This window comes from Sphingobacterium siyangense, assembly GCF_023277505.1.
Lineage (GTDB): Bacteria > Bacteroidota > Bacteroidia > Sphingobacteriales > Sphingobacteriaceae > Sphingobacterium > Sphingobacterium siyangense.
In genome coordinates, this window is sequence record NZ_CP080574.1 from 6,398,185 (window position 1) to 6,513,527 (window position 115,343).

The 115,343-nt window shown below is 38.7% G+C and carries 96 protein-coding genes, 5 tRNA genes and 3 rRNA genes (2 of these 104 only partly in view); 54 read left to right on the forward strand and 50 right to left on the reverse strand.

The features are described from left to right. From K2F45_RS26785 to K2F45_RS26820, 8 genes are all read left to right on the forward strand, one after another. Positions 1-484 carry the end of a sensor histidine kinase gene (locus tag K2F45_RS26785; protein WP_075990338.1) on the forward strand. Its footprint begins 554 nt before the window's first position, so only the last 484 of its 1,038 coding nucleotides appear in the window; the start codon falls outside the window, past its left edge; its stop codon occupies positions 482-484. Positions 485-574: 90 nt separating this feature from the next. Next, positions 575-1,222 carry a DUF47 domain-containing protein gene (locus K2F45_RS26790; RefSeq protein WP_046671637.1) on the forward strand — a complete coding sequence of 216 codons (648 nt, stop codon included), beginning with the start codon at positions 575-577 and terminating at the stop codon, positions 1,220-1,222. Positions 1,223-1,258: 36 nt separating this feature from the next. Continuing rightward, positions 1,259-2,269, forward strand: coding sequence for an inorganic phosphate transporter (locus tag K2F45_RS26795; RefSeq protein ID WP_046671636.1), 1,011 nt, complete (start codon positions 1,259-1,261; stop codon positions 2,267-2,269). A 240-nt stretch (positions 2,270-2,509) separates the two neighbouring features. After that, positions 2,510-3,883, forward strand: coding sequence for an OmpA family protein (locus tag K2F45_RS26800; protein WP_075990339.1), 1,374 nt, complete (start codon positions 2,510-2,512; stop codon positions 3,881-3,883). 180 nt (positions 3,884-4,063) lie between these two features. Further along, positions 4,064-5,476, forward strand: coding sequence for a tetratricopeptide repeat protein (locus K2F45_RS26805; RefSeq protein WP_088163342.1), 1,413 nt, complete (start codon positions 4,064-4,066; stop codon positions 5,474-5,476). 98 nt (positions 5,477-5,574) lie between these two features. Further along, positions 5,575-6,321 (forward strand): shikimate dehydrogenase family protein, encoded by a 747-nt coding sequence (locus K2F45_RS26810; RefSeq protein WP_248932728.1) that lies wholly within the window; start codon positions 5,575-5,577, stop codon positions 6,319-6,321. 44 nt (positions 6,322-6,365) lie between these two features. Further along, complete coding sequence (locus K2F45_RS26815; RefSeq protein WP_075990341.1) at positions 6,366-7,007, forward strand: MBL fold metallo-hydrolase; 642 nt, start codon at positions 6,366-6,368, stop codon at positions 7,005-7,007. Between the two features lie 5 nt (positions 7,008-7,012). Next, positions 7,013-8,242: an FtsX-like permease family protein gene (locus tag K2F45_RS26820; RefSeq protein ID WP_075990342.1), complete on the forward strand. Its 1,230-nt coding sequence runs from the start codon at positions 7,013-7,015 to the stop codon at positions 8,240-8,242. On the opposite strand, the gene K2F45_RS26825 is transcribed toward K2F45_RS26820, so the two are convergent. Both K2F45_RS26825 and K2F45_RS26830 read right to left on the reverse strand, forming a co-directional pair. Beyond that, positions 8,239-8,886, reverse strand: coding sequence for a peptidase associated/transthyretin-like domain-containing protein (locus K2F45_RS26825; RefSeq protein WP_075990343.1), 648 nt, complete (start codon positions 8,884-8,886; stop codon positions 8,239-8,241). The two genes, K2F45_RS26820 and K2F45_RS26825, sit on opposite strands and share 4 nt — an antisense overlap. Positions 8,887-8,944: 58 nt before the next feature. Beyond that, complete coding sequence (locus K2F45_RS26830) at positions 8,945-9,220, reverse strand: NifU family protein (protein WP_075990344.1); 276 nt, start codon at positions 9,218-9,220, stop codon at positions 8,945-8,947. Between the two features lie 242 nt (positions 9,221-9,462). Here K2F45_RS26830 and K2F45_RS26835 point away from each other — a divergent pair, with 242 nt between their 5' ends. The 3 genes from K2F45_RS26835 to coaBC are packed head-to-tail and all read left to right on the forward strand — an operon-like array spanning position 9,463 to position 11,912. Continuing rightward, positions 9,463-10,392, forward strand: coding sequence for an outer membrane protein assembly factor BamD (locus K2F45_RS26835; protein ID WP_075990345.1), 930 nt, complete (start codon positions 9,463-9,465; stop codon positions 10,390-10,392). Further along, positions 10,376-10,705, forward strand: a complete 330-nt coding sequence (locus K2F45_RS26840; protein WP_075990346.1) for a DNA-directed RNA polymerase subunit omega — start codon at positions 10,376-10,378, stop codon at positions 10,703-10,705. The genes K2F45_RS26835 and K2F45_RS26840 overlap by 17 nt, the downstream gene beginning before the upstream one ends. A 10-nt stretch (positions 10,706-10,715) precedes the next feature. Next, a complete protein-coding gene (gene coaBC / locus K2F45_RS26845) occupies positions 10,716-11,912 on the forward strand; it encodes a bifunctional phosphopantothenoylcysteine decarboxylase/phosphopantothenate--cysteine ligase CoaBC (RefSeq protein WP_248932729.1) in 1,197 nt (398 codons plus the stop codon). Positions 11,913-11,958: 46 nt separating this feature from the next. On the opposite strand, the gene K2F45_RS26850 is transcribed toward coaBC, so the two are convergent. Next, the gene (locus tag K2F45_RS26850; RefSeq protein WP_075990348.1) at positions 11,959-13,326 is read right to left on the reverse strand and encodes a methyltransferase RsmF C-terminal domain-like protein; all 1,368 of its coding nucleotides are present in this window, start codon (positions 13,324-13,326) and stop codon (positions 11,959-11,961) included. Between the two features lie 88 nt (positions 13,327-13,414). Between K2F45_RS26850 and K2F45_RS26855 the strand changes: the two genes are divergently transcribed. Further along, positions 13,415-13,801 carry an SRPBCC family protein gene (locus K2F45_RS26855; RefSeq protein WP_075990349.1) on the forward strand — a complete coding sequence of 129 codons (387 nt, stop codon included), beginning with the start codon at positions 13,415-13,417 and terminating at the stop codon, positions 13,799-13,801. Positions 13,802-13,870: 69 nt separating this feature from the next. Here the strand turns inward: K2F45_RS26855 and K2F45_RS26860 are convergent, their stop codons facing one another. The 6 genes from K2F45_RS26860 to K2F45_RS26885 all read right to left on the reverse strand — a co-directional run bounded on the left by K2F45_RS26860 (position 13,871) and on the right by K2F45_RS26885 (position 20,311). Continuing rightward, positions 13,871-14,590: a hypothetical protein gene (locus tag K2F45_RS26860; RefSeq protein WP_248932730.1), complete on the reverse strand. Its 720-nt coding sequence runs from the start codon at positions 14,588-14,590 to the stop codon at positions 13,871-13,873. A gap of 566 nt (positions 14,591-15,156) precedes the next feature. Continuing rightward, positions 15,157-15,268: ribosomal RNA gene (gene rrf, locus K2F45_RS26865) — 5S ribosomal RNA — on the reverse strand. A gap of 125 nt (positions 15,269-15,393) precedes the next feature. Beyond that, positions 15,394-18,275: ribosomal RNA gene (locus K2F45_RS26870) — 23S ribosomal RNA — on the reverse strand. A 227-nt stretch (positions 18,276-18,502) separates the two neighbouring features. Then, positions 18,503-18,576, reverse strand: a tRNA-Ala gene (locus K2F45_RS26875). A gap of 11 nt (positions 18,577-18,587) precedes the next feature. Then, positions 18,588-18,661, reverse strand: a tRNA-Ile gene (locus K2F45_RS26880). 121 nt (positions 18,662-18,782) lie between these two features. Further along, positions 18,783-20,311 (reverse strand): 16S ribosomal RNA (locus K2F45_RS26885). The 16S, 23S and 5S rRNA genes sit together here with 2 tRNA genes alongside, the layout of an rRNA operon. A gap of 1,396 nt (positions 20,312-21,707) precedes the next feature. Here K2F45_RS26885 and K2F45_RS26890 point away from each other — a divergent pair. From K2F45_RS26890 to K2F45_RS26915, 6 genes are all read left to right on the forward strand, one after another. Then, positions 21,708-22,892, forward strand: coding sequence for a Pycsar system effector family protein (locus tag K2F45_RS26890; protein WP_248932731.1), 1,185 nt, complete (start codon positions 21,708-21,710; stop codon positions 22,890-22,892). Positions 22,893-23,054: 162 nt separating this feature from the next. Further along, positions 23,055-25,076: a polyphosphate kinase 1 gene (ppk1, locus tag K2F45_RS26895; protein ID WP_248932732.1), complete on the forward strand. Its 2,022-nt coding sequence runs from the start codon at positions 23,055-23,057 to the stop codon at positions 25,074-25,076. A 119-nt stretch (positions 25,077-25,195) separates the two neighbouring features. Then, complete coding sequence (locus tag K2F45_RS26900) at positions 25,196-26,092, forward strand: hypothetical protein (RefSeq protein ID WP_237241900.1); 897 nt, start codon at positions 25,196-25,198, stop codon at positions 26,090-26,092. Between the two features lie 2 nt (positions 26,093-26,094). Next, complete coding sequence (locus tag K2F45_RS26905; RefSeq protein WP_083663418.1) at positions 26,095-28,695, forward strand: BamA/TamA family outer membrane protein; 2,601 nt, start codon at positions 26,095-26,097, stop codon at positions 28,693-28,695. A gap of 12 nt (positions 28,696-28,707) precedes the next feature. Beyond that, entirely contained in the window at positions 28,708-31,071 is a 2,364-nt protein-coding gene (locus tag K2F45_RS26910; RefSeq protein ID WP_248932733.1) for a GAF domain-containing protein, read from the forward strand. A 97-nt stretch (positions 31,072-31,168) separates the two neighbouring features. Continuing rightward, positions 31,169-31,780, forward strand: a complete 612-nt coding sequence (locus tag K2F45_RS26915; RefSeq protein WP_075990355.1) for a trimeric intracellular cation channel family protein — start codon at positions 31,169-31,171, stop codon at positions 31,778-31,780. A gap of 166 nt (positions 31,781-31,946) precedes the next feature. Here the strand turns inward: K2F45_RS26915 and def are convergent, their stop codons facing one another. Further along, entirely contained in the window at positions 31,947-32,528 is a 582-nt protein-coding gene (def, locus tag K2F45_RS26920; RefSeq protein WP_075990356.1) for a peptide deformylase, read from the reverse strand. Between the two features lie 267 nt (positions 32,529-32,795). On the opposite strand from def, the gene K2F45_RS26925 reads away from it, so the two are divergent. From K2F45_RS26925 to miaA, 3 genes are all read left to right on the forward strand, one after another. Beyond that, positions 32,796-33,575, forward strand: a complete 780-nt coding sequence (locus K2F45_RS26925; protein ID WP_075990357.1) for a hypothetical protein — start codon at positions 32,796-32,798, stop codon at positions 33,573-33,575. Positions 33,576-33,639: 64 nt separating this feature from the next. Further along, complete coding sequence (locus K2F45_RS26930; protein WP_075990358.1) at positions 33,640-34,812, forward strand: Gfo/Idh/MocA family protein; 1,173 nt, start codon at positions 33,640-33,642, stop codon at positions 34,810-34,812. After that, positions 34,809-35,708, forward strand: coding sequence for a tRNA (adenosine(37)-N6)-dimethylallyltransferase MiaA (miaA, locus tag K2F45_RS26935; protein WP_157625814.1), 900 nt, complete (start codon positions 34,809-34,811; stop codon positions 35,706-35,708). The genes K2F45_RS26930 and miaA overlap by 4 nt, the downstream gene beginning before the upstream one ends. Before the next feature lie 69 nt (positions 35,709-35,777). Here miaA and K2F45_RS26940 read toward each other — a convergent pair whose 3' ends face one another. From K2F45_RS26940 to K2F45_RS26965, 5 genes are all read right to left on the reverse strand, one after another. Next, positions 35,778-37,331 carry an Rne/Rng family ribonuclease gene (locus K2F45_RS26940; protein WP_046673301.1) on the reverse strand — a complete coding sequence of 518 codons (1,554 nt, stop codon included), beginning with the start codon at positions 37,329-37,331 and terminating at the stop codon, positions 35,778-35,780. 304 nt (positions 37,332-37,635) lie between these two features. Continuing rightward, positions 37,636-38,472: a tetratricopeptide repeat protein gene (locus K2F45_RS26950; protein ID WP_070562796.1), complete on the reverse strand. Its 837-nt coding sequence runs from the start codon at positions 38,470-38,472 to the stop codon at positions 37,636-37,638. 18 nt (positions 38,473-38,490) lie between these two features. Further along, the gene (locus K2F45_RS26955; RefSeq protein WP_046673299.1) at positions 38,491-38,775 is read right to left on the reverse strand and encodes an HU family DNA-binding protein; all 285 of its coding nucleotides are present in this window, start codon (positions 38,773-38,775) and stop codon (positions 38,491-38,493) included. Positions 38,776-39,022: 247 nt separating this feature from the next. After that, entirely contained in the window at positions 39,023-40,069 is a 1,047-nt protein-coding gene (locus K2F45_RS26960) for a PLP-dependent aminotransferase family protein (RefSeq protein ID WP_075990360.1), read from the reverse strand. A gap of 23 nt (positions 40,070-40,092) precedes the next feature. Then, positions 40,093-41,061 (reverse strand): D-2-hydroxyacid dehydrogenase family protein, encoded by a 969-nt coding sequence (locus K2F45_RS26965; RefSeq protein ID WP_075990361.1) that lies wholly within the window; start codon positions 41,059-41,061, stop codon positions 40,093-40,095. A gap of 273 nt (positions 41,062-41,334) precedes the next feature. Here K2F45_RS26965 and K2F45_RS26970 point away from each other — a divergent pair, with 273 nt between their 5' ends. The 4 genes from K2F45_RS26970 to K2F45_RS26985 all read left to right on the forward strand — a co-directional run bounded on the left by K2F45_RS26970 (position 41,335) and on the right by K2F45_RS26985 (position 46,200). Continuing rightward, positions 41,335-43,482, forward strand: a complete 2,148-nt coding sequence (locus tag K2F45_RS26970; RefSeq protein WP_075990362.1) for a TonB-dependent receptor — start codon at positions 41,335-41,337, stop codon at positions 43,480-43,482. Between the two features lie 153 nt (positions 43,483-43,635). Then, positions 43,636-44,250 (forward strand): tetratricopeptide repeat protein, encoded by a 615-nt coding sequence (locus K2F45_RS26975; RefSeq protein WP_075990363.1) that lies wholly within the window; start codon positions 43,636-43,638, stop codon positions 44,248-44,250. 6 nt (positions 44,251-44,256) lie between these two features. Further along, positions 44,257-45,324, forward strand: a complete 1,068-nt coding sequence (locus tag K2F45_RS26980; RefSeq protein WP_075990364.1) for a sensor histidine kinase — start codon at positions 44,257-44,259, stop codon at positions 45,322-45,324. A gap of 126 nt (positions 45,325-45,450) precedes the next feature. Then, positions 45,451-46,200, forward strand: coding sequence for a LytR/AlgR family response regulator transcription factor (locus K2F45_RS26985; protein WP_075994560.1), 750 nt, complete (start codon positions 45,451-45,453; stop codon positions 46,198-46,200). A 128-nt stretch (positions 46,201-46,328) separates the two neighbouring features. Here the strand turns inward: K2F45_RS26985 and K2F45_RS26990 are convergent, their stop codons facing one another. The 5 genes from K2F45_RS26990 to K2F45_RS27010 form a co-directional block, all read right to left on the reverse strand. Further along, the gene (locus K2F45_RS26990; protein ID WP_075990365.1) at positions 46,329-46,796 is read right to left on the reverse strand and encodes a hypothetical protein; all 468 of its coding nucleotides are present in this window, start codon (positions 46,794-46,796) and stop codon (positions 46,329-46,331) included. Between the two features lie 7 nt (positions 46,797-46,803). Then, positions 46,804-47,280 (reverse strand): hypothetical protein, encoded by a 477-nt coding sequence (locus K2F45_RS26995; protein WP_075990366.1) that lies wholly within the window; start codon positions 47,278-47,280, stop codon positions 46,804-46,806. 132 nt (positions 47,281-47,412) lie between these two features. Beyond that, positions 47,413-48,543, reverse strand: coding sequence for an SH3 domain-containing protein (locus K2F45_RS27000; RefSeq protein ID WP_075994561.1), 1,131 nt, complete (start codon positions 48,541-48,543; stop codon positions 47,413-47,415). Positions 48,544-48,736: 193 nt separating this feature from the next. Then, positions 48,737-49,519: a CPBP family intramembrane glutamic endopeptidase gene (locus K2F45_RS27005; RefSeq protein ID WP_075990367.1), complete on the reverse strand. Its 783-nt coding sequence runs from the start codon at positions 49,517-49,519 to the stop codon at positions 48,737-48,739. Between the two features lie 95 nt (positions 49,520-49,614). After that, positions 49,615-50,478 (reverse strand): LytTR family DNA-binding domain-containing protein, encoded by an 864-nt coding sequence (locus tag K2F45_RS27010; RefSeq protein ID WP_075990368.1) that lies wholly within the window; start codon positions 50,476-50,478, stop codon positions 49,615-49,617. A gap of 211 nt (positions 50,479-50,689) precedes the next feature. Between K2F45_RS27010 and K2F45_RS27015 the strand changes: the two genes are divergently transcribed. The 5 genes from K2F45_RS27015 to K2F45_RS27035 all read left to right on the forward strand — a co-directional run bounded on the left by K2F45_RS27015 (position 50,690) and on the right by K2F45_RS27035 (position 57,165). Next, entirely contained in the window at positions 50,690-52,024 is a 1,335-nt protein-coding gene (locus tag K2F45_RS27015; RefSeq protein ID WP_075990369.1) for an amidohydrolase family protein, read from the forward strand. A gap of 239 nt (positions 52,025-52,263) precedes the next feature. Next, complete coding sequence (locus K2F45_RS27020; protein ID WP_075994562.1) at positions 52,264-53,073, forward strand: hypothetical protein; 810 nt, start codon at positions 52,264-52,266, stop codon at positions 53,071-53,073. Continuing rightward, positions 53,073-53,837 carry a methyltransferase domain-containing protein gene (locus K2F45_RS27025; RefSeq protein ID WP_075990370.1) on the forward strand — a complete coding sequence of 255 codons (765 nt, stop codon included), beginning with the start codon at positions 53,073-53,075 and terminating at the stop codon, positions 53,835-53,837. Before K2F45_RS27020 ends, K2F45_RS27025 begins: the two co-directional genes overlap by 1 nt. Positions 53,838-53,846: 9 nt before the next feature. Continuing rightward, a complete protein-coding gene (locus K2F45_RS27030; protein ID WP_248932734.1) occupies positions 53,847-55,997 on the forward strand; it encodes a sensor histidine kinase in 2,151 nt (716 codons plus the stop codon). An 82-nt stretch (positions 55,998-56,079) separates the two neighbouring features. After that, positions 56,080-57,165 carry a hybrid sensor histidine kinase/response regulator gene (locus tag K2F45_RS27035; protein ID WP_075990372.1) on the forward strand — a complete coding sequence of 362 codons (1,086 nt, stop codon included), beginning with the start codon at positions 56,080-56,082 and terminating at the stop codon, positions 57,163-57,165. A 100-nt stretch (positions 57,166-57,265) separates the two neighbouring features. On the opposite strand, the gene K2F45_RS27040 is transcribed toward K2F45_RS27035, so the two are convergent. Next, positions 57,266-57,730 (reverse strand): response regulator, encoded by a 465-nt coding sequence (locus K2F45_RS27040; protein ID WP_046673283.1) that lies wholly within the window; start codon positions 57,728-57,730, stop codon positions 57,266-57,268. A gap of 1,329 nt (positions 57,731-59,059) precedes the next feature. Between K2F45_RS27040 and K2F45_RS27045 the strand changes: the two genes are divergently transcribed. The 3 genes from K2F45_RS27045 to K2F45_RS27055 all read left to right on the forward strand — a co-directional run bounded on the left by K2F45_RS27045 (position 59,060) and on the right by K2F45_RS27055 (position 61,692). Further along, positions 59,060-59,875, forward strand: a complete 816-nt coding sequence (locus tag K2F45_RS27045; RefSeq protein WP_248932735.1) for a hypothetical protein — start codon at positions 59,060-59,062, stop codon at positions 59,873-59,875. Between the two features lie 337 nt (positions 59,876-60,212). Next, entirely contained in the window at positions 60,213-60,398 is a 186-nt protein-coding gene (locus tag K2F45_RS27050; RefSeq protein WP_075990374.1) for a helix-turn-helix domain-containing protein, read from the forward strand. 1 nt (position 60,399) lies between these two features. After that, entirely contained in the window at positions 60,400-61,692 is a 1,293-nt protein-coding gene (locus K2F45_RS27055; protein WP_248932736.1) for a metallophosphoesterase, read from the forward strand. 471 nt (positions 61,693-62,163) lie between these two features. On the opposite strand, the gene K2F45_RS27060 is transcribed toward K2F45_RS27055, so the two are convergent. Continuing rightward, positions 62,164-62,601 carry a hypothetical protein gene (locus K2F45_RS27060; protein WP_248932737.1) on the reverse strand — a complete coding sequence of 146 codons (438 nt, stop codon included), beginning with the start codon at positions 62,599-62,601 and terminating at the stop codon, positions 62,164-62,166. Between the two features lie 399 nt (positions 62,602-63,000). On the opposite strand from K2F45_RS27060, the gene K2F45_RS27065 reads away from it, so the two are divergent. The 5 genes from K2F45_RS27065 (at position 63,001) to K2F45_RS27085 (ending at position 66,920) form a co-directional block, all read left to right on the forward strand. Beyond that, positions 63,001-64,029: a sensor histidine kinase gene (locus K2F45_RS27065; protein WP_075990378.1), complete on the forward strand. Its 1,029-nt coding sequence runs from the start codon at positions 63,001-63,003 to the stop codon at positions 64,027-64,029. Then, positions 64,026-64,760 (forward strand): LytR/AlgR family response regulator transcription factor, encoded by a 735-nt coding sequence (locus K2F45_RS27070; RefSeq protein ID WP_248932738.1) that lies wholly within the window; start codon positions 64,026-64,028, stop codon positions 64,758-64,760. The genes K2F45_RS27065 and K2F45_RS27070 overlap by 4 nt, the downstream gene beginning before the upstream one ends. A 306-nt stretch (positions 64,761-65,066) precedes the next feature. Further along, positions 65,067-65,615 carry a hypothetical protein gene (locus tag K2F45_RS27075; protein WP_248932739.1) on the forward strand — a complete coding sequence of 183 codons (549 nt, stop codon included), beginning with the start codon at positions 65,067-65,069 and terminating at the stop codon, positions 65,613-65,615. 50 nt (positions 65,616-65,665) lie between these two features. Continuing rightward, the gene (locus K2F45_RS27080; RefSeq protein ID WP_075990381.1) at positions 65,666-66,277 is read left to right on the forward strand and encodes a carboxypeptidase-like regulatory domain-containing protein; all 612 of its coding nucleotides are present in this window, start codon (positions 65,666-65,668) and stop codon (positions 66,275-66,277) included. Between the two features lie 37 nt (positions 66,278-66,314). Beyond that, a complete protein-coding gene (locus K2F45_RS27085) occupies positions 66,315-66,920 on the forward strand; it encodes a hypothetical protein (RefSeq protein ID WP_157625816.1) in 606 nt (201 codons plus the stop codon). A 285-nt stretch (positions 66,921-67,205) separates the two neighbouring features. Here the strand turns inward: K2F45_RS27085 and K2F45_RS27090 are convergent, their stop codons facing one another. The 4 genes from K2F45_RS27090 to K2F45_RS27105 all read right to left on the reverse strand — a co-directional run bounded on the left by K2F45_RS27090 (position 67,206) and on the right by K2F45_RS27105 (position 72,318). Beyond that, a complete protein-coding gene (locus tag K2F45_RS27090; RefSeq protein WP_075990383.1) occupies positions 67,206-67,640 on the reverse strand; it encodes a hypothetical protein in 435 nt (144 codons plus the stop codon). A 189-nt stretch (positions 67,641-67,829) separates the two neighbouring features. Beyond that, positions 67,830-67,902: transfer RNA gene (locus tag K2F45_RS27095), tRNA-Lys, on the reverse strand. A 135-nt stretch (positions 67,903-68,037) separates the two neighbouring features. Continuing rightward, positions 68,038-68,799: a hypothetical protein gene (locus K2F45_RS27100; protein ID WP_075990397.1), complete on the reverse strand. Its 762-nt coding sequence runs from the start codon at positions 68,797-68,799 to the stop codon at positions 68,038-68,040. A gap of 315 nt (positions 68,800-69,114) precedes the next feature. Beyond that, positions 69,115-72,318 (reverse strand): S41 family peptidase, encoded by a 3,204-nt coding sequence (locus K2F45_RS27105; RefSeq protein WP_075990398.1) that lies wholly within the window; start codon positions 72,316-72,318, stop codon positions 69,115-69,117. A gap of 532 nt (positions 72,319-72,850) precedes the next feature. Here K2F45_RS27105 and K2F45_RS27110 point away from each other — a divergent pair. Then, on the forward strand, positions 72,851-74,038 hold the full coding sequence (locus K2F45_RS27110; protein WP_075990399.1) for an MFS transporter: 1,188 nt from the start codon (positions 72,851-72,853) through the stop codon (positions 74,036-74,038). Positions 74,039-74,071: 33 nt separating this feature from the next. Here K2F45_RS27110 and K2F45_RS27115 read toward each other — a convergent pair whose 3' ends face one another. The 3 genes from K2F45_RS27115 to K2F45_RS27125 all read right to left on the reverse strand — a co-directional run bounded on the left by K2F45_RS27115 (position 74,072) and on the right by K2F45_RS27125 (position 75,313). Then, on the reverse strand, positions 74,072-74,746 hold the full coding sequence (locus tag K2F45_RS27115) for a phosphatase PAP2 family protein (RefSeq protein ID WP_075990400.1): 675 nt from the start codon (positions 74,744-74,746) through the stop codon (positions 74,072-74,074). Positions 74,747-74,924: 178 nt separating this feature from the next. Continuing rightward, a tRNA-Arg gene (locus K2F45_RS27120) sits at positions 74,925-74,996 on the reverse strand. Positions 74,997-75,229: 233 nt separating this feature from the next. Next, positions 75,230-75,313 (reverse strand) — tRNA-Tyr (locus tag K2F45_RS27125). Positions 75,314-75,602: 289 nt separating this feature from the next. On the opposite strand from K2F45_RS27125, the gene K2F45_RS27130 reads away from it, so the two are divergent. From K2F45_RS27130 to K2F45_RS27155, 6 genes are all read left to right on the forward strand, one after another. After that, positions 75,603-76,235, forward strand: coding sequence for a peroxiredoxin (locus tag K2F45_RS27130; RefSeq protein WP_075990401.1), 633 nt, complete (start codon positions 75,603-75,605; stop codon positions 76,233-76,235). 84 nt (positions 76,236-76,319) lie between these two features. Further along, positions 76,320-76,634, forward strand: coding sequence for a thioredoxin family protein (locus tag K2F45_RS27135; protein ID WP_046673204.1), 315 nt, complete (start codon positions 76,320-76,322; stop codon positions 76,632-76,634). Continuing rightward, positions 76,615-76,869, forward strand: coding sequence for a DUF6952 family protein (locus tag K2F45_RS27140; protein WP_046673203.1), 255 nt, complete (start codon positions 76,615-76,617; stop codon positions 76,867-76,869). The genes K2F45_RS27135 and K2F45_RS27140 overlap by 20 nt, the downstream gene beginning before the upstream one ends. Positions 76,870-77,505: 636 nt before the next feature. Next, a complete protein-coding gene (locus K2F45_RS27145) occupies positions 77,506-79,959 on the forward strand; it encodes a PIG-L family deacetylase (RefSeq protein WP_075990402.1) in 2,454 nt (817 codons plus the stop codon). 7 nt (positions 79,960-79,966) lie between these two features. Next, the gene (locus K2F45_RS27150; RefSeq protein WP_075990403.1) at positions 79,967-80,176 is read left to right on the forward strand and encodes a hypothetical protein; all 210 of its coding nucleotides are present in this window, start codon (positions 79,967-79,969) and stop codon (positions 80,174-80,176) included. 94 nt (positions 80,177-80,270) lie between these two features. Further along, positions 80,271-81,986 carry a sodium:solute symporter family protein gene (locus tag K2F45_RS27155; RefSeq protein ID WP_075990404.1) on the forward strand — a complete coding sequence of 572 codons (1,716 nt, stop codon included), beginning with the start codon at positions 80,271-80,273 and terminating at the stop codon, positions 81,984-81,986. A 21-nt stretch (positions 81,987-82,007) separates the two neighbouring features. On the opposite strand, the gene K2F45_RS27160 is transcribed toward K2F45_RS27155, so the two are convergent. From K2F45_RS27160 to K2F45_RS27195, 8 genes are all read right to left on the reverse strand, one after another. Then, entirely contained in the window at positions 82,008-82,862 is an 855-nt protein-coding gene (locus K2F45_RS27160) for an N-acetylmuramoyl-L-alanine amidase (RefSeq protein WP_232475646.1), read from the reverse strand. Between the two features lie 11 nt (positions 82,863-82,873). After that, on the reverse strand, positions 82,874-83,911 hold the full coding sequence (locus K2F45_RS27165; protein ID WP_075990406.1) for a DUF3078 domain-containing protein: 1,038 nt from the start codon (positions 83,909-83,911) through the stop codon (positions 82,874-82,876). Between the two features lie 22 nt (positions 83,912-83,933). Then, positions 83,934-84,686 (reverse strand): hypothetical protein, encoded by a 753-nt coding sequence (locus tag K2F45_RS27170; protein ID WP_220801722.1) that lies wholly within the window; start codon positions 84,684-84,686, stop codon positions 83,934-83,936. 70 nt (positions 84,687-84,756) lie between these two features. Beyond that, on the reverse strand, positions 84,757-85,590 hold the full coding sequence (locus tag K2F45_RS27175; protein WP_075990408.1) for a glucosaminidase domain-containing protein: 834 nt from the start codon (positions 85,588-85,590) through the stop codon (positions 84,757-84,759). Positions 85,591-85,605: 15 nt separating this feature from the next. Next, a complete protein-coding gene (locus K2F45_RS27180; RefSeq protein ID WP_046673195.1) occupies positions 85,606-86,130 on the reverse strand; it encodes a glucosaminidase domain-containing protein in 525 nt (174 codons plus the stop codon). Positions 86,131-86,152: 22 nt separating this feature from the next. Then, positions 86,153-86,788 carry an O-methyltransferase gene (locus K2F45_RS27185; RefSeq protein WP_075994564.1) on the reverse strand — a complete coding sequence of 212 codons (636 nt, stop codon included), beginning with the start codon at positions 86,786-86,788 and terminating at the stop codon, positions 86,153-86,155. A gap of 241 nt (positions 86,789-87,029) precedes the next feature. After that, positions 87,030-87,659 (reverse strand): GTP cyclohydrolase I FolE, encoded by a 630-nt coding sequence (gene folE, locus K2F45_RS27190; protein ID WP_075990409.1) that lies wholly within the window; start codon positions 87,657-87,659, stop codon positions 87,030-87,032. 28 nt (positions 87,660-87,687) lie between these two features. Continuing rightward, positions 87,688-88,101, reverse strand: coding sequence for a 6-pyruvoyl trahydropterin synthase family protein (locus K2F45_RS27195; protein WP_070562714.1), 414 nt, complete (start codon positions 88,099-88,101; stop codon positions 87,688-87,690). A 592-nt stretch (positions 88,102-88,693) separates the two neighbouring features. Between K2F45_RS27195 and mqnB the strand changes: the two genes are divergently transcribed. The 3 genes from mqnB (at position 88,694) to K2F45_RS27210 (ending at position 91,311) form a co-directional block, all read left to right on the forward strand. Next, entirely contained in the window at positions 88,694-89,335 is a 642-nt protein-coding gene (gene mqnB / locus K2F45_RS27200) for a futalosine hydrolase (protein WP_075990410.1), read from the forward strand. Positions 89,336-89,458: 123 nt separating this feature from the next. Then, positions 89,459-90,445, forward strand: a complete 987-nt coding sequence (locus K2F45_RS27205; protein ID WP_046673190.1) for a pyruvate dehydrogenase complex E1 component subunit beta — start codon at positions 89,459-89,461, stop codon at positions 90,443-90,445. A 110-nt stretch (positions 90,446-90,555) separates the two neighbouring features. Continuing rightward, positions 90,556-91,311, forward strand: a complete 756-nt coding sequence (locus K2F45_RS27210; RefSeq protein WP_157625820.1) for a DUF6263 family protein — start codon at positions 90,556-90,558, stop codon at positions 91,309-91,311. Positions 91,312-91,370: 59 nt separating this feature from the next. On the opposite strand, the gene gcvH is transcribed toward K2F45_RS27210, so the two are convergent. Beyond that, the gene (gcvH, locus tag K2F45_RS27215; protein ID WP_075990412.1) at positions 91,371-91,751 is read right to left on the reverse strand and encodes a glycine cleavage system protein GcvH; all 381 of its coding nucleotides are present in this window, start codon (positions 91,749-91,751) and stop codon (positions 91,371-91,373) included. Between the two features lie 100 nt (positions 91,752-91,851). Here gcvH and K2F45_RS27220 point away from each other — a divergent pair, with 100 nt between their 5' ends. Next, positions 91,852-93,048 carry an anhydro-N-acetylmuramic acid kinase gene (locus K2F45_RS27220; protein ID WP_075990413.1) on the forward strand — a complete coding sequence of 399 codons (1,197 nt, stop codon included), beginning with the start codon at positions 91,852-91,854 and terminating at the stop codon, positions 93,046-93,048. Here the strand turns inward: K2F45_RS27220 and K2F45_RS27225 are convergent, their stop codons facing one another. From K2F45_RS27225 to K2F45_RS27270, 10 genes are all read right to left on the reverse strand, one after another. Next, complete coding sequence (locus K2F45_RS27225; protein ID WP_075990414.1) at positions 93,049-93,720, reverse strand: DUF2461 domain-containing protein; 672 nt, start codon at positions 93,718-93,720, stop codon at positions 93,049-93,051. 7 nt (positions 93,721-93,727) lie between these two features. Further along, positions 93,728-94,528, reverse strand: a complete 801-nt coding sequence (locus K2F45_RS27230) for a phosphatidate cytidylyltransferase (RefSeq protein ID WP_075990415.1) — start codon at positions 94,526-94,528, stop codon at positions 93,728-93,730. Then, the gene (locus K2F45_RS27235; RefSeq protein WP_083663420.1) at positions 94,525-94,740 is read right to left on the reverse strand and encodes a putative signal transducing protein; all 216 of its coding nucleotides are present in this window, start codon (positions 94,738-94,740) and stop codon (positions 94,525-94,527) included. Before K2F45_RS27235 ends, K2F45_RS27230 begins: the two co-directional genes overlap by 4 nt. Beyond that, positions 94,715-95,638, reverse strand: a complete 924-nt coding sequence (locus K2F45_RS27240) for a CPBP family intramembrane glutamic endopeptidase (protein WP_248932740.1) — start codon at positions 95,636-95,638, stop codon at positions 94,715-94,717. The genes K2F45_RS27235 and K2F45_RS27240 overlap by 26 nt, the downstream gene beginning before the upstream one ends. Before the next feature lie 241 nt (positions 95,639-95,879). Continuing rightward, positions 95,880-99,197 (reverse strand): S41 family peptidase, encoded by a 3,318-nt coding sequence (locus tag K2F45_RS27245; protein ID WP_248932741.1) that lies wholly within the window; start codon positions 99,195-99,197, stop codon positions 95,880-95,882. Positions 99,198-99,340: 143 nt separating this feature from the next. Further along, positions 99,341-100,093: a zinc ribbon domain-containing protein gene (locus K2F45_RS27250; protein WP_046673181.1), complete on the reverse strand. Its 753-nt coding sequence runs from the start codon at positions 100,091-100,093 to the stop codon at positions 99,341-99,343. Continuing rightward, positions 100,093-101,193: a Nif3-like dinuclear metal center hexameric protein gene (locus tag K2F45_RS27255; protein ID WP_088163391.1), complete on the reverse strand. Its 1,101-nt coding sequence runs from the start codon at positions 101,191-101,193 to the stop codon at positions 100,093-100,095. Before K2F45_RS27255 ends, K2F45_RS27250 begins: the two co-directional genes overlap by 1 nt. Then, the gene (locus K2F45_RS27260) at positions 101,183-101,668 is read right to left on the reverse strand and encodes a hypothetical protein (RefSeq protein WP_153847935.1); all 486 of its coding nucleotides are present in this window, start codon (positions 101,666-101,668) and stop codon (positions 101,183-101,185) included. Before K2F45_RS27260 ends, K2F45_RS27255 begins: the two co-directional genes overlap by 11 nt. Positions 101,669-101,690: 22 nt before the next feature. Further along, positions 101,691-102,446 carry an alpha/beta hydrolase gene (locus K2F45_RS27265; RefSeq protein WP_075990419.1) on the reverse strand — a complete coding sequence of 252 codons (756 nt, stop codon included), beginning with the start codon at positions 102,444-102,446 and terminating at the stop codon, positions 101,691-101,693. 214 nt (positions 102,447-102,660) lie between these two features. Further along, on the reverse strand, positions 102,661-103,371 hold the full coding sequence (locus tag K2F45_RS27270; protein WP_248932742.1) for an SAM-dependent methyltransferase: 711 nt from the start codon (positions 103,369-103,371) through the stop codon (positions 102,661-102,663). Positions 103,372-103,520: 149 nt separating this feature from the next. On the opposite strand from K2F45_RS27270, the gene apaG reads away from it, so the two are divergent. From apaG to K2F45_RS27290, 4 genes are all read left to right on the forward strand, one after another. Then, positions 103,521-103,907 carry a Co2+/Mg2+ efflux protein ApaG gene (gene apaG, locus K2F45_RS27275; RefSeq protein WP_046673176.1) on the forward strand — a complete coding sequence of 129 codons (387 nt, stop codon included), beginning with the start codon at positions 103,521-103,523 and terminating at the stop codon, positions 103,905-103,907. Between the two features lie 348 nt (positions 103,908-104,255). Next, positions 104,256-106,121: an ABC-F family ATP-binding cassette domain-containing protein gene (locus K2F45_RS27280; RefSeq protein WP_248932743.1), complete on the forward strand. Its 1,866-nt coding sequence runs from the start codon at positions 104,256-104,258 to the stop codon at positions 106,119-106,121. A 93-nt stretch (positions 106,122-106,214) separates the two neighbouring features. Beyond that, complete coding sequence (mnmG, locus tag K2F45_RS27285) at positions 106,215-108,074, forward strand: tRNA uridine-5-carboxymethylaminomethyl(34) synthesis enzyme MnmG (RefSeq protein WP_248932744.1); 1,860 nt, start codon at positions 106,215-106,217, stop codon at positions 108,072-108,074. 78 nt (positions 108,075-108,152) lie between these two features. Beyond that, positions 108,153-109,832 carry an Ig-like domain-containing protein gene (locus K2F45_RS27290; protein ID WP_248932745.1) on the forward strand — a complete coding sequence of 560 codons (1,680 nt, stop codon included), beginning with the start codon at positions 108,153-108,155 and terminating at the stop codon, positions 109,830-109,832. Positions 109,833-109,881: 49 nt separating this feature from the next. Here the strand turns inward: K2F45_RS27290 and K2F45_RS27295 are convergent, their stop codons facing one another. Beyond that, a complete protein-coding gene (locus K2F45_RS27295) occupies positions 109,882-110,388 on the reverse strand; it encodes a gamma carbonic anhydrase family protein (protein ID WP_248932746.1) in 507 nt (168 codons plus the stop codon). Positions 110,389-110,393: 5 nt separating this feature from the next. Continuing rightward, complete coding sequence (gene nadB / locus K2F45_RS27300) at positions 110,394-111,986, reverse strand: L-aspartate oxidase (RefSeq protein ID WP_088163399.1); 1,593 nt, start codon at positions 111,984-111,986, stop codon at positions 110,394-110,396. Positions 111,987-115,125: 3,139 nt separating this feature from the next. On the opposite strand from nadB, the gene nadA reads away from it, so the two are divergent. Next, positions 115,126-115,343, forward strand: the start of a protein-coding gene (gene nadA, locus K2F45_RS27305) for a quinolinate synthase NadA (protein WP_248932747.1). The gene runs 778 nt beyond the window's last position; only the first 218 of its 996 coding nucleotides appear in the window; it begins with the start codon at positions 115,126-115,128; the stop codon falls past the right edge of the window.

Below are 115,343 nucleotides of genomic sequence, written 5' to 3' on the forward strand. Positions count from 1 at the left end.
GGTCCTGAATATAGAGAAATTCGATATCGTTGATCTTATTAAAGACACCACCTACTCTCTTGAGGACAAAGCTAAACAGCACAATATCAAAATAGAATTCAAGCCAAAAGCGGGCACACCACATTGGGTTAAAGCAGACCGCAATAAAATCCACCAGGTATTATACAATTTGATTGACAATTCCCTGAAATATGGAAAAGAGGGCGGAACAACGAAAATCAAGATTTTTCCGCTGTTTGAACAGGTTCTTATCGAGATTACAGACGACGGTTATGGCATCGAAGAAAAAAATCTCAGTCGTGTATTCGAGCGCTTTTTCCGAACTGATAAGAGTCGATCACGCGATATCGGAGGATCAGGATTAGGGTTGGCTATCGTAAAGCATATTGTCGAAGCACATCAGCAAAACGTCAATGTCCGTAGTACAGAAGGCATTGGGACAACATTTGGCTTTACTTTACAAAAAGTTCAGTCAGGAAATTAAACAATTGATGACACTTTTGTGTTTAAACAAAATCAATGTTAACATTAACTTAACATTAAGGTATTATTTTTGCAAAAATAAATTTAAGATATGTCTTTAAATAGCATTTTTCAATACTTCGTTCCAAAGGATAAAAAATTCTTCCCTTTGTTTGAACAAGCCGGCAACAACTTGATCGAGATGTCAAAGTTGTTAAAAGATATTGTTAACTCAAGCAACCCTGAAAAGAAAAAGGAATTAACTCGCAAAGTGGAAGATTTGGAACATAGAGGCGACAACATTACGCATCAAATTCATTTGGAGCTGGGAAAGAACTTTATCACTCCTTTTGACCGCGAAGATATACACTCTTTGGCAAGTTCATTGGACGATGTCGCAGATTTTATACACGGTGCCGCCAATAGAATGGACCTTTACAAGGTTGAAAAGGCCACTGAGCCAATGATTGAAATTGCTGATTTATTGGTTGAAGCTACCGAACATGTATCAAAAGCTATTCATGAGCTTAGAGATTTGAAAAATATCCGGAATATTACGGATTCATGTGTTCGCATCAATAGCGTAGAAAACAAAGCCGATTATATCTTCGATAAAGCTGTAGCTGACCTTTTTGAATTTGAAAAAGATGCAATTTCATTAATTAAACACAAAGAAGTGTTGTCTGCAATGGAAGATGCAACCGATAAATGTGAGGATGTTGCTAACGTATTAGAAAGCATTCTAGTTAAAAACGCATAATCATTCGATTTAAGTGCACAAAAATTCTACGAGATTATGATGTCAACATTACTCGTTGTTGTGATTGTCCTTGCGATAGCCTTTGACTACATCAATGGATTCCATGATGCTGCCAATTCTATTGCGACAGTTGTATCAACAAAAGTTTTAACGCCAGCAATGGCCGTCTTATGGGCTGCGATATTCAACTTTGCAGCTTACTTCTACTTTACAGATCATAAAGTAGCCAATACCATTGCAAAAACCGTATTGGAAGAATACATTACCTTAGAAGTTATTTTTGCAGGATTACTTGCAGCAATTGGTTGGAACTTATTTACATGGTACTATGGTGTACCATCAAGTTCGTCCCATACACTTATTGGAGGTTTTGCAGGATCGGGTATGGCTTACGCTTTCATCCTTGGCGCAGATCCTATTCACGCGATCAATATTGATGCTACTTTAAAGATTATTGCATTTATCGTACTTGCTCCTATCATAGGTATGACGATATCGGTTATCATCACATTGATTGTAATCAATCTGGCGAAAAATTCCCGTCCAAGTGTTGCCGAAAAATGGTTCAAGATATTGCAACTTGTTTCTTCGGCCGCCTTGAGCTTTGCACATGGAGGTAATGATGCACAGAAAGTAATGGGAATTATCCTTGTCGCTATGGTAGCTGGTGGTTATGTCCCAACGACTGAACACATGCCTGAGTGGATTCCATTGACTTGTTACGCAGCAATTGCTGCCGGAACAATGAGCGGTGGATGGAAAATTGTCAAAACGATGGGAACCAAGATTACAAAAGTAACACCCTTGGAGGGTGTTTGTGCTGAATCTGCAGGAGCTGTCACCTTGGGTATCACAGAACATTTTGGAATACCAGCCTCAACAACGCATACCATTACAGGTGCAATCATCGGTGTTGGGGTTGTCAAACGTGTCTCAGCAGTACGTTGGGGGGTAACAATCAGCTTGTTATGGGCTTGGATATTGACAATTCCAGTTTCAGCTTTGTTGGGCGCATTGTCGTTATTGGTCGTACATTATTTGCTTTAGAAAAAAAATACTTAATTTTTTTCTTAAACCTATTGAAACAAAACAAAAATTTGGTACTTTCGTACCGGATTTTTGTTTTGTTGTTTCACATTAAATACTTAATTTAGTACAAAATATAGCAAAAACAAAATTTTAACATAATTTTAAGACTTTGGCACGGCAATTGTACTGTTCCATGTGTTAATACAATAATTAAGTTTGAAAACAATTAAAATTAATAATAACCTTAAAAACAAGAGTATGAACTATTCTACAATTAAAAAAACAGCTGTTGCTGCTACATTAGTTGCCGCTTTAGGTTTCGCTGGTACAGCACAAGCTCAACAAGTATTCGGTGGTAGATCACAATACAGAACTTGGTCTATCGGAGTTCAAGGTGGTATCACTACACCGAACAACGTAATCGGTGGATCTAACGCTTTTGGTCAAAAAGTAGGATACTTCCAAAATAAAGTAGGTGAGTACTATGGTTTGACAGTACGTAAACAATTCTCTCACTTATTTGGTTTAGAAGTTGAAGCTAACCGTGGTAAGATCAAAACTTACAACCATGACCTTTCTGGTCCAAGAATTGAGAACTCTTTAGGTGCTCGTTCAGTAGAAACTAGTGTTAACTGGGCTGCTAGCTTAAATGGTGTATTCCAATTGGGTACAATTGATTTCTTGAGAAGAGAAAATGCGGTTAATTTCTATGCTAAAGTAGGTTTGGGAGCAATGGCTTACAACCCTGTTCAATACGCTAACAATGATTTCTCAGGAACAGTTGTTTATGATAACAAAGGTAACTGGGGTGAAGGCGTTATCGGAGACCGTGATCCAAAACGCGACCGCGACAACAAATTAACAGCTTTCGTTCCTGTAGGTGTTGGTGCAAAATTCAAATTATCTGAAGTTGTTGCTTTGAATTTAGGTTATACAATGAACTTTACGGATGATCAAATCTACGGTCCAGCTCGTCAAGCTTCTTACAAAGGTAAATTCTCTTCAGTTATGGCTGGCTTAGAATTCACTTTAGGTTCGAAAGACAAACAAAACTTGACTTTTGCTAACCCGGTTGCGACATTATACGATGAGTTGAAAGATCCTTCATTGAGAAACGAAGTTGAAGCATTGAAACAACGTGTAAGCACTTTAGAAGGTACTGTTAACACATTAAGCGCTGATGCTGATGGTGACGGTGTATCTGATAAATTTGACAAATGTCCTGGTACTCCAGCTGGTACTCCAGTAGATGGTTCAGGATGTCCAATCAAATTCCCAGAGCCAGTTGTTGAAACTGTAGCTTCTAACGGATACTACGCTCCAATTCAATTCGAATTTGATAGCTCAGTATTGAAAACTTCATCTTACTCTACATTAGACAAATTGGCTAAAGAGTTACGTGATAACAATTCAGCTGTACAATTAGATGGTTATGCTTCTGCAGAAGGTTCTGATGCTTATAACATGACTTTATCTAAAGACCGTGCTAACTCTGTAAAACAATATTTAGTAAATGCTGGTGTTTCTTCATCAAGCATCACAGCTAAAGGTTACGGAGAGAAAAACCCAGTTGCATCAAATGCTACTGAAGAAGGTCGCGTTCAAAACCGTCGTGTTGAGATCAAAAAATAATCGTATATAACTTATACATTATAATAAGAGCCGGCTTTAAAGCCGGCTTTTTTATTTTACACGTATTTATCCTTAACTTTGTGGAGGATATCCGATTTGTGGAAAATTAGTTCGAACAAATTAGATAAGAAATTAGTATTTTGAATTAAGGAACAGAATACTGGTTTTAAACTTTTGAGAATGGAAGAGGATTTTGAATTTGAAAACCCCGAAGAAAGAAAAATCTCGGTGGACAGATATGAGGAAATGCTTCGAAACGAGGATCAGTATTTTTTTGACTCCAAAGCTTTTGAAGGAATTATTGATTACTACGCTGAAAAAAATGACCCTGTTAAGGCCTTACAGGTTACCGAATTTGCGATCAGCCAACACCCTTTTGATATTACCTTTTTATTGAAACAGGCACAACTGTTTTCAACGATTCAACAATATCAGAATGCGCTTGCAGCGTTGGATAAAGCGGAATTATTGGAAGCTTCAGAGGGAGACATTTTCTTGATCCGTGGCGGTATATTAGGCAGTATCGGCCAGTTTGATAATGCTTTGGAACAGCTCTTCAAAGCACTTCCGCTATTAGATAATAAAGATGAGGTCTATTTCCATATTGCGATGATCTTTCAAGCGCAGATGAATTATGACAAGGCTATAATTTATCTAAAGAAAGCCCTTGAACTCAACATGGATTACCAAGAAGCACTCTATGAATTGGCCTACTGTTATGATGTATTGGATAGACAAGAGGAAAGTATCTCCTTTTATAAAAAATACATTGATTCAGATCCATACTCCTACTATGCTTGGTACAATTTGGGAAATTCTTTCCATAAAATCAGTCGGTTTGAGGAAGCTTTAGACGCATACGACTATGCTATATTAATTAAGGAAGACTTTTCTTCCGCTTATTTCAACAAGGGTAATGCTCTAGTCAATCTAGATCGCTATCAAGAAGCATTGGATGTTTACAAACAAACATTTGAATATGAACAACCAAGTGCTGATACCTATTGTGCAATAGGTGAATGTTATGAAAAACTTGAGCAGATGGAAGAAGCTCGCAATTATTATAAAAAGGCGGTCAAACTAGATGCGGAGCTTGCTGATGCCTGGTTCGGTATTGGGGTTACCTTAGATTTCGAAGAACGCTATTTTGAATCGCTGCATTTTTATAAAAAAGCATTGGAACTGGAGGACACAAACCCCGATTACTGGTTTGCGATTGCCGACGCCCGATACAAACTACAACAAATAGATCTTGCAGAAGAAGCCTATAAAAAGGTAGTTGCTTTAAATCCAACAGACATCGATGCGTGGCTCGATTACTCCTCAATTCTATTTGAACAAAGTAAAATTGAAGAAGCTATTAATGTAATATCCGATGCCATTACACAAAATCCAAATGCAGCAGAGCTGTACTATCGTGTGGTTGCTTATCTATTTGCCAATGGACAATACAATGAAGCGCTCAACTTTTTAGAACTTGGCTTAGCGACTGATCCCGATAAGCATCATATTCTTTTTGATTACCTCCCGCAGCTACAAGGGAATCAGATCATTACTGAAATTGTAAAAAAATATACAAAGCCGAAAGATTAACATACAATAGGCGCCACATCCGGTCGTTGCCACGCAATGACCGGATAATAAAATTGAAGATATATTCCTATCCCCACAACGTACTTTTCGCAATTCAAATGAAAAAATTAGGCTTAATAGGATACCCATTGGGGCATTCTTTTTCAAAAAAATATTATTTAGAAAAATTTAATCAAGAACATATTACCGATGTGGATTACGATTTATATCCACTTGCTCAAATAGCCGATTTTACAACGATTGCTTCCAATAAAGATTTCTATGGTGTTAATGTGACCATTCCCTATAAGATAGAGGTTATGGATTACTTGGACGAGCTCTCAGAAGAAGCTCGTGCAATACAAGCTGTAAACTGCATTCGAATCAGCCATACATCAGATGGTGCAACACATCTAAAAGGTTACAATACTGATGCCTATGGTTTTGAGGCATCGCTAAGGCCGCTACTAAATTCCCTGGCGGATAAAAAGGCTTTGATTTTAGGTAATGGAGGCGCTGCAAAGGCTGTCATTTATGCCCTGAATCAACTTGGAATAATGCATACTTTAGTAAGCAGAACCAAAAAGCTAGACCAGTTAACTTATAATGAACTTAATGCTGCTATCCTAGCTGACCATACAGTGATTATCAACTGTTCACCGGTTGGTACATTTCCCAATACGGCAGAATATCCGAAAATTCCTTACGAATTCTTAACCGAGAACCACCTCTGTTATGATCTCATTTACAATCCAGAGGAAACAGCATTTCTTCGAAAAAGCAAAGAAAAAGGCGCGAGAATCAAAAACGGATATGAAATGCTGGTTCTACAAGCAGAAAAAAACTGGGAAATCTGGAATAGTTGAGCTATCAATAGTAAGAAATCAATAAAAACTGTAATTTTACCACTATGCTTACGATAAAAACATTCACTTTCAATCCATATCAGGAAAATACTTACCTACTCTATAACGAGTCAGGAAATGCCATTATCATTGATCCAGGGATGTATGGCGAGCAAGATCAGCAAGAACTATTGGCTTTCATCTCAAGCAATAATCTCAATCCGACACTCCTATTAAATACACATTGCCATATTGACCATGTTTTAGGGAATAGTTTTGTCCATGAAAACTTTGGCTTGCTCCCACAGTTCCACGAAGGTGAAGTACCAATTTTAGTAGCGGTACAGAATTACGCTCCTCAAATGGGCATCCGATATGACATCTCACCAATTGGAGAAACATTTCTAAATGAGGATGATACCATTTATTTGAATAATGATGAGCTAAAGGTCATTCTTGCACCTGGACATTCCCCTGCACATATCTGCTTTTATTCTGCTAATCAAAAATTCTTGATCGGGGGAGATGTCTTATTTCGCAATAGCATTGGCCGTACTGATCTTCCTGGGGGAAATCATCAGCAGCTTTTGGATAGCATAAAAACAAAACTTTATACCTTGCCTGACGACACGATCGTCTATCCTGGACATGGGCCATCGACAACGATTGGCTTTGAAAAAAATTCTAATCCATTTATCCGAGGATAAAAGTCATGAATCTGCCATTTCTATTTGCAAAAAGATATCTGTTTTCTAAGAAATCAGTTAATGCCATTAATATCATCTCTTCTATTAGTGTAATTGGCGTAATGGTAAGTAGCGCTGCTTTAATCATTTTGTTATCTTCATTTAATGGAATGGAACAGCTGATACTATCTATGTACAGTAAGTTTGCTCCTGAACTGAAGATTGAACCCAAGAAAGGAAAACTTTTTGACAGTAAACAGGCTGTCTTCAGTGAATTACGAAAAGATTCCAATGTGGTTCATTACACGGAGGTTCTACAAGAGAAAGTATTACTGCAATATTCAAATAGACAATTTATTGCAAATATAAAAGGCGTCGAACCTCAATCGCTAAGTAAAAAGGCCGGCGACAGTATCCTCGTAGATGGTCAGTACGAACTTACCCATGATTCTTCTAACCTCGCAATTATAGGGGCAAGCGTACAGGCAAATCTGGCAATTCCTATGCAGAACTCTGTGGAACAAATTCAAGTGTATTCTCCGAGAAAGGGAGTAAAGAATTCTTCCAATCCTGCAGAAGAATTCAACATCCGATCCATAGCTCCCGGAGGGGTATTGCGCTATCAACAAGATTTTGACAATTTGATTATTACACCAATTTCATTTGCTAAAGAGGTTCTCGGAGAATATGAGCGCGTTTCATCGATCGAGTTTTACCTAAAAGATGGTGTGGATGTTAATTCATTTGGGCAAGCATTACAAAAGAAAATAGGACCGGATTACATTGTAAAGAATAGGGAAAAACAAAACCCTACCTTATATAAAAATGTACGTGTTGAACGCTGGGTTGTCTTCTTTATACTGACCTTGATCAGTGTGATTGCAATATTTAATATTGTAGGTTCCTTAACCATGCTTGTACTAGACAAACAAAAGGATATGACGATACTGAAAGGTCTCGGTGGTTCGAATGATCTAATTCAACGTATCTTCTTTTATGAAGGCCTTATGATCGCCATTATTGGCTGTGTATTAGGTCTATTGATTGGCGGCACATTCAACTATATCCAGTCAGCCTATGGAATCATTCGTGTAGAAGATGGAGCAAATACAATTATTGACAGCTACCCTATGGTAAGTAAGTGGAGTGACTATATTTTAGTCTTCATGACAGTCATTAGTATCTCTGGTCTAGTTTCCTATTTCTCGGCAAAGCTAAGTGTCAGAGAATTAAATAAATTAAAGGCGACTGACTAATAACTTGAGCTTTTTCGGCTCTGACTACCTTTTGTAATTTGTTGGATTAAACTGCCCCATGCAAAAGGATTTAACAATGGATTAGCATAACGTTGGTTGATGACTTTATTATTCATCGTATTAAAACTCTGCGCATTGTTAATTGAACGCATTTCATTTCCGTCACGTGGTATTACAGCTGCCATTGCCGCTAATGACTCATAAGACAACGACCTCCTAACTCTCACGATGTTATCTTCAGAAACGTCTAGATTCATAAATGCAATGTTAAACTCTTCGATACTTGCCCATGGATAAGGTGTTACCATCGGGAGTTCCGTAACCAGATTCTGCATAACGATATTTGCGGTATACTTATCTCCAGGAACATCAGGAATAGTGACAACTAAAGGATCAAAACCAACGGAAGTAAAACGAATGGTATCTCCTACATGTGCTACAAAAGAGAAATAGCCCTCGTTATTTGCCGCAAATGCTTCATTCCTGAAAGATAAATTAGTGACGGTCGCATAACCTACAGGAAGTCCAGACCCAACTGTTGTTACGACACCGGAGTACTGAACAATCTTCCTTTCCTGAGCATGTAAAGCAGAGGAACAAAAAGATAAGAATACAGCAAATAATATAGAAACCAGCAACTTCATGGAACAAATTTAAACAAAAGTAGCCGAACTAGCCGTTAAATTGTGTTAAGTAGAAAAACTAATTAACAGGGGGTAAAGTTGCTTCTGGGGAATCGGGATCTGTTAAATTAATAGCCTCCACTGCTGTAATTTCAGGAACAGCTTTCTTAATCGCCTGCTCCAAACCAGCTTTAAAGGTCATAATGCTCATTGAACATGAAGCACATGCTCCCAATAATTTTAAACGCACGACATTATCCGCTGTAATCTCTTCAACACTCACATTTCCGCCATCAGTCTCCAAATATGGTCTCAAGGTATCTAATGCTTGCTCAACTTTTTCTTTTAAAGTCATACTCTTAATGCTATTCAATGATTGTAATATGTAAAGATAATCAAATATTTTAAAATGTGTATTTCTAGGCCTCGCTACCAATGGAAAAACAACAAGTATATGACAATATATCTTCTTCATAGCTCTAATCGAGTTAAAGAATGTTAATAAGAAATGTTGTTTTTGCGATCAAATAATTATTAAACTATATTGCGCAGTAAAATTTAATTGATTAGTATAACAAATTCACTTATCTTTGTAAAATGTTTTTAAATAGGCGTATAGCGGCTATCTGTGCCGGCATGATGTTTCTATTGGTATTTACTGGTTGTAAAAGTAAATTTGAGAAATTGCGCGCAAGCAATAACATCGCTCAAAAGTACGAAGAGGCCGTAAAACTTTATGAGAAAAAGAAATATACAAAGGCGTTAGTTTTGTTTGATGACTTGCGGACCAAATTCCGTGGACAAGCTGAAGCAGAAAATATTTACTATTATTTGGCATTTGCCAATTACCGGCTGAAAGATTATACATCGGCAGCATTTCACTTTAAAGATTTTGCGGATGTTTATCCAAATAGTGCGAGAGCAGAAGAATGTAGATTTATGCATGCCTATTGCTATTACTTGGATTCTCCGAGATCAACGTTAGATCAAGCGAATACAAAAAAAGCAATTGATGCATTACAGCTCTTTGTCAATCTCTATCCCGAATCAGAACGGTCCAAAGAAGCCGCAGATCTTATTCAGAAATTAAGAGATAAGCTCGAGCTTAAAGCATTTGCCAATGCAAGACTGTACTATGACATGGGGCTGACGGATGATTACAGGGCAGCTGTCATCGCATTACAGAATGTATTAAAAGAATACCCTGATACAAAATACGCGGAAGAGATTGAGTTTCTAACATTAAAAGCACAATACATCTATGCGTCCAAAAGTTTCTTCCTGAAACAAGAAAGTAGATTTGATGATGCCTTGGACTATTATCGTAGCTTCGCAAGTAATTTTCCGAATAGCAAACATATGAAAGAGGCAGAATCCCTTCGTGAAAATTCTGAAAAAGGGATTAAAACCGCCCTCTCTCAAGTGAAGGATTATAATAAAGCCGTTGCAGAGCAGGAAGTATATATCAAAGAACAAAAGGCGAAAAAAGAAAAAGAAAATACCCAAAAAGATGAGTCAAAAAAATAACAATTCAATTCCAAACTCTACAGTTACACGTGACTTGAGACAATTGGACAAAGGCACAGACAATCTCTATGAATCTATTGTAGTTATTTCTAAACGCGCGAACCAAATTGCAGTAGACATTAAAGAAGAATTGAACGGAAAACTTGCGGAATTTGCAAGTAACAACGATAACTTGGAAGAGGTATTCGAAAACCGTGAGCAAATTGAGATTTCAAAACATTACGAGCGTATGCCAAAGCCTACTTTGGTTGCTATTGATGAATTTTTACACGATAAAGTGTACTACAGAAATCCTTCAAAAGAGCAGGACTAATCCTTAAACAATGGCTTTAGCTGGGAAAAATATTGTAATTGCTGTATGCGGCAGTATTGCCGCATACAAGATTGCATCCCTCATCCGCCTTTTAGTAAAAGCAGATGCCCGAGTTAACGTAGTCATGTCAAAAGAAGCGACAGCCTTTATTACTCCGCTTACGCTTTCCACTCTTTCCAAAAATCCTGTTTTAATTGATTATTATCAGCCGAATACCGGGGAATGGAATAATCATGTCGAAATTGCCTTAAATGCGGATTACATTTTAGTCGCTCCCGCAACGGCAAATACACTGGCCAAAATGGCCAATGGATTTTGTGACAACCTCCTAACTGCCGTGTATCTATCCGCGAAATGTCCGGTGCTATTCGCTCCAGCAATGGATTTAGATATGTGGAAACACCCGTCCACACAATCCAATATCAATAAGCTTGGTTCTTATGGCAATATCCTAATTCCTCCAGGAAAAGGGGAATTGGCTAGTGGCCTAGTGGGGGAGGGACGTTTGGCGGAACCAGAAGAAATACTGGATTTCTTAGTTAAATTTTCGGAGACAGGACTACCCTTAGCAGGAAAGAAAGCGTTAGTATCTGCAGGTCCTACTTATGAAGCTATAGACCCAGTCCGATTCATTGGCAATCATTCAAGTGGAAAAATGGGCTATGCTATCGCCACACAACTTGAAGAATTTGGCGCAGACGTAACGCTAGTATCAGGCCCCAGCGCACTTAAACTACCCAAAGGTGTCAATACCATTTCAGTAACCTCGGCAGCTGAGATGTTACATGCCTGTGAAGAACATTTTGAAGCCGCAGATATTGTTGTGATGAGTGCTGCTGTGGCAGACTACACACCAGTTGAAGTTGCTAGCCAAAAAATAAAAAAGAAAGAAAACGAATTATCCATTGAGCTGAAAAAAACGGTAGATATTCTGGCAACTTTAGGGGCTAAAAAGAAAGAAAACCAATTACTCGTTGGGTTTGCATTGGAAACCAATAATGAGCTCGAAAATGCGAAAGACAAATTGATTCGAAAAAACCTGGATTTTATCGTGCTCAATTCCATGCAGGATAAAGGAGCCGGCTTCGCAACAGATACCAATAAAGTTACTATAATCGATCGGTCTGGAAATACCCGTGAGTTTAGCCTAAAATCAAAAGAAGAAGTTGCTAAAGATATCTGTTCAATTATCGTGAGCCTTTCCTAAGCACAACTTTTATAAACACATTCTCTGTGTTCAATGCCGCTATATTTTACAAATTTACAATCCTCAATTCCTTTGGATAATAGTTATTGATTCGGTTGGTCAATACCTTCATCCAGCCCAAAGGTTTACCTTCAAAACTTGCTATTGTCCATCCTTGAAGACTTTCGCCAATCGTATCCACAGTTATATTTTCCTTTCTAAGGTAATTACGTGCATCTTCAAGCGACAATTCTACCGATTGAAAGTCTTTGGTCAAATGATTACTCAAGGCCAGTGCATGGCTTGGTATTAGCTCCTTTCTATTAAGCTTGCCGACATTGGTTCCCGCATTCTTAAGATAAAGCACATTTTGTAGATACTTTAGATCATCCTCATACATTTTTGGGAAAACATATACATCCTCATGATGAAGGAAAGTATGAAAACTAGTACTATCCGAAATCCAGCTATCTAAAATTCCTTTGGGTACATCTGATTTCTCCGGTTTAATTCGCTTTCTATTGAATGTTTCTTGTTCACCAACCTTCTTAAGGACAGCAATAAAAAAGCCCTCTCCACCTAATTTATGCGGGTAAAATCGATAACCGTGTGCACGATGCTTATTAGAATTTGTATGATCAATTCCCCAATGCTCTTCAATAGCTATTTCAACAGATACAAAATCGCCGCTATCCAATAGCCAATCGACAATATCTTCATTCTCTTCTGGTGAATAAGAACAGGTTGAATAAAACAAATATCCGCCCTTATTTAAAGCACTCAAGCTTTCAACCAAAATCCGTTGTTGTCTTTCGCTACAAAGCTTAACATTAGCTTCGGACCATTCATCGATGGCATCGGCATCTTTTCTAAACATTCCAGATCCAGAACATGGCGCATCAACAACCATCAAATCGAAGTATCCAGGAAGACGATTAAACGCTGCAGGATCATTATTTGTAGTTACTGTGTTTGCATTTCCCCATTTCATTAAGTTATCTTGCAGGATTGTAACCCTAGTTTTAATAATTTCATTTGCAACCAAGAGTGATTCCGGATGTAAGCTACTGTTTAATAAGGTAGACTTTCCTCCTGGTGCGGCGCATAAATCCAACGCCCGAATACTCCCTTCGTGTAACTTCAAACTTCGAATGATATGATCGATGAACATGGACGAAGCATCTTGCGGATAATATGCTCCAGCATGAAATAATGGATCTAATGTAAACACTGGACGATCCTGAAGATAATAAGCCACATTACACCAGGGAACTTGTCCTGCATTAGGAAACGGACAATCTTCTAATTTATTAGGGTTTAGGCGTATTGCTGTCGCCCGAATACCTTCCTCATGTATCTTAATAAATGCATCAGTATCAAATAACGGATTCACCCCTAACTTTTTCACTAAAGAATTTGGCAGAAAATTACTCATGTTGTCCCAATAGTTTGCGATAAAATTAAGATAAATAAAAATGAAGTCAAAATAACTGGTAAATTACAAGAAAGAGTAACTTTGTACCATGAAAGAATTCAAGAAATATGCTATTATTCCTGCAACTCCAGAGGAGTTGTATCTTGCATTAACGACCGAAATTACCGCTCGTCTTTGGACAGGGGACCTTGTGTCTATAGACCCTACTGTCAATGGGGAATTCTCTTTGTGGGATGGTGCTATAACTGGCCGATTCTTGGAACTGGAACCATCGACAAAAATTGTACAAGAATGGTATTTCGGTGAAACAGACAGCCCTTCTATTGTTACATTAAAGTTGCATGAACATAAAAAAGGGACTTCCTTGGAAATTAGGCAAACGAATATACCTGATGAAGACTTTGATAATATTTCGGATGGATGGGAAGATCCTTATATCTCTTCGTTGATCGACTTTTATACAGAAGAAGATTAAAGTCTATTATCTCAGAATTCCTTTTTGATGATATATTAGCTTATTGGCGTCATAAATGACGCCAATAAGCTAATATATCATACGTTCCGAAACGATGCCGCCCCCATTTTCTTTAGATAACCTAGCTTCATTATACTTTTTTATATAATTTAAAAACAACTCGTAACTATATTTTCGTTCAAGCTGAAATTGCTTTAATATGCTTGGTTCATCTTCTATTAACGCTGATAGCGCTTTAGCCCTTTGTTTTACATCATTCCCCAAAATATCTTTTACAACATCATTCAATTCAATTATCTCCCCAGAAGAACGCTTAAGAGCACACCAATATTTCGTTGTCGTGAAACCGAGAATAGGTCCAGAGGTTCCACCTCCCACCGCCAAGCCAGAGCTTTTAAAATAATAGACCATTATTTCACCATCCTGAATTAATTCAGCAAATCTTAATTCCTCTGATTTTTCTTTATTAATCCGAAAAATCTGAGGTTTTGTATTTTTAACTTTTTCTAGCCCTGTTTCGATGTAAGAAGGTGCGAAAATTTTGCTTTTACTATTTTGATAAACACGAAAAACTTGGTCTGGAAAAAAATCCATCTGCGTATCTCCATCACGCCATGACAATTTACTATCCGTAACTGAAGAAATTTTCCCATATAAGCTATCTCCATTCATGAAAACAATATAATCTGTATTATTAGATTTCTTTTGAGCACAAAGTGTTTCGGAAAATATAAGTAGAGCAATAACTGCCATCATTTGGCCCAACATTAATAATTTAGCTTTTTTCATTATATAAGTTAATATCCACAAATATACAATTCATTCCAATAATTCACTTTACCACCTGCAAAACATTAAAAAAATTAAACATTTAACTTAAATATCTATACGTAGCGTATTATAATTGTCTCATTGCTCATGTTTTGGACATCCCGAGGCATAGGGAATATTAAGTAAAAAATTATAAATATTTAAGTTAAAATTCCATATAAAATGTTCTAAACTTGGACTTCTCTATTACTAGTTTTATAACCTCATTCCTGCTCGGCAAAACGAACAGTATCGGTTTGCGAATTTGATAAACCCAATAATAGCCTCACTAAGAAGATCATACGTATGCATTTTGTTTATATAAAGCCATACCAGTAATTCTACATCAAGTAAGCAGAATGAGTTACAATAGGCTTAATTCGATTGTTCAAGTTTTAGCACTAGAAAATTATCATACAGAAAACTCAAGCTTAGTGCTGCTATAACCGATAGGCGGAGGATATGCAATAGCCTGTACAGGGAAATACGGAAGTATCTAAACGAAAGAAGCCCTTGACTGTTTCCAGCAAGGGCTTCCGTGTAAAAAAAGGCACCGACCTACTCTCCCACCTGTTACGGCAATACCATCGGCTCTGGCGGGCTTGACTGCTCTGTTCGGAATGGGAAGAGGTAGACACCGCCGATATAGGCACCTAAAAATCTTTATTGACATTATCATGATTGATATCATGTGATTCATGCCAAATGACATATGTATTGAAAGAGGTTCGTTTCTGTTTGTTTCTTAAAAATTAAAGAGGAAGACAACAGTGTCTGTCTGCTTGAGAAAGCTTCGGGCTATTAGTACCACTTGGCTTTGGTCTCTCAACCTTTACACCTATGGCCTATCAACGTAGTCATCTTCTACGACCCTATAAGGAAGTCTCATCTCGTGGCTAGTTTCGCACTTAGATGCTTTCAGCGCTTATCTATTCCAGACGTAGCTACCCTGCCGTACACCTGGCGGCATAACAGGTTCACCAGAGGTCTGTCCAACCCGGTCCTCTCGTACTAAGGTCAGATCCACTCAAACTTCCAACGCCCACAACAGATAGGGACCGAACTGTCTCGCGACGTTCTGAACCCAGCTCGCGTGCCACTTTAATGGGCGAACAGCCCAACCCTTGGGACCTTCTCCAGCCCCAGGATGTGACGAGCCGACATCGAGGTGCCAAACCTCCCCGTCGATATGAGCTCTTGGGGGAGATCAGCCTGTTATCCCCAGCGTACCTTTTATCCTTTGAGCGATGGCCCTTCCATACAGAACCACCGGATCACTATGTCCGTCTTTCGACCCTGTTCGACTTGTCGGTCTCACAGTCAAGCAAGCTTATGCCATTGCACTCCACGTACGGTTACCAAGCGTACTGAGCTTACCTTTGAAAGCCTCCGTTACCTTTTTGGAGGCGACCACCCCAGTCAAACTACCCACCAAACAATGTCCTCCCCATAAGGGAGTTAGAAACCGAATACAGAAAGGGCGGTATTTCAAGGTTGATTCCATGACTCCTGGCGAAGCCACTTCAACATCTCCCGCCTATCCTACACATCCTGTACCCAATCTCAATGTTAAGCTATAGTGAAGGTGCATGGGGTCTTTCCGTCCCGTTGCGGGTAATCGGCGTCTTCACCGATACCACAATTTCACCGAGCTCATGGCTGAGACAGCGCCCAGATCGTTACACCATTCGTGCAGGTCGGAACTTACCCGACAAGGAATTTCGCTACCTTAGGACCGTTATAGTTACGGCCGCCGTTTACTGGGGCTTCGATTCAATGCTTCTCTTGCGATGACATCCCCTCTTAACCTTCCAGCACCGGGCAGGTGTCAGGCCTTATACTTCATCTTGCGATTTTGCAAAGCCATATGTTTTTGTTAAACAGTCGCCTGGGCCTTTTCACTGCGGCTGCTCTTACGAGACAGCGCCCCTTCTCCCGAAGTTACAGGGCCATTTTGCCGAGTTCCTTAGCCATGACTCACTCGAGCACCTTAGGATTCTCTCCTCGACCACCTGTGTCGGTTTGCGGTACGGGTCTTCATAACCTGAAGCTTAGCGGGTTTTCTTGGAAGTCTGTTTACCTGCTCTATCAGCGCCACCGGAGCTTTGCTGTACTATTGGGTTTCAGCAGGGTCGGCGGATTTGCCTACCGTCCCTATACCTACGCCTTTCAACGAACTATTCCGTCAGTTCGCGGCAGTGTCACTACTCCGTCACCACATCGCAGTTATGAAGAGTACTGGAATATTAACCAGTTGTCCATCGGCTTGCCCCCTTCGGGTGCGCCTTAGGTCCCGACTGACCCTGATCCGATTAACGTTGATCAGGAAACCTTGGTCTTTCGGTGGGCGGGTTTCTCACCCGCCTTATCGTTACTTATGCCTACATTTGCTTTTCCATAACCTCCACAGTTCATTGCCAAACTGCTTCCCCGGCGATGGAATGCTCCCCTACCAGATGCATATCTTTCAATGCAAATCCATAGCTTCGGTACCGTTCTTGATGCCCGTTTATTATCCACGCCCGGCCGCTCGACTAGTGAGCTGTTACGCACTCTTTAAATGAATGGCTGCTTCCAAGCCAACATCCTAGCTGTCTGGGCAACCGGACCTCGTTAGTTCAACTTAGAACGAATTTGGGGACCTTAGCTGATGGTCTGGGTTCTTTCCCTCTCGGCCTTGGACCTTAGCACCCAAAGCCTCACTGCCGGCTATATTTGATAGCATTCGGAGTTCGTCTGGATTTGGTAGGATTTGACTCCCCCGCACCCAATCGGTAGCTCTACCTCTATCAAACTCTACGCCGACGCTGTTCCTAAAAACATTTCGGGGAGTACGAGCTATTTCCCAGTTTGATTGGCCTTTCACCCCTACCCTCAGGTCATCCGGAAACTTTTCAACGTTTATCGGTTCGGTCCTCCATTACATGTTACTGCAACTTCAACCTGCCCAAGGGTAGATCACAAGGTTTCGCGTCTACCTCATCTGACTATGCGCCCTATTAAGACTCGCTTTCGCTTCGGCTGCGTCCCTGAAGGACTTAACCTTGCCAGACAAGAGTAACTCGTAGGCTCATTATGCAAAAGGCACGCTGTCACAGGACCTGCCTGCTCCAACCGCTTGTAAGCACACGGTTTCAGGTTCTTTTCACTCCCCTGTTCGGGGTTCTTTTCACCTTTCCCTCACGGTACTGGTTCACTATCGGTCTCTCAGGAGTATTTAGCCTTACCAGATGGTGCTGGTGGATTCCCACAGGATTTCTCCGGTCCCGCGGTACTCAGGATACCACTATGTCAACATTCTTTACCTGTACGGGGCTCTCACCCTTGTCGCGCAGTTTCCCACCTGCTTCCAGTTCATAGCGCTGTACAATCTCGTGGTCCTACAACCCCGACCATGCCGTAACATGATCGGTTTGGGCTCTTTCCCGTTCGCTCGCCACTACTTGGGAAATCATTGTTATTTTCTTCTCCTACGCCTACTTAGATGTTTCAGTTCAGCGCGTTCGCGTTTTATACGACTATTCTTCAAATAGTCAGGTTGCCCCATTCGGAAATCTCTGGATCAAGTCGCATTTGCCAATCCCCAAAGCTTATCGCAGCTTATCACGTCCTTCTTCGCCTCTGAGAGCCTAGGCATCCCCCGTGTGCCCTTATTTACTTTCTTCACCGGCATAGCCTTTTGCTACTATGCGGCTGCTTTTGATATATATACCCGTATGCTAGGTTCGGGATCGTTCGGCATTCACCGAGGGCCTCTCCCTTACTTCAAACACATACACGTATTGTCTCTATACTGTTGTCTTCTCTTGTAATTTTTTTTCTCTTTCAATATGTCAAAGAACTCTTTTTCCGGTATCCTGAAGTATATCTTTATATACTTCACCGGTGATGTGGAGAATAACGGATTCGAACCGTTGACCCCCTGCGTGCAAGGCAGGTGCTCTAGCCAGCTGAGCTAATTCCCCTCTTTTTTTCGTAGTCCCGAGCAGATTTGAACTGCTGACCCCTACATTATCAGTGTAGTGCTCTAACCAACTGAGCTACGGGACTAGCTTATCTTGTTCATCTCTTTCTCTCGGTCCTGCTCCTTTCGGGGCGGGCACTTTCTTCTGATGTTTTTTCTTCTTGCAATCATATGTAACGTGACGAGCACCGATCTTCGATACTCTAGAAAGGAGGTATTCCAGCCGCACCTTCCGGTACGGCTACCTTGTTACGACTTAGCCCCAATTATCGGTTTTACCCTAACACGCTCCTTTCGGTAACATGCTTTAGGTACCCCCAACTTTCATGGCTTGACGGGCGGTGTGTACAAGGCCCGGGAACGTATTCACCGCGTCATTGCTGATACGCGATTACTAGCGAATCCAACTTCATGGGGTCGAGTTGCAGACCCCAATCCGAACTGTGAATGGCTTTTAGAGATTAGCATCATATTGCTATGTAGCTGCCCGCTGTACCATCCATTGTAGCACGTGTGTAGCCCCGGACGTAAGGGCCATGATGACTTGACGTCGTCCCCACCTTCCTCTCTGTTTGCACAGGCAGTCTGTTTAGAGTCCCCACCTTAAATGCTGGCAACTAAACATAGGGGTTGCGCTCGTTGCGGGACTTAACCCAACACCTCACGGCACGAGCTGACGACAGCCATGCAGCACCTAGTTTCGTGTCCCGAAGGACGAGTGCGTCTCTGCACTCTTCACTAACTTTCAAGCCCGGGTAAGGTTCCTCGCGTATCATCGAATTAAACCACATGCTCCTCCGCTTGTGCGGGCCCCCGTCAATTCCTTTGAGTTTCACCCTTGCGGGCGTACTCCCCAGGTGGATAACTTAACGCTTTCGCTGGGACGCTGGCTGTCTATCGCCAACATCGAGTTATCATCGTTTAGGGCGTGGACTACCAGGGTATCTAATCCTGTTCGATCCCCACGCTTTCGTGCATCAGCGTCAATACCAGCTTAGTGAGCTGCCTTCGCAATCGGAGTTCTAAGACATATCTATGCATTTCACCGCTACTTGTCTTATTCCGCCCACTTCAAATGGATTCAAGCCCATCAGTATCAAAGGCACTGCGATGGTTGAGCCACCGTATTTCACCCCTGACTTAATAGGCCGCCTACGCACCCTTTAAACCCAATAAATCCGGATAACGCTCGGATCCTCCGTATTACCGCGGCTGCTGGCACGGAGTTAGCCGATCCTTATTCTTCCAGTACATTCAGCTAGATACACGTATCTAGGTTTATTCCTGGACAAAAGCAGTTTACAACCCATAGGGCAGTCTTCCTGCACGCGGCATGGCTGGTTCAGGCTTCCGCCCATTGACCAATATTCCTTACTGCTGCCTCCCGTAGGAGTCTGGTCCGTGTCTCAGTACCAGTGTGGGGGATTCTCCTCTCAGAGCCCCTAGACATCGTCGCCTTGGTAAGCCGTTACCCTACCAACTAGCTAATGTCACGCGAGCCCATCTCTATCCTATAAATATTTAATAATTCCTCGATGCCGGGAAATTATATTATGCGGTGTTAATCTCTCTTTCGAGAGGCTATCCCCCTGATAGAGGTAGGTTGCTCACGCGTTACGCACCCGTGCGCCACTCTCACCATCCTCGAGCAAGCTCTCCGATGGATCCCGTCCGACTTGCATGTATTAGGCCTGCCGCTAGCGTTCATCCTGAGCCAGGATCAAACTCTCCATTGTAAAATGAAGTTTTTGATTCCAACTATTTACATAATCAGAATTCTTTTTTTATATCTCTGATCTTGGATCGAATTGAACGAATTACTTGAATTTGTTCATGACTTTCGTTTGTCTACTCGTCACGCTTACATGATTGTGTTTTCTTAAAGAACTTTTGCCGCTTCAACTTCCGTATCCGCTATATTCCGATGGCATTGCGCCGTCTTTATCTTTTTTGTTTTTCCCTTCGTTTCCGTTGGGACTGCAAAGGTAGAAATCTTTTTTGAACTTCCAAAAACTTTTTGAAGTTTTTTTTCTTTTCCCTTTTTTCGATTTCCGCGTTTAAAATAAACTGAGCGGGATTTTAAATCCTGCCAGGCTTCTCTTAAACCCTTCTTTTTTCAGGGTTCCTTCTCTCGAAGCAACCGTCCCTCCCTTGCGGAGTGGTGCAAAGATAGGGAGTTTTCGGGCAGACTTCCAAGCCTTTTGTTCTTATTTATTTCATTTTGTCCCTAACTACCTGTAACGGTGTGAGATTATTTTTGGTTTCTGACCACAGGCCTGCGTCGAAGGTGGCAAAAAGGGTACTTTCCTAAGATCTGCAGCAGATTTCTGTCCTTGCCTCCCGTGCGGGCTTCCGCTCAGGACACCGGAAAAGGGAAGGGTGCGCAAGAAAGTACTAAGGTCGTACGGGAATGGCAGTGCAGCCCAATACCCGCGACAGAGAGCCAGGCACAGCAGACGGACGGGGACAGGGCGGGAAGATGGCAGCCAAATGGTCAAAGAACAACAACAAGACAACAGAAATATCCGGCTGCATAATCCGGTCGGGATCTTCTGCCAAAAGCCTGCGCGGCCCCTCGGATAGAATCCGTACTGGAAAGACGGGAAAATTGTGCCGCCGGAAAGATGGCACCGCAAGGATACCGCAGCACAGCTTATAAAAGGATGAAAGCATACAGCACTCCTGATTGACCCTTTTAATAGCTATACTTTCTTACCACTTTACTTAGGGTTTACTTAGGGTTTAGTTAGGGTTTGTTTAGGTTTAGTTTAGGTGATACCTAAATTAAACCTAACTTAAGACTAATCTAACTCTAGACAAAAACTAAACTAAAGGATAAGCAATCCAGAACTCTTCCTCCCTTAGGGAGGAACCATGAGATCTCTCGCATCATAAAACGATCCAAACCCAGTTCGCCTGAGCCTCATGACTTATATTGAAAGATCTTATCCGATTAACGATCTGTTTTAACAATCAACTATCTACTTATATAACAGGCGATTTTACAACTATTGGAATAGCTCTTTTTTCAGTAAATTTGATCTAGGTTAATAAATAACAAAAAAGAAGACCTTATTTTTAAGAAATTAAAGATATTAAATACTTTTATTGCACATAAAACCATATTGGTCCATGATAGATTATGCTCAGCTTTTAAAACAGGTAGAAGAATATGCTGAAACTTATATTACAGAAAATATTTCAGTTTGCCATTGTTTTCACAATACGATACACACACGTTCTGTTGTACGTGCTGCGGAGGAGATTTCATCGCACTATAAACTAGGAGAGGAGGATCACTTTATTGTTATTAGTGCTGCCTACTTTCATGACCTCGGCTACGTAAAATCTGACAATGCTATCGGTCATGAGAAGATAAGTGTCGAAATTGCTTTCAATTTTCTGCAGGATAAAGGAATACCGGAAGCCATACAGGAAAAAATCAAAGGTTGTATTTTGGCAACGAGAATGCCTCAGGATCCAACAAACCTGCTGGAGCAAATTCTCTGCGACGCGGACCTATTTCATTTTGGGAATGAGGATTTCGTTAACAGAAACAAACTGATGAAAGCCGAAGCTGAAGCAGTACTAGGGAAGGAGATCGATAAAGACGTATGGCGGGCGGGCACAATCAAACTATTAATGAGCCATCATTACCATACTGAATATGCGCAGCAAAAGCTTAATGCCAAAAAAGAGATGAATCTAAAAGAACTGGAGAAAAAACAGGAGAAATCTATCTCAAAAAATAAAGAAAGCAAAAAAGAAGACAAAAAGGAAAAGGAGAAAGGCAGTAAGCCAGAACGTGGGATAGAAACAATGTTCCGGATTACGTCCTCAAACAATCAGCGATTAAGCGACATGGCAGACAACAAGGCCAACATCTTGTTAACGGTCAATTCTATTATCCTTTCCGTCGTGATTGCTGTCTTATTTCGGAAACTAGATGCCAACGAGCACCTTATTATCCCAACAATTATCTTAACAACGGCCGTGGTAGCAACCATGGTCATGGCAATATTGTCAACAATACCCAAAATTCCCTCTGGTAAATTCTCAAAAGAGGAAATCGAACAAAAATCAGTCAATCTGCTCTTTTTCGGAAACTTTTACAAGATGAAACTCGACGACTACAACGAAGGCATGCAGAAGGTAATGGTCGATTCGGAATTTCTATATGGCATGCTTACCAAGGATGTTTATTCGCAAGGTGTGGTATTAGGCCGAAAATACAAACTCCTACGATACGCATATGGAATTTTTATGTTTGGCCTTGTTATATCGGTTGTTTCTTTTGTCGTCGCAACCATATTTTAATGCGATCCTATAAATACAGCTGAATATGTCAGGATCATATTGTTCAAACTTTCTTTTTTATCTAAAAAAATGCTGCCTTTAAATCAATCATTAGCGACCAATAGACTGCATCATTTATTGATGTTGTTGTAAGCATGTTGCCATAACCATAAATTTATACGGATGAAGAAGAAAGATCTTTATATCAACAGAGACATCAGCTGGCTGTCGTTCAATGATAGGGTACTTGACCAAGCTGGTCGTCAGGAGGTACCTTTATTGGAAAAACTACAGTTTCTCGCTATTTTCTCATCCAATCTGGATGAATTTTATCGGGTTAGAATGCCTGTACTGATGGCTTGGAAAAAAATAATGAAGCAAAATCCCGGACAGCTCATTCCGAACATAGATATTGGGACGTATAAAAAAGCGTCAAAAACCATCAGCAAACAACAGGAAAAATTTGGCCTAATACTAGCTGATATTATCCAAGAATTAGCAAAAGAAAATATATTCTTTATTTACAATCAAGCTATTCCGACCGAAATAAAAGACCTCACAGCCCAGTATTTCTTTACTACAATTGCCTCCTACCTCCAAATTATACCGATTGATGATACTTCTTTTTTCCCGATCAACAATCAGCTCTACTTCGTCGTTACAGACGACAATACTGAACTGGTATTCTTTCTAAATGTCCCTTCAAATCATATTGGCCGCTTTTTCACCTGTGAGATCAATGGCAATAAATATGTCGTGCTCATAGATGATATTATCAAAGCATTTTTTCCTGAAGCCATAAGAAATACATCGTTAAATTTCTATTCCTTTAAAATCACAAGGGATGCGGAATTAAATCTCCAAGATGAATTTGAGGGTGATATTGCCCAAAAAATCGAGATGGAAGTCAATAAACGTGACCTTGGCTATGCAACACGCTTTCTATTCCAGCCAAATCTGCCAAAACAGTTGATAGAAACACTGGCAACATTATTTGATCTACGGAAAAGTAGCATTGTCGAAGGCGGAAACTACCACAATCTCAAGGATCTATTTTCATTTCCGATTAAAATAGCCGAACTTTCTTATCCAAAACAGCTGCAAATTAATAAGAATCAGAATTTTAAGGAATCTATCTTTGACCAAATAGACCGGGAGGATCTGTTGATCTGTACTCCCTATGAATCGTTCGACCCCATACTGCGTTTTTTTAACGAGGCTGCAATAGATCCAACCGTAGACGAGATTTACACGACCTTATACCGTATCGCCGGTGATTCTCATATCGCACAAGCACTCGCTACCGCAGCAAAGAATGGAAAAAGAGTCAATGTATTTGTCGAATTGAAAGCGCGCTTTGATGAAGCAAATAATATACATTGGGCCCGATTGATGAAAGAACAGGGGGTAAAAATTACCTATAGTATCCCCAATTTAAAAGTACACGCCAAAATAGCGCTGGTCAAACGCAAACAAGGTCGTGAAAGTGCATTGCTAGGTACAGGAAATCTAAATGAAAAAACGGCGAAGGTCTACACAGACTATTTCCTCATTACCTCAAATAAGCTATTGACCAACGAATTAAATATGTTATTCGAGTTTTTACCGGCCCGGAGAAAACCCCATAGTCCAAATGAGCTGTCTTTTAGTCATTTACTGATTGCACAGTTCAACCTCAAACATACGTTTTTATCCCTGATCGACCAGGCCATCCAAGCTGCTAAAGCCGGAGAGACAGCTACAATAAAAATTAAATTAAACAATCTTGAAGAAGAATCGTTAATCAATAAATTGTATGAAGCAAGCCGGGCAGGGGTAAAACTGCAGTTATTGGTCAGAGGAATCTGTAGGCTAAAACCACAAGTACCTGGATTGAGCGACAACATTGTCGTGAAACGGATTGTAGGACGATATTTAGAACATGGCAGAATATTTATTTTTCAATATCAAACACAAAGCAGCGTGTATCTGGGTTCTTCAGACTGGATGAACCGCAATATCTACCGACGTATAGAAACTTGCTTTCCGCTGCTGAATCTGACATTAGCCCATCAAATACAGGAACTGTTCGATATTCAGTTTGCGGACGACACCGAAGCAACTTTGCTGGATGAACATGGGCAAAATCAGGCAATAGAAACACAACAGAAGAATGTTTCGCAGCAACAAATCCTTAATTATTTGAAAGGCAAAATGAAACAATAGGACTATTCAGCAGGGCATCTCATAAAAGCATGACCAGCCTGAAAGCCCAACAAAATAATCATTGCACGTAAGCTCATTCAGAAATCTGATGACTTCATCAATTTAAATTTAATCATATAATGATGAAAAACCCGACGATATTGACAACTATGGCATTAGGCTTAGCCTCCGCTATTTTTCTCGCCTGCAACCCGAATAATACAGCCAAGGAAAATAGCAACAAGCTCGCTCATGTTCAAGCTGAAAAACCGCAACAAATACCCTATACATTATCTTCGGGCATAAAAATGAGTTTGCCAGACGAATTGTTAGAAATATCCGGAATAGCCTTCCTCGCGGGACAGGATGACGATATTTATGCCATCCAAGACGAGCAGGGCTTTCTTTATAAATTTAACCAACCGACACAAAAAGTCACGTTCAACCCTTTCGGAAAAGATGGCGACTATGAGGATATCTCGATAAGCAATACACATTTCTTTATCTTAAAGAGCAATGGCAGCATCTATTCCTTTCCGATTGCCGAAAAGGACGATATAAAAAACGTTGTTGAACAGAAAAATTTACTCCCAAAAGGAGAGTACGAGGGACTTTTTGTTGACCGCGAAAGTAACCAGGCATACGTATTATGTAAAGAATGCAAGGTCGATAGAAAACAACCGCAAACCTCTGGCTATGTCTTTTCAATTGACGAGCATGGTCAATTTCAGCCGAAAGGAGAATTTGCCATCCAGCTTGATCAACTTCAGGCATTTAATGCTAAAATTAAGAAAACGTTCAAACCCTCCGCGTTAGCTAAAAAAGCAGACAGTAAGGAATGGTATATCTTATCTTCTGTAGACAAAACCCTTGTGGTAACCGATGAGAATTTTCGTGTAAAATCGCTCTCTCCATTAGATCCGAAGATCTTCCCTCAACCTGAAGGCATTAACTTTGATTCAAAATCCGATCTTTACATCAGCAGCGAAGCCGGTAATCAGGATAAAGGGATCATTTATAAATTTGAACAAAAATAGGCATGCAAAAGGTTGTACCATTCTTTCTTATTTTTCTTGCTAGTCATGTTTATTCACAACAAAAACATACACAGTCACCTGCACACCAGGGCAAGTCCTTTGCTAAAACCGTCATCAAGGACAGTGTAAGTATCGTTGCAAATGCAAAATATGGTAAAGCCAGTAAATTCAAAAAGTTCTTCCTTGGCGAAAACTACCGCAAAGAATGGGCTGCAGAAACCACCTTACCTTTGCTCCAACTTTCAACCTTATACGGGGGACTGCGTCCTGTTAAACAAGGGGGCGGGATGCAATCGGTTTCTCTACGACTTACAGATTCAAGCGGTCGGGAATGGGCACTACGATCAGTCAATAAAAGGACTGAATCCCTCATACCAGAAGAGCTACATGGCACCTTTGTACAGGATGTCTTGGACGATGCCACTAGTGCGCAGCATCCCTATTCCGCGCTTATGATCCCCGCTTTGGCAAATGCCGTGAACGTCCCACATGCCCATCCAATCATCGGTGTTGTTGCACAAGACAGCATATTGGGTGAATACGCTCCGCTTTTTGAGCATACGGTGGCTTTACTAGAAGAACGCGAACCTCTTGGTGATTCAGACAACAGCCCAAAAGCTGTACGAAAACTACAGGAAGATAACGACGATAACTTTAAGGCTAAAGCATATCTCCGTGCAAGAATGCTGGATGTACTGGTAAGCGACTGGGATCGACACGAGGATCAATGGCGTTGGTACAATGAAAATCAGGATAGCACAGATCACGATAAAGACTATATTCCTATTCCCCGCGATCGGGATCAGGCACTGCGTGTCACACAAGGTTTTCTAATGAAAGATATCTATCAGCAATTTGTCAATCCAGTCATGCAAGGTTTCACGACCGGTATTCCCGATATTCGCTATTCTTTGTTTAAATCACGCTTTTTAAATGCTCATCCGAGCAACCAGCTTCCTCACAAGGAATGGACCAAAGAGGTTAAGCAATTTGTAGCACGTCTCACAGATTCGGTATTATGGGAGTCGGTACATAGCCTGCCGCAATCGTCCATTGCTATTCGTGGAGAGCAAATTTTTAAAACACTTCAAAGCCGTCGTGATGCACTGCCCATGGCGATGGAAGAGTATTACAATTTCATTAATAACATTGTCGATATTCATCTCAGCGACAAAAACGAAAAAGTAGAAATATACAGCACAGCGAATAAAAACTTAAAAGTCAAAGTTTCGAAGATCAATAAAGATGGTAAAGTCACCAAGGCATTGATGGACAAAACCTATAAAGATTCCCTGACAAAAGAAATTCGCCTCTATCTGGCTGAAGGAAAAGACTCTGTTGTCATCGATAACGCAAATTCTCCTATAAAACTCCGAATTATTGGCGATAACACGCCAAAGACTTATGTTATCAACCAAAGCAAATCGAAAATACAGCTTTACGAAAACACCAAAAATTCCACTTTACTGGCTGAAAAGAACAAAATAAAGCTTCATTATGCACAAGATAGTACCAACACGCAATTTGTTCCTGTAAACCTGTACAATACCTGGCTTCCCCTGGTGACTGCGGGTTATAATGCTGATGACGGTTTTTCGCTGGGGCTAGGGGCTGCTTATACACATCAGCGTGGATTTAGAAAAAGTCCTTTTACCTATAAGCAACAACTTACTGTAGCAACAGCCTTCCGGACCGGAGCTTATAAAATTCACTATAGAGGCGAATGGATAGCTGTTGTCGGGGATGCGGATCTTGTTGTCGATGCGCTAGCAAAAGCTCCTGACAACACGCAGAATTTTTTCGGCGTAGGTAATAACTCGCTCTTCTTAAAGGAACAGTATGGTGCAAAATATTACAGAAGTAGATTCAATATTTTCAATGTCAATCCACAGTTAAGGTGGAAACCTTCAGCTACATTAAACTTTGCCGTAGGTCCGCATATCCAATTTTACCACTTAGATCCGATTGAAAATGAAGATCGATTTATTTTAAATCCCCAAGCTTTACATTCTTACGATAGTTTATCGATTACCAAAGACAAAGCTTTTGCAGGTATCAATGCCTTTTTAACACAAGACTCCCGTAATCGAAAGATTAACCCAAGTAAAGGGCTATATATTGAAGCCGCTTTGAATTCTTATTTTGGACTCAATCAGTACTCAAAAAACTCAGCGCAGTTAAGTGCTGCAATGACGGGTTACTTTAGCGCTTTCAATGAAGGCATTATATTCGCCAATAGAACAGGAGGGGGCACCGTTGTTGGGAACCCTACATTTTATCAATATCTATTTCTAGGCGGCCATGAAAATCTCAGGGGATTTCGCCAGTATCGATTTGCAGGTCAACAGATGCTTTACAATAACCTAGAGGCTCGTGTCAAAGTAATTGATGTCAAAAGCTATGTTCTTCCAGGTGAATTTGGACTAATGGGTATGTATGATGTTGGAAAAGTGTGGGCAAAGGGCTATAACAGCGATAAGTTTCATCAAGGTGTGGGTGGAGGCATTTATTACATCGTCGCCAATGCACTTCCTTTGCATTTTGTCATGACGAAATCCAATGAAGGCTGGTATCCCTATTTCAGCACAGGCTTCCGCTTTTAAAATTTTCGATCCATGGAGATAAAGAAAGTACAACTCACAACGGCGAAAATGGCCAATACGTATGCAAATGGCAGGCTAGACTTTGAACCATTTTTCAAATACCTGGAATCTTTTATTGAAAATGGCACTTCATCCGATGATATGATTCCTTTGTATGCGCTGGAACGCATCAAAGAAATAGAGCATCTCAACGGTAAACTCTGCAAGCATAACCTCAATGCCTATAAAGATATTCTGCAATTGATTTATAGCCTCTCCGTATCGTTGGTTGACACTGCTCCAAAAAGGTACTGGGCACTCACAACAGCCCTAGCAGAAGAAGCCTTCTATGGAACGGAAGCCTTTTTCGACCTAACTAGCCATCAGCTTGTGGAGCAAGAAATTCAAGGGAAGATGCGTACCGGAAGCCTTCTTACTAATCAAGAAAAGCTCTTTTATACCCTCATTTTCGAGCGTCTGTATGGCTTTTCTTCCAATGAAAACAGCAGCATTGTTTATCATCAACTCAATGATCAGGGGGAGATCGTGGATTATTACGATTTGGACATCGATTTCAAATTTGTTGAGATAAAGGCAAAAAAAACACTGCCTGCGCTTGATATCGGTCGTTTATCGGAAAATCCTAGTGATTCGCTTTTTGATTGGAATACCGTTATCAATACCGTTAAACTGGAAGATTTTGAGTTATCGGGCTTTAGTATTGTAACTTTCAGAAAGACCAGTACGGAACATACTTTACGCCGCATTCAGTCCATTCTCTTGGACCTTCCTACATACAATTATCACCTCTTCTTCGCTGATTTAGAAAAAATCATCACACCGCTATTAAAAGGAGCTGATACCGTATTTAGTCTATTTCCGTTATTCCAATTAAATGGGGTACCATTTTTCGATTATTCAATCACCAATAAGAGCATCTTGATTGCGGAAGCGTATACCGCAAATAAAACCTTCAAGATCAATCCTGAACTTGCGGGCTACCTAAAACATCCGCATGTTATATTTTATACCAATAATGCGACAAATGGCCTCCGAAATACCACATCCATTTTCGACGAGCGGATTGGTCGCTCGGGGGTAACGACCTATCTGTGTATTCCACTTATCCATAATCATTCCCTCTCAGGCATATTGGAAATATACAGCTATGAACAAGATCAGCTCGACAATGAGACAATGCAAGCCTTAAGTTCTTTGGTTCCGCTTTTATCACAATTATCTCAGGATATCACGCTAGAATTTAAAAAACGTATCGACGATATCATCATCAACCGGTTTACGACCATACAGCCCTCGGTTCAGTGGAAATTTAACCATATCGCAGCCCAGTACATTCAGGAACTGGAAAACGACAGTCGGGATGCGCATATCAAAGCGGTTGTATTTGAAGAAGTCTATCCGCTCTATGGTGCTGTCGATGTAAAAGACTCCACGATCATACGAAACGCCTCCATTCTGAAAGACTTTAGCTTCAAGGTCAAACAGCTCGCAATGCTTATTGATGAGCTCTCTTTAGATGGAAAGCACAAGTTGATTATGACCTTTTCAGCACGTGTTGATCAAATTACAGAATCTCTTGATCATATTTCTTTTGATGAGTCGATGGTCAAGATCATTGAGTTTTTTAGGAAAGACGTACAGCCATTTTTAGAAGAAGCCAGAAAGCAATTTCCGTCAAAAATAGAGGTGATTGAACATTATGCGAAGCATTTTTTCACCAATCGAGAAACCGGTGAATTTTATAGAAATGAATTTGAAACTTCTTTACGCCAGATCAATCAATTGATCGGTAAGGAACTAGACCATTTCAATAGCTTTATCCAGGGGAATTACCCATCGTATTTTCAAAAATTCAGGACAGACGGTATTGAATATGATATTTATATCGGCGAATCCATTACACCACAACAACCATTTAGCTACGAATTTATCAATGTATTTAGGCGTCAGCAAATTATTTCTATGGCTAGAATTGCGCTGAAAGCTTACCATACAAAGGATATTCTGCCTTTGGCTTTAGAAACAACACAATTGATTTTTATCAATCCACATAGCATTGATATCAGCTTCCGGGAAGATGAACGGAGATTTGATGTAGAGGGATCACTCAATATCCGTTATGAAATAATCAAAAAAAGGATAGACAAAATTCGGATAAAGCGAACCAAAGAACGACTTACTCAGGTCAATAAAATTGCTATCGTCTATTTATCGGATGAAATCCTGGAGGACCTTATGTTGAGTATAAAGGCAATCTACGACATGGGCATCATTGAGCATACCATCGAACATTTAAAATTGGAGGATGTACAGGGAATCGCGGGTTTGAAAGCTATTCGCCTTTCGGTGAATTTAAACTATCAAGATTTCTCCTAAATTTGTCCAATAAAGGGAAGTTTATCCCCATTGGTGTTAAGCGATATGGGCTACCGTCAACTGGAGATTTTAATATAATGATTTAAAAAGGATTACCATGATTACTGATGCCAACTATTTTTATCTAAGCGATTTGCTTGGCACCTTATTTTTTGCAATATCAGGCACGCTGTCGGCAAAACGTAAAGATATTGATATTTTTGGGGCAGCCTTTTTAGGCTTTGTGACAGCCATTGGCGGTGGATCGATGCGGGATGTATTTTTGAATCTGCGCCCAGTATGGGTCAATGATAGCAATTACCTCATTGCTATTTTCCTCGGAATTTTAATTGCCATTGTCTTCAACAAACAGTTGTATGGTTATTATCGCACGCTGACACTTTTTGATGCCATCGGAATTAGCTTTTTTACTATCCTAGGGGTACAAAAATCACTCAATTACGAAAGCAATACCTATGCTGCCATTATCTTTGGAATGTTCACCGCGGTATGTGGGGGGATGACGCGCGATGTCTTACTCAACGAAACCCCCTTAATCTTTAAAAAAGAAGTATATGCTACGGCCTGTTTAGGTGGAGGTCTCACATATATCTTGCTGGTGCATCTCGATTTTGATCTTTCTTGGGCAGCCTTTATTGGGGCTGCTGTTGTATTTTTAATACGAATGACAGCCGTTAAATATCGTCTATATTTACCTCGGTTGGATTGAGGAATGTTCTTCTTCGCGCATGAAATTTCTATAACACGCTCTACTGGATGACCGATTCGATCTCAAAAATAGATTAAAAGGATGGATCAGTAGGTAGAACACGGATATTCTTGATCTCCAACCAATTTTATGCCGAAGAAGCCGCAAAAAAAAGCGTTAGTATGAACTAACGCTTTTTCTTTTGCTGTGGAAATTTCATTTTATAACCAACGCGAATATTTCCTTTCGCGATAGCATCTAATCGCCCCTTAAGCATCGTTTTCTTCAAGGCACTCAATTTGTCGGTAAATAGTTTACCTTCAATATGATCATATTCGTGTTGTACCACACGGGCAGCCAAACCTGTTAAGTCTACTTCATGTTCTTCAAAGTTCTCATCCAAGTAATTGATGCGAATATTTCTGTGACGCAATACGTCCTCATTAATATCTGGGATACTCAGGCATCCTTCACCGAAAGCCCATTTCTCACCAGACTCTTCAACCATGATGGGATTGATGAAAACTTTTTTGAACGATTGGAGTACATCTTTGTTTTCTTCATCATCTTCTGCGAAAGGAGTTGCGTCGATAACGAACATCCGTATAGGCAAACCAACCTGTGGAGCTGCCAAACCAACACCATGAGCTGCATACATGGTATCGAACATATCATCAATCAATTTCTTTAAATCTGGATAGTCTTCATCTATTTCCTCAGCGACCTTTCTTAATACAGGATCGCCATACGCCACTATCGGAAGTTTCATATGTATTATAATTATTTATAAGTGCCGATACTCATTGCTATACCTGAGTTCGTTACACGTTGTTTGCTTTTAAAGATCACTAGGCACCTGTTGTAATTTTAGCACGATTTTATTTCAGATCATGTCAGGCTAATTGCTCAGCCTGAGTCATTGTACTATTTTAACAAGGATACCCTGTAGCACCATTATATTTTTCGGTACAAAGGTACGGATAATTATTAAAAGTGAATATTTCGTCAAAACTTCCATAAAAGTTACTTTTGTTTTATGGATCCTTCGTTTTTAAATTTGTCAACGCAGTTCAAGCTTAGGCTAGAGCAGGCCCTTGAAGTCCCATTAGGGCTTTGCCAGGATGATGGATTTATACAAATATACTCTCCGGAATTAGCAATTAACATTTTACTATACCCTCATAACAAATCCGTTAGACGTGATACTTCCGACCCTTGCATTCATATCGATGAGGACCGATTAATAACAAAGTTTGATTTGATCGTCAGACGCATTGTTGCTAGAACAAAAAATGACAAACGCATTTACGCACGCAATACTGTAGTCGCCCGGATCGACAAAAGAACGAGTTTACAGTTCCTCGTGGAACATCATTTACAAACCGCTCTTCCCGGCAAGTATCGTTATGGCCTTTATGAACAGGGAGAGCTTGTCGCGGTCGCGGTATTCTCTGGAGGACGCCGAATGCTGGATAAAGATGAAAACTATCGCTCATTTGAATTATTACGCTTTTGTAATAAAACAGGTATTAATGTTATAGGAGGCCTAAGCAAATTAATTAAAGCCTTTTGTAGCGATTTCTCGCCAGGAGACATTATGACTTTCACCGATCGTGACTGGAGCCAACACTCTTCGCTCGAAAAAATTGGGTTTGTTGCCAAAGAAATTACGACACCGATTAACTTTTGGATCACGGGAACAAAGCGGTATACCTATCGAAATACAGATGAATTAAAAGCGCTTAGGGAGCAGTTCCCTCATGGCTTTCCCAAAGAAAATATGGGTAGCATCAAGATGATTTTATACATAAAATAAGCTAAATTGTGTATATTGTACACTGTAAAAGTTTGAAAAATAAATAATCAAAAATAATAACGTTATGAAGAGAAAACTTCGCATGGGTATGGTTGGAGGCGGAAACGACGCCTTTATTGGCGCTGTACACCGTATTGCTGCTTTTATGGATGGCAAGATTGAACTGGTTTGTGGTGCATTTAGTATTGATCCACAGATTTCAAAACAATCTGGAGAAGACTTATTTGTAGCTCCTGAGCGTGTCTATCTAAACTATGAAGAGATGATCGAAAAAGAATCTTTGCTTCCCGAAGGCGAACGCATGGATTTTGTAACGATCGTAACACCCAATTTTTTACATTTTGCTCCCGCTAAATTAGCGCTAGAAAAAGGTTTTGATGTTGTCGTTGAAAAACCAATGACAGTATCTGTTGAAGAAGCAAAAGAATTACAAGAAACCGTAGAACGTACTGGTCGTACGCTGTGCCTTACCCATACGTATTCAGGCTACCCAATGGTTAAACAAGCCAAAGCAATGGTCAAAGAAGGTCACTTCGGTAAGATCAGAAAGATTGTTGTTGAGTATCCACAAGGTTGGTTAAGTCGTTTAACGGAACGCGAGGGGAATGCTGGAGCCGCTTGGCGTGCAGATCCGAAACGCTCGGGTAAATCGTTGGTTATGGGTGATATCGGTACCCATGCTGCGCATTTAGCGGAATATGTGTCGGGCTTAAAAATCCAAGAACTATGTGCAGACCTAACAACATTTGTTGAAGGCCGTCTATTGGATGACGATGGGTCGGTGCTTTTGCGTTTCGAAAATGGTGCTAAAGGTGTATTGATGGCTTCGCAAATTTCAGCCGGAGAAGAAAATGCTGTTCGTATACGTATCTATGGTGAAAAAGGTGGATTGGAATGGGCGAATGAGGATCCGAACAATTTAATTATCAAAATGCTTGATCAGCCTCGTCAGCTTTATCGCACAGGCAATGCTTACGCAGCGCCTTATACGTTGAGTTCGTTTGCAACACATAATACCCGTGTACCAGCGGGTCACCCTGAAGGGCTATTAGAATCATTTGCAAATATCTACCGTAATTTTGCGGCAACAGTTACAGCAAAACGTGAAGGAAAAACTCCTACAGCTGAACAACAGGATTTTCCAACAGTTTACGATGGCGTAAGAGGCATGGCTTTTATCGATACTGTCGTAAAAAATAACGAAGGAACAGAAAAATGGACTAAATTTGTTCTGTGATAGACAGATTAAAATATACACTTTCTCTTTTGGAACAGCAAACCGTTCCAAAAGAGAAAGTTATCGTTATCTTAGGGCCTACAGCTTCTGGAAAAACGAAACTGGCCGTCCAACTGGCCCAACACATTGATGCTGAAATCATCAGTGCTGATTCCCGCCAAATCTATCGAAGGATGGACATCGGTACGGGAAAAGACCTATCGGAATACCAAGATATTCCCTATCATCTTATCGACATTCATGAACCGGGAAAACGCTACAATCTCGGAAATTTTATTGCTGACTTCCGTCAAGCCCAACAATCCATTCTAGAAAAGGGAAAACATACCATCTTATGTGGTGGTACAGGTTTATATATTCAAAGTGTAATCCAAGAAAATCCCTATGCGCTGATCCCATCAATCGAAGGCTTCAAGGAATCATTACTTGCATATCCAGAGACGGAGCTGTTAGCGCGTCTTCAGGAATATACGCTACCTGTGAACTTTCAAATCGATCTTTCGACCAAAAAACGTATAATCCGGGCAATAGAAATATTAGCGTTTTTAGAGAATCATCCCGATCACATCGTCCAGCAACAAGCAGTAGATAGCATTGTTATCGGATTAAATCCCCCGTTGGAAATCAGACGCGAACACATTAGTCAAAGATTAAAACAACGATTGAATGAAGGCTTCTTAGAAGAAGTGTGCGGGCTCTTGACAGAAGGTATTACACACGAGCAACTTCAATACTATGGTTTGGAGTATAAATATGCGTCACTCCATCTCCTTGGACAGCTCGATTATCCTGCTTTTACCACAAAACTGGAGACAGAAATACATCGCTATGCCAAAAGACAAATGACTTACTTCCGCAAAATGGAAAAAGACGGCATAATTATCCATTGGGTATAAACAATACAATGATATAAAAACAAAAAAGGGTTAGTATCACTACTAACCCTTTTCGTTAATCTCTTTCTATTATAACTTGATTTCTTCATCCTTCGCATTGAAGAAATGGAATTCAGTTAGATAATATGACGTCATTGGATTTACTTTAATCCATTTTCCGTACTTCATGAACCATTTCATTCTTTTAGAAATCAAACCAGACTTAATGTAGGCGTCTATATAAGGGTGAACACATAAGGTCACCTTCTTTTCGTTCTGTTCTTGAAGAATAAAGCTCAAATTATTTTCAATATCATCCATGAGAACAATACTTGATCGGATTTCACCTGTACCATCACAAGCCGGACATTTTTCGTTTGTGACGATATTCATTTCAGGTCTAACGCGCTGACGTGTAATTTGAACCAATCCAAATTTACTTGGAGGCAAAATTGTATGTCTCGCTCTATCCGCTACCATACATTCTTTTAAGAACGTATACAACTCTTTTCGATGATTGGGTTTATGCATATCGATAAAATCGATGACTACAATTCCGCCCATATCACGCAAACGCAGCTGACGCGCAATTTCTTTTGCTGCTTCCATATTGACCAGCAATGCATTGTCTTCCTGATTCTCCTTATTAGCAGAACGGTTACCACTGTTGACATCAATGACATGCAAGGCTTCGGTATGCTCTATAACGAGGTACGCACCGCCCGGCAATGTTACAGTTTTGCCAAAAGCTGCCTTGATTTGCTTTTCAACTCCGAAATGATCAAAAATTGGCTCTTTATGTTTATAAAGTTTGACAATTTTCTCCAAGTCTGGAGATATATCGTGTATATATGATTTTGTTTCTTCGAAGATCGAAGGATCATTAACATAAATATGCGAAAACTCGTCTGTCAAAATATCTCGTAGAATAGTGGATGCACGATCCATTTCGCCAAGAACCTTTTGAGGCGGTTCAGCATTACGAAGACGTTTGGTAAATAGCTCCCATTTTGAGATCAGGTCCAATAAGTCACGTTGTAGTTCTTCAACACCCTTACCCTCGGAAACTGTGCGAATGATAACACCAAAATTAGCTGGCTTAATTCCTTCGACAATCTTTTTTAGGCGATTGCGTTCATTACTACCTTTGATACGCTTGGAAATGGAAACAGTACTTGAGAAAGGTACCAAAACGACAAAACGACCCGCTATTGAAAGGTCTGAACTCAGACGCGGTCCTTTTGTTGAAATGGGTTCTTTGGCGATTTGTACTGGCACGAGCATATTTTTGCTCAAGACATCAGAGATCTTACCAGCTTTATCGATATCCTTTTCAAGTTTTAAACTATTGAGCAGTTTCTCTTGATAACTGCCATTCTTCACTATACGCGTAAGCTTTAGCAAAGATTGAACTTGAGGACCCAGATCTAAATAATGTAGAAAAGCATCCTTTTCGTAGCCTACATCCACGAAAGCTGCATTAAGCCCAGGCATAATTCGCTTAATACGTCCGAGATAGATATCTCCAACGGCGAAGTTATTATTTGCGGGCTCGCGGTTAAGTTCAACAAGCTGCTTATCTTGTAGTAAAGCAATAGTTACCCCTTTATCAGGAGTTGAATCGATAATTAATTCCTTTACCAAAAGCTACTCATTTTTGATACCTATGCAATATCCTATCGCAATCTTGGGTATCCGATTAAACATTTAAAGAACGTTGTTACGAAAAAAACAATCTACATCCCCTTCACAGACATGTAGATCGTTTCGTAAAGCTATCTCAGCAAAATGGGCCAAGATGTTTAAAAGCTTATCACAAGACTATTTTTTCTTGTGTCTATTTTTTCTTAAACGTTTTTTACGTTTGTGAGTAGCCATCTTGTGTCTTTTTCTTTTTTTTCCGCTTGGCATAGCTAAATTTTTTAATGATTATAAAATAATAAATTAATTACTTGCTCAATTCCGCGATCTTTCGATCGATGAATTGTGATAGGGAAGGATCGGCTGCCAGTTCCTTACTTTTTTGAAAAGCTGTAACGGCTTCCTTTTTCATCCCAATATTTTCATAGCCTGTGGCTAAGTAAAAGTATGACTCAGCATCGGGTTTTTGATCGATAACGGTCTTAAAACGCTCGATGGCTTTGTCAAACTGACGGGATTGTAATGAAAACAATCCCAAAGTTTTGTTTGCTTCTAAGTTTTTAGGATCGGCAGCAACGACTTCTCGCAATAAGGCAATACCTGCCATAGGGTTGTTCGTTCCTGATACCATTGCGGCACCCAATCCTGTTTTTGCATCCAAACTACTTGTATTCGCTTTTAACGCAGCCTCATATGCATGAATAGCATTTTGATTCAACGCTTGGGCTAAAGTAGAATCCTGCAAATTTGTATAAGCGGCACGATAAGCATTACCTGCTTTCAACCAATATTCAAACTTCGGTGAAACCTTTGCCATTTCCTCATAGATGAAAGCCTGAGGGGCTGGTTTTGCGACATCATCCCACTTATTTGCCAACTGTTGCAACAGCTTTATCTTATCCTCTCCAGAAGCTTTTGCAACTTGGCCCTCAATATCGGAAATTTCTTTGACTAAACTAGCATCTAAACCTTGTTTTGTCATCGAAGATATATTTTCCAAATTTACTTCATTGGAAGGCTTCGACTCAGATGCTGCAGCAGTTTGTTTTTCTTTGTTCACCAAACCTTTAATAGGCTGTGCTAAAAGCACAGCAACCAAGGCTACTACTGATCCTATTACTATTATCTGTTTGGTTTTTGCCATTTTAATCTATTTTAAAGATTATTTATTGCCATTCTTTACTTTCTCTACGAAAATTTTAGCTGGCTTGAAACTAGGAACAAAGTGTTCAGGGATAATGATTGCTGTATTTTTTGAAATGTTTCTTGCAGTCTTCTCAGCTCTTTTTTTGACTACGAAGCTACCAAAACCTCTTACATATACATTTTCTCCTCCGATCATTGCGTTTTTGACAACTTTAAAGAACGCCTCTACGGTTTCTTGAACATCTACCTTCTCTAAGCCAGTTTTGGTAGAGATTTCTGCAATAATTTCTGCTTTAGTCATATCTATTTTACTGTAATTATTTATTTTTCAACCCTTAAGCCAACTAATGTTTGGGGATGCAAAAGTATTGTTTTAAAATGAGTAATGGAAATTATTTAAATACTTTTTTGATAAATAAGCTTCCAAAAGCCAAACATTTACAATCAATTAACGAGACATTCCGTCCAACCAACCATTAAATAGACATCAAAAATAAAAACAATTATCTAATTTACAAGATGTTGACTTATTACTTGTCATATAAAAATCAATATATGCCAATGACATGACTTAGCTGGTCCAAATCTGCTTTGGTATGGTGCGCGTTTACCACAATCCGATTTAATAGGGGGTCTGTAGCGAGGGGATAAGGAAAACTTGAAACCAGTATTCCAGCATTCATCAGCCTCGCATAAAGGCCCGTATCCGTTGAAGAAAAGACCGGAAAATCAGCAACAGCGTTTAATCCAGACTCCATATGTGCTTTGAAGGAATCAATATTATATTGCAGTTTTTCGAACTGCTGTAGATAGATCTGCTCTCCATGAACAAATGCATATAAGCCCGCTGGTGAACTTGGAGAAGCCCCTGTATAAAAGTTTGATCGCTTGAGATACTTGATCCGTTCCCCATCGGCCAAAATCAATCCAGCATCTGTTGCCAGGCCTTTTGCCAAGGATGCGACGACGATCAGTTCGATATTAGTTTGCTGAAAACTACTTTTATCCAATGAAATGCTATTCTTGCGCAAAACTCCTATTCCGTGAGAATCGTCCAAGAGCAGTATAATCTTTTTGTCCGGATCAATACGATTGAAAACAGTGAAATCGTACAATTCTGGCCGCATATTGTCCAAGCTGTTGCTAACGATGATAAATGATGTTTGGGCTGAATGATTGATATACTCGATCGTTGCATTGGCCCACTCAACAAAATGCCCAGTTGCGACGGGCTTCTTATCTAGCCATAAAGAAGGGTGACAAGCGGGAGCATACAATACTTCTCCTTCGGTCGCCAAGGTTCTTACAAGAAATTGTGTTGCCAGATAACCACTTGAGAGCAACAGGCTTGCTTCAAAACCAAAACGCTTTGCTGCATATTCTTCGGCTTGATCAAATATGGCCTGTTGCACATTATTATTTCGGGAAGTGCCGTTGTTGATACCATACCGCTGTATACCTTCTATGAAAATAGAAGCATATGCTTTATCTGTTGCCAGCCCTAGATAGGAAGTTCCACCAAAAAAAAGATATTCCTTACCGCCGACCACAATAACGCGACCTGTTGGTTGTTCTAAATGCGTAAAATTATTCATCTATGTATAGCCGATTCATTTAATTAGTGGGTCAATACTTCAGGGTTAGCGATATGCTGTGGATCGCCCCCGGAAAAGGCTACAATATTCTCAAAAGCAAGTCTAAATAATTGTTCGTAACCATTTTTCTCCACATAACCAATATGTGGCGTACAAAGTACATTTGGCAGCTGCAATAATGGATAGTTCGGGTCAAAGATTGGTTCGGACTCATAGACATCTACCGCAGCCATCCCTGGAACACCTGTCTCGAGCGCGGTCAATAGTGCCCCCTCTTCAACCAACTCAGCACGAGAGGTGTTGACAAAAAGCGCTGTCGGCTTCATAGACCGGAGATCTTCGAGCTTTACGATACCTCGCGTCTCAGGCACTAACCTAAGATGTAGAGTAACAACATCTGAAAAATGAAAAAAATCGGATTTATTGGCAGCAGCTAAAAAACCATCTCTTACAGCTTCTTCTCGGGAATTTTCGCTTCCCCAAACAATTACTTGGGCACCAAAAGCACGTGCATATTGCGCTATTCGCTTCCCTATTTTTCCATAGCTCCATACCCCTATTGTTTTCCCGGCGACACAATCTCCTATATTCGTTTGCCATAGGCCTTTGTCCATATCTGAAAGAGCCTTAGGTAAACCACGGAGGGCATTCATGATCAAAAGCCAGGTCAATTCAGCCGGAGCAACAGGAGAGCCCATACTTTCAGCAACAGCCACATGGAAACGGCTACAAACAGCCAAATCCAAATGGTTTGAAATTTTGCCCGTCTGGCTAATTAGCTTTAGCTTGGGAAGCTGAGACAACAGGTCTTCTGTAATCCGCGTCCGTTCTCTGATGAGCACTAGCGCTTCCGTATCGCTCAATTTTTCGGCCAGTAAAGCCGGATCTGAATAGGACTGTTTCAATATTTGGACATCGTGACCATCAAGAATTTTGAAACAGTCCAACTTTCGGACAGCGTCTTGATAGTCATCTAAAATGGTTATTCGCATTTTTCCTGACTTAATTTTAAACTCTTATTTTCAATATCAAACGAGAGTAAAATGACTTTTATATCCGCTATAAGTACGTCGCATATAAAAGCAATTTTTCGCATTCTCCACTTTCCATTGCGGAACTTAATTATGGAGGAAATTTTGTTTTTCGATATCAATTTACAGCATAAAGTTGGAATCCTGCAATTCGTCATGATATTTTGACATTCCATCCACTCTTTTTCACAGGACCACTTACAGCCGCTGATATTTGAATAAAATTAAAGAAAAATGAAGCTGTTATTAACCTTACTATTTTTAAGTATTACCATCGTATCTGCGCAGTCCATCTTGAGAGGGAAAGTGCTGGGCAAAAACGGCAAACCTATATATTTAGCCAATGTTTATATTGAAGGCACCTATGATGGTGGCACCACCGATTCCCTTGGAAATTTCGTGTTTGAGACCAGTGAACAAGGTACTAAAATCATTAAAGCGTCTGTCGTGGGCCTCCCAACATATAACAGGCCTATCCAGCTACCTCAAAAAGAATTGCTGATTATTCAAATGCAAGAAAGCGAGAATCGCTTACAGGAAGTCACGATTCAGGCAGGGGTTCTACAAGCCAATAGCTCCGGAAAAAACACGGTAATGAGTCCATTGGATATTGTCACTACAGCAGGCAGCATGGGAAACATCATCAGCGCACTGGCAACATTGCCCGGAGCACAGGTTGGGGGCGAGAACGGACGTCTTATGGTTCACGGTGGAGATGCTTCCGAAACACAGACCTACATCAATGGAATCAGAGTAGCCCAACCTTACACCGCAACACCAAACGAAGTTCCTGTAAGGGGCAGGTTTTCGCCCATGCTCTTTAAAGGCGTGAATTTCTCTACAGGCGGCTATTCTGCAGAATTTGGTAATGCGCTGTCCAGCATTCTAGCGCTAAACACCGAAAATACCATAGAGCAGTCCAAAACAGAGCTTTCGCTATCTTCTGTTGGATTAGGGCTAGGACATACCTTACAATGGGGCAAAAACTCTCTTACCTTCAACAGCAGCTATACAAACTTAAAACCCTATTCCAAAATTATTACACCAGATATAAAATGGACGAAACCCTATGAAAACGCTTCTGGAGAAATGATCTATCGCCATCAGTTTAAAGAAGGTTTTCTAAATATTTATGGGGCTTACAATTTTGAAAATATGGGACTTTACCAAGCGGACATCAATTATGAGCAACCCGTAACATTGAAAAAGAAATCCAACAATGCCTACGCCAACATCAGCTACAGTCAGAATTTGGGGAACCGATGGACACTCCAGTCTGGTATTGGCCTAGGTTACCTGACCGATAAGCTGCATTACGATGACGTTTACCTCCTTAATGAAGAAAAGAGTCTTCACTTAAAAGGAACGCTAAGTAAGATCTGGAACAATAAGATTAAAAGTATCGGAGGAATAGAATATTTCGACACGAATTATCAAGAAGAATATCACCGACAAACCCTTGGCTATAGCTATGGTTATCATAGCAAGATGACCGCTGTATTTACGGAAACTACCTTCGGCATCCTCCCGAACTTAATAGGGAAGATCGGCTTACGAGAAACTTCCTCCAATTTGCAGGCGAAGAGCACGTTAGAACCGAGGGCTTCGCTGGGCTATGCATTAAATAAATATACGCAGCTATCACTTGCTTATGGGAACTTCCATCAGCAGACGCCAACACCGCTGTTAAAATATGCTCCACAACTTGACTGGATGGAGGCCAATCATTATATCGCAAATTATTTCTATTCGCGTGGCGGGCACTTACTTCGCTTAGAAGCCTATCACAAAGAATATAACAAGTTGGCAAAATACAACAGTATAACTCCAAAATATGACAGCCAATATGACAATAACGGAAGCGGTAAGGTCAAAGGCTTTGACTTATTTTATAAAAACAGCAGCAGCATCAAAAACCTCCAATACTGGATTTCATATTCCTATACGGACAGTAAGAGAAATGAAGCGAATTATCCGACGACAGTCACTCCCCCTTATGTTTACAAACACAGTTTCTATATCGTTGGAAAATACTGGCTATCAAGCCTACGTTCACAGCTCAGTTTGACAAATTCGTTTGTATCCGGCAGAAATTACAATGATCCCAACCAAACAGTATTCATGAATGGCCATACAAAAGGTTACAATAGTCTGTCTATGAGTTGGTCGTTTCTTTACAGCCAGCAAAAAATTATCCATTTCTCCGTCAGTAATGTTCTTGGCGCTAGTCCAATTTATGGGTATCAATATGCAGACCGGCCAAATTCACAAGGAATCTACGACCGTAGACCGATTGTCCCTACTGCCAAACGCTTTGTATTTCTAGGCTATTTTTGGACAATCAGTAAAAATGAAAAAGATAATCAATTGGACAATCTATAATAAACATCAACTCATCATCGAAATACGTCGGTCCATCCAAAATTATTTCTGTTTGTAGAGAAGTATTACCAACTTCAATATCATTCAATATCAGATACATCAAACACAACAACAATAACTTAGAAAAATATTTACTACTAAAAACGAAAGATCATGAAATCATTTATTATCGCCCTCATCTGCCTTATAAGCGGCAGCACATTTGCACAAAGCAATTTTGAAAAAAGTATGGGACAAGCCATGAGCCTATGGCAATCGGGTGAGACGCAGAAAGCGGCCGCTCTTTTAGAACGTATTTCACAGGCAGAAAAGGACAATTGGATTCCTGCCTATTATCAGGCCATGGTACTGACAACAGCATCCTTCAGGGAGAAAAATAAAGAGACACAGACAAAATATATACAGTCTGCAGAAGAAATACTAAACAATAGCGCCCAGGACAATAATTCAGAATGGCTTGTGCTGAGAGCGATGAACCAAACGGCATTGATGATTACAGATCCGATGACAAAAGCCAAAGAGCTTTCACCTAAGATTATAGGTCTATATAAAAAAGCCATCACCCTTGCGCCAAATAATCCACGAGCGGTATTGGGATTAGCGGAATTCCAAATAAACGCAAAAAAATATTTCAATCAGGATACCAGCAAAGAATGTGAGGATGTCAAGAAAGCACTATCTTTATTCGGTGAAGAGAAAACTACTACACCATTCGCACCCTCATGGGGCAAAGATCGGGCAGAACAGTTGATAAAAGAATGCAAATAACATTTTGTGAAGAAAGCACCATTTAAAGCTATTATACAAGCATTACTTGCAAGCTTGGTCATAACCATCTATTTTGTGGTTGTGGCCAAACTTGACCACAATGATGTCCCTTGGATATCCATCATCTTTCATCCTAATATGGTCAGAGGTTTACTATACGGATTTTTTCTCTTTCTAGGTCATAGCTATCTATCGAAATGGGTCGGGAGCAAATACCCAAGCAGTAAAGATTTTGGGAAAAAGATGATTGTTTTTTACAGTGTCAGTTTCTTCTTGACCATACTGGTCGTTTTTATTGTCAATGCATTTTTTTCCGGACTGTTTAACCCCGGTATTACCCAAAATTTCCCACAACGTTTCCACCAGTTTATTCACCAACAACGTATTGCATATTATTTTCAAACTGCGATGATATCTTGGTGCATTTCGATGATTTTTTTTGGATTCTATTTCTATAAAAGATTCAAAGATTATCAAATCAAAGAATCTCATCAGGAAAAACAGCAAATAACAGCACAATTTGAGTCGCTCAAAAATCAACTCGATCCACATTTTTTGTTCAACAGCCTGAATGTATTGAATGGATTAATTGAAGAAAGCCCCAAAAAGGCCAGTATGTTTACCACGGATCTTTCTAAGATATATCGCTATGTATTGGAGCAAAAAGACAAAAGCCTCGTCTCTTTACAGGATGAGCTTACTTTTTCAAAGGCCTATTTAAACCTCTTGAGTCTACGCTTCGAAACCGGTATACAGATCGATTTACAGATCAATGCGGAACAACATACTGGTTTTATATTACCCCTTTCCCTTCAATTACTGATCGAAAATGCAATCAAACACAATATTATTTCGGTTAAGAAGCCTCTTTTATTGAAGATTTATAGAAAAAATAATTACCTCTATGTTGAAAACACTCTTCAAAAGAAGAAAGTGCTCCATGATCATTCGGGAATCGGTCTGAAAAATATTCAGGAACGTTATGCTATACTGTCCAATCTATCTGTGCATCTTCAGGAAACTGATATTTTATTTTCTGTTGGACTGCCCATTATCAATGAAATAGTCTCTTAAAAGCAACCTGTTCTTAAATAAACATGCGAGGCCTAATAGCAGCAAAAAACAATAGCTAAGGCGCAACGATGCTCAATAAATTAACAATACAACGGTCTGATGATCGATAAGCATGCAAAAAAAGCAATGAAAATAGTAATTATAGAAGACGAACTCCCATCGGCGAGATTGCTCCGAAGAAAACTTGAGGATCTTGGTTATACAGTATCTGCTGTACTGCAGACTGTGGAAGAATCTATCGAATGGTTTATGTCAAATACTGAACCTGATCTACTGTTCTTGGATATTCAGCTTGCCGATGGGATTTCATTTGACATCCTTGAGCAGGTGAAGCCTAATTCGGCCATTATTTTTACCACCGCATACGATGAATATATGTTGCGGGCATTTAAACAAAATAGCATCGATTACCTCCTTAAGCCGATTGAAGATGAAGAGCTGAAAAATGCTATTGAAAAATTCCGTCAATTAAGACACCCAAAGCCACAGCTCGATCTGGCATCTTTTGAAGCTTTATTTAGAAACACCGTCCAAACATATAAGGAACGCTTTACCATCAAAATAGGCCAAAACCTAAAAGTAGTGACCACCCAGCAAATCGAATGTATTTACAGCGAAAACAAGGGCACTTACCTTTATACCAATGAAAAGGGAAACTATCTTTTGGACCAAACATTGGATGCGCTGATGCCACAACTATCTCCTAAGGATTTCTTTAGGATCAACCGAAGCACTATAGTTCAATTTGATGCCATCAAGAATATTGCTGTACACTCTAACGCCCGGTTAAAAATATACCTTAAGCATTATGAATCGGATGAGCTTATTGTTTCACGGGAGAAAGTCACGGCTTTCAAAAATTGGCTTGACAATTAGTCTAGTCGTTCCTTAAAAGTACTTTAGCACAATTACTTTACAAGCGAAATAGACTATCATAAAAAATGGTCCTGTCAAGTTTAGCTTTTGGAAGGTAAATCAAGCGAAGGGTGATTCATGAATCTAAGCTACATATTGATTCGATAATTTAGCGGAATACTAAATCGAAGAGACACCGCGAACCCCTTTATCGGATTGTAATCTTTTTTTTCATTGATGGAAAATCCATAACCAAAGTCGATATCCACCAATGTGGCCAAACTCACTCCAACTTTGGGCGTAAAGGTATACGGAGTAAGCTCCGCACGAACAAAGGGAGTTAAGACATATGTTTGAGGATAATACGTTACTGCAGCCTCAGGTATCACGGCAAACTTCTTTTGTGTCCAAGTAAAGTTGGCTGTGGCATCTGCTCGGAGAATATGATCTTCTATAAAAGGGAATGCGAAATAAGCACCCGTTTTTATTATATTCCCTTTTTGAAACTGGTAGCTTAACGTCGGACCGATTAAGTGGTCTTGCGCTTTCAGGTTGCTAACTATAGCTAACAACACAACAAGTGACCCCAGGAGTTTATAAATCGTCTTACTGCGCATTTTTCAATTAATAAATATGAAAATTGAGCGGAATATTTACCCCTACTGAAACGGTAATTCCGTCAATCGGCTTAAAATTTTTCTTAGTATTGTAATCAAATCCATAACCTATTCCCAGATCCACAATAGAGAATAGACTGGCACCAACTTTTGGCGTTATGGTATAAGGTGTTAACTCTGCTTTTACAAAAGGAAAAACAACAAAATCATTTAGATAATAGGTAAACCCCAGCTCTGGAATAACAGTCGTTTTACCTTGCATCCAGCTGAAATTGGCTCCGGCATCAATTTTCATATATTGAAAATCATTAGGTGCAAATAACCCCCAGCCCGAAACTTTCAGGAAATTACCACTTTGATACTGATACCCTACTGACGGACCCCAAATCCATTTATTATGCTGTTTCCATGGCTTATCTTGTGCCATAGACAACGTGGAAAAGAGAAGAAGGATAGTAAATAACGATAATATTCTTAGTTTCATCCAGCTAAATTACAAACTATAATCTATTTTATGGAATACAACAGGTGCATGCCAGAATAGTTTTACTTAAAACAGAAAAACAATAAATATATACGCCCGCAGTAAACCAATAAAAGTATGGTTTGTGCCTGTTTAATGGGATAATATCTTGATTCTGATAAATTGTGATCTTTCGTTCAGCGATCCTTCTTCACCCCAGTAACCGTCTACATGGTTGGCAGCAGTATAGATACAACCGTCCTTGCCCCAGAACATTAACTCTTCTTTCCAGGTTGGCATCCACTCTTTAAAACTGATAAAAACGAAAGGAGTCACCTTTCCCTGTTTCACGTGGAAGAGCTGCAGGTCGCCCGTCGATTCATAGGGGTCGGCGTGCAAGGTCATTAGGTATTTTTTATCGGCAGAGAAGAATGGATAATCCCCACATTCCACAATAAGATGACCATCCTGTTTATCAAAAAGCCGCACATCAGCACTTTCCCAATAATTCCCATCAACAGCAAAAGCATTTAAAAAATCGTAATGCCCTTTATAAGAATAGCTGGCTTCTAATTCATTATCGATATCCTTATCCTTAAATGTTAGCTTTTTCCCATTTGTCAACGGCAATTCCAAAATCTTTCCATTTTTCGGATAAGACAGGGTATCCTTGATCAAGTAGTTTTTAGCCGTATTCCGAGCGGCTAAGAACGTTTGCTCATCAATCAATTCTAGCTGGAGATACTTATCTAAAGAATGCCCATTTTCGTAATGCATTTCTTTACCATTTATCGTCAATGAAACGATTGAATTTAAATCTTTGGGTGAGATTGTAATTTTATCTTGTTTCCCCAGCTTGGACTTCGCTACATAGACCTTTTCCCATCGCGTTACATCACCTTTTTCGCCATTGTTCCCGCTATAATCGCGCTGGATACGATCCATAACGGCAATCCATTCTCCTTCTTCACCGATCACATCGAGCTTGGTACCATAGGGATATCTTCCTAATAGCGGGGCAGCCTTATCCGCGCCTTGTCTAAGCTCGGCTCCAGCTCGATCAACAACATAGGTATTTTTTAAAACCTTCGTCTTGTCAAAGTCAATTGGCAAAGGAGGAAATTTAGCAGCAGCCATCGTATCCTTCACAGCGACTGTTTTAAGTTCAGCAGAATCCTTTAAATCCGAACCGTTGACTTTTGTATTGTGTCCACAGCTCAAGATTCCCATGGATAATGTCGCTCCTAGGAATAAAGATAGGGGTGAAAATAGCGGTCTATTCATAAAGGTCAAGGTAGCGATTCCCATGCCAAAAAAAAATACTGGTTTTCAGGGGTTCTTCGAGAACCAATACTATTATCAATAAGGTTCATAGTTTTAGCAACCTAAGATCTAACGCTCATTCCAAATGTGGACGAGATCATTTGAAGAACACATATCTACAGCTATGAAGATTCATTAAAAAAACGCCGGATTTCTAATCTTTTAGCCACAAATTTTTCCTTTCAATTTGTAGACCGCCATTTGACTTCCTTGAATGGACAATGGTCATTATGATTGCTACAATGATGGTCAAGAAGCGAAAAAAATTGCTCCATCCATTTCCCGCAGCATTGTCCGAAACATCAAAAATCATCCAAGCCGAATTCATCAAAACATGAAGTGTTACCGGTATCCAAAGGTTAAACTTCCACTCAGCATACAACCACGAAAATAGGATAGAGCCGAAGAAAGTCATACCGAAAATCAGGACCAATTCTCCCAAATCCTGACTCTGATAAAGATGTAGTAAAGCAAACAGGAGTGATGTAGCTAAAATGGATGGAATAAAACCTAGTCGGGTATAGCGAAAAACTAAACCAAAAAAATAGGCACGAAAGATCATTTCTTCAAAGAATCCTGATGACACACTATTTATTAATAGTGTGTTTGGATCTATTTTCCGATTTAAGGTAAAAACAAAGGCATAACCCAAGAACATCGGTAAAGTAGCTATTATTCCAAAAGAAAGCCCCTGTAAAAAATTGCCTTTCAACCCAAATTTTTCCAAGAATTCATTCTGCCCTTTCGGTTTAAGCAGCATTGCCCCAAAAAGCAACGGTACAAGGCTAATTGAATAGGTCAGTACATGCCCCAAAAATCTACTTTGGACATAGTTGATTATCATGGATTGAAGGGGCGCAAAAAACAAATAATCGAGGATAAAATATATTCCGAAGAAGAGAAATAATACCAGCAGGTTTAAACTTTTTGTGTTCATCTTTTTTTTGAACAAAATTATGCTACCCAAGACGGGTATACAAAGTTATGTGGCGTATGGCAAGATTTAGGGACGATTGACCAAAACGTGGGTGGTCAGTCCGACAAATAGGGTCTAACTGATTCTATAGCAGACCTCGAAATAACAGCACAATCTTCAGTATCTGCAAAACGTAACAAAAAACCTTGAGCATTCCCTTCCTTTACAAGGATTTTTTCAAAATTGACAAGAAAGGACCGATGACATCGGTGAATAGACATTGTATTCAACAGTTCAGATAAGCGGCTCAACGTAATTCGTACCATCTGCTTCTTTACCATACCATCCTTCCTAAAGTAGATCATGCAATAATTATCCATCGATTTTGCAAAAATAAAATCGCTTGGCAGCAACTTTAACGGTTGATTACCATTGGGAATATCGACCAGGGCCAAATGGCAGTCATTCGCTTGGCTCAATATCATAGCCGGCTTTATTGAAAGACTTTCCATCGACGAGTTATCCTTTTCATGATTCGAATGACGCCTATCAACTCGAAGCAAAAAATAAATCGCTGCAATAGGGCTATAAAGTGAAAGCGTGTAACATCCGATATAGGGCAGGTTATTCCACTGCAACGGGGCCTGATTGATGAACCAACCATGATAGACGAAATTTAAAAAACTTGATAATAGGAACACAAGAAAAATACGAAATAGTTCTATCGCAACTGTTCCTCTTTTTTTACGCAAGACGATAGAAATTAAGGCATATGCAATGGATAAAATGGCCCCGTATCCGGATAACAAGCTAAATTTATAGGCATTCTCAAAATTATACGTTCCAAATGGCTGAAAAACCAGTAGGAATACATAAGCTGATAAGCCAAGTAAGAAGGCATAAGTGAGCAACTCTCTTATGGAGACAATTTTGGGGATAACGATATTTAAATAATTTAGAATAGATTTTTTACATATCATGATTGGATAAATTTAGCATTTTTCTTGTGATTAACAGCGTACATTACACAAAGACTTCTTCAAAAAAGGCTGGCAGAGCAAAAATTTATAGTGAAGAAATTGAAATATATTGAATTTATAATTTAACTTAGAAGATATTTTTTCAAGCACATTAGTTAGCTTGAATTAAAATTGATTTGTCATATTATATTTTAACGTAATTCTCAAAGCTATGCGTTTAGGTCAACTACTTACTTTATTTCTTTGTTCGGCTTTTGTACATGTTATCCAAGCACAGGAAAGCCAAGTTTTAATAGAAAATGTCAAACTGCTCGACTATACAACTCAAACCTTAACTCCACCAAAACATGTTTTAATAAACGGAAATACAATTCAGACCATCAGTACATCCCCTATTGACGCACAAGGAAAGAATATCGTCAGAATTGACGCTAAAGGCAAAACACTGATACCTGGATTGATTGATGTACATGTCCATTTGGTATTTGGAGCTTTGACAATGCCTCAAATGATGACAAATGACCTATCCGAGGAATTCTTGATCAAGACGGTGGGGCTATCGGCTCAACAGATGTTAATGCGGGGTTTTACAAGTGTACGTGATGTCGGTGGCCCCATATTTCCATTAAAAGCAGCGATCGACAAGGGCAAGCTTTTAGGGCCTAGAATCTGGCCTTCTGGTGCCGTTGTAAGCCAAACTGCAGGCCACGGAGATTTTCGGACACCGGAGGAAAAATCGCGTCGTTTTTTCGGCGTTGTCTCTCGTGCGGAGCGATATGGAGCAACCTTCATCGCCGATGGTCGTGATGAGGTCTTGACTGCAGTAAGAGAGAATCTAAGATTCGGGGCAAGTCAAATTAAACTCATGGCAGGCGGAGGAACTTCTTCAGCATATGATCCTGTGGATGTCACCCAATATACACTAGACGAAATGAAAGCAGCAGTAGATGCAGCCGAAGACTGGGGAACCTATGTCACCGTACATGCGTATACGCCAAGAGCAATTCGAAGAGCGATCGAAGCTGGCGTAAAATGTATAGAGCATGGACAATTGCTCGATGAAGAAACTTTACAGCTAATTGCAGAAAAAAATATCTGGCTTAGTTTACAGAATCTTGTGGAAGATACACCCGATATGGATCCACAACGAAGAATCAAGCGTAAGCCTGTCATTGAAGGTCAGGAAAAAGTATGGCCTATGGCTAAGAAATATGGGGTAAAACTAGCTTGGGGTACAGATTTCCTTTTTGAGCCGGACCTGAATAAATTGCAGAATACTTTTATTTTGCGCCTTCAAAAGTGGTTTACAAATGCCGAAATCATTAAAATGATTACCCAAGACAATGGCGAGCTTCTGCAGCTTTCGGGTTTAAGAAGTCCTTATCCTGGCAAGCTGGGAACAGTAGAAGAAGGAGCGTTGGCAGATCTAATCCTTGTAGACGGAGATCCTCTTAAGAATTTAAAACTATTGGCAGATCCTGAAAAAAACTTTCTGTTAATCATGAAAGATGGTCAGATTCATAAAAATAGCCTCCAGAAACGTTAATATTTCCAAGGTCAAATTTATTGTAAATCGAAAATACAGCATATTAAATTGATAAAATGTATTTTCGATGACATCAGTTAAAAGGGGCTATTTGGGCCCTTAAAGGTGAAAAAGGAATCAAACAATTTTTACCATCACTAGGTGCAGGCGGTTGCATTACGGTATAATTTATTTGAAGAGTAAACACCTTTGCATTTAATTGATTAGTTTTGCGTTTAAACGATAAATCAAAGCATTCGGTGGCATTATTATTCAACGACGGGCGTCCAGTAGTAAGACTCAGAGCATTTCGGGCTATCGACGATCCCCAAACCTGTGAACGTTTCATAGAAGGACACGCACACGTGTTAACTGCTATAGGCGTAAAGAAAGTAACTTCTTCCAAAAATGACTGGATGTACAATCCCGCATCATTCGTATTGATCGTAGAATCCCTTGATGGCGATAAAGTCTATGGTGGAGTACGTATACACGTATCTGGAGGGAGCGAACCACTTCCCATTGAACAGGCCACGGGAGCGATGGATGCTAAAATCTTAGACCTTGTTTATGATTATGCGCAACAGGGGACAGGTGAAGGTTGTGGCCTTTGGAACTCTAGGGAGATTGCTGGATATGGCATTGGCAGCATATTTTTGACGAGAGCTGGTGCCGCCATCAGTACACAGGTTGGCATTAAATCACTCTTTGCTTTATGTGCTCCTTACACCGTGAAATTAGCAGAAAGTGTTGGCTACCGCATTGATACAAGTGTTGGAAATAATGGCACATTCTATTATCCGAAGCTGGATCTACTGGCTACCGTAATGATTATGCGCAATCTAGACACCTTGACCGAAGCCGATCAGGAAAACAAAGATGCAATTTTGTCGCTTCGTAATAATTCCAATATTGTCCGCATAGAAACTTTACGGAATAAGGAGATTGAAATTCATTATCAAATCGATATTCCGAATCTCAATCAATGGGATTTAAATGAAATTATTAAAAATCTGAAACATACATCATTAGATCATAAATCAGATGATCGTAATTTAAATATCTTATAATGGACACTAAACATTATGGTGCCGGCTATTTAATGGATACCGGTGATTTTCTTAAACAATTAAAAATACATTCATATACTCCTTTTAATACGATTAAAGAGGGGGTTGTCGTCGATCTTGGCTGTGGAACTGGAATGGATGCCATCAATTTGGCTAATATACTGGGCCATAATGTACTTGTCGTTGGATTGGATCATGATAAGGCCTTAATCGAGCATGCCAAAACAAGCAGTTTAGAGGTAAAGAACGTCGACTTTGTTCAGGGTGAAGTTTATCAACTTAGCTTTACAGATAATTCCATTTCTGGCATTAGAATGGAGCGCGTTGTACAACATCTGCTGGAAGCGCCAAAAATGTTTGCTGAGGTTCACCGTGTTTTGCGTGAAGGTCAACCCTTAGTGATCGTTGAGACCATTTGGAATAGCCTGACATTTTACAGCAAGCATGTTGACATTGAGGCTAAGATATGTCATTATTTGACCGAAGAAAAAGTCAACAATGGCTGGGCTGGGAATAAATTAACTTCAGACCTATTGACTCAAGGCTTTAAACAAGTTCAATTGCAAACATTCTGTATGGTAGCCCGTTCGAAAGAAGAGGCCAACCGCTATCTTTTCTTAGATAAAATTCTTTTGGAGATGGTCGAAAAAGAGAAGTTAAGTATAGCTGAAATGGAGGAATTTCAAAATACATTGGATCAAGCTGATGAAGCGGGTTGTTTCCTTGTTTCTATGAATTTAGTTATTGCCGAAGCAAAAAAATAGCATATAGTGATGAAATGCTGGCTTAACTTGATCTTCTTATTTATTTTTACGTGCAGTTCAACTTGTTTTGGAGAGGTTATTATCGATAAACCGACACAACGTGTCTTGATCGGATACGGCCTGGAGCGTTATACCGGGAAAGGAGAGCCTAACTTTGCAGATACTTCGGCCTCCTCCTTTCAATCGTTAGAAAGCAAGGTCCCCAATTTGGGCATATCACCCGCTGACATCTGGTTTCGATTGCCCGTAACAAACAAGGGCAAAGAAAAGCTTGAACTCTTGCTCGAAATCGCCTATCCCCTCTTGGATGAGGTCGAACTTTTTGTACCGTCATCAAACGGGCATTATAACTCGATCAAGCTGGGCGAACATCAATCTTTTTCGGCGAGAAAATATAAGGTCCCTAATTATGCATTCGACATTCAATTACCTGGAAATGAGAAAACCATCTTTTTTCTTCGCATAAAAAGTACAGAACAGATTATTCTCCCGATCTATTTAAGTAACGAGCGCAGTTTCTTAAAAGAGATGAATGATGACAGTTTGTTAAGCGGCATCTATATTGGTATTGTCGGCATTATGGCGATATACAATTTATTCCTGTTTTTTTCTGTCCGTGAAAGAGGCTATCTGTATTATGTCCTTTATGTTCTTTGTGCAGGAATAACACAAATGGGTATTAAAGGTTACAGTTTTCAATATTTGTGGCCAAATTGGACTTATTTTGCAACAAAGGGTCCTATTATTTTTGGTTGTTTATCAGGCTTATGCGCCCTGCTTTTTGCAGATTCATTTCTTCAATTACCGAAAAATGCTCCTCGGTCAAGACGTGTGATTACTGTTTTTATCATTCTTTTTGTCATTGGCAGCCTTCTTACACTGCTCAACCTGACACAACCAGCGTTCATGGTTATGCAGCTAACAACAGGAGCGGGGTCTTTATTTGTCCTTTACTTATCCTATCGTGTGATGATAAATGGTTATAAACCGGCTAAATATTTTGTTTACGGTTGGACAATTTTATTATTAGGTTCTGTCGTGTTTTTATTGAAAGACTATGGCATCTTAAAATATAACGATTTTACGAGCAATGCTGTACAAATTGCATCTGTTGTGGAGATGGCCTTACTGTCCTTCGGTCTAGCTTACAGTATCAATATTTTAAAAGAAGAAAAAGAAGCATCACAAGTCAGAGAATTAGCAATCTCATTAGAAAACGAGAAGTTAATACGTGAACAAAATATTGTATTGGAACAAAAAGTAGATGAGCGGACACGTGAATTAACAGAATCTAATGAGTCTCTACAAACCACTCTTACTCACTTAAAGGAAACGCAATCTCAACTTGTCGAAGCCGAGAAGATGGCCTCTCTTGGTCAATTGACTGCTGGTGTTGCGCATGAGATCAACAACCCAATCAACTTTGTTACGTCTAATGTCGCCCCGTTAAAACGTGATATTAAGATGATTTGGGAAACGTTGGAGGAAGTAGAGCGTATCGCTTTTAAAGAGGGGCTATCCGATACTGAAAAGCAATCTCAGATCAAAAAATTCAAAGATGACCAGGATATCGATTATCTGAAAACAGAGGTAGATTTTCTATTAAAGGGGATGCATGATGGGGCCCATCGGACTGCCGAAATAGTAAAGAGTTTGCGGATCTTCTCGCGCGTAGACGAGGATACATTAAAATTTGCCGATTTAAATGAGGGGCTGGAGTCAACAATGGTTATCCTCAATAGTTTATTAAATAACACGATTGAAGTTGATAAGATCTATGGCGATATGCCAAAGGTAGAATGTCATGCAGGCAAACTTAATCAAGTCTTTTTGAATATTGTGACAAATGCTATTTACGCCGTAAATAAAAAGTTTAATCACGATGTTGGTGGTAAAATATGTATTGAGACCGGAGTTAAGGAGGATAATACAGCTGTGTTTATCAAAATCGCAGACAATGGCATCGGTATTCCAAAAGAAATCCATGAACGGATATTTGAACCATTTTTTACAACGAAAGACGTTGGCGAAGGTACTGGTTTGGGAATGTCCATTGCCTATAATACCATTGCGAAACATCATGGGAAGATTATTGTAGATTCAGAAGTGGGACAGGGCACAAGTTTTACACTCCTCATTCCAATTCAACAAAACAATTAATACCGCTATAAACTGAAAATAGTTCAATTAACTATTATTTTTTCATATCTTTTGTAAGGGAATAAAACCATATAATAAAATTATGCAGAGGGAGCTTGAAATATTATATATCGATGACGAAGTAAACAATTTGGTTAGCTTTAAAGCGAACTTTAGATACGATTACGCTATCCATACAGCATCCAATACGAGTGAGGCCGAAACGATCCTTCATGCTCATCCTGATATCCGTATTATCTTCTGTGACCAACGTATGCCGGATGAGATGGGCATCGATTTTTTGCACCGCATTAAAAAAGATTTTCCAAAACCAATCCGTATTCTTTTAACGGCTTATGCCAATATGGAAACTGTAATTGATGCAGTTAACAAGGGTCATATTTTTAGGTTTGTCCGAAAACCCTGGATGAATGAAGAAATCGTTTCCGCTATAGAAGAAGCAAATAAATTTTATGTTGCAAACTCTATGCTAGAAGTTAAGAATCAAGAGCTGCAAAAAGCTTATGATGAATTAGATAAATTCGCATATAGTGTTAGTCATGATCTTCGTGATCCATTGACAGGGGTTCTTTCTGCGGTGAAACTTGGGTTAGAATTTGACAGCATAGACCGTATTCATGAGTTGTTATCACTAATGGATAGTTCATTGGTCAGCTTAGATGCTTATATTGACAGTCTGCGAGACTATTATCTCTTACGAAGAGGCGAACTTATGTTGTCAGCCATAAATTTCGAAGAGCTCTTTGATAATATCCGTCAGTTTTACAGTATGTACACGCAAAATAAAGATGTTGCCTTTGAAATCTCAGTGGATCAAAAAGAGATCTTTAGCGGCGATAAAGCACTTCTAGAACTAATTTTGCATAATCTTCTTTCTAATGCGTTTAAATACCAACGTAAAGGGCAGGAAAACCAGTACGTCAAACTCTCCGTATTCGTATCAGAACGTAAAGCTAAAATTATTGTGAGTGACAACGGAATAGGCATATCGCCAGAGTATGTTGAAGATATCTTTAAATTATTCTTTAGAGCAAGTGATCAAGCTAAGGGCATGGGATTTGGGCTCTATAATGTTCAGAACGCACTCTTAAAACTACAGGGAAAAATTGAAGTGCAATCACAGCCAAATCAGGGCACAACCTTTACAGTCATCATACCGAGCAAATAAGACCTCTCACTTTCGGCAATCCTATGCGATTGCAGCGAAGAGTATTACAAAGCAAACAGACATTTTAAATAAAAGTCGACTTTCCTAAAATTATAATCTTTTAGGAAAGTAGCTTTTGCCGCAGCAGAAACTCCAACTGATCATTTGAAGTCTCAAGTTGAGAATTAGTCTCCACAATCTTTTGACGCTCAGCATAGACATCATAAGCGCGTTGAATCGTTTGATCGAGCTCCTCTTCACTCCACGGCTTATTGAGGTAATGAAAGATCTTTCCTTTATTGACAGCATCAACGACAGCTGCCATATCTGTATACCCTGTCAAAAGGATACGCATTGGGGCTGCATTGATCTTAATAATCTCTTCCAAAAACTCTACACCGGTCATTTCCGGCATCCGTTGATCAGTAATGATAATATGTATTTGGTTGTTTTTGACAATATCGATTGCATCGGCACCACTAATTGCCGTGAACACTTTATACTTTAGTCGAAATGTCGCTTTAAAAGAAAACAGATTGTTTTCTTCGTCGTCAACGTACAATATCGAAATCTTCTTGTCTTCCATAAGCTTATCGTCTGAAATACAAATTTACGTAATAAATTCGCTGAATTAATAACAGATTAAAGAGTTTTATGTTTTCCTAGCAGAAATAATACCTGATCTCTGATAAAATAATGGATTAGTTATCCGAAAATTATAGCAGCCGACGCCGGAAAAACGATTTAAGGTTAATAACTGCCCGAAGACAATCCCTAACTTAGATTAGCGAAAAAAAGCCATCCTACATTTGTAAAACGGCTTTTTTAGATAGTGACCCCGCTGAGGCTCGAACTCAGGACCCACAGAATAAGAGTCTACAGGTCTTTAATCGTCAACAAGGATAAAAATCTTCGATTAGCGAATGCTAAAGGCAATTTACAATTTTCTGAGATTCAAAATTAACGGCTGTTACGTATTTGTTACGGCTATAAAATTTCTATTGACACACTCGATGTTACGGTCCCCCAAATAATCTAGTAATGGTGTTGAGGCCTCAACAGTTTGTCGTTTTGAACTTCTCAAATTGAAAAATTACTATCTTTAAATAACCCTTGCAGATTCTCTTTGAATAATGGGATTACCTTTTAATATTGCCTTTACTGGACGTCCATCCGAAGACGGGCGTTTATCGTTTTACAACAAAGATGTCGTTTCGTTAAACAGGAAAAATGTTGACCGCTAATCTTTTTAAGCTCGGTCGCCCCACAATCTCTCCTGCTGATTCGGACGTACTTTCTGATCTAAGAAGCCGGATGGCCGAAGCCCGGAAAAAGAACATTAATTTGGTCAATCATTAAGGTATTTGTTGGTAAGAAGAAAAATGGCGGAAGTTATTGTAAAGTATAATTTGCCCAAGACCATATTAATGCTCTCGATAACAATTTAGCAAAAAAACATATACCGCTATAAACCTAAGGGCTAAAATAATTATCGGTAATCATTAATAAAATTACAGATATTATTAAAAAACCTAATTGTAAGCAACCTGATTTCTTCAAGTTCAGTACATGGTTGTTCTCTACTGAACAATGCTCAAATAATTATTTAAATAATATGTTTTGCACCAAAGTTTCCTACTATCTTCTCTATTATTTTATCATCTCATGAAATATTGAAATCGGATTGTTTAGAGATTCTTTGTCATAGCTTTTCTAGATCTGTATAACATACTATGTAACATTAGCTTACAAAATCATAATTTATATTATCAAAATTATAACTGCTGTTTTTTTTGGCACTTCATTAGCATAGCGAAATTTGAAGGGAGCTATTATTCCCTAAATCGCGCTTTAAGTGCAACGCTCAGACCTTATTAATAGAGCATACTAATTATAAACTTTTAAAACAGGAGTTATGAAAACTAAGAAATTTAAAGAAATCAAACCGGTTCTGTCAGCATTATTATTTATTGTCATAGGCACGACCCTTGCGGTAAGCTGTAGCAAAAGCGACGAAGGCAGCGATCCGGTTGGCCCACCGGTCATCACGGCTGAGGTAGACAACCGGACAGGAACTGTTACCTATCATCATTCAGCAGAAAATACGCTATCTACCCTTGAGCCCGGACCGGACGGAGAAGATGTAAGCTGGGATTTCTCCCAATTTAAGTCAGCAACAACAACTACCGTCACCGTTTATGGATGTCCGGGAAACAGCAATTGTTCCGATTTTACAGCAGCCAACAGGTTAACCCTTACCGCAAAGGGCAATGTGGACCAGAGTTTTGCATATAGCATTTATACCAACAGTGAAATGCAGCGGATCGGGGTCAAAGGGATATCGGGAAGTACGCAAAGCAAGACGGTCTACTCCAATCCGATGACCGTCGTAAAATATCCAATTAGCTATGGGCTGTCGTTTGAGGATAGCTTTGAGGCACAGAGTACAGGCATACTGGCGGAAAAAGGAACCTTCAAATCTACCGTGGATGCCTACAGTACGCTCAAAACTCCAATGGGAACATTTAACAATACGCTGCGTACAAAGGGTGAACTAAAATTCACCACGAGGACTGCCGCGGGAACACCATTGGTGGTAGAATCCGTATCCTATACCTGGCGCTCACCGGACCATGGGGGTACCACATTATTGCTCATTACTTTCAATACGATCAATACGAACGGAACCATATCCCGTACCCGTAGCCTTACTTATGGAGAGGTTAAATAAGAAAATAATGTTGATTAATACTAAAGGATATGAAAACGTATAGGATAACCATAGGTTTCATAAGATCCTTATTATTTCTGGGTATATTATTTTCCGTTATGGTATTTGGCAAGAGCCAAGATCCCATCGTAGGAGAGTCTGACACCTATTATTTTATTTCAGGGCAAAGGAAATGACAACAGATAAGAGTACATCTCGATTACAGACCACATTTCCCCTTACACCCCCTCTAAACCCAAAGTGCAAACTCCATATGCAATAGGATTCGATCTTCGATCATATGGTAGATTAATATGAATCAGCCAAATGATTATGAATATTACAACTGTCAACACATATGAAAAATCTTAGATTAACATCAGTATTTGTCATTGAAAAGATAGGTTTAACTCCTGCCAATCTGTCTATATTGAAGACGGGCAAAGCTAAAGCATTAAAAATTGCCACACTGGAATCCTTGTGTGAAGCTCTAGACTGCCAGTCGGCAGACCTGTTGGAATTCAGAAAAGACAAAACCGGATAGTATGAAAGCAAAAATCAATAAGAAAGTAAAGCGAATACTGAAATGGACCTTAATCATTTTCTTGGCTTACTTCATAGCTACTTCACTTTACTATGGCGAAGGTTCATTTGATGAAAGGACGGGATTCAGTACCTTCTATTGGTCAGGCTTGGATGATCTGCGAAGAGCGGATAAGGCTTCGGGGCTTTTGGTCAATGAACAGTATCCGACCTTTCTGGATGGCACCGACGGCCCTTATGTTTTTGTTGACAAATATTATGTCGTGACGGCTGATAACGAAATAGTAGAAGGAAATGTAGATAGTTCCGGTTTGATCATAGTTAATACAGGTATAGAGGAGTTTCCGAGCTTTTCCGTAAATCTGCGAAGCAGTTATGCCACGGAAACGTATGATTATAAGATGCCCGAAAAACTAATTGCTATTTCCGATATGGAGGGGAATCTCACAGGATTTTACAGTTTTCTGCTCGCCAACAACGTGATCGACAAGAAGGGCGATTGGATTTTTGGAAGAGGGGCTTTGGTTCTAAACGGAGATTTCTTTGATCGCGGCACCCAGGTTACCCCTCTGCTTTGGTTTATCTATCACCTCGACAATCAGGCGCCGCAAAGTGGTGGCAAGGTTCATTTTATACTGGGAAACCATGAAATTAAAAATTTGAGCGGAGATGCCTCCGACGGTTCTTTTAAATATATTGAAATTGCAAAAAGAATCAGCGGGGAAAAGCAATGGGACAAAGCGATAAGATATCTATATAGTGAAAAATCGGAAATGGGGAAATGGCTTCGATCAAAAAATATCTGTGAAAAGATCGGTAGTCATGTTTTTGTACACGGAGGATTGAACAGGCTGCATTTACGGGAGCGTTTCTCCCTTGAGGAAATGAACATGATTGCCAGAAAATACATGGGAAAAAATACTTCCGCCCTTGCAGGCATGAACAAGCGGGACGAAATAATAACCAATACCATAAACAGCCCTTACTGGGACAGGAGGCTCAATCTGGATTGGAAAATTAAATGGACGTACAAGCTCAACGGAATCAAGGTTCTAGAGACTACAGAAAAAGACCTTGACCAAATTCTGGATTTTTATGGCGCGGAGAAAATTATTATAGGACACTCCATCGTACATGATATTTCTACCGGATACAACAATAAAGTGATAAAAATTGATGTGGAGCACGGAGAGGAACTATCTAGCGGAAAAACACGAGGATTGTTGATTCAGAATAATAACTACTACAAAATTAAGGATCTTGATGCTATGAAATCATGGAGCACGATTATGTGAGCTGGAAAAGAAATAAAACAAGAATTATTTTTAACAGATCGGGTAGATCAGCCCCCCTGTTTTGGTCGGTTAGTAAGGTATGCATGGTTTTAATTTTACGTTGGTAGGGAGAATCAGGAACCGAGATCAATTGTACCTCCGATCTCATAAAATTGGGCCAGATCTTGATAAAGCGCGTGCCGACAATAAAGCTGTCATTGATCAGGATATCTCATTGTTCAGGAAGGATTAAGGTTTTCCAAAAGAGATATCTAGGCAAGATGGTTCTCATTTATTTATTCTTTTACAGTGTATTCTGTTTTGATATAGAAAAAAAGATCAAGAAAATTAAAAGACGACATGTTACGTGGGAAAACAATTTCGTTAGCAGCGAACTGTTGAATAGTGGAAAAATAAAAGGATTATGGGTGCTCATAATCCTTTTCGGAAATAGAATTAAATTTCGCTCGCCGATGAACTTTTATACTAATCTTATTTTAGTTTAATACCAATGACATTTTCTGAAACTTCTTCAATTGCCTCTTTGGGGATTATTTTGCTATTTTTCAAGATTTGATCTAACAGATCTTCCGAGGTTGTGGTGTGCAGCACTGTAATCTTTGACACACCTTTTTCAAATTTTCCGGACACGGACGTAATGCCCTTGAAGGTTTCTATATCATCCTGTAGTTCCTGAAGATATGCATAATCAATTCCAGAAATACGAATTACGGTTTTTTGTCCTGATTTGTTTTCTTTATTCAATAGCTTGCCTATTTTTCCTGCGGTTTTTCCCGCACGTTCGGTTTGATTTGAAGCCCTTTCTGTTTTGTTAAGAATTTTGTCCACTTTGTCCAATAGACCTTGTGCTTTGACCATCGGAAGGCTCAGGCTCAAGCCCGCCGCTAATAACCATTTTATTGTCTTCATAATAAATAATTTTTATTTTGTCTACTCTGGCATCAGTTTTCGACATATCTGTATCATATACCTACCTATTGGAATATGAATAGTACAAAGTTGACCTTCGTGGGAATAGATGCAAAATTAATTCAATGCAATATCAGTTATTTTAAATGTTTTTTAATCGTTATTCAACATTGCGTTTTGGCAATTAAACTGATGGTTCGGAGCAAGAAATGAAGAATATCATGTGTAATATATTCCGAGTATTAAGATGTGTGAAGGATTCCATCGGTGCCAAGCGATCGAATGTGGTCATAATAACCAATTTTCAAAATATTTAAAGAAAGGGATCTTACATTGATTGGAGTATTGGGTCCATTGAAAAATATTGAATTTTAATTGTGTAAAGTTTAAATTTATACAATGATAAAATTAGGGCATCGAGATTTCTCGTTGATCCAGATTCAATGGGTCAGCTGGGTTTTTGTTGTTTTTCTTACGTTTACGTCCTATTTGATTACGGACTATCCCTTAACGGCAAGGGCAATATATTCGACCATAAATAATGTCCTGTGCAGCGCAGTGATTATTTATGGAAATATGTTGGTTCTGATGCCGAGATTCTACCGGCTGAATAAGATCAAAGCCTATGTTGTGGTCGTGGTGGTCTTTTTGTCATTAATCTGTTTCTACAGGGTGAAGTTCAGGACCTATATGATGCATGTTTTTTTTCCAAATGTAGTCGACCAGAGCTCTGTCACCCAAGTTTATACGGTCATAGCCATTTCATGTATAATGACTTTTTTTCTAAGTTTTTTGCTCAAATTGGCCCTGGATTATTTTATGGTTCGAAAGGAACAGGAACTGTTGAAACAACACACGGCGGAAATTGAGCTCGACCTGTTGAAATCCCAGGTGCAGCCACATTTTCTGTTCAACACGCTCAACAACATTTATTATGTTGCGCAGATCCAGTCCCCCGAAACGGCTCAGCTAGTGGCAAAGTTGTCCAACATCATGCGCTATTTCGTAGATGAGGCTCCCCAAAAAGAGATCCAACTGTCGACTGAAATCCAATTTATACGGGATTACATTGATCTGGAACAGATGCGCTTACGTTATCCGATGGATATCGATATCCGGATCGATGGGAATATTGAATCCGTGAGGATGCCGCCGATGCTTATCATACCACTAGTGGAGAATGTCTTTAAGCACGGTATTGATAAACGATGTGCAAACAATTTTTTATACCTATGCCTGAAGGTGCAGGACGATCAGCTCCGTGTTGAGGTATCCAACCGAATTGCCGACACACATTTGCCTCCTTCAAGGCGGGGCGGCTTAGAAAATCTGACATCGCGGCTCACCTTTCTTTACGGCGTAAAATATAGATTCGACAGAATCGAACAAAACAACGATTTCCTGATAAACCTGACTATACCCTTATGAATACGATAGATAGAAATACCATAAGCTGTATGATTGTGGATGATGAGCCAAATGCCGTAAAGCTGCTGGAAAATTATATTCAGAAAATGCCGTTTTTGGTTCTAGAACAAAAATGCTATGATGCCTTTGAAGCCATTGCCAATCTGAAACAGGGATCAGTAGACCTTATTTTTATGGATATCAACATGCCGCAGATGTCCGGGCTCGATTTAGCGGCACAACTGCCGAAGGATCAGTCGATCATTTTTACCACGGCTTATTCTTCCTATGCCTTGGAAGGATACGAATACAACGCGGTAGACTATCTGCTCAAACCAATCACGTTTAAACGGTTTATCCAGTCGATCGACAAATTCCGTAATCGTTACCTCACTACCGATCCGGCTATTGCTCCTCGGCCAAAGGAGAATGTTCCGGGAAACTGCATCTTTGTCAAGTCCGGTAAACAATACGTTAAGTTACAGTACAATGAAATCTTATATTTTGAGGCCAGCAAGGAATATGTTATTGTTGTCGGTGCCAATATGCAAACCTTGGTCTATAAGCGAATGAAGCAACTGGAGGCACAGCTTCCGCCCAATTTTATTCGTATCCACAACTCCTTTATCGTCAATATCAGTAATCTGGACCGTGTGGTCGACAACCATGCAGTGTTCGGACAAGTTAAGTTGCCCATCAGTAGCAGTTATAGAGAACGATTCTTAAACCTGATCGAGAAGAACACCCTGTAATCAATTTCCGCTCGATATTTGGCCCATGGCGTCAGATTTATCTATGTCTAATTTTCAGTAGGAATTTATCGCGCAAACAGTTTTAAGACTGTTTGCGTATACATACGGTATTCAGTATTGAACAAAAGCCTTTTCGTATTGAATATTTTCTGCAATCCATTGAATATTTTTTCGTGATTGATGATATAGTCTGACTTTTATGCCTGTACTTTAGCTCCCTGCATGTTATGGTAAATGGGGTGTATGTTTCAAAATTATAGTCCTCATCTGTATGTAGCGCGAGCATAGACCGATAAATTTTTGATTATGAGAACATTGAAAATTCTAACACTTTTTTCCCTAATTTTTATAACGTTTGCCCTCATTTCAAGCTGTAGCAAGAGAGAGGATAAGGATACAGGAAATCCGGAAGGGAATTATATCAAGCTGACCATCGACGGTGAAGAGATTATGATGACGCATCTGGCCGTTATGGCCGAAAAGGAGAACAAGACCTGGAATCTGAACGCACTATCCGGCGGCGGGGGCAGCTCATTAACAGGAAGAACGAGTATGACGATCAATATCCGCGACAAGGACGGTGTACTTAAAGAAAAAACCTACAAACTGGATGATGGAAGCGCGGATATAATGGCCACTTTCACCGAGTATCTAAACGAAAAACCGGATACCTACCATTGGTCGGCAACTACGGCATCGGCCCTTTCTGGCGATGAGCTAACGGTAACGTTCTCGTCTTTGAAAAATGATGTTGCGAGAGGCACTTTCTCGGGGCAATTGCGCGTAACTAGTGCAGGGGATCTGAAAACTTTCAGGAAAGTTACCAAAGGTGAGTTTACTCTGTCAATGAAATAGAACATAGCTCGGACACTGTATTCCATCCTAAAACGATAAATGACTTATAAATGAAACGCATTGAATTATACTATTCCAAGAAATTGTTCATAGTGAGCAATTACAGGAAGCCGCTTGCATTTGCAATACAAGTTGGTAATGCAATAAAAATTACATTGGCTTGTATATTTCTATTTTCCGCATTCTCTTTGAGCGCACAGTTGAGTGTTCCGCCAAAAGCTGCTTTCGACCCTTTAGAGGCGAAAGAATTACTTGCCCCCGGAAGCAGTTCTATTAAAGGCATAGCCTATACCCGAACAAAGAACGGCTTTGGTATAACTGGCACCAAGACTTCTATCACTAGGGAAACAGTATATCTACTTCCCTTTACCAAACATCTGGCCGAGTGGGATGCCCAAAATTCGAAAGTGTTTAAGAGCAGGAATAAAAAATATGTGCTCTCTGATGAATGCCTCCAATATCATCTTTCAACCACTACTGATGAATATGGCAATTTCGAATTCAAGAACTTAAAACCGGGCAAATATCTATTGCAGACCAAATACTACATGACACATACCTATGACGGTGTCGATGTAGGGACAAAAGGATATTTTATGAATAAAACGGTGGAGATAAAAAAGGAAAACGAGGTGCTGGACGTAAAATTTGCCAATTGGTAATCTGTACTGCAACGAATGTCAAGTAAAACTAAAGGATATGAAAACGTATAAATTATACAGCTGTCTTATGAAGGCCTTATTATTTCTGGGTATATTATTTTCAATTATAGGATGCGGCAAGAGCCAAGACCCCATCGGCGAGGATGATATGTATTATTTCAGGGCAAAGATAAACGGTAAAGCTGTCAATTTTGCTCATACTGCCCTTTTTGATGGCGGCGGGAACGACGACAGGTGGGAACTCATCTATATTTCAGGCTACATTTCCCCTTACGATCCCTCTAAACCCATAGAACAGGATCCGCATGTAATAGGATTCGATTTCCAGAACGAAGGGGGTACTTTTCGCCAAGGGACGTACACGCAAAAAGGAGGCGCAGGGAATGGTCTCGATGACAGTAGACCTGAAAGCTACAGTATTGACATGGAATACCTTATTCAAACATCCAATGGTACGGTTCAATACGATACTGGCGATCTGGAAGATTTGACAATACAGATCCTTGAACTCAGTAAAACAGGGGGGATAAAGGGTACATTTAAGGGGACACTAACACACATGAGAAATCCAAGCGATAGAATGGTAGTTACCGAAGGAGAGTTCTATCTCCCTTATAAAAAATTGGTCCATCCTTATAAATAACGGATGTTCCATTATATGTAAATAAGCCAAACAAAAAAAAATAATAAATCGGTTTAAAGTTTACGCTAAGAAATTTTACTTTCCAGTGGCCAGCTTTGACAATGGCCCCTGGAACGTTGCCAATCTAAAGACAATCTGACATTCTTATTCCCGATAACCTAAAAAAAGTACATGTTATATAGAACGGAATCTACCTCAACCTTCCTTTACTATTTTCTTCTTCAACGACCGGAATCGTTCCATACCGCACATCTGGAACAGTAGGTTTTACATATTGTCCTTCTTTTAAACCAGCAGCCTTATTGAAACACTTTCCCTTTTGAAAAAATCAATTAGGTGATTACGAACTGCTCGATGATTGGCAGCCGAACCGTCTCGCCCATCATCTTTTTCCTGTTGGATATAATTGTTACAAAATTTGATGAAATCGATTTCTTCATCTTTGTTTTTCAGGTAATCTCGTAGTGATTCGGCTGTAAAAAAATCCAGCTTTCCTTCAAGTTCACCGATCGTCTTTCGGTAATCTTTTAATTGCTTTTCAACTAACTCATTGATGAAAGGATCTTTAATTCTATAATCCTTTGTCAGCTGCTTATTGACGACATAATGATTTGTGTCAATAAATTTTCTTTCTCCTTTGTGATAGACGCAGATCTTAACGTTAAAAGTGCCATCTGATTTCTTGTGGTGTTCATAAACTTTCGCGCTTACGGTTGCCATAATCTTTTTCTTTAGCACGTAAAAAATCCCGTTACATATTTGTTACATTTTTACGTGAAGTTCAACAAAAAACTATGCAAAACACGCCGTTTTGAAGGATTCAAAACGCATGGGGTAGAAGTCCCTAAACTACCCTAATAAACGAAAAAAAAGCCGATTTACGCAAGTAAAAACGGCTTTTTTCTAAGGTGACCCCGCTGAGGCTCGAACTCAGGACCCACAGATTAAGAGTCTGTTGCTCTACCAACTGAGCTACGAAGTCATTCGATAATCCAAATGTAAGGTTCACCGTAGAAAAAGTCAAGTGGAAAAGAATATTTTTTTGACTTTTATGACATTCAAGCGAGATTTTTGGCAGTTGATCGATAAAAAAACTGAGCAAAATAAGACCATCAAACTATTTATTCTTTCGCCCTATATTGCCTTGGGTTCCCACCACAGCGATCTTTCCCATAATCATTGGCTTAACTTCCATTTCTATTGGTTTATCCAGTTGCATTTTACTCCCTTTTTTGAATGGAATCACAACAGTTTTATAGCCAAACATCTGTGCACGGAGCTCTTGGTTTACCCGAAACAAAGATTGCGGTACCCAAAGCTGAAAATTTCCATTTTCATCCACTTTCGTACGATAATTTCCTAAGGATACCTCTGTGCCCACCATGCTTACATCGCTTCCAGCACAAACAACTTTACCTTTTATACTTACTTTAGTACTATCACGGCTTCCCTTTAACGCTGAATTATCATTTGTTGATGAGTTGCCCCAATCTTGCTTCTTTATCTGATCATTTTTCGTTTTTGTTTGGACAACGACAACTTCTCCAGTCAGTTTGTTTTGTGCTTGAGCAGCATGAAAACTCAAGGATCCAACCAATAGGAGGCCCGCAGCAATGCCTGTCCATCTACCTTGCCAAATGGGGTTTTTAGAAAAAGAAATAGTGGCATCCAATTCGCGCATCAACTGATCTTCATAAAATCGACCACATAACCCCCTACTGGCTTTTTTTATTTGATCCACAATTTCCTGATCATTCATCTGTGAAAAATCAACAACCATCTTCTCACATTGACCACAGAAACGGCCTTGTTCTTGTGGCGTCATCTTACCCCAATCTGCAGAGCAAGATTCTTTTACCTGTAATACAATCTTTTCCATATTGCCTTATATTTTCAGAAGGGATGCAGGAAAATCGCCAATTTCATAACGAAACAGTGCACAAAACCATTAAATACTGATAAACAGGAGATTAAAAAAAATGAAACCATTTAAAACCGTCTATTAACTTCCACAGAGCAAAGGGTGGGACCAAATGAAGTAAATGAACCGAATGAGGTAAATCATACGCTGAAGGGTAATAAATAGCAAAAATTAGAAGATCGTATTCATAAAAACATGAGACGTTAAAAAAATAGGCTGTCCAACAAAAGTTGGACAGCCTATTTTCAGTAAGTAATTCTAACTGTTACTTCCCTATTTGATATTGTCAAGAATTTCCTTTATTGCTCTTTCCAATTGCGGATCTTTATTTTCCATCCGATCTTGTACTGTATTTTTTACAAGAATATCGGGGGCAACTCCGGTTTGCTCGAGATCCTGACCATCAAGCGTATAACATCCCCAAGACGGAAGTCGATAGTTTGATCCGTCGACTAAGCCTTTAGCAGAAGTAAAAATAATCCAACGATAGGTCTCATTACCGATGATTTTCCCCAATTTAAGGGCTTTAAAGCCCGCAGCGGTCATTTCAGCATCGCTCAGCGATTGCTCATTAATCAATAAAACAATAGGTTTGGCAGATGGTGCAAAATTACTTTGTGGAGCAAGTTTACCACCTCGGTATTGCCATTGTAAGTAAGGGCGTTGTGACAGGAATCGTAAAACTTCGTCGTGCACATTTCCGCCTGTATTATACCGTAAATCTAAAATAATCCCTTGTTTGTTATTCTCCTGTTCAGCCATGTCGATCAAGAACCGCTGTAACTCAGTATCCGACATATTTTTCATGTGTGAATACGCTATCTTATTGCTACTCAACTGATCAACTCGGCTTCGGCTATCTCTAATCCATTGGTCGTAGAGGAGGTCTCTAAACACAGCGCTTGATACCGGACGAATGTTTGTCTGAATTTCCTTGCCATTACGATTCAAGGTCAATTGGATTTCTTCTTCCAGTGAAGGCCAAGTAAAATAACTATCGCGGTCTGCCTGCGTATTCAATTTTGTTCCATTAATCGCCATGAGAATATCACCCGCGTGAATATCAGCCTCTTTCTTTGCTGCGGGGCCATTCGGAACAATATAGCTAATCTGATAAGGGTTGCTTGTATCATAGATCACACCGATTTCATTCGTTACAAAACCAAACGGCTTACGTTCTTCCTGTCCCATAGAACTGAAACCCAAATGTGACGAATTGAGTTCGCCCAACATATCATTTAAGAGGATGCGCAAATCTGTCCTATCGTTGATACCTGGAAGATATTTCTCATATTTCTTTTTAACAGCGGTCCAATCTACACCATGGAAATTGCTATCGTAGAAATTCTCCTCCAGATTGGCCCATGTCTCATAAAACATCTGATTGAACTCTTTCTCAAGATCCCGATTGAATTTAAAACTCATTGTGACCGCATCAAGCTTATTCAAATCAAGATTATATTTCTGAATTGTTCCTCGACTCAACACAAAGTACTTGCCTGCAGACTCTACAAATTGCCCCATGCCTCCATCAGTGACTTTTTCGGTTTTGGCTGGTGTAAATAACTCATATGCGGTACGATATGTACTATATTTTCCTTCATGATTGGAAGCATAGAACAAATAGGATTTATCCCCTTTTTGTATCACCAAAGGATCAGATTGTGTTCCAAATGCTGGACTGACTTGCTCAATTCGGTCACGCAATCCTTCTAAATCCAATTGGACCAAAACAGCTTTCTTGGATTCGGCTACTGGTGTTGCGGTTGACTTTACCTTGTCGGCATCATTTTTCTTCTTATCCTTAGCAGCATCTTCCTTCTTAGTTGCACCAGTTTTATTTACTGTCGTATCTTTCTTTTCAGGTGTTACAAATAATTCATCAAACTTTGCGCTACGATAAGGTTGGTCAAAGTTGGTCAATGCCATTCGGAAAATGCTTGAGTTTTGCATACCAGTAGGATAAGAAGGCTTAGTCCTATTACTCGCAAAATAAATGTATTTACCATCAGGAGACCAATATGGTGCTGCCTCTGTAACACCTGTATTTGTCAAATTTGTCGTTTGCTCATTTTTCAGGTTATACACAAAGATATCCTGTTCAAAATTGCGTATAGCCGTGAATAAAAGATAATTTCCATCGGGAGAAAATGAGGGCGAAGAATTTTGAAATGCCCAGATTTCATCTCTAACTACTGTTTGGCTCTTCAAACTTGTCAAATCCAATAGACGAACTTCATCACGTCCACTGAGATATACCGCTTTTGTTTTATCCGCGTTGAATGTAATATCCCGATTGTTACGCAGATCTTGTGTCAATTGTTTTACCTCTCCTTTACCGTCTGCTGTGCGTGAAAACCAGTTCTGATACCCTTGATACGTTTGACTATAGAGCAATGTTTTACTGTTTTTAAGCCATTTAACTTCCATGATGCGCTCCCCTTGACTTGGCATCTGACGAACAAACTTTCCTTCGATATCCGAAACGAACAATTCCCCACGGGATACAAATGCCATCTTTTTCCCGTCCGGTGAAACGTCGAAATTACTGATGTTACCTGAAATGTTGAACTCCTTCAGCTTTCCTAGGACCTGATTACGGTTAAGTGCGATGTTGGGCTGCACGGTTTTCTTTCCATTAACATCGTAGATATAAAGCTGGTACCCTTTTTCAAATGCGATCTTACTACCATCTGCCGCGACAAACGGACGTTTGATTGATTCCGGAAAAGAAGTCAATTGGGTTTTCGCTTTTCCCGCAATTTGATAAAGATTGTATTCACCATTGCTTTCGTCGGACACATAGAATATGTTTCCTTTTTGGTCTACTGTCGGCCAAAAATCCTTACCTATATAATCTGTATACTGTTGAAAAGCTTTTGTTTTGGGATTATAGGACTTTATATCCGGATTGAAAGCACCTTTATATCGCTTGCGGTTGGCCGAGCTGTAGCCTTCCCAGCTATCATTGAATAATAATTCTCCTGAAGGTGTTGGCACCACATTACTGATATAATTAAAGACATGAGGAAACAACCTTGTTGCCGTTCCGCCATCCAAAGCGACTTGATAAGCACTCATTCTATTATAACGCGATGACGTAAAATAAAGCGTCTTACTATCCCAGCTCCAGCTGTCTACTTCATCCGAAGCATCGTGCGATGTCAGCTGTCGTATATCTCCACCAGCCAAAGGCATCACATAGACGTCCATGTTACCATTTTGATTGGCCGAAAACGCTAGCCATTTTCCATCGGGGGAAATTCGTGGATTGATCTCATTTCCTTCCATTCCTGTCAGCCGAACTGCAACACCGCCCTGGCTCCCTACTTTCCAAAGGTCGCCTTCGTAGCTAAAAACCATTTCCTTACCATCGGGACTCAACGCCGGATGGGACAAAAATGTGGGTTGCTGCGCAATAACACAGGTAGTTCCAGCATAAGCTAGTACTGTGCTTAAGATTAGTTTTTTTATCATTTTATCTAGGAGGCTAATAATTGTTTGCCAATACAAAGGTAGAATAGGTATTGAACAATACCAATATGAAATAGTGAAGAATTTTATATTTTTATTTCTTCAGCATTTATCGTAGACCTATTCCACTTATTCATAGGTGTTTATTTTCTAAAGAAGTAGAAGCTCCCACTCGACCTATTTTTGACTTCCACATCTAATATCTTTTTAAATTGAACCATGCTTGAAAATAGACTGAAACAAATGTGTGTCTTTCCTGTTCTTATACAAGGAATGGTTATGCAAACATATCATTTTGAATACATATGTTTTAGCAAAATTCAAAAAGGACATCGTATTATTTTCTTACTGAAAGACTGAAACAGAAGATAATTATCGAATTAATCGCATATAATTATCAACAATCCGATGAGCAATTTAAATATAGGCATATTTCTGTATTCCTATTGCAACCTAAAAGCTGAAGTATTTTTTGAATCATTATATTTTTTAATGGGATACTTATCCTTAACTTTGCACCCTCAAATCAGAAACTATGGAAGCAACGTTAACTCACTCAGACGAAGATCTTTATAACAAACGAAATCGCATAAGAATCGCGGTATCACTTTTCTTTTTTTGCCAAGGGATCGCGTTTGCATCTTGGGCAAGTCGAATTCCCGTTATTAAAGCTCATCTCCATTTAAGTGAGGGGCAATTGGGTACAATTTTACTGATGCTTCCTGTTGGTCAGCTTGCAACAATGGCTCTCTCAGGAAAGCTGGTCACAAAATATGGCAGTGCAAGTGTTTTGCGTATTGTACCTATCGCTTACACCTTGGTCCTGTGCTCCATCCCCTTTGCACAGAATGCCTGGCAGTTGGGGGGCATATTATTTCTGTTTGGTGTCACTGGCAATATGTGTAATATTTCCGTTAACACGCAAGGCGTTGCAACTGAGCAGATTTTCAAAAAATCAATAATGACTTCTTTTCATGGGGCCTGGAGCATCGCTGGCTTCACAGGTGCACTAGTCGGCTTGTTAACGATGAATTTGGGTCTGAACACCTTTTATCATTTTTTAATCATATTAGTCATTGTCACAGCGAATACACTCATCAACCAAAAGTATTTGGTTCCGGGCAAATCTCCTCAAAAGGAAAAGCGTAGTTTTTTCTCTAAACCAGAAGGTGGCTTACTGCAACTCGGCATTATCGGCTTTTTCAGCATGGCAACAGAAGGGGCAATGTTTGACTGGAGTGGGGTATATTTCAAAGAGATCGTTCAAGCTCCCGAAAAATTTGTTGTCGTTGGCTACGCATCTTTTATGATTATGATGGCCACTGGGCGCTTTGTTGGTGATGCTGTCATTCGCAAATTAGGGAGAAAAAGAACCCTGCAATACAGTGGCCTGCTGATGTTTGTCGGAATGATGACATCGGTTATTTTTCCTGAATTTATCATCTGCACCCTCGCTTTTATGTTAGTAGGTATAGGTGTGGCCTGCAACGTCCCATCTATCTATAGCATTGCTGGGCAGAACAAAAATGTACCATCTGGAGTAGCCTTAGCCATGGTTTCAAGCATCAGTTACCTGGGTTTTTTAATGGGACCGCCTTTAATTGGATATATTGCTGAAGCTTTTAGCCTACGCTATTCCTACGGTGTTTTTGCCTGTTTCGGCCTATTGATGTTTGTGATGGTTGGGCGATTATCTCTATTTAAAGAAACACGCGCAGCCTAATCTATCAAAGCACATGTTTACCGAATTTGCACTTTAGATTTTGACCTGAAGAAATCTCAGTCCAAATGACATGCGTTTACGTCTTAAAACATAAGGCATTGCAAGTAAATAAAAACAAGCCGTACTGGTTCCTAAAATCGATCCAAACCATACATCTTCAACAAAATGCTGGCCCAAATACACCCGAGAGTAGCCTGTTAATACAGCAAGAACAAATAAAATTATACCAAAAGCTCTATTTTTTGAGATAATGGCTAACGTAGCAGCCATTGCAAAGGCCGACGTTGTATGTCCAGAAGGGAAAGAGTTAAAGTGCGCTACACGCAACCAAGAAACAACATGGAATGTTGGGTCTCCATGAAATACCGTTGCCGGTCTATCGGCATCGAAAAGGTTTTTCAATACACAACAGGTCAGCCCTGAAAAGATATAAGTCCCGAGGATAGCTCGAGCAAAATTCCACTGCTGTGTACAGCAGTAAGCAATAAAAACACCTATAACAAAAAAACCATCTCCAAAATAGGTCTGTATTGTAAAAAGAATATCGGCCCAAAATGCATGACGTGTATTCACAAAATGGAATGAATCTCCCTTCGGTATAAATACAACTACAGCTGTCATTAAGGCCATCCAAATGGCAAAGCAAACAAAAAAAGCAGGATTAGCCGCATATACCTTTCTAAATTGGTATAATAAAAATTTTCCCATTCAATCTATGTTACAGAATTACAGGCCAAAAGTAAAATTGCTGTATGTGTAAATAATGATCCCAAAATAAACATTCTATTAAAAATTTACAATTCTATTACGCATTTATTTTGATAAGAAAAGAAAAACTATTAATCACTTAACAAAAAAAGCGATGGAAATCCATCGCTTTTCTCAGTAGCCCCGAGCAGAATCGAACTGCTATCAAATGTTTAGGAAACATCTATTCTATCCGTTGAACTACGGGGCCTTTTCAGAAGCCAAACTTAGGTTTATTTTATATATAAGTCAATAGCTAGTCTAAAATCCTGTTATATTTTTTTCAAAAAGAGAGGTAACCCCTGTATAGACTGGTTATACTAAAGCGATTAACATCCACAATAGCGAAAATCTATTTTAAAGCCGTTTCATGTACGATGGAATAGTCACGAACAAACGCAAATTTAGAACCTGAAAGATAAACTGGATTTAGAAAATGAAAAATGGTGGAGGGAGAAGGATTCGAACCTTCGAAGCCGAAGCAACGGATTTACAGTCCGTCCCATTTGACCGCTCTGGAACCCCTCCAGCATTGTGTTGTTCTAGAATCGAACGTCGCAAAAGTAGCTTTTGATTTGCAAAACTGCAATTATTTTAGGCCATAAATTTGTAACTACCGCAGTATTAATTCATTTATTTTCAAGAAACATTCAAATGATCTGTTCATCATGAGATCAAGTTATCAATATTATAATAAAAACTTATTGTTATAATCTAGTCATAATAGATTTTGACGATAGTGTATTGGTAAAATCAATTCGCTTTTTGCATCGAGTTGCTGTATATTTGTCTCAACAAAAAAAAAGAAAGATATATTATGAGTTTCACAGGTAAAAGTTTTCCAAGCATTACAGTAGATGCAATTGATTATTTAGGCGACAATTTACAAATCAACATTTTTGAAAAAGCAGTCAAAGAAGGTAAAAAAGTGCTTTTATTTTGGTATCCAAAAGATTTCACTTTCGTATGTCCTACTGAATTACACGCTTTCCAAGAAGCTGCTGCTGAGTTTGAAAAACGCAATACAATCTTAATCGGCGCTTCTTGCGATACAAATGAAGTACACTTTGCCTGGTTAAACACAGCAAAAGATAACGGTGGAATTGAAGGTGTTGAATATCCTCTTTTGGCAGACACTAACCGCAACTTATCAAGTATATTGGGAATCTTAGATGTTCAAGAAATCGAACACCCTGAATACGGAACATTGGCACAAGGTTCTGCGGTTACTTATAGAGCAACTTACTTGATCGATGAAACTGGCCGTGTATTCCATGAATCAGTAAACGACATGCCTTTGGGCCGTAACGTTAAAGAATACTTACGCTTGATCGACGCTTACGCTCACGTACAGAAATTTGGCGAAGTGTGTCCTGCAAACTGGGAAGAAGGTAAAGATGCCATGAACGCAGATAGAAAAGGTGTAGCTGATTATTTAGCGAAACACTAACAATACAAGACCACAGCGTCTTATCAACGGGGGCTTTTCCCGGCTCCTGTTGATTTCTCCAACAATCACCTTAATAATAAAATCATGTTACAAGAATTAGAAAACGATAATTTACAAGAAATTGTAAACAATAACGATATTGTTATGGTTCAGTACTCCGCCACTTGGTGTGGTAACTGCAAAATCATGAAACCAAAATTCAAAAAATTGGCTGGCGAAAATGATAGTGTACCTTTTGTTATTGCTGATGCAGAAAAATTTCCTGAATCCCGCAAACTGGCAAATGTCAATAACCTACCCACTTTTGCCGCTTTTAAAAACGGTAAATTAGTCAATCAGGTACAAACAAATAAGTTAGACGCATTAGTAGAATTATTCAATGAAACTACCAGTAATTAAGCATTTGACAGAGTTCATCGAGCAGAATGATGTAGATTATGTCTTGGAAACAATCGAGACACTGGAAGCATTAACCGAAGCTCCTTTGAAAGATGAAGAACTTGACGTTCTTGGTGAATTGATTTCAAACCTATACGGAGCTGTAGAGGTTGATAAATTAATTAAAGAAGGTAACTCAAAAAAAGACGCGTTAAATATGTTTATGAAGCGTGTTCTAGGTGCTATTGATAAATAGTCTTTGCAAAAAAAAGCATTCGTGTGAAACTTTCTTTAAAGGTTGTTCCTGTCGTTTTTGAGCATTTGAAGCATAGAAACTAACATCAATTGAAATTTGTCAAACAAATATGCAATTGGATTTAGACCAATCCAGATTTTTTTAAAGGTAGCGGAGAATCTATCTTATCCTAAATATCGTTGTATTGCAGCATCTTAAACGTATTACACCTATATATTACATGTTTTCCAAAAGCTAAAATGTTGACAAAATTTAGCAATGTGGAAAACTAATTAAAGTAATCTGACAGAACTAAATATTTTCTACATATATTTACTATGTTAAAGGTTGCCACTTGGAGCGAAGCGACAAAATAACTATTCTCTAAAAATTCGTTTCAGGAAAAAATATTTTAATTGTTAAACGGAAATTCCAACTTGATTGGGATTTCCGTTTTTTATTTATGCCCATATTTTACCTTTCAACGATCGATCCCTTTACCTCTTCGTTAAATATTGACCTAAGTTGAATCAGGTTAATGGTTAATATCCGTAAGTTAAAGCAATAAACCAACGTCATAAACGCACTACTTGAAGACTGTCAATAAAATTACAATCTCCAACAATCCGTTGTTCATCAAAATTTTTATCTTTAAACATGCGAAGACCTTTTCTATCTGTTATTATTATTTTGGCTGGTATCTTGTCAACTTCAATCGTTAAAGCACAGAATCCACAGTGGAATGCTGCTGAAATTAAAGTTAATCTAGAAAAACTGAACGTGTTGGGCTCAGTCCTTTATTTTGCGGCACATCCGGATGATGAAAATACTCGGCTAATCGCTTGGCTAGCTCAGGAAAAAAAATATAAAACAGGTTATTTATCCCTAACTCGAGGTGACGGCGGACAAAACCTCATCGGAACAGAACAAGGTATTGAACTTGGATTGATTCGAACGCAGGAATTACTGGCTGCTCGAAAAACCGATAAGGGTGAGCAATTTTTTTCCTCAGCATATGATTTTGGATTCTCAAAGACTCCAGAAGAAACTTTCGAATTCTGGGATAAACAGCGTGTTCTTCGCGAAGCCGTATGGATCATCCGCAAATTTAGGCCCGATGTCATTATCACACGTTTTCCTCCAGATCCAAGAGGCGGACATGGTCATCATCAAGCCTCTGCCATTCTAGCACATGAAGCCTTTAAAGCTGCTGCTGATCCGAATCAATTTCCAGAGCAGCTTCAATTTGTACGCCCCTGGAAAGCTAAACGCTTGCTTTGGAATACAGCTAATTTCGGAGGTCAAAACAATACACGTGAGGATCAATTAAAAATAGATATCGGGGATTACAATTCTCTTCTAGGAGCCTCTTATGGAGAAATTGCCGCACACAGCCGTTCATCACACAAAAGCCAAGGCTTTGGTTCGGCAAGCCAACGTGGCTCATCAATCGAATACTTTGAGTATGTAGACGGTGCACCTGCAAAAAATACACTCTTGGATGGTGTTGAAACCTCATGGAAAAGAATTCAAAACGGCAGTAAAGTTCAGTCCCTGATTGATCACATCAATCAAACATATCAAATTGATAAGCCCGAATTGATCATTGCTGAATTGATCCAACTGTACAGAGAACTGGATCAAATTGATGATGAATACTGGAAAACTGAAAAGAAAAAAGAGGTTGAAAAACTAATCCTTGCCTGTGGTGGAATTTGGTTCGAAAGTATCGCTAAAAATCCATCCTATGCCTTGGAAGATCAGATCAAAGTGGAACATTCCATTATTGTTCGGCGTCCAAATGTAACCGTTGAGCTGACCCAAATAAATGGAAATAGCATTCATGAAACACTAAAAATAAACAAACTACAAAGAGACTCTGTTCTTATACATGCCGACAGGACGACACAACCATATTGGTTGATTGAACCACATGGAAAAGGCAAATTTAATGTCAGTGATTTTAACCTGACAGGCTATCCAAAAAACCCCTATGCTCCAGAGGTATCATTTCAACTCCGGATCAATGGTGAAAATATCACACTCAATCAGCCCATAAAATATAAGTATACTGATCCTGTTCGTGGCGAAATCTACGACCCCATTGTGATCATCCCACAGTTGACTGCAAAAAGTTCCAGCCCTTTGGCACTTACACAAAATTCCCACACGGTCAAAGTGAATCTGACTTTTCAGAAAAACGGACAAGCAAACACAACCACGTTTAACGTCAGACCGAATGTACCTAAAGGCTGGGAAGTTTCACCGGCATCTTTTGACCTATCTTTTGACAAAGGCGAACGTACAATTTCCAGAGAGATCAGCATAAAACCATCAGATGCTTCTAAATCTTCCATTGATACCCTTGGGTTCCTCTTGGCAAACAAAGAACGTTTAAAAGAGATAAAAGCCATCGATTACAATCATATACCTAATATTGTTTATTTCCCCGATGTAGCTATAAAAATGAGCAATATCAACCTGATCAACGCGGTAAAAAAAGTGGCATACATCCATGGGGCAGGGGATCTAATTCCTGAATCGTTGACTGCCATTGGTATTAAAGTCGATGTATTAAGTAACGAACAGGCATTAAAAGCAGACCTTTCTAGCTACGATGCTGTAATCTTGGGTGTACGAATTTTCAACGTTAACAAGCAAATTGCGCAGCTCCAAAACAGACTACTTGCGTATGTGAACATGGGTGGAACGGTCCTGGAACAGTACAATGTAAACAATGGACTGTTCTCAAAAAACTTTGGTCCTTTTCCTTTTAGCATCGGCAGAAGCCGTGTAACAGACGAACTTGCAACGGTACATTTCGATAAAAATGACCCGATTTTTAATTACCCGAACAAGATCAGCGACGCCGACTTCGAACACTGGGTGCAGGAGCGGGGACTCTACTTTGCGGAAGATATTGATAAAAAATATCGCACCCCGATCACCATGCAAGATCCCGGCGAACCGTTACATAATGGCTCATTACTCATTGCTCAATATGGAAAAGGTAAATTTGTTTATACATCTTTGTCTTTTTTCAGACAATTGCCTGCCGGAATTCCCGGAGCTTACAGATTATTCGTAAATTTGCTATCAAAATCAAAATAATATAATAATGGAAAATCAGATTGACAACAGCTGCACGACAATTGATGCTGGCAAAGCAAAAGGAATCATTCTTTTAGTTGCTGTAGTATTTGGTGCATTAATTGGATTCACTGCAAACGAGACATTTTTAAGCATCTTTGGAGGTGCCGCTGTCGGATTGATTATCGCTGCTATTTTTAATAGCGTTATCTATCCTCAAAAGCCTTCAGATAGATAAGAAAGATGAATAGCTGGAAGCGTTTCTACTGGTTGGTCGTTATCTGGCTATTCGTATTCATCCTTTTTCTGTACATTTTCACGAACCACTATTCATGAGTACAGCAGATTGGATCGTGTTATTTCTGACACTCTTAGTTATTGTCATTTATGGCGTTTATAAGAGTAGAGGTATAAAAAATATTGATGGATATCTTCTAGGTAATCGTTCTTTACCCTGGTATCACGTCGGATTATCGGTAATGGCGACGCAAGCGAGCGCCATTACTTTCTTATCTGCCCCCGGCTTAGCTTATTCCTCAGGAATGAGTTTTGTCCAATTCTACTTTGGTCTTCCGTTGGCCATGATTGTGCTCTGCATTACATTTGTTCCTATTTTTCATAAGCTAAAAGTATTTACAGCTTACGAATTTCTAGAAAAACGGTTTGATGTCAAAACCAGAGGGCTCACCGCCATTCTTTTTTTGATACAGCGGGGAATATCAACGGGTATTACCATCTTTGCACCGGCTTTAATTATATCGACCCTCCTTCATATTGATCTAACATGGACCACATTGGCCATAGGAAGTTTTGTTGTTATCTATACGACCTATGGAGGAACCAAAGCCGTGTCTCATACACAGTTGCTTCAAATGAGCATTATCTTTGGATCATTACTCGTAGCAGGTATATTAGTTATCCATCTGCTGCCAGAGTCCATTGGATTATCAAAAGCGCTTCATATTGCAGGAAAATCAGGAAAAACCAATGCATTGGATTTTACTTTTGACCTCAATAATAACTATACACTTTGGACAGGACTAATCGGTGGTTTTTTCCTACAGCTTTCCTACTTCGGGACCGACCAAAGTCAAGTAGGTCGTTATTTGACAGGGGCTTCGATCAAAGAAAGTCGCATGGGATTAATTATGAATGGTCTATTGAAAATCCCTATGCAATTTGCTATCCTGTTGATTGGAGTTCTGGTATTTGCCTATTATCAATTCCATCAGCCGCCCATTTTTTTCAACCAAGTCGAGATCAAGAAGCTCAAAGAAAGCAAATATGCTCCTGACTACCAGCTTCTCGAACAAAAGCATAGTGAGCTATTTAAAACACGTGAATCTGTTGTTCAGCAGCTTAATACAGCATTGGATCACGACGATGAAAAAAGAATTGCTGATTATCGATCCTCACTCGGTCAACTTAATGCAAAAATGCAGGTCGTAAAAGAAGGGACATTGGACTTAATCAAAAAAAACAACCCAACAGCGGAAACGAATGACAATAATTATGTCTTTCTTTCTTTTGTGACAAGCGTCTTTCCAAAGGGCCTAATTGGGCTACTCATAGCGGTCATTTTTCTCGCATCCATGGGGTCTACGGCAAGTGCTATTAACTCATTGGCCTCAACAACGACCATTGATATCTACAAAAGATTTATTAACCCTAACTCATCTGAAAAACAAGATCTTTTGTGGTCGCGTTTATTTACGTTGATCTGGGGTACATTTACTGTTATTGTTGCTTTGTATGCGAACAGATTGGGTAATCTCCTCGAAGCGGTCAATATCTTGGGCTCACTATTCTATGGTACTATCCTAGGGATTTTTATCGTCGCCTTCTACATGAAGAAAATTCAAGGCAAAGCTGTTTTTCTTGCAGCCATTCTTTCCGAAATTATAGTGATAGCAGTATGGACGATGAATAAGATTCCTTTTCTTTGGCTAAATCTTATTGGCTGCCTAGCTGTCATGTTAATCGCCTATATCGTACAACTGGGGGTGAAAGCACCTCGTCCTATAGAGGACAAAAGGGATCTTGAATAAAAAAAGCCTGATTGATCAGGCTCAGTATTTTTTATAGATATTGTACAATACACTCTTATCATATATGGTCAATTCGGGGGTTGTATCCCGAACGACAAATTTTCGCTTAAAGGCAACGATAGCGGCTTTTAGATTGGACGTATCATAACCAATAATTTTTAGCGCGTCTATCGCATTAAAGCTATCAGGAGGGGCCACAAGCTGTCCTTCATCATACCATATTCCAAAACCCCGTTCTGCAAGCTTTTTCCACGGGAAAAAAACGCTTGGATCATTCTTGCGTGATGGAGCGATATCAGCATGGCCAATAAAATTATTTGCTGGAATTAAATAACGCGATTTCAAGGTATCAAGCACAGTCATCAATGAATTAATTTGTGCCTCAGGAAAAGGCTCCCTACCATTATTATCCAATTCTATACCAATAGAACAGGAGTTCATGTCGACAATAGAACCCCATTTTGCCACCCCTGCATGCCAAGACCGAACATAATCGTTCAACATTTGTATAATCTCCCCATTCCGGCCAATGACATAATGTGAACTCACTTTAGTTCTTGGAATCTGAAAGGTTTTGATTGTCTGCCCAATACTATCTTGTGCTGTATGATGAATAATGACATAGTTAGGTTTACGAACATCATAATGTATGGCTTCCTCTTGGCGCCAATAAGGATGGTTTCCAGACTTCTGTAAAAAAACAACCTTTCTTTCCTCCGGTGTCAATAAATTGGTATCTGGCTTAGCTTCGACCTTTTCTTCCACAACCAATGCAGAAGCAAATGACGCAACTAGCGGTTTTGCAACCACTGGCTGTATCTTCGACTTGCAGCTTGCCAAAGACAGCAATGAACAAAGCAATATCCCTATTGACACAGGCCTTAACATTATTTTGGTAAACTATAGACTATACCCATCGCCAACGACTGGCTTAACTGTACTCTTGAAATGACATCTGGATCATAGATCATAATACCATTTAAGTTCACATTGATGACTCTCGTGACTTTTGCTGTTACAGTTACATCCAAACGGTGTGTAGGGTCGGAAAGTTTCTCGTAGTCAGCAAAAAGGTTATAACGAGCCTTTACATTCAGTTTATCTGTGAAGTTTTTGTCTAGGTTACCCGTTAGCTGAAATGCCAGTGCATTGGCAAAAGCCCGATCTTCCTTTACACCAAATCGTTCACCAGTACCCGCACTTGGATTGTTAGGATCTCTATAATAGCCATATTTCTCAAAGAAACCTTCTCCAGAACGAGGCTTAACACGCTCATCCAAAATAAAAGTTTGACGAGCAGTACCCGTACCAAAACGCAAGGAAAATTCGTTACTAGGCTTATACTCAAGACCGAAAGATTCTGTCAGATAAGCTGGAGCCATAAAAGCATTCTCAATATAGTCTATTGTATCTCTGCCGTTAACCGTTTTATACTTATAACCCGCATCAAATTGCGACTCAAATGTCACCGACGTAAACAATGCCCAATTGGCAGACAATTTATAAGAAAGCTTATTATCCCAAAATATACGGTCATTATTCTTCTTCGCAATATTATTGGTATTCTTTATCTTTCCATAACGTAAATCAACTTCGGTCACAAAATTGAAATTGTCCTTCGTATAATCCGATTTATGATTAGCATTCAATCCTACAGCAATAGAACCAACACCACCACCTTTCCAATTATCATTAAATGACGCCTGGTTTAAATTGATCCCGAATTTTGTCCAATGTTTCCAATAGTCTACCTCCAAGTTTAGTTTTGGAACTATAGGACGAATCGTTTTAATATTTAATGGTTGCTCTTTCTGTACAGAAATTACGGTATCTGGTTTTGCTCGAAGATCTTTCAGATCCTGTGCTTTTAAGCTGGTAATAGAAAGGCAAAGCAGAGCCATGCCGACAAAATTGAATAACTTCATTCTGAAAACGTCTATTTTTTGTTTACGGTACTAATTTATAATTAATTGTTGGAAAAGGCTCAATAAAATATTGCGAAGGGTTCAATTGATACCGTGAATAACAATCTTTGATATAATTCACCAATTCATAATCACTCGCTGAGAGAATAAAGAAATAGGAAGGTCTAAATATCCTTCTAAATCGTTCAGCTTCTTCACTATTTAATCCTGTAATCTTACTGATAAGCTCTTTCGTAAATTTGTAATCGATCACATTTTCCTTATAATCGTTTTCAATGGTTTTAGTTAGTCGACGTGCTCTTTTAGCCTCCTTGCTAAATAAACTATAAATTGAATTGATGCTTAATCCAGCCCCATTTGGGCCAACAGAAAATACGTCTCCATAACCCGCAAGACGATACGCTTTCTCATAATCCTCTTTTGCTTTTTTCAGAATTTCTTCTGGCGTCTTGCGTGCAAAAACTTGAACCTCATCAATATAAAACGATTCACGTACCAAATGAAACAGCAACAATCCACGGTTATCCACCTGAAGAGTATCTGAAAAATAGCCTTTACATATCGCAACAATATGATCTCCTAGTTGTGCATTAAAGACAAATTCTCCTTTGATAGTATTATAATTGACCTCCCCAGTACGTAAGTTGGCCAGCTTTACATTTCCAATACGTTGTTTGGTATTTTTATCAAAAACGATACCCTCTACTTTTTTATCTTGGCAAAAAAGTGGAGAAGTAAAGCCCACAAGGGCAATAAGTAGAAAAATATATCGCAATAGTATCACTTTCGTAAAACTACTATATCGCTGTACAAAAGCGAAATATTTAACATCTTTTAAAGCGTAACTATTTAGATATAACCAATAGCTGCCCTAAAGATAGCGCATCATCGGTAAGACCGTTTAGGGATTTGATCTGATCAACGGATACATTGTACAGCTTACTGAGCGAATATAACGTATCCTGAGCTTTAACCTCATGAATACGCATAGCTATCGGGCTCTTGATTTCTTCTGTCTTTACGACGGTAGGAGGTGTTTCTTGTACATTCTGCACGATCTCGACCTGAACAGTCTCTTCACGTACAACCTTTTCACGTGGCGATTCACCGCGATCGTATTGATCAAGATGATATCTTTCGATCATTTCGATCAGCAATTCAGGATAACGCGGATTGGTGGCGTATCCAGCCGCTTTCAAGCCTTTGGCCCAGCCTTTATAGTCGTTCTTATCCAACTTAAAGAGTGCCGCATATCGCGGTCGTAACAGAAACTCTGAGTGATCCCGAAAAGATTGTTCGGGATTTTCATAAACACGAAAGCAGTCATTGATATTATCATCGGGACGAGTCACGGATTTTCCTTTCCAAACTCCGCCACATTTAATACCGAAATGATTATTAGCCTCACGCGCAAGATAACTGTTACCATTACCGGATTCCAGTAAAGCCTGAGCAAGTTTAATACTCGCAGGAATACCATATTTATTCATTTCTGCAACGGCCACATCTTTGTAATGAGCAATATAGTCGTTGCCAGCCATGGTCGGTCGTCCCACAGAAGAGGATGAAGAAGTTTTTGAATTGGAGCCAGATTTAGAGGAGGATATTGTGCCTCTCCGGCTTGAACATGATGTAATCAACATCATGAATACAAACATGCCATAAAAAAACTTCTTCATGCAATAATGTCGCGCTTATTTTTTTGTTGACGAGAATCTATTTTGCTTAGCATCATTATCAAACATATCCAAATGATATTGTCTAATAGTAGCGAGTACTTTTGCTGTCCAACCTTTACTCGTGGAGTAACCCGAACGAGCAATCGCTTTTACCCAAGCTTCGTATTTTTCACCAGGATGTTTTTCAAAAAGACTCTGAGTAGTCTTTTTTCTTTTTACTATTCCTACAAAATCATCATACGAGTCCATTACAGACCGATAACCTTTGTAAGCTGACCGAATAACGGTACTGTTGTTTTTTCCTTTGACACCAAAATGGTTATTCAAATTTTTTGCTACCCTGCTACCACCATTTCCGCTTTCATGCATAGCGATGGCTAAGATAACCGATGCTGGAACACCGTGTTCCTCCATCATTTCTTTTGCTATTGGACTGTACTTATCGACATATGCCGCATTACTTTGAGCTGAAACTTTTGTTAATCCAAAAGTTCCCAAAGCTAGTAACAGTACAAAGCTTTTTAATTGTTTTAAATTCATGAAGAATGTTTTAGTTCACAAATTACTTCTTGCGTAAGGCAAAAAGTCCGTCTCGAATCGGTAATATTACCTTTTCTACGCGCTTGTCCTGAGCTAAACGTGCATTCAAATCAATGATCTGCTTTGTTTGGTTGTCTGGTTTTGAATCTAACACCTTACCTTTCCATAAGACATTGTCAATCAAAATAAGTCCCCCAGACGGAACTTGATTTATTATCGTTTCGAAATAATATAAATTTCTCTTTTTGTCCGCGTCGATAAATACCAAATCAAATGTTTCATCTAATGTAGGTAGTATTACCGCTGCATCTCCAATATGATAGTTGATTTTATCAGCAAATGCCGATTCATCAAAATAACCTTGGACGCGTTCTTGTTGCTCTGCATTGATATCGATAGTATGTAATATCCCATCTTCCTGCAGCCCTTCTGCGAGACACAACGTTGCGTATCCCGTAAACGTTCCTATCTCCAAGATACGTTTCGGAGCAACCAATTTACTCAATAAAGAAAGAACTCTTCCCTGGTAGTGTCCAGATAACATATGGGGCATTGTTTCCTTCAAATATGTCTCCCGATTTACCCTTTTCAGTAACGAATTTTCCTCGTCTGTAGTATGTTCCAAATAGGACTCTAAATCGTCGGCAACAATTTCCATAACCACAAAGGTACCAAAAAACATTTTTATGATAAAAACTTTTTTTTACAAAAAGCTGAATACCAGCTAAATACAATTATCCTTTTGTAAAGAGCATTTTTCGGAAATCGCGTCAGATGCATAAAAAAGCCATATTGCCATTTTTTGATTTTCTATTTTGTTTCCAAATTTCATCAAAAAAAAGTCCCCCTAAAAGATGATCTTTTAGGGGGACTTTTTTTATTATTAAACAACAAATATATTAAGCAAGATCAGCAGTGATCAAGCGTAAAAATTCGGATCTTGTGACATCATTTTGGAATGCTCCAGTAAATGCAGAAGTAGTCGTTACAGAATTCTGTTTCTGAACTCCACGCATCGCCATACACATGTGCTTGCATTCCATAACCACAGCTACTCCACGAGCGCCTAAAGTTTCTTGAATACAATCTCTGATCTCATTGGTGAGACGTTCCTGAACCTGCAGACGACGCGCAAAAATATCAACGACACGTGGTATCTTGCTTAAACCTACAATATGGCCATTTGGAATATACGCGATATGGGCTTTGCCAAAGAAAGGTAACATATGGTGCTCACAAAGAGAATATACTTCAATATCCTTAACGACGACCATTTGACTATAGTCTTCCTCAAACATAGCACCACGTAATACCTCCGCAGCATCGATATCATAGCCATGTGTCAAAAATTGCAATGCCTTTGCAACACGTTCTGGTGTTTTCACTAAACCTTCGCGTTTTGGATTTTCCCCCAGACATTCCAATATATCTGTATAATGAGCAGCGATGCGATCTACCTTTTCAGTATTGTATTTGTCGATCTTAATATATCCATCCAACTCTTCGTTGTCAAATGAGTGTTGACTCATAGTTTCTACTATTTAAATGTATTAAAGATTAATCGCCAAAATATTCGACGTAATTATTTTCTGTTTCATGCAAACGGACACTATGCAAGATCACACCCTGTTCATCAAATAACGGTTTTAAGATCTTAAATATTTCGATTGCGATATTCTCCGTAGAAGCCATGACTCCTTTCATAAAATCAACATCTAAATTGAAATTACGGTGATCGACTTTGTCAATGATACTACGATTGATTATTTCTTTCATGATCTTTAAATCTATTAAAAAACCAGTTTCCGGATTGACTTTTCCTTTAACTGTTACATAAAGATCATAATTATGTCCATGCCAATTTGGATTGGAGCAAAGACCAAATACCTGTTCATTCTGCTCCTTACTCCAGTCTTCACGATAGAGCTTGTGCGCAGCACAGAAACGTTCACGACGAGTTATAAATACCATAATAATACAAAGATAAGGCTTTAAGTGCAATTAAAACATCTCAATTTAAGGAATGCCGTCAGAATATAGTAATATAATGAAGTGCTTTCTCTTTTGTTGAACAAACAGACAAAAATCTAAGCACTTTATCCTTATTCATAACCCGCTTTCAAGAATGATTTGATATAAAATTTTGTAGCAGAGTGTAAATACTCCCTGTTTAAAAAGAACGACAACGAATGCTGATTTTTAAGGCCAATTTTCTTCTACTTTTAGTTAGGGTTTACTTAGGGTTTAGTTAGGGTTAGTTTAGGTTTTATATAGCTTTTACCTAAAGTACCCCTAACTAAACCCTAAACTAAGAGTATATAAAATCTAAACTAATTCAAGCGATTATATCGATCGATTAGCATTGTTTCCAATAACATCAGGACAAAAACTAAACAGTTCGTACAGGATTATAAAAGAGGAGATCATATCAAAAAAACAGTTAGCCCTATTAACATCAAGCTCGGGTTTCTAAGCAGGACTCATTGCAAGCATGATATTTTTATGTTAAAAAGAGATGCGCTTGCAAGATAATTTGTAATTTTCAATCCAAAACGAGCTCGTCATGCAAATATTAATTATTGCGGCTACTTCATTTGAATTGCAGCCTTTTCTGGAAGTGGTATCAAATTACGATCAATGCGATACCCTAGTAACTGGTGTAGGCATGGTTGCCACAGCATTTGAGCTGGGAAGAATGCTTCACGAAAAAAAATATGATCTCCTTATTAATGTCGGGATAGGAGGATGTTTGGATCGTACGATTGAAATAGGCTCGGTTATTCAGGTCGTTTCAGAGTCGTTTGTTGAACTAGGTGCGGAAGACGGTCATAATTTTATTCCAATAGATCAATTGGGCTATGGGAGGTCTACATTTACCTCGTGTTTACTGAATGACAAGGAGCTTAGGCTTCCTTTTCTAAAACAGGGGGAAGGAATTACCGTAAACAAAGTCCATGGTAGCACAGAAAGTATCGAAAAAATTAAAAAACTGCATCCCAATAGCCTTGTTGAAAGTATGGAAGGAGCTGCGGTTTTCTATGCAGCCGATAAAATGACAATTCCCGTGATTGAGATTCGCGGTATTTCAAATTACGTGGAAAGAAGGAACCGTGCCACGTGGAACATTCCGTTAGCGATAATGAATAGTAATAAGGCACTTATAAAAACATTGGAATATCTGAACAACTTATATTCAAAAATTTAATACAAAAGTCATTTACTTATTAAAAAATGACATAAAACTATAGAATTAGCGGGTTCAAATCTTCAAAATATCAATTTTAAATAGTAGATTTGTAATCTAAAAATTGACACTATTTTACAACTGATGAGAGAAATACAATTCAGAGAAGCACTTCGTGAAGCAATGAACGAAGAAATGCGTAAAGACGACAAAATATTTTTATTAGGAGAAGAAGTTGCTGAGTATAACGGAGCTTACAAAGTAAGTCAGGGTATGCTTGATGAATTCGGTGCAAAGCGTATCATTGATACACCTATTGCGGAACTTGGTTTTGCTGGTATTGCTGTTGGTGCTGCAATGAATGGTTTGAAGCCAATTGTTGAATTCATGACATTCAACTTCTCACTTGTTGCAATTGACCAAGTAATCAATGCTGCAGCTAAAATTCACTCGATGAGTGGTGGACAGTTCTCTATTCCGATGGTCTTCCGTGGTCCTACAGGAAATGCGGGTCAGCTTGCAGCACAACACTCTCAAAACTTTGAGAACTGGTTTGCAAATACACCAGGTTTAAAAGTTGTGGTTCCTTCGAACCCATATGAAGCTAAAGGTTTATTGAAATCAGCTATTATCGATCCAGATCCTGTTATCTTCATGGAATCTGAGGTAATGTATGGTGATAAAGGACAAGTTCCTGAAGAAGAGTATTACTTAGAAATCGGAAAAGCTAATATTATCCAAGAAGGTACAGATGTAACTGTTGTATCTTTTGGTAAAATGCTTCCTCGCGTTGTCATTCCTGCAGTTGAAGAATTGAAAAAAGAAGGTATCAGCGTTGAATTAATTGACTTGCGTTCGGTACGTCCTATCGATTACCCTACAATCATCGCGTCTGTTAAGAAAACAAACCGTTTGGTAATCGTGGAAGAAGCATGGCCATTGGCGTCTATTTCTACGGATTTAGCATTCAATGTACAACGTAACGCATTTGATTATTTAGATGCCCCTGTTATCCGCGTAAATTGTGCAGACGTACCTCTTCCTTATGCTCCAACATTGATCGAAGCTGCTTTACCTAGCGTTGAGAAAGTTGTTAAAGCTGTGAAAGAAGTATCTTATATCAAGAAGTAATACGAATTACATTCTTAAAAAAATTAAAATCCCTTTTACCCTGTAAAAGGGATTTTTTTTATATTTAAGCTGGCCGATTGTTGCTTATTAAAAAAATTAAAATTCCATATATGAAAAAATTAAGAATTGCCTCTTTGATGGCCGTATTTGTATTTCTAGTGATATCTGCTTCCGCACAAAAGAAATACACACTACGTGTAAATCCCGATTCAGGGAAAAAAATATCGCAAAACCTTGTGATGACAATGGATATTGACGCTGCTGGCCAAAAAATGGTTACAGACCTTAATATGGGCTTTGATATCACCAATACAACGAAAAAAGACAATATCTTCGCGTTTGACCTTAAATATACCGGAATAAACATGAAAATGAATATGGCGGGAATGGACATGTCCTACGACTCGAAAAACCCCGAAGCCAATGAGTTTTCCAAACAGATGCATGCTACTTTAGGCAAATTGCTAGAAAATAGCATTAGCTTTAATGTTGATCAACTTGGCAAATCTTCTGACATCAAGTTACCTGAGGGTATTAACATGCCGTTTGATAAAAGTATGTTCGAAAATATAAGTACAGTATTACCTGAACAGCCTGTTAAAATCGGTGACTCATGGACATCCAAAACGGAATCTGATGATTCAGGCATTTCGGTGGAGAGCACAATGACTTTAATAGAAGCAAATGAGCTAGGCTATAAAGTAAATGTTGAAGGAAAAATGTTCGGCCCGGATGCAAATCAGGTAGGCAACGTACAGGGGTTCTATGTCTTGGATAAAAAAACCTGCCTTACCAAGATAACAGAAATGACAAGTGCCGTGGATATGCCTGAAGCAAAAATAAAGACCACATTAAAAAGTCAATAAATGACTATAACAAAAAAATAGGGGCCAATAGGCCCCTATTTTTTTGTTATATATCAAATTTATGCGTTGATCTCTTCTTTGTATTGATCAGCAGATAACAAAGCATCTACATCAGCAACATTGTTCAATTTAATACGAACAATCCAACCTTCACCATAAGGATCAGAATTGACCAATTCAGGAGATGCATCAATAGCTTCATTAACCGATAAAATCGTAGCTGATACAGGTAAAAATAGATCAGAAACTGTTTTTACAGCTTCAATTGTACCGAAAACTTCATTAGCGGCAACTTCCTCACCTACAGTGTTTATGTCAACAAAAACGATGTCACCCAATTCACGTTGAGCGAAATCGGTAATCCCTACAACTGCTTCATCACCTTCAACACGAATCCATTCGTGATCTTTGGTGTATTTCAATTCTGCTGGAAAATTCATTGTATTTAATTTTTTGATTTTTAATGCCGTGAAGTTACAAAATATCTTTAATTGTCAAAAATGATATTCATCATAACATTTTTGTGTTTATTTTTAAGCTATGAATCCTCAAATCGAAAGACTTTACCAAATTTCACAAAAGAAAGAACGTCGTATTATTGGCCTGATGTCCGGAACTTCTCTGGATGGTCTTGATATCGCAGTATGCCGCATAGAAAATGCAGGTAAAACAACGAAAATACAGCTAGAGAATTTTACCACAATGGATTATGAGGATGATTTTAGAGCACGAGTACGTGAAGTCTTTGCAAAACGAAATATCGACCAACAGTTATTTTCGGGACTCAATGCTTATATTGGAGTCACACATGCCAAATTAATCAATACAGCATTACAACAATGGAATATACCAAGCTGCGAGATTGATTGTATAGCCAGCCATGGGCAAACCGTATACCATGCTCCCCAATCATTGACCAAAGACCGCAACTGGCCCAATAGTACCTTACAGATCGGCGATGGAGATCATATTGCCGTAAATACCGGCATCATAACCCTGTCTGACTTTAGACAGAAACATGTTGCTGCGGGAGGGGAAGGGGCACCTTTGGCGGCGTATGGCGACTATCTACTTTTCTCGCATGCGACAGAGAATCGATTCTTACTGAATATTGGCGGTATTTCTAATTTCACATTTATCCCAAGCCATCAAACAAAATTGAAAGCCTATGCAACAGATCTCGGTCCAGGCAATACAATGATGAACCAATACATGAAGGCTAATTTTAATCAGGAGATGGATAGAGATGCCTATATGGCCAAAAAGGGAGAAGTAAATGATGCGCTATTAAATCAATTATTAACAGAAGAATTTCTAACACTGCCCTTTCCAAAAACCACCGGGCCCGAACTATTTAATCTCGCTTATCTCGAAAAGGCGCAAGAGCGTTCGAAAACAACTCATATTCCACATGAAAACGTCATGGCGACCCTCAATCGCTTTGCGGCTCTTGCGATGGTCAACGGCATCCGAAAGCAGTCAGAAGGACTATCTGATGTGGCTGTATATATAAGTGGTGGTGGACTGCACAATCCATTGCTGTTTGATTACATCAAAAGGAGCTTACCTACCTGTAAAGTTGAAAGCTTTGCAACATTAGGTATCAATCCAGATGCAAAAGAGGCCGTCCTATTTGCTTTGTTAGCAAATGAAACTTTGGTAGGCAACAAATCCAATGTAGCGCAAATTAAAGATTCGCCCGCTGTCTGCATGGGCAAAATCAGCTTACCGGAATAATTAGTCCGTATCGATGGCTTCTTGTAAAAACTCTTTAAAAGGAAGCATACTTTTATAGGAAGCCACGATATTATCTAACGCATTTTTTGCAGATAAATCCTTAATAGTTAAAGATCTATCCAACACAAAACTTTTCAATTTGATAAAGTCAATAAAAGGATTATCCTCACTATAGCCCGCAGGGGCACGCTTCAGTAAATCTTCTTTGAAAAGTGCAATATTACCGCCTGTCAATACTGTTTTTAAAATTTCATCCAATTTATTACCGCTGTAATCAATTTCTTGTCTTATTGCCTCTAAATGTTGCTTTTCTGGACGCCAATACCCACAGGCAATAAATGAATTTTCTGCTCCAATATGAATATAGTACTCTGGTCCCTGCAACTTTCTTCCATCAACTGAAATTCCTGCCCCAAACCAACTTTTATAAGGTGTTTTATCATTTGAAAAGCGTGTATCACGGTAAATCCGAAACAAACATTTACTTGCTTGTATGGAAGTATTGATTTTAGGGTCAAACTCGCTCAAAGCGGCAATTAAATCTGTCAAAAAATTTCTCACATCGACCAATGCAGCTTCATATTTAGCTCTGTTATCGGCAAACCATTCCCGAGAATTATTGGCTTTCAATTCCGTTAAAAAATCAAATGTAGATTTTTGAATGTAACTCATAATACAATCAATTGATTAAAATTAAGAAAACATAGACCATAGGTGCCGCTAGTAACAATCCGTCAAATCTATCTAAAAAACCACCATGTCCGGGCAATATATTTCCGGAATCTTTCACGTGCAAACTACGCTTTAACATCGACTCCACCAAATCGCCCAATGTTCCAACAATACTAATAATTGCCGCTATACTTACCCATTGCCAGAGCGGTAGATAACCAAAATACTTCTCTAGATTCACTGCAGCAACAATTGCCAAAATCAATCCACCGAAAAAACCCTCCCATGTTTTCTTTGGCGAAATACGTTCGAATAATTTACGTTTCCCGAAGCTTCGTCCAGCGAGATATGCCCCTGTATCGTTTGTCCACAATAAGATCAAAAAACCTAAGGGCAGCACATAGTTAAAAGCACTTTGCATAAACCCTAATTTGGAAAATAGGAAAAAAGGTAATGTAACATAAGCTATTCCCAAAAAAGTATAGGCAATATCATTAAAAGGAAAAGCTCTCTTCTGAAAAAGTGAAATAATATAAGTCGCACTTATAAACGGAATAATCAGTGCTAAAAATTTTACCGCAAGCAGATCCATCGAAATTAAGGATCCCAAAACAAACAGTACCAAGGCCAGAGCGATACCAATCACTTTATTTGGGGCACGTTCTTCGGATGAAACTATTCCATAGAATTCATAAAGACACCATGTACTTAGCAGGGTAAAAAAGATGGAATAAACATAAGCTCCCAAAAGAGTAGCCGCTATCATAACAGCCACAAAGATTACTCCGGTTATTGCCCTTGTTTTCATAAACTAAAATCCCCTTCCGATTCCTCAATTAACCTTTCGGCTGCTTCGATAGATCCTTCGCTGACATAAAGTTCAATTTTCCCAAACAGATAAGAAGAATCTTGTTTATTCAACGCGACAGCCGGAATACCATTCTCTTCCAACATTTGCTTGACTATCTCGGCTTGAATAGCATTTGTATATGTTTTAATTTTTTTCCAATCGTTCTCCATTGTTTTCTTTTTGCGTTGATCGATAAAATAAGAATACAAAAATAAGAGTAAAAATGAAGGCTACAAGATATATCCACCAAGATTGTAACTCAAATGCATTGAGTTCATCATAACTCTTTCCCTGTCTTACGTAATAAAATGCTCCAATTGTGGCTCCGGCATTATTGACAAAGTGCCCAAAGATGGGCAATATGATGTTCTTGCTCCATACATAAAGATAGCCAAAAAAAGCGCCCAATAACATGCGGGGAACAAAACCAAAAAATTGCAGGTGTATCGCACTGAAGATAATAGCAACGAGCCATATAACCACATGCTGATTGCTCAACCATTTTCCTATTATTTTTTGCAAAATACCACGAAACAGCAATTCTTCACCTATGGCCGGAATTAAGGCCAGTACAACAATATTGTACAAAAAGCCGGATATACTCGACTCCATAATGATGCCCTTAATTAAATCACCCGATTCCTTTTCGCTACGCTCCATCCAACGCTGCAACGATTGCATATTGTCGGGTAATTGCAAGGATTCATTCCAGTGACCGATCAGACTCATCAAAGGCATAAACGAAAGCATTGCCAAAAATATATAGCCAAATTGCATTCCACTAGGCCATTTCTTCAGTTTAAAATACGTAATGCCATATCCTTCGCGTGTATTCATCAGATAAGATGGCACAACAAAAGTCCCTAAACTACTCATTAACAACATAAAGCGCATCTCATTGGCCGATCCATTCATTAAGGACTCCAACGAGAATACCTGCCTTGTGTATGTATAATAACTTGCAATAATCAGAATAGCAATAATCTGCGAAAGAATGCCAAAACCGATAACCATTAAGATTAATCGTAACAAAGATTGAAACGGATGGGGTGTTTGTTCAGGAAACATAGCTATTAAATATCAGTTAAAGATAGCAATAAAAGCAAGATTTATTAAAATTGTCGCGTTCATTCAAATTCTGCCGTCTAGTTTGTACTAGCCGAATGGCAACGCGCGATATCATCCAAATACAGTAAAAACTCCAACAGAGGTATTCGATCATCCCGAATATGAATACATTTGACACAGCATATATGATCAAAAAAAAGGCTTTGGAAAAATCCAAAGCCTTTTTTTAATATAGATTATCCTAATTCACTCGAATTGGGTCTGCAGGTTTCTGCAGATTTTTATACGGATATGTTTTCATTTCTTCCAACAATATTTTCACCGTTCTTTCAAGCTGTGGATCTCGGCCTTCCAAAAGATCTTTTGGTAATTGTTCGATAAATACATCAGGAGCGACCCCTTCATTTTCGATAATCCAATTTCCTTTTAGGTCATAAACACCGAAGTTTGGTGAAGTAATACGGCCTCCATCCAACAAAGGAGGGTAACCGCTTATGCCAACCAAAATCCCCATTGTTGTACGACCCACCAATTTGCCAAGTCCTTTAAAACGGAACATATAAGGCATCATATCCCCACCTGAGCCTGCATTTTCATTAATAATCATGGCTTTTGGTCCATAAATGCCATTTCCTGGAGTCGTAAATCCTTTTCCATCACGAATTCCCCAGCCAGCGATTAACTCGCGAGATAAGAGATCAATCACGTAATCGGCAACCCAACCACCACCGTTGTTCCTTTCGTCCATTAGAAGAGCCTTTTTATCCATCTGAGCGAAATAATACCGATTGAAATAGGTATACCCTTCAGCTCCGGTATTCGGCATATACACATAAGCTATTTGCCCATTGCTCAATTCATTTACTTTTTTACGGTTCCTTTCGACCCATTCCATGTTACGCAAGTTCATTTCATCACTAAACGAGATCGGTTTAACGATTACTTCTCGTGCGCCTACCAAAGAAGGTTTTGAATTGACCTTCAACGTAACTTGTTTACCAACAGTGTTGTCGAATAGACTATAAATATCCTTATCTTCAGTCAATTCAGTACCATTAACTGCAACAATATAATCTCCTTCTTTTATGTTTAATCCCGGTTCAGCCAATGGGGCTTTGAATGATGGATTCCATTCAAGACGCGTAAACAATTTGGCGATCTGATAATAACCATTCTTTAGCGTATAATCTGCTCCCAACACACCAACTGAAACTGATGGCGTGGAAGGTTGATCTCCTGGATAGATATAATTGTGTCCCACGACCATTTCTCCCATCATTTCGTTCAATAAATAACCAAGATCAGACCGATGGTTTACAAAAGGTAAGAATTTTTCATATTTGGTTTTCATCGCTTTCCAGTCAGCACCATGCATATTTTCTACATAGAAATAGTCTTTTTGCATTGACCAAACTTCATTGAATACCTGTTTCCATTCGGCTGCGGGATCCACCAATTGCTGAATTCCACCTAGCTTAACCTCGCCAGCAGTAGGAGAGGCTACTTTTTGCCCAGCTGTTACAATATTGAACCCATTTCCAGTTTGATATAACATCTTTTTACCATCGGCACTAATAACAAAACTACGTGCATTCTCCACCAAGGTTTTATTTTCAAGATCCTTAAAATCATATGCACCGATTGTTCCACCACGTTGATAAGTCAATTGATTCGGAACCAAACCATTTAAATTCCAGTAAGGACCGGCTGGCAAAGGGAGGGCAACAATTCGATTCTCTATACGATCAAAGTCTACCTGAATAGATTTATCAACCGGCTTGCTTGCAACTGACTCTTCCTTCTTATCCTTTTTAGGGGCTTTTTTATCATTCTCTTTTACACGTTCTTTTTTATTATTCTCTCCCTCTTCCTTTTTATCAGCTTTATCTTCACGGATTTGCTCATCATCACTATCGTTTTTAAAGAATGATGGTGTTTTGCTCGACAGGATAAAAGCATAGACTGCATAATCTACGTTACGCTGTACAGCGGACATATGTAAACCAGAATTTGTTAAACCTGTATTTGTACTCGCCGTAAAAAATAAATATTTACCATCTTGCGAAAATGCAGTACTGCGGGCAGAGCTCATACCATCCGTAATTTGCTGAGTTTTCTTTGTATCTAAGTTATACATGAACACAGCAGGTGCACCGTTTTCCAGTGTACGTATAAAGGATATCCATTTTGAATCTGGAGACCAACTTGGTTGGAAATGATTGGATACACGCCCGGTCTGACCACTTAATTTGTCATCGGCGACTTTGACAACAGCCTTGGAAGCAATATCAATATAGTACAGATTAAGATGCGCATCATTGTAAAAAAGCTTCTTTGAATCTGGTGACCAAGTAGGTTCAAAATAGAAATTGGTTTCCCCTAAATTAAAGTACAATGGCTGATCTTTTCCGAACTGATCCATCAGTACCAACTGATAGGATCCATTTTTATCTGAGATATATGAAACCCATTTACCGTTGGGAGACCAATCTGGAAAACGTTCATGTGAACCTGGTGAATTAGATAAATTTCGAGCTTCTCCTTTTTCCTTTGGTACAGTAAAGATCTCCCCACGTGCTTCAAATAACGCTCGCTGACCTGTAGGAGATAATGTAGCATAACGTATATCGTCCTTGATATCTTTATAATAAGGTCTTTTGTACATAACATCTGTATTCACAGTGATGTGCAAAGGAGTAATTTTATTTCCGTTTAGATTCAGTGTATTCAATACTCCAGCATATTCAAAAATCAAGTCGTTACCATTCCCATTCAAGGAACGTACATCATAATCTTTGAAATCTGTTAGTTTTTCAACCTTTTTAGTTTTGGTATCGTAGCTAAAAATATTGACAATTTTATCGCGGTCAGATAGGAAATAAACCTTTGTTCCCAACCATAATGGCTTAACATCATTACTTTTAACATTCGGAATAGTCTCGATTTCTTTTGTTTTGGTGTCAAAGATCCAAATGGTTGGCATACCACCACCCCGGTAACGCTTAAAGGCTACTCGATCTCTTTCAGTAGGATCAGTATTCTTGATGTAAGCCCAATAACGACCATCGGCAGAAGGGCTTCCTTGAGTAGCCTCAGGCATAATGAGCGCCTTGTCCATTCCCGACATTTGAATATTGGAACTGTATAATCGTGGACTTAAAGCATAGGTGAAATCACGAGATGTAGTATAATATACTTCATCATTATTGAGCCATCCGCGCAATACATCGGACGAGGGATGATAAGTGATACGTTTTGGCTCTCCACCCGTTACAGGGATTACATATACGTCTGTATTTCCGTCATAATTGCCTGTGAATGCTACTTTCTTGCCGTCTGGAGAAAACATTGGATTCTGTTCCACCCCTGGATTTGTTGTAAGGCGTCTCGGATTTGCTCCGTTTTTGTCGGCAATCCAAATGTCTCCACCATAGACAAAAGCGATATTATTGGCGCTGATACTTGGATTTCGAAGCAATAAGGTTTCTTGCGCTTTTGTTTGCAGAAAGGATGTCCCGAGCAAAAAGGCAGCAAATAACTTGAAATGAGTTTTATTCATAAACGTTTAAAGGTTAAATTTACCACACACAAAACTACACTTTTGTAAAGTGGACCTAGTTAGTATATCAACAAAGTTGCATAAAAAATATGATAAAAAAAAAGTCCTGCTTTCCAGCAGGACTTTCCTTTATCTTTTGAAGATTAGAAACCGTACTCTTGTTCGATTTCTAACACAATTCCTTCATCGACCAAAACGCGACCACAGTGCTCACAAATGATGATTTTCTTACGTTGACGTATTTCTGATTGCATTTGAGCAGGAATCTTATTATGACATCCTGAACAGCTATCGCGATCAATCGACACAACAGCAAGTCCGTTTTTGAACGAGTTACGTAAACGGTAATATACCTTTACCAAACGTTCTTCGATATTAGCTTCAGCCTCAGCAGCTTTAGCCAATAATGCATCTTCTTCCTTTTGAGTTTCAGAAGTAATTGTTTCCAATTCTTTCTTTTTTCCCTCAAGCTCGTTTTTGCTATACTCAAGATTACCTACAGTAGTATCGTAGTTTTCTGTCTTGTTGCGAATTTCGAATTCTGCTTCTTTAATTCTTTTTTCACAAACCTGAATCTCAAGACCTTGAATTTCGATTTCTTTCGAAATAGCGTCGTATTCACGATTATTTTTTACCTCATTTAACTGCGACTCATATTTTTTGATAGCAGCTTGGGCATCCTTAATCATGTTTTTACGCTTAACGATCGAATCTTCTAAATCGTCTAAGTCTATTCTGATCTTCTCAATACGAGTTTCTAAACCCGCAATCTCATCTTCAAGATCTGCAACTTCCATAGGCAATTCACCACGAACTTGGCGAATCTTGTCTATTTTAGTATGTATGGCTTGTAAAAGCCATAATGCTTTCAATTTTTGTTCTACGGTTTGTTCCATCAACTGTAGTATTTTATAGGATTTGTATCTATTTCTGTTGTTAAGGTTGCAAAGTTAGGAAATTTTTTCGTAATAATGTCGTACAATAATTCTTGCGTAAATTGTTCGCTCTCAAAATGTCCCGTATCTGCAATCACTATTTCACCTTCAGCATCAAAAAATTCATGATATTTATAGTCTGCTGTAACAAAAAAATCAGCGCCAGAACGTTTGGCTGCACCAAGTAAAAATCCACCCGAGCCACCACAGACAGCTACACGACTAACTTTTTTATCTAATAAGGCTGTATGACGAATGACATTCAACCTCAGTTTGTCCTTAAGATAAGCTAAAAATTCCAATTCAGCCATTGGTTCAGCCAAATTTCCAATCATTCCAGCACCAATTTCAGTGGCCGTATTTTGAATATCAAACAAATCATAAGCTACTTCCTCATAGGGATGAGCTTCATAGAGTGCTAAAAGTAACTTCCTTTCATTAGATTTCAGGTAGATAACCTCAATTCGTGTTTCCTCTACACGCTCTTGAACATCAATCTCCCCAATGGTAGGATCGGCCCCTTTTAAAGGTCTAAAACTACCATAACCTGCCGTATTAAAACTACATTGATCATAGTGTTTTCCGATTTTACCTGCACCCGCATCAAACAATGCCTGTCGGACATCTTCAACATGACTCCTTGGTACAAAAACGACCATTTTTCGCAATACATCTGTTTTAGATTCCAGTATAGCCTGATTTTCTAATCCCAATTTATCGGCAATTTTCGTGTTCACTCCACCGGTAACATTGTCGAGATTTGTATGAATGGCATATAATGCAACTTTATGTTCAATTGCTTTAATAACCGTACGCTCCACATAATTTTTTCCATTAAATTTTTTTAGGCCCTTAAAAACAATAGGATGATGCGAAATAATTAAATTACATCCTTTATCAATGGCCTCTTTTACAACAGCTTCTGTGCAGTCCAAAGAAATGAGCACTTTTGTAATCTCTCTATTGGCGTCGCCCACAATAAGCCCAGCATTATCATAAGACTCCTGCAAATCTAAAGGAGCCAATTGCTCCAAATAATCAATGACTTCTTTAATTTTCATGGTCTACAATTACCTCCTTTTCTCTAAATTTATTATGTTCTTCCAAAATTCTTCTATTCGCGTTAATTTCAAACCAATAATTAGCCAAGGTCACAAAATGCATAATGATCAGTACACCGGAAATGGAAAGTGGGAGTGGAATATTTGTGGCCAAGTAAATCCATGCATATAGCGATCCTTTCCTAAACGTAGGGTTTTCTTCCACAGCTATTTTCCGATCATAAAATTCATTGATCAAAGAATCCCTTAGACGCGATGCAACCTGAAAATTCCAATAAATATTAACCAGCGGAATGGCAGCTAACCAGGATTGGTTAGGCGTCATTAATCTATTTTCTTTGGCGACCAATTTTAAGGTCTTTCGAATTGTATTTGCAAATAAAAGCCATACAATAATACGTATAGCCACAATACCCATAGCGGTATAAATTACTTCAGGCTTACTTAACTCTTTTATTAATTCCTCTTGCGTCATTGAACTATTTATTGCTTATTTATTATTCCTGTTCCAACAAATCTACTAATTCTTTCAACCTTTTTATTTGTGGATTATGATCTCCAACAAATTCGATTGTTTTAAAACCCATGGTTTTAGCTTTCTTATAAAATGGGTAAAAATCGTCCTCCTCAATTGCTGTACCATCCATATAAGTCAAAATGTATGTACCTGGGATCTTAAGTCGTTTCGGATTTTTTAAGATAATCTTATCTGTCATTGTTTTTAGCGGGTGGGGGACATCTCTAGGAAGCTTCTTAACGTCCTTCACCCAGAAAGGAAAAATATAACCATCCTTTTCTAATCTTAGCAGTCCATTTGCTGCAGTAGATTTCCCCATTAAGTTTATTACCGATTGTTGATCCTCCGGAAGTATAGCATCCAAGTAAACCAATTTACGTATTCTATCCGGAAGACTATCGGCCACAGCCGTAATTACCATACCACCATAACTATGTCCCACCAGTATAATATCATGAAGATCTTCAAACAGAATCGTATTTACAACATCATTAACGTGAGTTTGCAATCGAATAGAAGTATCTGCTAAATGATAACGCTCACCCAAGCCTGTTAGTGTAGGGCGGTAAACCTCATTTCCCTTCTTCGCTAACTCAACAGCAGTATTTTTAAACTGCCAAGCTCCACCCCAAGCTCCATGGACGATCACATACGTAGAAGACTGCGCAGAAACATCTTTACCGAATCCAACTAATGAAAAGAAAAATATAATAAATAGTAATCTACAGTGATTCATGGTTTTATATATTTAATCATTCTCGAAACTTAACAAAAACTATTCAGAAACTATTCAGAAACTGTATTGATAAGCCAGTTTACATTTTATTTAAAACTAAATGTGACCACTCACTTACTTTGTTAAAACATAATTCAATCTGCTAAAAACAGCTTTTAGCTGCTCAACTAAGCCTCATCAATGAAGATAGGGTAGGGGGGGAGCTATAAAAACATCATGCATAAAGTAAAAAAATAGTAGGCTTTTTATGATAATCATACGATCGTTTTCTCCACTCAGCAACCGTCAAACTTTGGATATTTTCATCGGCCGCAGTTACATTTGACGCAACACAGAGTAAGCTGGAAGGTTTACATATTTTTAGTAGATCAGCCAAAAGCTGATTATTTCTAAATGGAGTTTCGATAAAAATCTGAGTCTGCTTTTCGCGTGCTGATTGTTGTTCGAGATTTTTAATTTCCTTAGCTCGATCAATTTTATCGATAGGTAAATACCCATGAAAAGCAAATTTCTGACCGCTAAATCCAGAAGCCATAAGCGCTAGTAAAATAGAGCTTGGTCCAACAAGAGGAACTACTTTAATACCCAATTGATGTGCCCGTGCTACAATAGAAGCTCCGGGGTCAGCAACACCAGGACATCCTGCTTCAGACATTAAACCAACATTTTTGCCCTGTTTCAAGCCGCCAAAAAAGTCGTTTATATTTCCCTTATCCCGCGCATGTTTTCCATAATCATGAATTTTTAGTTCGCTCTGCGGAATCTTTAAACCTGCAAGTTTTAAAAACTTACGAGCCGTTTTTTCATTTTCTACAATATACTCGTCCAATGAATTGATTGTTTCCACTAAATATGCAGTAAACGATTGGAAAGCTGCGTCATCACTCAATGGAACAGGAATTAAATATAAGATACCATTTGCCATAATACAAACCTACTAATTAAGGTCCATTTGGCTATACTAATTTTAAACTTAGCATTATTTAACCTTTTAAAATGATTATAATTTCGATTTTTAAACTCATTATTAGTATTTTAGCGTAAATATTCATTGCAACAATAAACATCATTCAAATGATCACACAAATTACAGAAGGCGTAAAAATCTCGGTTGAAACCATCTATCAATCAGAGTATTCGAATCCGGACCGTGAACATTTCATGTTTGCTTATCATATCAGCATAGAAAATCTCAGCGATTACACGGTTCAATTGATAAGTCGCTATTGGAAAATCTTTGACGCAAAAGGAGACTATAGGGAGGTATCTGGAGAAGGGGTAGTAGGCGAACAACCTATTATAGAACCTGGCCAGACTCATCAGTATACCTCAGGTTGCAATCTCAATAGCGAATTCGGATTCATGGAAGGATATTACAATATGATCCGAACACTGGACAACGGCAGCTTTCAAGTTGAAATACCACGTTTCAATCTGATAGCTGATTACGCATTGAATTAATTTTATCAAGGCAGTATCATTATTGCCAATTAATCAAATAACGAAGCTTTTTTCGCATCGAATAAGAAACTATTTCTTTATTTTTGCGAGCATTCCAAATGAACAAGCTAACCTCGGGGTATTATTATTTTACCCGATGGCAAATGCTAGCATTTGATCGTATGCCACCCGATAGATTAAATTAGTCAGCAATCAAAACGATTATTGATTCAATATATAAATAAATGATAATCAGCAATAAATTATTAAAACACTGATTATCAACACAGTATGCGCAACCAAGGGTAGAAACCTCTTGGTCGTGTTTTGACGTGTAAATTGACTGAATATAATTTAGGGTGATATAACGTGAGTATTTTAGCTACAGAACAAGTAAGCCATTCCTTCCATGATCGATGGCTTTTTAAAGATTTACATTTTGGTCTCCAAAAGGGTGACCGTGTGGCCTTGGTCGGAATCAATGGCACAGGTAAATCAACCTTACTCGCCATTTTAGCAGAGCGAATCTTACCAACCTCAGGAAAAGTTGTAAAAGAAAAAGGTATAAAAATTGGTTTCTTAGAACAGGATCCTGATTTCACAGGATTAAAATCAATCAATGATTTTATTTATAGTACAGACAACGATCAACAACGTCTTATTCGAGAGTACGAGGAGCTGCTATTGGAGACTGATATCGATCAGAAAAAATTAGAAGATCTTACAGAAAAAATAAGTTCATTGAATGCCTGGGAGTATGAGCATAATATTAAGACGATTCTAAATCGTTTAAATATTATGGATTTCCATCAAGACATCAAAAGTCTATCAGGAGGCCAACGAAAACGCCTTGCGCTAGCCAAGCTTTTGATAGACGAGCCGGATATTTATATATTAGATGAACCCACCAACCATTTGGATATAGAGACTATTGAATGGCTTGAAAAACTACTAACAACAGGTAGCAAAACCGTTCTTTTAGTAACGCACGATCGCTACTTCTTGGATAATATCTGTACTGAGATTCGAGAGCTGGATAGGGGCAATCTCTTTACCTATAAAGGTAACTATTCTTATTTTCTAGAAAAGAAGTCCGAACGCGAAACTATTGATGCGGTTATGGTTGAGAAAAGCAGAAATCTACTTCGCCGTGAATTGGAGTGGATGCGTCGTCAACCACAGGCACGTGGTACCAAATCCAAATCACGTATTGAAGCATACTATGACTTGGAAGAAAAATCTAAAGCAATTAAAGGAAACGACTCGGTACAACTCAGTGTAAAAGTAAGCAGACAGGGTTCAAAAATACTCGAACTAGAACATGTTGCCAAATGTTATGGAGCAAAGGATATCATACATGATTTTTCATACACCTTTAAAAAAGGTGATCGTATTGGTCTAGCTGGAAAAAATGGTACTGGAAAATCAACCTTTCTTAATTTAATCACGGGAGAAGAAAAACCTGACACAGGGTCTATAGCGGTAGGGGAAACCACAGTATATGGCTACTATAAACAGGGAGGATTGGAAGTAAATGAAAACGATCGAGTACTAGATGTTGTAAAAAATATAGCAGACTATATTGAAATGGCAAATGGGGAAGTAATCACGGCTTCACAGCTGCTAACCCACTTTTTATTTCCTCCTGAAAAACAATTTGGTTTCGTTAACAAATTAAGTGGAGGGGAGAAAAAAAGACTTCAATTAATGCGTGTTTTAATGAAGAATCCAAATTTTCTAATCCTGGATGAACCATCCAATGATTTGGACATTGATACATTAAACGTACTGGAAGATTTTCTTGACAACTACAAAGGAGTACTCATATTAGTATCACACGACAGGTATCTATTAGATAAATTGACGGATCAACTTTTCATTTTTGAAGGAAAGGGGATCGTGCAGATATACAATGGAAATTATGCCGACTTTAAACTTGAACAGGAAGAAATTCAAAAATTAGAAAAGGAAAAACAAAAAAGGATAAGCCAAGAACAGGTAAAGCCAATTGTAAAAGAGGAAAAGAAAAAACTCTCGTACAAGGAACAATTGGAATATAACAAACTAGAAGAAGAAATCGAGAAACTGGAAACACAAGTAGCGTTAAAAACGGAGGAACTAAACCAGGTAACAGATCATCTAAAACTTTCTTCCTTAGCGGAAGAAATTCAATCTATCCAAAAACAGATAGACGACAAATCCGAAAGATGGTTATATCTTGCTGATTTTATGTAAAATTTCACCAGAGGTTTCACGTGGAACACAAAGAAAACGTAAATTTACAAAGAAATAAAAACACCACGTTTCACGTGGAACAAGAATAGAACAATGTTTAAAAAATATAATGTAATTGTCGTTGGTGCGGGGCATGCCGGATGTGAGGCAGCGGCGGCGGCAGCTAACTTAGGCTCGTCCACTTTACTCATCACAATGAATATGGGAGTAATAGCCCAAATGAGTTGCAACCCCGCTATCGGTGGTGTAGCAAAAGGACAAATTGTAAGAGAAATTGACGCTATGGGCGGGTATACGGGTATCATAGCAGATAAATCAACCATTCAATTCCGAATGCTCAATCTTTCGAAAGGTCCTGCTATGTGGAGCCCACGCACGCAAAATGACCGAATGCGTTTTGCTGAAGAATGGAGATTACAATTGGAGTCTCTTCCAAATTTAGATATGTGGCAAGATACCGTAAAAGAAGTTATCGTCAAAAATGGAAAAGCTTGCGGTGTCATCACTTCGATGGGAATAGAAATAGAATCGGACGCTGTGGTACTGACCAATGGAACTTTTCTAAATGGTGTAATTCACATTGGCGATAAAAAATTTGGAGGTGGTAGAACAGGAGAGAAGGCAGCCACAGGTTTAACCGAACAACTTGTTTCCCTCGGTTTCGAATCAGGAAGAATGAAGACAGGGACTCCACCACGCATAGATGGGAGAAGCCTCAACTATGCATTAATGGAAGAACAGTGGGGCGACGTAAAAAGAGGGCGGTTTTCTTATACAGATGTAGAAATACCTATAGAACAACGCTGTTGTTGGATTACCTACACAAACGATAAAGTTCACGAAATGCTTCGTACTGGGTTTGAAAAATCACCTATGTTTACGGGACGTATCAAAGGATTGGGTCCCCGTTATTGCCCTTCTATAGAAGATAAAATAAATCGTTTTGCCGAGCGTGAAAGACATCAGATATTCGTTGAGCCCGAAGGTTTTAAAACAGTAGAAATCTATGTCAATGGATTCTCGACTTCATTGCCGGAAGATGTACAATTAAAAGCTCTGCAATTAATCCCTGGTTTTGAAAATGCAAAGATGTACCGACCAGGTTATGCCATAGAATACGACTACTTTCCACCAATGCAATTGGATCTAACCCTAGAAACCCAATTGGTGAAACATCTATTTTTTGCAGGACAAATCAATGGGACTACTGGTTATGAAGAGGCCGCCGCTCAAGGTTTCCTAGCCGGGATAAATGCGCATCAACGCATCAACGATGATAAGGAACTTATTCTAAAACGATCCGAATCTTATATAGGTGTATTGGTCGATGATCTCGTAACAAAAGGAACTGAAGAGCCGTACCGTATGTTTACATCAAGAGCAGAACATCGTCTACTTTTGCGCCAGGACAATGCTGATATTCGCCTAACCCCATTAGCTTACAAATTGGGATTAGTAGGAGAAGAAAGGCTCAAAAAAGTGCAAGACAAAATTGATAACTCAACTAAAATAATTGAGTATCTAAAACAAAATTCAACCAATGTCGAAAAGATGAATGCAGTGTTAGCAGAAGTTGGCTCGAGCGCTCTTCCTCAGAAAACAAGGTTGAGTAATGTACTTGCGAGACCACAAGTTGGTATCCAAGATATTCTGAAAGGAGATGAAGGCTTTGCACACTATGTATCCCAATTTGATAACGACACCGTCGAACAAGCAGAGATCAATCTCAAATATGAAAGCTATTTCGATAAAGAAATGGAAATAGTTAATCGTATGAAGAAGATGGAAGATAGAGAAATAAACCCTGACTTCGACTACAGCTTGCTAACGTCATTATCCATTGAGGCAAGACAAAAGCTGTCAAAGGTTAAACCACGTACATTGGGGCAAGCTTCAAGAATCTCGGGTGTCTCACCCTCTGATATCACAGTATTGATGGTACATATGAGCTAAATAACTGATATACAAATATTTACATAATAAACATTACATAGCTTAAAATAAGCGATTTAAGACAATATTCTATTTTTTATGACAACTTCTTTAAGAGAAAATAAAAGTGGTTCAAAAAGGCTAAAAAGTAGCTTAAAAACAAGATTACTTATTTTAAGCATGTTTATTATGCTTATTGGCTTGTCTATACAATGTGCAAGCATACAGCAACCTACGGGAGGACCAAAAGATTCCATTCCGCCGAAAATACTACTGGAAAGCCCTACGAATTTTTCGAAGAATTTTACAGCAAAAAAAATAGTTATCACTTTCGACGAATATATCAAACTGGCAAATCAACAAAAAGAATTTAGTATCACACCAGACATGGGGAGTAACCCAGAATTCAAGGTCAAGAAAAAAAATCTAGAAATTACCTTACCTGATTCCCTAGAAAAAAATACAACTTACAGCATATATTTCGGTAAAGGACTAGTCGACTATAATGCAGGAAATGCACTGGTCAATTATGCTTATGTATTCGCAACAGGAGACAAAATAGATTCACTCAGTATATCCGGTAATGTAAAAAGCGCTGTGACCAAAGAGGTCCAAAAAGATGTTAAAGTCTTATTGATCCCAATTAGCCAAGACTCCATTTTCGGGAAGAAGAAAGCGAATATATTTACGACAACGGATACTGCAGGCAATTACAAACTAAACAATTTAAGAGAAGGAACCTATCGCATTTACGCACTTCAAGAAAAGAACAATGATAGGATCTATAATGGCGCTGATGAAGAAATAGGTTTCCTAAAAGACTCTATCGTGCTAACGCGGGACTTAAACAATATCAATTTGGAGATATTCAAAGGAACCCCAAAAAAGTTTAGAACGCAAGAGAAGAAATTTGAAAAAAATGGAAGTATACTACTTATTTTTAACAGGCGAGTGGACAAACCCAAACTCAATATCCTAAATGATGAAGTAAACAACAAGGATAAAATAGTACGCTTTTCAAATACATCAGACTCCGCTACTTTGTTTATTCCAAATTTAAAAATAGACTCCCTAAAGTTAGTTCTGACAGAAAATGAAAAACCATTGGACACCATTCTAATCAGAAAAGGGAATGTAAAAATAGAGCAGACAATTGAGCCAATTTTTACCCCAAATAATGGGCGAGTCGATCGGATTACACACCTTCAGGTATCTGCATTTACACCGATCAAGAATATCGATAAAACCAAGTTGAAATTCAAAGAGGACTCATTGGTCCGAACCAATTACCAACTTGCCGTTGATACAGCGAATACCAATATCTACCATATTCGATATAATTGGAGAAAAGATAAAAAGTACCAAATTGAGTTTACAGAAGGCGCCATAACAGGCTATTTTGGCGAGCAAAATAAAGAGAAAAAGCTGGATTTGACTTATGACGATAGTGAAAACTATGGGGATCTGACATTTGATTTTACAGATCTAGATAGCAATACCACATATCTGGTAGAGCTAATCAATGAGAAAAAAGATAAAGTCTATCGCGTCGACAAAATAAACATGAACAATCCGACCGTCGTATACAAACAGTATCCAGGAGGAAAGTATAGCATACGTGTAATTCGCGACGACAATGATAATGGAATCTGGGATACCGGAGATGTCGAAAAGAAAACCTTTCCGGAACCTGTAATATATCTAAATAAAGTATTTACGATACGTGCTAATTGGGAACAAAAAGATAGTTTTTCATTGAATGGCCTCAAAAAAGAATAACTGAGGCCATTCTAAAATAATAATTTAAAACACTGCTAATTCGATTAAGCTAAAACCAGGAGCTGTACAGAACATAATTATGTGGTAGCTGCTGCAATAGACCTTTCTGCTCTTCAGTAAGTGCCTTTATCTTTTTCGCAGGTACTCCAGCATATAAAAATCCCGATTCACAACGTGTATTTTCCAAAACTACTGCCCCAGCTGCTACAATAACATTAGATTCAACAATAGCATTATCCATAACGATAGCTCCCATACCAATGAGCACATGGTCTTCCAAAATACATCCATGTACCATAGCCTGGTGGCCTATACTCACATAATTGCCAATCGTTGTACCGCATTTCTTATAGGTACAATGTATAACAGCACCATCTTGAATATTCGTATAATTACCAATACGAATATAATTGACATCTCCACGTATTACAGCGTTAAACCATACAGAACAGTGATGTCCAATCTTTACATCGCCCACAATCGTTGAATTAGGTGCTAAGAAGCATTCTTCGGCTATCACCGGAGATATATCTAAAACAGGTAAAATAAGTGCCATATTCCTTAAAAAATTGTATCCTGTAGTACTTCCGAATGTTTCGGGTAGTCCGTTGTATAATGCAATCCCCTACTTTCTTTCCTCAACATAGCTGATTTTGTCACAATATAAGCTACTTGAATAACATTACGCAATTCACACAATTTAACAGAAAGCCTGGTATTTCGATAGAATTCTTCTGTCTCCTCATACAATAAATGTAAACGCTTTAGGGCTCTTTCCAGCCTAAAATCGGAACGCACAATACCAACATAGTCACTCATAATCTTTTGGCATTCGCGCAAATTATGACTTACTAAAATATCCTCATTTGAAAGTGAGGTTTTAGAGTCATCCCATTCCGGAACGTCAACAATATGGTTAATCAATCCTATCGACTTTGTGGCGTCTAAGAAAATACGATGTGCATAAACAAGTGCTTCAAGAAGTGAATTAGAAGCCAATCTATTTGCACCATGTAGTCCAGTAGAAGAACACTCACCGCAAGCATATAAATTAACAAGGCTACTGCGTCCAAAATCATCTACATAGATACCGCCACAGAGGTAATGCGCCGCCGGCGTAACTGGTATAAAATCCTTCGCCATATCCAGTCCGATCGAAAGGCACTTTTCATAAATATTTGGAAAATGCTTGATGATATCCTGTTTATCCCGATGCGTAATATCGAGGTAAACATAATCTATACCTGATTTCTTCATCTCGGCATCAATAGCTCTAGCAACGATGTCTCTTGGTGCCAAGGAAGCACGTTCATCGTACTCCTCCATAAAAGATTCACCATTGATCCTCCTTAAAATTCCCCCAAATCCACGTACAGCTTCGGATACCAAAAATGCAGGCGAATCCTTTGGATTATATAAAGAAGTAGGGTGAAATTGCATAAACTCCATATTACGTACCTTACCTTTTGCCCGATACACCATCGCTATACCATCTCCAGTCGCGATAGTTGGATTTGTTGTACTTGAATAAACATGACCGGCTCCGCCAGAGGCCATCACGGTGACCTTACTCAAAATCTGATCTACTAAATGTGATGAGGTATTAAAAGCGTAAATTCCATAACAGGTAATGTCTTCCCTATTTTTATCCACGTACTCACCCAGATGATGCTGTGTAATCAAATCAATGGCAAAGTAATGTGTTACAATTTCAATATTGGGATCACTATGTGCTTGAGCCAATAATGCACGCTCTATTTCGTAACCAGTTATATCTTTATAATGTAAAATACGATGAGCTGAATGTCCCCCCTCTTTTGCCAGGTCATACAAGCCCGATTCCTCCTTGTCAAATGATGTCCCATATGAAATAAGTTCTGCTATCCGTTCCGGTGCTTCTCTTACTACGTTTTCCACAATTTCAACATCGCATAAACCATCCCCAGCAATCTGAGTATCAATGATATGCTTTTCAAAGCTATCTGACTTATCCACAACGGCAGCCACTCCCCCTTGCGCATATTTTGTATTAGACTCATCCTCATTGGACTTAGTGACTATCAATACTTTACCGAATTTCGATGCCTTTAAAGCAAAGCTCAATCCAGCAATACCTGATCCAATGACCAAAAAATCTACCTTTCTATCTGCCATATAAATTAAAATTCACAAACTATCCCCAAAAGTGACGATTCAAATTAACGAAAAATGTGGAAAACGTGTAAATAAAAGGTTAAATAAAAATGAAAAGTATTTAACAATTCACAAATCCCCTATTTTGAAACCTTATTTCTAAAATTTTTCCGCACAAAAATCCATAGATTTCCACATTTTCTAAACAAAAACTATTCAACAAAAATATATGGAAAATAAAAAATACGATAAATTAGAATTTTAGAAATCAGCTCTTTAATAGATAAATCCTGTTGAAAAATTGTTGAAAACTCTTTAAAAACCTAAAATCAAAATTGAAATAACCTAATTTATACCACTTTTCCACACCATAATAAACAATAAGAGATTTTCTATTTTAAATAATTAGTATTTATTGAAAAAAAAGATTGTGGAATACGTTCGAAAATCTTTGTTTAGTTTTGTCAAGTTCGATTAGAGCCCGTTAGGTTTCGATATCCGGGAATTGTGGAGTCCCCTATTGAAATATTTAATTCTAATTGAGTTTATATTATTTTTTTAATTTCCTATTGACTTTTAAAGCGCTTTAGGATCGGATATTTATTTTATTTTTTTTTACATATGGATTTAAAGTAATTTCAGCGCGTTATTTATAATTTTTTTAAGAAAAAATTCATTTAAGCCGTTTTATACTTGGATATTTTCCCTTATGGGATCTTATTTCAATTTTATCGGATTGTAACTGATGGAAATCGATAAAGAAAAGGTTTGACTTTCATTTTCGTGCTATGAGATATCAATATTTCTGGCTTTCAACGAGATAAATTCTTTTATTGAATTCTAATAGCTACTAATCTATGCTTTAAAAATTTCTTTGAAAAAGGCAATTTAGTTGATTTTACTATTTGGATTTTAAGTCGCTTTAGGTTTGCTTATTTGCTTTTTTTTTAAAAAAATATTTGAATATGGTCTTGTCAACGAGTTAAAATTTGAGTACGGAATTTTTATAACTTTATCAGCAAATTTTTCAAAATGAACGGTAATGCTTATTGGAATTTTTTATTCCTGATCGGGTTATTGTATTCGGATTGGCTATAATATCCGTTTGGTTTTGGCGTAATTGAATTTTAAACAGAGTCTCAAGGTTATTGTTTGAAAATAAACCCGCTCAAAATTGGATATTTTTACAAAATTTGTTTTCAGTGCTTTTTATTGCATTCTATGCGTTTAAATGGTGGACTGCTTGCGATCTAAGTGAAATTTTAAGATTAGCTTGTTTATAATGTTGGATTGCAAATAATTTCTTCAAATAATTTATTGTAGAACAAACAATCTTACTATATTTGCAGCCCAACATCCATTAGATGGAGTAATTGTCCAAATTTGGATCTGTGAGATTCGAATATTCTGGATCATTGTTATAAAGAATCTTTTTATATCATTCTCAGGGCGTATTTTTCTAAAATAAAGCTCTTATAGATTGAATATATTGACTTCTTTCGCTGTTTGTTTTGAATATTTAATTCTAAGCGACTAACTTGCATTGAAATTGTTTTGTCAATCCCATATTCAGTGTTATCTTTTAATATTATTTATCTATTTAAGTATGAAGCGGTTTAGTTCACCAAATTTAATATAAATTTGAGAATTTATATTTTTTTAAGAATTTATATTTCTTTCTTATATTAATTAATTACTTTTAAGTTGTATTTACTGTTTTTTTGTAATTTATGCGATAATTATCGCTAAATGCTCTGTCTAGCCGGATATACGTTCCGATTTTGTTATATTGAGCTTTGAGGGGGCTATTTACTGGATTTTTATCCGGATACTAGGTATAATTGATTTTATTTTGGCAGAATTCATCATTGATTCTTAAATTTTGTAAAATTAAATTGTAAAAATTTTATCAAACCCTCTTAGAATTAGATAAATGCACAATCTTAGCTTATGGTGGCCAATATTTAATTCTCATCCACTTTATTTTGGATGTTGTACGTGTCATTTAGTTGTTTATTTCAATTTCCGCGAATTAGTCTCTTTTAGATTCGCTTCTACTCGACTCTTTTAGATTTTCTTATAAATATTCAATTCTTATAGGGTTTATTTGAACTATTTGATTCAACGCTATTGACCCTGAATTAGCGTAAATTTACCTCGCTACATTCCTATATTCATTTCTACAAGCTGCTAGTATTTTTATACGAAAATGTAACAGCGCTTATTCCAGATTATTGTTTTGTATTGATTGTCTCTGACGTATTTTTATTGCTGAAATTAGATTTTCGCCCAATTCTGGCCTTCGTTGCTGTTTGTGGTTGGTAAACAGAAAATATATAAACTTCAAATATTTGCGATTAGAATGGCATATTTAGGGAAGGTAATGATACAATATGCTATAGACGATTCTCAGAGCGTTTATTTTGTTTTCGAAGATATTTTGTAGGCGTTCAATGCTGCAGGCACCTACAGTTTGCTCCAATTTTACAAAATAAACCCGCTGAGAATTTAATATAAAATTTTAGATCAATCCAGAATCCATTAATCTCTCCTATATGAGCTTAAAAACGTTTTTTAAGCAGAAATGTTAATAAATAAAGCTTCCTTTTGTGCTATATTTTTCATTGTTTTGTAATATGCCTAAAAACGTTCCTTAGGCTATGAAGGTTGGATCTGGATGAAACTGATTTTCGAAGATCGAAATAATGTGAAATAAACCCCTTCAGCTTTTGCTATAAATGAAGAGTTTGAATAGTTTCCTAAATATTCAAGTCTAAAAGAGTTTATATGGGCGTAATATTGTGTAATTAAACTTTATATAAATTAATTTAACTATTAATACTTATAAACGTTTGTTTTGTATTTTTTAATAGGTATTTCGCTGTCAGTGCTGCAAGATCATTTAATTGGGCAACAGTTGCAGTTGTTCGATCAAATTTCAAAACTGACATTATCCAGTAAGCTGAGCTTGGAAGATCCGCTGTAATCTATTATTGATTAATAAGAGGCTTTATATCAGTATTTTATCTGTTATTATCTAATAATGAATCACATCCAGGCAAGCGGTATATTACCACGACCTGATTAATTTGCTTTTAATTGACTTTTATATATCTAACAATGCTTATTTTTGCTGTTCATAAAAGTTGAAACTACTCGCATGGAAATTGTAAATTATGAGCTTCAAGCAAAAGGTTATATCGATGCTCCGATTGATCCCTCACTGGATTTGATTAAAGAGATCCAACGGTTAAAGAAAGAAAAGAACGCTGTCATCTTGGCTCACTATTATCAAGAGTCTGAAATTCAAGATATAGCGGATTATATAGGAGATAGCCTTGGTTTATCCCAGGAAGCTGCGAAAACTGATGCAGATGT

Excerpts from the sequence above, each read along its gene's own strand:
- K2F45_RS27205 (WP_046673190.1), top strand. The coding sequence starts at position 89,459 with ATGAGAGAAATACAATTCAGAGAAGCACTTCGTGAAGCAATGAACGAA.
- K2F45_RS27265 (WP_075990419.1), bottom strand. The coding sequence starts at position 102,446 with ATGAATCACTGTAGATTACTATTTATTATATTTTTCTTTTCATTAGTT.
- K2F45_RS27245 (WP_248932741.1), bottom strand. The coding sequence starts at position 99,197 with ATGAATAAAACTCATTTCAAGTTATTTGCTGCCTTTTTGCTCGGGACA.
- K2F45_RS27165 (WP_075990406.1), bottom strand. The coding sequence starts at position 83,911 with ATGAAGTTATTCAATTTTGTCGGCATGGCTCTGCTTTGCCTTTCTATT.
- K2F45_RS27195 (WP_070562714.1), bottom strand. The coding sequence starts at position 88,101 with ATGGTATTTATAACTCGTCGTGAACGTTTCTGTGCTGCGCACAAGCTC.
- K2F45_RS27255 (WP_088163391.1), bottom strand. The coding sequence starts at position 101,193 with ATGAAAATTAAAGAAGTCATTGATTATTTGGAGCAATTGGCTCCTTTA.
- K2F45_RS27145 (WP_075990402.1), top strand. The coding sequence starts at position 77,506 with ATGCGAAGACCTTTTCTATCTGTTATTATTATTTTGGCTGGTATCTTG.
- K2F45_RS26835 (WP_075990345.1), top strand. The coding sequence starts at position 9,463 with ATGTTTTTAAATAGGCGTATAGCGGCTATCTGTGCCGGCATGATGTTT.
- K2F45_RS26905 (WP_083663418.1), top strand. The coding sequence starts at position 26,095 with ATGCAAAAGGTTGTACCATTCTTTCTTATTTTTCTTGCTAGTCATGTT.
- K2F45_RS26915 (WP_075990355.1), top strand. The coding sequence starts at position 31,169 with ATGATTACTGATGCCAACTATTTTTATCTAAGCGATTTGCTTGGCACC.
- K2F45_RS27070 (WP_248932738.1), top strand. The coding sequence starts at position 64,026 with ATGAATACGATAGATAGAAATACCATAAGCTGTATGATTGTGGATGAT.
- K2F45_RS27015 (WP_075990369.1), top strand. The coding sequence starts at position 50,690 with ATGCGTTTAGGTCAACTACTTACTTTATTTCTTTGTTCGGCTTTTGTA.
- K2F45_RS26800 (WP_075990339.1), top strand. The coding sequence starts at position 2,510 with ATGAACTATTCTACAATTAAAAAAACAGCTGTTGCTGCTACATTAGTT.
- K2F45_RS26965 (WP_075990361.1), bottom strand. The coding sequence starts at position 41,061 with ATGCGAATAACCATTTTAGATGACTATCAAGACGCTGTCCGAAAGTTG.
- K2F45_RS27250 (WP_046673181.1), bottom strand. The coding sequence starts at position 100,093 with ATGGAACAAACCGTAGAACAAAAATTGAAAGCATTATGGCTTTTACAA.
- K2F45_RS26985 (WP_075994560.1), top strand. The coding sequence starts at position 45,451 with ATGAAAATAGTAATTATAGAAGACGAACTCCCATCGGCGAGATTGCTC.
- K2F45_RS26820 (WP_075990342.1), top strand. The coding sequence starts at position 7,013 with ATGAATCTGCCATTTCTATTTGCAAAAAGATATCTGTTTTCTAAGAAA.
- K2F45_RS27135 (WP_046673204.1), top strand. The coding sequence starts at position 76,320 with ATGTTACAAGAATTAGAAAACGATAATTTACAAGAAATTGTAAACAAT.
- K2F45_RS26900 (WP_237241900.1), top strand. The coding sequence starts at position 25,196 with ATGATGAAAAACCCGACGATATTGACAACTATGGCATTAGGCTTAGCC.
- K2F45_RS27180 (WP_046673195.1), bottom strand. The coding sequence starts at position 86,130 with ATGAATTTAAAACAATTAAAAAGCTTTGTACTGTTACTAGCTTTGGGA.
- K2F45_RS26795 (WP_046671636.1), top strand. The coding sequence starts at position 1,259 with ATGATGTCAACATTACTCGTTGTTGTGATTGTCCTTGCGATAGCCTTT.
- gcvH (WP_075990412.1), bottom strand. The coding sequence starts at position 91,751 with ATGAATTTTCCAGCAGAATTGAAATACACCAAAGATCACGAATGGATT.
- K2F45_RS27000 (WP_075994561.1), bottom strand. The coding sequence starts at position 48,543 with ATGAATAGACCGCTATTTTCACCCCTATCTTTATTCCTAGGAGCGACA.
- K2F45_RS26910 (WP_248932733.1), top strand. The coding sequence starts at position 28,708 with ATGGAGATAAAGAAAGTACAACTCACAACGGCGAAAATGGCCAATACG.
- K2F45_RS27130 (WP_075990401.1), top strand. The coding sequence starts at position 75,603 with ATGAGTTTCACAGGTAAAAGTTTTCCAAGCATTACAGTAGATGCAATT.
- K2F45_RS26805 (WP_088163342.1), top strand. The coding sequence starts at position 4,064 with ATGGAAGAGGATTTTGAATTTGAAAACCCCGAAGAAAGAAAAATCTCG.
- K2F45_RS27290 (WP_248932745.1), top strand. The coding sequence starts at position 108,153 with ATGACAACTTCTTTAAGAGAAAATAAAAGTGGTTCAAAAAGGCTAAAA.
- K2F45_RS26950 (WP_070562796.1), bottom strand. The coding sequence starts at position 38,472 with ATGGCAAAAACCAAACAGATAATAGTAATAGGATCAGTAGTAGCCTTG.
- K2F45_RS27040 (WP_046673283.1), bottom strand. The coding sequence starts at position 57,730 with ATGGAAGACAAGAAGATTTCGATATTGTACGTTGACGACGAAGAAAAC.
- K2F45_RS26850 (WP_075990348.1), bottom strand. The coding sequence starts at position 13,326 with ATGAGTAATTTTCTGCCAAATTCTTTAGTGAAAAAGTTAGGGGTGAAT.
- K2F45_RS26825 (WP_075990343.1), bottom strand. The coding sequence starts at position 8,886 with ATGAAGTTGCTGGTTTCTATATTATTTGCTGTATTCTTATCTTTTTGT.
- K2F45_RS26995 (WP_075990366.1), bottom strand. The coding sequence starts at position 47,280 with ATGAAACTAAGAATATTATCGTTATTTACTATCCTTCTTCTCTTTTCC.
- K2F45_RS26990 (WP_075990365.1), bottom strand. The coding sequence starts at position 46,796 with ATGCGCAGTAAGACGATTTATAAACTCCTGGGGTCACTTGTTGTGTTG.
- K2F45_RS27085 (WP_157625816.1), top strand. The coding sequence starts at position 66,315 with ATGAAAACGTATAAATTATACAGCTGTCTTATGAAGGCCTTATTATTT.
- K2F45_RS27210 (WP_157625820.1), top strand. The coding sequence starts at position 90,556 with ATGAAAAAATTAAGAATTGCCTCTTTGATGGCCGTATTTGTATTTCTA.
- K2F45_RS26790 (WP_046671637.1), top strand. The coding sequence starts at position 575 with ATGTCTTTAAATAGCATTTTTCAATACTTCGTTCCAAAGGATAAAAAA.
- K2F45_RS27005 (WP_075990367.1), bottom strand. The coding sequence starts at position 49,519 with ATGAACACAAAAAGTTTAAACCTGCTGGTATTATTTCTCTTCTTCGGA.
- K2F45_RS27235 (WP_083663420.1), bottom strand. The coding sequence starts at position 94,740 with ATGGAGAACGATTGGAAAAAAATTAAAACATATACAAATGCTATTCAA.
- K2F45_RS27295 (WP_248932746.1), bottom strand. The coding sequence starts at position 110,388 with ATGGCACTTATTTTACCTGTTTTAGATATATCTCCGGTGATAGCCGAA.
- K2F45_RS27175 (WP_075990408.1), bottom strand. The coding sequence starts at position 85,590 with ATGAAGAAGTTTTTTTATGGCATGTTTGTATTCATGATGTTGATTACA.
- K2F45_RS26975 (WP_075990363.1), top strand. The coding sequence starts at position 43,636 with ATGAAATCATTTATTATCGCCCTCATCTGCCTTATAAGCGGCAGCACA.
- K2F45_RS27100 (WP_075990397.1), bottom strand. The coding sequence starts at position 68,799 with ATGGAAAAGATTGTATTACAGGTAAAAGAATCTTGCTCTGCAGATTGG.
- K2F45_RS26970 (WP_075990362.1), top strand. The coding sequence starts at position 41,335 with ATGAAGCTGTTATTAACCTTACTATTTTTAAGTATTACCATCGTATCT.
- K2F45_RS27220 (WP_075990413.1), top strand. The coding sequence starts at position 91,852 with ATGAATCCTCAAATCGAAAGACTTTACCAAATTTCACAAAAGAAAGAA.
- K2F45_RS26815 (WP_075990341.1), top strand. The coding sequence starts at position 6,366 with ATGCTTACGATAAAAACATTCACTTTCAATCCATATCAGGAAAATACT.
- K2F45_RS27045 (WP_248932735.1), top strand. The coding sequence starts at position 59,060 with ATGAAAACTAAGAAATTTAAAGAAATCAAACCGGTTCTGTCAGCATTA.
- K2F45_RS26860 (WP_248932730.1), bottom strand. The coding sequence starts at position 14,590 with ATGAAAAAAGCTAAATTATTAATGTTGGGCCAAATGATGGCAGTTATT.
- K2F45_RS27240 (WP_248932740.1), bottom strand. The coding sequence starts at position 95,638 with ATGTTTCCTGAACAAACACCCCATCCGTTTCAATCTTTGTTACGATTA.
- K2F45_RS27055 (WP_248932736.1), top strand. The coding sequence starts at position 60,400 with ATGAAAGCAAAAATCAATAAGAAAGTAAAGCGAATACTGAAATGGACC.
- K2F45_RS27225 (WP_075990414.1), bottom strand. The coding sequence starts at position 93,720 with ATGAGTTACATTCAAAAATCTACATTTGATTTTTTAACGGAATTGAAA.
- ppk1 (WP_248932732.1), top strand. The coding sequence starts at position 23,055 with ATGAAGAAGAAAGATCTTTATATCAACAGAGACATCAGCTGGCTGTCG.
- K2F45_RS27075 (WP_248932739.1), top strand. The coding sequence starts at position 65,067 with ATGAGAACATTGAAAATTCTAACACTTTTTTCCCTAATTTTTATAACG.
- K2F45_RS27060 (WP_248932737.1), bottom strand. The coding sequence starts at position 62,601 with ATGAAGACAATAAAATGGTTATTAGCGGCGGGCTTGAGCCTGAGCCTT.
- K2F45_RS27260 (WP_153847935.1), bottom strand. The coding sequence starts at position 101,668 with ATGACGCAAGAGGAATTAATAAAAGAGTTAAGTAAGCCTGAAGTAATT.
- K2F45_RS27035 (WP_075990372.1), top strand. The coding sequence starts at position 56,080 with ATGCAGAGGGAGCTTGAAATATTATATATCGATGACGAAGTAAACAAT.
- K2F45_RS27030 (WP_248932734.1), top strand. The coding sequence starts at position 53,847 with ATGAAATGCTGGCTTAACTTGATCTTCTTATTTATTTTTACGTGCAGT.
- folE (WP_075990409.1), bottom strand. The coding sequence starts at position 87,659 with ATGAGTCAACACTCATTTGACAACGAAGAGTTGGATGGATATATTAAG.
- K2F45_RS27105 (WP_075990398.1), bottom strand. The coding sequence starts at position 72,318 with ATGATAAAAAAACTAATCTTAAGCACAGTACTAGCTTATGCTGGAACT.
- K2F45_RS27150 (WP_075990403.1), top strand. The coding sequence starts at position 79,967 with ATGGAAAATCAGATTGACAACAGCTGCACGACAATTGATGCTGGCAAA.
- mnmG (WP_248932744.1), top strand. The coding sequence starts at position 106,215 with ATGTTTAAAAAATATAATGTAATTGTCGTTGGTGCGGGGCATGCCGGA.
- K2F45_RS27090 (WP_075990383.1), bottom strand. The coding sequence starts at position 67,640 with ATGGCAACCGTAAGCGCGAAAGTTTATGAACACCACAAGAAATCAGAT.
- K2F45_RS27010 (WP_075990368.1), bottom strand. The coding sequence starts at position 50,478 with ATGATATGTAAAAAATCTATTCTAAATTATTTAAATATCGTTATCCCC.
- apaG (WP_046673176.1), top strand. The coding sequence starts at position 103,521 with ATGATCACACAAATTACAGAAGGCGTAAAAATCTCGGTTGAAACCATC.
- K2F45_RS27110 (WP_075990399.1), top strand. The coding sequence starts at position 72,851 with ATGGAAGCAACGTTAACTCACTCAGACGAAGATCTTTATAACAAACGA.
- K2F45_RS26955 (WP_046673299.1), bottom strand. The coding sequence starts at position 38,775 with ATGACTAAAGCAGAAATTATTGCAGAAATCTCTACCAAAACTGGCTTA.
- K2F45_RS26930 (WP_075990358.1), top strand. The coding sequence starts at position 33,640 with ATGAAGAGAAAACTTCGCATGGGTATGGTTGGAGGCGGAAACGACGCC.
- K2F45_RS26890 (WP_248932731.1), top strand. The coding sequence starts at position 21,708 with ATGATAGATTATGCTCAGCTTTTAAAACAGGTAGAAGAATATGCTGAA.
- mqnB (WP_075990410.1), top strand. The coding sequence starts at position 88,694 with ATGCAAATATTAATTATTGCGGCTACTTCATTTGAATTGCAGCCTTTT.
- K2F45_RS26960 (WP_075990360.1), bottom strand. The coding sequence starts at position 40,069 with ATGAATAATTTTACGCATTTAGAACAACCAACAGGTCGCGTTATTGTG.
- K2F45_RS27230 (WP_075990415.1), bottom strand. The coding sequence starts at position 94,528 with ATGAAAACAAGGGCAATAACCGGAGTAATCTTTGTGGCTGTTATGATA.
- K2F45_RS27050 (WP_075990374.1), top strand. The coding sequence starts at position 60,213 with ATGAAAAATCTTAGATTAACATCAGTATTTGTCATTGAAAAGATAGGT.
- K2F45_RS27270 (WP_248932742.1), bottom strand. The coding sequence starts at position 103,371 with ATGGCAAATGGTATCTTATATTTAATTCCTGTTCCATTGAGTGATGAC.
- K2F45_RS27140 (WP_046673203.1), top strand. The coding sequence starts at position 76,615 with ATGAAACTACCAGTAATTAAGCATTTGACAGAGTTCATCGAGCAGAAT.
- K2F45_RS26810 (WP_248932728.1), top strand. The coding sequence starts at position 5,575 with ATGAAAAAATTAGGCTTAATAGGATACCCATTGGGGCATTCTTTTTCA.
- K2F45_RS27065 (WP_075990378.1), top strand. The coding sequence starts at position 63,001 with ATGATAAAATTAGGGCATCGAGATTTCTCGTTGATCCAGATTCAATGG.
- K2F45_RS26830 (WP_075990344.1), bottom strand. The coding sequence starts at position 9,220 with ATGACTTTAAAAGAAAAAGTTGAGCAAGCATTAGATACCTTGAGACCA.
- coaBC (WP_248932729.1), top strand. The coding sequence starts at position 10,716 with ATGGCTTTAGCTGGGAAAAATATTGTAATTGCTGTATGCGGCAGTATT.
- nadB (WP_088163399.1), bottom strand. The coding sequence starts at position 111,986 with ATGGCAGATAGAAAGGTAGATTTTTTGGTCATTGGATCAGGTATTGCT.
- K2F45_RS27185 (WP_075994564.1), bottom strand. The coding sequence starts at position 86,788 with ATGGAAATTGTTGCCGACGATTTAGAGTCCTATTTGGAACATACTACA.
- K2F45_RS27115 (WP_075990400.1), bottom strand. The coding sequence starts at position 74,746 with ATGGGAAAATTTTTATTATACCAATTTAGAAAGGTATATGCGGCTAAT.
- K2F45_RS27025 (WP_075990370.1), top strand. The coding sequence starts at position 53,073 with ATGGACACTAAACATTATGGTGCCGGCTATTTAATGGATACCGGTGAT.
- K2F45_RS27155 (WP_075990404.1), top strand. The coding sequence starts at position 80,271 with ATGAGTACAGCAGATTGGATCGTGTTATTTCTGACACTCTTAGTTATT.
- K2F45_RS26855 (WP_075990349.1), top strand. The coding sequence starts at position 13,415 with ATGAAAGAATTCAAGAAATATGCTATTATTCCTGCAACTCCAGAGGAG.
- def (WP_075990356.1), bottom strand. The coding sequence starts at position 32,528 with ATGAAACTTCCGATAGTGGCGTATGGCGATCCTGTATTAAGAAAGGTC.
- K2F45_RS27080 (WP_075990381.1), top strand. The coding sequence starts at position 65,666 with ATGAAACGCATTGAATTATACTATTCCAAGAAATTGTTCATAGTGAGC.
- K2F45_RS26925 (WP_075990357.1), top strand. The coding sequence starts at position 32,796 with ATGGATCCTTCGTTTTTAAATTTGTCAACGCAGTTCAAGCTTAGGCTA.
- K2F45_RS26840 (WP_075990346.1), top strand. The coding sequence starts at position 10,376 with ATGAGTCAAAAAAATAACAATTCAATTCCAAACTCTACAGTTACACGT.